The 115,343-nt window shown below is 54.2% G+C and carries 99 protein-coding genes and 1 tRNA gene (2 of these 100 running past the window's edge); 55 read left to right on the plus strand and 45 right to left on the minus strand.

Annotation, left to right across the window (positions count from 1 at the left end; all coding sequences use genetic code 11):
• The 5 genes from G536_RS0120015 to G536_RS0120035 all read right to left on the minus strand — a co-directional run.
• Nucleotides 1–172, minus strand: partial view of a PH domain-containing protein gene (locus tag G536_RS0120015; protein WP_022825386.1) — the beginning only. It extends 458 nt beyond the left edge of the window; only the first 172 of its 630 coding nucleotides appear in the window; the start codon lies at nt 170–172; its stop codon lies off the left edge, out of view.
• Between the two features lie 3 nt (nt 173–175).
• Nucleotides 176–1,231, minus strand: a complete 1,056-nt coding sequence (selD, locus tag G536_RS0120020; protein WP_022825387.1) for a selenide, water dikinase SelD — start codon at nt 1,229–1,231, stop codon at nt 176–178.
• Nucleotides 1,232–1,264: 33 nt separating this feature from the next.
• On the minus strand, nt 1,265–1,663 hold the full coding sequence (locus G536_RS0120025) for a VOC family protein (protein ID WP_211223345.1): 399 nt from the start codon (nt 1,661–1,663) through the stop codon (nt 1,265–1,267).
• The gene (mnmH, locus tag G536_RS29065) at nt 1,644–2,699 is read right to left on the minus strand and encodes a tRNA 2-selenouridine(34) synthase MnmH (protein ID WP_022825389.1); all 1,056 of its coding nucleotides are present in this window, start codon (nt 2,697–2,699) and stop codon (nt 1,644–1,646) included. The genes G536_RS0120025 and mnmH overlap by 20 nt, the downstream gene beginning before the upstream one ends.
• 96 nt (nt 2,700–2,795) lie before the next feature.
• Complete coding sequence (locus G536_RS0120035) at nt 2,796–3,509, minus strand: pyridoxine 5'-phosphate synthase (RefSeq protein ID WP_022825390.1); 714 nt, start codon at nt 3,507–3,509, stop codon at nt 2,796–2,798.
• Nucleotides 3,510–3,595: 86 nt separating this feature from the next.
• Between G536_RS0120035 and G536_RS0120040 the strand changes: the two genes are divergently transcribed.
• From G536_RS0120040 to G536_RS0120110, 15 genes are all read left to right on the plus strand, one after another.
• Nucleotides 3,596–4,642 (plus strand): hypothetical protein, encoded by a 1,047-nt coding sequence (locus tag G536_RS0120040; RefSeq protein WP_157530800.1) that lies wholly within the window; start codon nt 3,596–3,598, stop codon nt 4,640–4,642.
• Nucleotides 4,643–4,670: 28 nt separating this feature from the next.
• Complete coding sequence (locus G536_RS0120045; RefSeq protein ID WP_022825392.1) at nt 4,671–5,135, plus strand: GatB/YqeY domain-containing protein; 465 nt, start codon at nt 4,671–4,673, stop codon at nt 5,133–5,135.
• Nucleotides 5,136–5,222: 87 nt separating this feature from the next.
• Entirely contained in the window at nt 5,223–5,744 is a 522-nt protein-coding gene (locus G536_RS0120050; RefSeq protein WP_022825393.1) for a CvpA family protein, read from the plus strand.
• Between the two features lie 23 nt (nt 5,745–5,767).
• Nucleotides 5,768–6,385, plus strand: coding sequence for an anthranilate synthase component II (locus tag G536_RS29070; RefSeq protein ID WP_022825394.1), 618 nt, complete (start codon nt 5,768–5,770; stop codon nt 6,383–6,385).
• Nucleotides 6,386–6,475: 90 nt separating this feature from the next.
• Nucleotides 6,476–7,258: an alpha/beta fold hydrolase gene (locus G536_RS0120060; RefSeq protein WP_022825395.1), complete on the plus strand. Its 783-nt coding sequence runs from the start codon at nt 6,476–6,478 to the stop codon at nt 7,256–7,258.
• A gap of 276 nt (nt 7,259–7,534) precedes the next feature.
• Entirely contained in the window at nt 7,535–8,212 is a 678-nt protein-coding gene (locus G536_RS0120065; protein ID WP_022825396.1) for a CBS domain-containing protein, read from the plus strand.
• Between the two features lie 108 nt (nt 8,213–8,320).
• The gene (locus G536_RS29075; RefSeq protein ID WP_342664771.1) at nt 8,321–9,667 is read left to right on the plus strand and encodes a POTRA domain-containing protein; all 1,347 of its coding nucleotides are present in this window, start codon (nt 8,321–8,323) and stop codon (nt 9,665–9,667) included.
• A gap of 35 nt (nt 9,668–9,702) precedes the next feature.
• A complete protein-coding gene (locus G536_RS0120075; RefSeq protein ID WP_022825398.1) occupies nt 9,703–10,596 on the plus strand; it encodes an NAD kinase in 894 nt (297 codons plus the stop codon).
• A 123-nt stretch (nt 10,597–10,719) separates the two neighbouring features.
• Complete coding sequence (locus G536_RS0120080) at nt 10,720–11,592, plus strand: DUF6089 family protein (protein ID WP_022825399.1); 873 nt, start codon at nt 10,720–10,722, stop codon at nt 11,590–11,592.
• A gap of 39 nt (nt 11,593–11,631) precedes the next feature.
• On the plus strand, nt 11,632–12,396 hold the full coding sequence (gene porG, locus G536_RS0120085; protein ID WP_022825400.1) for a type IX secretion system protein PorG: 765 nt from the start codon (nt 11,632–11,634) through the stop codon (nt 12,394–12,396).
• A gap of 75 nt (nt 12,397–12,471) precedes the next feature.
• Complete coding sequence (locus tag G536_RS0120090; RefSeq protein WP_026880414.1) at nt 12,472–13,212, plus strand: undecaprenyl pyrophosphate synthase; 741 nt, start codon at nt 12,472–12,474, stop codon at nt 13,210–13,212.
• Nucleotides 13,213–13,227: 15 nt separating this feature from the next.
• Nucleotides 13,228–15,750 carry an outer membrane protein assembly factor BamA gene (gene bamA / locus G536_RS0120095; protein ID WP_022825402.1) on the plus strand — a complete coding sequence of 841 codons (2,523 nt, stop codon included), beginning with the start codon at nt 13,228–13,230 and terminating at the stop codon, nt 15,748–15,750.
• A 42-nt stretch (nt 15,751–15,792) separates the two neighbouring features.
• The gene (locus tag G536_RS0120100) at nt 15,793–16,467 is read left to right on the plus strand and encodes an OmpH/Skp family outer membrane protein (protein WP_022825403.1); all 675 of its coding nucleotides are present in this window, start codon (nt 15,793–15,795) and stop codon (nt 16,465–16,467) included.
• A 36-nt stretch (nt 16,468–16,503) separates the two neighbouring features.
• Nucleotides 16,504–17,175: an OmpH/Skp family outer membrane protein gene (locus G536_RS29080; RefSeq protein WP_022825404.1), complete on the plus strand. Its 672-nt coding sequence runs from the start codon at nt 16,504–16,506 to the stop codon at nt 17,173–17,175.
• Between the two features lie 89 nt (nt 17,176–17,264).
• Nucleotides 17,265–18,344 carry an RluA family pseudouridine synthase gene (locus G536_RS0120110; protein ID WP_022825405.1) on the plus strand — a complete coding sequence of 360 codons (1,080 nt, stop codon included), beginning with the start codon at nt 17,265–17,267 and terminating at the stop codon, nt 18,342–18,344.
• Nucleotides 18,345–18,414: 70 nt separating this feature from the next.
• Here G536_RS0120110 and G536_RS0120115 read toward each other — a convergent pair whose 3' ends face one another.
• The 8 genes from G536_RS0120115 to mazG all read right to left on the minus strand — a co-directional run bounded on the left by G536_RS0120115 (nt 18,415) and on the right by mazG (nt 26,658).
• Nucleotides 18,415–19,866, minus strand: a complete 1,452-nt coding sequence (locus tag G536_RS0120115; protein WP_169515131.1) for a tetratricopeptide repeat protein — start codon at nt 19,864–19,866, stop codon at nt 18,415–18,417.
• A gap of 211 nt (nt 19,867–20,077) precedes the next feature.
• Nucleotides 20,078–21,097 (minus strand): PstS family phosphate ABC transporter substrate-binding protein, encoded by a 1,020-nt coding sequence (locus G536_RS0120120; RefSeq protein ID WP_245575864.1) that lies wholly within the window; start codon nt 21,095–21,097, stop codon nt 20,078–20,080.
• A 426-nt stretch (nt 21,098–21,523) separates the two neighbouring features.
• Complete coding sequence (locus G536_RS31610) at nt 21,524–22,357, minus strand: energy transducer TonB (RefSeq protein ID WP_033370552.1); 834 nt, start codon at nt 22,355–22,357, stop codon at nt 21,524–21,526.
• Nucleotides 22,358–22,632: 275 nt separating this feature from the next.
• Nucleotides 22,633–23,463: an energy transducer TonB gene (locus G536_RS0120135; protein WP_245575865.1), complete on the minus strand. Its 831-nt coding sequence runs from the start codon at nt 23,461–23,463 to the stop codon at nt 22,633–22,635.
• Nucleotides 23,460–23,984 carry an ExbD/TolR family protein gene (locus tag G536_RS0120140; RefSeq protein WP_022825411.1) on the minus strand — a complete coding sequence of 175 codons (525 nt, stop codon included), beginning with the start codon at nt 23,982–23,984 and terminating at the stop codon, nt 23,460–23,462. The genes G536_RS0120135 and G536_RS0120140 overlap by 4 nt, the downstream gene beginning before the upstream one ends.
• Nucleotides 23,985–23,996: 12 nt before the next feature.
• Nucleotides 23,997–24,620, minus strand: a complete 624-nt coding sequence (locus tag G536_RS0120145; protein WP_022825412.1) for an ExbD/TolR family protein — start codon at nt 24,618–24,620, stop codon at nt 23,997–23,999.
• 67 nt (nt 24,621–24,687) lie between these two features.
• Nucleotides 24,688–25,560, minus strand: coding sequence for a MotA/TolQ/ExbB proton channel family protein (locus G536_RS0120150; protein WP_022825413.1), 873 nt, complete (start codon nt 25,558–25,560; stop codon nt 24,688–24,690).
• Between the two features lie 258 nt (nt 25,561–25,818).
• Entirely contained in the window at nt 25,819–26,658 is an 840-nt protein-coding gene (mazG, locus tag G536_RS29085) for a nucleoside triphosphate pyrophosphohydrolase (protein ID WP_022825414.1), read from the minus strand.
• A gap of 168 nt (nt 26,659–26,826) precedes the next feature.
• Between mazG and glmM the strand changes: the two genes are divergently transcribed.
• Together glmM and G536_RS0120165 are read left to right on the plus strand one after the other, a co-directional pair.
• Nucleotides 26,827–28,215, plus strand: a complete 1,389-nt coding sequence (glmM, locus tag G536_RS0120160; protein ID WP_022825415.1) for a phosphoglucosamine mutase — start codon at nt 26,827–26,829, stop codon at nt 28,213–28,215.
• A gap of 169 nt (nt 28,216–28,384) precedes the next feature.
• Entirely contained in the window at nt 28,385–29,527 is a 1,143-nt protein-coding gene (locus tag G536_RS0120165; protein ID WP_022825416.1) for a cysteine desulfurase family protein, read from the plus strand.
• 73 nt (nt 29,528–29,600) lie between these two features.
• Here G536_RS0120165 and G536_RS0120170 read toward each other — a convergent pair whose 3' ends face one another.
• From G536_RS0120170 to G536_RS0120180, 3 genes are all read right to left on the minus strand, one after another.
• Nucleotides 29,601–30,527: a DUF389 domain-containing protein gene (locus tag G536_RS0120170; protein WP_022825417.1), complete on the minus strand. Its 927-nt coding sequence runs from the start codon at nt 30,525–30,527 to the stop codon at nt 29,601–29,603.
• Between the two features lie 205 nt (nt 30,528–30,732).
• Entirely contained in the window at nt 30,733–31,959 is a 1,227-nt protein-coding gene (locus tag G536_RS0120175; RefSeq protein WP_022825418.1) for a hypothetical protein, read from the minus strand.
• Nucleotides 31,949–32,941: a DUF2157 domain-containing protein gene (locus tag G536_RS0120180; RefSeq protein ID WP_022825419.1), complete on the minus strand. Its 993-nt coding sequence runs from the start codon at nt 32,939–32,941 to the stop codon at nt 31,949–31,951. Before G536_RS0120180 ends, G536_RS0120175 begins: the two co-directional genes overlap by 11 nt.
• A 118-nt stretch (nt 32,942–33,059) precedes the next feature.
• On the opposite strand from G536_RS0120180, the gene G536_RS0120185 reads away from it, so the two are divergent.
• The 3 genes from G536_RS0120185 (at nt 33,060) to G536_RS32305 (ending at nt 35,107) form a co-directional block, all read left to right on the plus strand.
• Nucleotides 33,060–33,704 (plus strand): hypothetical protein, encoded by a 645-nt coding sequence (locus G536_RS0120185; RefSeq protein ID WP_022825420.1) that lies wholly within the window; start codon nt 33,060–33,062, stop codon nt 33,702–33,704.
• 34 nt (nt 33,705–33,738) lie between these two features.
• Nucleotides 33,739–34,257: a PRC-barrel domain-containing protein gene (locus G536_RS31000; RefSeq protein WP_157530802.1), complete on the plus strand. Its 519-nt coding sequence runs from the start codon at nt 33,739–33,741 to the stop codon at nt 34,255–34,257.
• Nucleotides 34,258–34,345: 88 nt separating this feature from the next.
• Nucleotides 34,346–35,107: a hypothetical protein gene (locus G536_RS32305; RefSeq protein WP_157530804.1), complete on the plus strand. Its 762-nt coding sequence runs from the start codon at nt 34,346–34,348 to the stop codon at nt 35,105–35,107.
• Nucleotides 35,108–35,110: 3 nt separating this feature from the next.
• Here the strand turns inward: G536_RS32305 and hemH are convergent, their stop codons facing one another.
• Complete coding sequence (hemH, locus tag G536_RS0120195) at nt 35,111–36,148, minus strand: ferrochelatase (protein WP_022825422.1); 1,038 nt, start codon at nt 36,146–36,148, stop codon at nt 35,111–35,113.
• A gap of 215 nt (nt 36,149–36,363) precedes the next feature.
• Here hemH and era point away from each other — a divergent pair, with 215 nt between their 5' ends.
• From era to G536_RS29095, 3 genes are all read left to right on the plus strand, one after another.
• A complete protein-coding gene (gene era, locus G536_RS0120200; RefSeq protein ID WP_022825423.1) occupies nt 36,364–37,260 on the plus strand; it encodes a GTPase Era in 897 nt (298 codons plus the stop codon).
• Between the two features lie 167 nt (nt 37,261–37,427).
• A complete protein-coding gene (der, locus tag G536_RS0120205) occupies nt 37,428–38,750 on the plus strand; it encodes a ribosome biogenesis GTPase Der (protein ID WP_022825424.1) in 1,323 nt (440 codons plus the stop codon).
• 142 nt (nt 38,751–38,892) lie between these two features.
• Entirely contained in the window at nt 38,893–39,147 is a 255-nt protein-coding gene (locus G536_RS29095) for a hypothetical protein (RefSeq protein ID WP_022825425.1), read from the plus strand.
• A 111-nt stretch (nt 39,148–39,258) separates the two neighbouring features.
• Here G536_RS29095 and G536_RS0120215 read toward each other — a convergent pair whose 3' ends face one another.
• From G536_RS0120215 to G536_RS0120230, 4 genes are all read right to left on the minus strand, one after another.
• Entirely contained in the window at nt 39,259–39,825 is a 567-nt protein-coding gene (locus G536_RS0120215; protein ID WP_022825426.1) for a hypothetical protein, read from the minus strand.
• A 131-nt stretch (nt 39,826–39,956) separates the two neighbouring features.
• Complete coding sequence (murQ, locus tag G536_RS0120220; RefSeq protein WP_022825427.1) at nt 39,957–40,763, minus strand: N-acetylmuramic acid 6-phosphate etherase; 807 nt, start codon at nt 40,761–40,763, stop codon at nt 39,957–39,959.
• Between the two features lie 48 nt (nt 40,764–40,811).
• On the minus strand, nt 40,812–41,081 hold the full coding sequence (locus G536_RS0120225; RefSeq protein WP_022825428.1) for a cytochrome b5 domain-containing protein: 270 nt from the start codon (nt 41,079–41,081) through the stop codon (nt 40,812–40,814).
• Nucleotides 41,082–41,165: 84 nt separating this feature from the next.
• On the minus strand, nt 41,166–42,323 hold the full coding sequence (locus G536_RS0120230; RefSeq protein ID WP_022825429.1) for a formimidoylglutamase: 1,158 nt from the start codon (nt 42,321–42,323) through the stop codon (nt 41,166–41,168).
• Nucleotides 42,324–42,522: 199 nt separating this feature from the next.
• Here G536_RS0120230 and G536_RS0120235 point away from each other — a divergent pair, with 199 nt between their 5' ends.
• The 6 genes from G536_RS0120235 to G536_RS0120265 all read left to right on the plus strand — a co-directional run bounded on the left by G536_RS0120235 (nt 42,523) and on the right by G536_RS0120265 (nt 52,372).
• The gene (locus G536_RS0120235) at nt 42,523–44,304 is read left to right on the plus strand and encodes an AMP-dependent synthetase/ligase (protein WP_022825430.1); all 1,782 of its coding nucleotides are present in this window, start codon (nt 42,523–42,525) and stop codon (nt 44,302–44,304) included.
• A gap of 153 nt (nt 44,305–44,457) precedes the next feature.
• Complete coding sequence (locus tag G536_RS29100; protein ID WP_022825431.1) at nt 44,458–44,934, plus strand: MarR family winged helix-turn-helix transcriptional regulator; 477 nt, start codon at nt 44,458–44,460, stop codon at nt 44,932–44,934.
• Between the two features lie 184 nt (nt 44,935–45,118).
• Nucleotides 45,119–47,527, plus strand: a complete 2,409-nt coding sequence (locus G536_RS0120245) for a 3-hydroxyacyl-CoA dehydrogenase/enoyl-CoA hydratase family protein (RefSeq protein ID WP_022825432.1) — start codon at nt 45,119–45,121, stop codon at nt 47,525–47,527.
• A 76-nt stretch (nt 47,528–47,603) separates the two neighbouring features.
• Nucleotides 47,604–48,782, plus strand: coding sequence for a thiolase family protein (locus G536_RS0120250; RefSeq protein WP_022825433.1), 1,179 nt, complete (start codon nt 47,604–47,606; stop codon nt 48,780–48,782).
• A 192-nt stretch (nt 48,783–48,974) separates the two neighbouring features.
• Nucleotides 48,975–50,762, plus strand: coding sequence for an acyl-CoA dehydrogenase family protein (locus G536_RS0120255; RefSeq protein WP_022825434.1), 1,788 nt, complete (start codon nt 48,975–48,977; stop codon nt 50,760–50,762).
• 185 nt (nt 50,763–50,947) lie between these two features.
• Complete coding sequence (locus tag G536_RS0120265; protein WP_022825436.1) at nt 50,948–52,372, plus strand: Glu/Leu/Phe/Val family dehydrogenase; 1,425 nt, start codon at nt 50,948–50,950, stop codon at nt 52,370–52,372.
• 82 nt (nt 52,373–52,454) lie between these two features.
• On the opposite strand, the gene G536_RS0120270 is transcribed toward G536_RS0120265, so the two are convergent.
• On the minus strand, nt 52,455–53,906 hold the full coding sequence (locus G536_RS0120270; protein WP_022825437.1) for a hypothetical protein: 1,452 nt from the start codon (nt 53,904–53,906) through the stop codon (nt 52,455–52,457).
• Nucleotides 53,907–54,335: 429 nt separating this feature from the next.
• Between G536_RS0120270 and G536_RS0120275 the strand changes: the two genes are divergently transcribed.
• Nucleotides 54,336–54,527, plus strand: coding sequence for a hypothetical protein (locus G536_RS0120275; protein ID WP_022825438.1), 192 nt, complete (start codon nt 54,336–54,338; stop codon nt 54,525–54,527).
• Between the two features lie 108 nt (nt 54,528–54,635).
• Here the strand turns inward: G536_RS0120275 and recG are convergent, their stop codons facing one another.
• The 4 genes from recG to mutY form a co-directional block, all read right to left on the minus strand.
• Nucleotides 54,636–56,735 (minus strand): ATP-dependent DNA helicase RecG, encoded by a 2,100-nt coding sequence (gene recG, locus G536_RS0120280; protein WP_022825439.1) that lies wholly within the window; start codon nt 56,733–56,735, stop codon nt 54,636–54,638.
• A gap of 97 nt (nt 56,736–56,832) precedes the next feature.
• On the minus strand, nt 56,833–57,426 hold the full coding sequence (gene gldD / locus G536_RS0120285; RefSeq protein ID WP_022825440.1) for a gliding motility lipoprotein GldD: 594 nt from the start codon (nt 57,424–57,426) through the stop codon (nt 56,833–56,835).
• A gap of 161 nt (nt 57,427–57,587) precedes the next feature.
• On the minus strand, nt 57,588–58,022 hold the full coding sequence (locus tag G536_RS0120290; protein ID WP_022825441.1) for a single-stranded DNA-binding protein: 435 nt from the start codon (nt 58,020–58,022) through the stop codon (nt 57,588–57,590).
• Between the two features lie 86 nt (nt 58,023–58,108).
• Complete coding sequence (mutY, locus tag G536_RS0120295; RefSeq protein ID WP_022825442.1) at nt 58,109–59,149, minus strand: A/G-specific adenine glycosylase; 1,041 nt, start codon at nt 59,147–59,149, stop codon at nt 58,109–58,111.
• Nucleotides 59,150–59,395: 246 nt separating this feature from the next.
• Between mutY and G536_RS0120300 the strand changes: the two genes are divergently transcribed.
• The 3 genes from G536_RS0120300 (at nt 59,396) to G536_RS0120315 (ending at nt 62,705) form a co-directional block, all read left to right on the plus strand.
• Complete coding sequence (locus tag G536_RS0120300) at nt 59,396–59,701, plus strand: HU family DNA-binding protein (protein WP_022825443.1); 306 nt, start codon at nt 59,396–59,398, stop codon at nt 59,699–59,701.
• A gap of 75 nt (nt 59,702–59,776) precedes the next feature.
• Nucleotides 59,777–60,670, plus strand: coding sequence for a tetratricopeptide repeat protein (locus tag G536_RS0120310; RefSeq protein ID WP_022825444.1), 894 nt, complete (start codon nt 59,777–59,779; stop codon nt 60,668–60,670).
• A 427-nt stretch (nt 60,671–61,097) separates the two neighbouring features.
• Nucleotides 61,098–62,705 carry an Rne/Rng family ribonuclease gene (locus G536_RS0120315; RefSeq protein WP_022825445.1) on the plus strand — a complete coding sequence of 536 codons (1,608 nt, stop codon included), beginning with the start codon at nt 61,098–61,100 and terminating at the stop codon, nt 62,703–62,705.
• A 95-nt stretch (nt 62,706–62,800) separates the two neighbouring features.
• On the opposite strand, the gene G536_RS0120320 is transcribed toward G536_RS0120315, so the two are convergent.
• Nucleotides 62,801–63,472 (minus strand): porin family protein, encoded by a 672-nt coding sequence (locus G536_RS0120320; protein WP_022825446.1) that lies wholly within the window; start codon nt 63,470–63,472, stop codon nt 62,801–62,803.
• A 108-nt stretch (nt 63,473–63,580) separates the two neighbouring features.
• Here G536_RS0120320 and gldB point away from each other — a divergent pair, with 108 nt between their 5' ends.
• Nucleotides 63,581–64,597, plus strand: coding sequence for a gliding motility lipoprotein GldB (gldB, locus tag G536_RS0120325; protein ID WP_071837775.1), 1,017 nt, complete (start codon nt 63,581–63,583; stop codon nt 64,595–64,597).
• A gap of 71 nt (nt 64,598–64,668) precedes the next feature.
• Nucleotides 64,669–65,868, plus strand: a complete 1,200-nt coding sequence (locus tag G536_RS0120330; protein ID WP_026880423.1) for a glycosyltransferase family 4 protein — start codon at nt 64,669–64,671, stop codon at nt 65,866–65,868.
• 25 nt (nt 65,869–65,893) lie between these two features.
• On the opposite strand, the gene nth is transcribed toward G536_RS0120330, so the two are convergent.
• The 3 genes from nth to G536_RS0120345 all read right to left on the minus strand — a co-directional run bounded on the left by nth (nt 65,894) and on the right by G536_RS0120345 (nt 67,568).
• Nucleotides 65,894–66,613 (minus strand): endonuclease III, encoded by a 720-nt coding sequence (nth, locus tag G536_RS29105; RefSeq protein ID WP_022825449.1) that lies wholly within the window; start codon nt 66,611–66,613, stop codon nt 65,894–65,896.
• Between the two features lie 150 nt (nt 66,614–66,763).
• Nucleotides 66,764–66,994, minus strand: coding sequence for an anti-sigma factor (locus tag G536_RS0120340; protein ID WP_026880424.1), 231 nt, complete (start codon nt 66,992–66,994; stop codon nt 66,764–66,766).
• A complete protein-coding gene (locus G536_RS0120345) occupies nt 66,933–67,568 on the minus strand; it encodes an RNA polymerase sigma factor (protein ID WP_022825451.1) in 636 nt (211 codons plus the stop codon). Before G536_RS0120345 ends, G536_RS0120340 begins: the two co-directional genes overlap by 62 nt.
• A 524-nt stretch (nt 67,569–68,092) precedes the next feature.
• On the opposite strand from G536_RS0120345, the gene G536_RS0120355 reads away from it, so the two are divergent.
• A complete protein-coding gene (locus tag G536_RS0120355; RefSeq protein ID WP_022825452.1) occupies nt 68,093–69,376 on the plus strand; it encodes an MFS transporter in 1,284 nt (427 codons plus the stop codon).
• 297 nt (nt 69,377–69,673) lie between these two features.
• On the opposite strand, the gene G536_RS0120360 is transcribed toward G536_RS0120355, so the two are convergent.
• Complete coding sequence (locus tag G536_RS0120360) at nt 69,674–71,155, minus strand: alpha/beta hydrolase family protein (protein WP_084708727.1); 1,482 nt, start codon at nt 71,153–71,155, stop codon at nt 69,674–69,676.
• Between the two features lie 297 nt (nt 71,156–71,452).
• Between G536_RS0120360 and G536_RS0120365 the strand changes: the two genes are divergently transcribed.
• Nucleotides 71,453–72,142, plus strand: a complete 690-nt coding sequence (locus tag G536_RS0120365) for an SGNH/GDSL hydrolase family protein (RefSeq protein ID WP_033370650.1) — start codon at nt 71,453–71,455, stop codon at nt 72,140–72,142.
• A gap of 21 nt (nt 72,143–72,163) precedes the next feature.
• Here the strand turns inward: G536_RS0120365 and G536_RS0120370 are convergent, their stop codons facing one another.
• On the minus strand, nt 72,164–73,042 hold the full coding sequence (locus G536_RS0120370) for a glycosyltransferase family 8 protein (RefSeq protein ID WP_026880427.1): 879 nt from the start codon (nt 73,040–73,042) through the stop codon (nt 72,164–72,166).
• A gap of 395 nt (nt 73,043–73,437) precedes the next feature.
• Between G536_RS0120370 and uvrA the strand changes: the two genes are divergently transcribed.
• Nucleotides 73,438–76,275, plus strand: a complete 2,838-nt coding sequence (uvrA, locus tag G536_RS0120375) for an excinuclease ABC subunit UvrA (protein WP_022825456.1) — start codon at nt 73,438–73,440, stop codon at nt 76,273–76,275.
• 77 nt (nt 76,276–76,352) lie between these two features.
• Here the strand turns inward: uvrA and G536_RS0120380 are convergent, their stop codons facing one another.
• The gene (locus tag G536_RS0120380) at nt 76,353–77,501 is read right to left on the minus strand and encodes a PepSY-associated TM helix domain-containing protein (RefSeq protein WP_022825457.1); all 1,149 of its coding nucleotides are present in this window, start codon (nt 77,499–77,501) and stop codon (nt 76,353–76,355) included.
• Between the two features lie 107 nt (nt 77,502–77,608).
• Nucleotides 77,609–80,092, minus strand: a complete 2,484-nt coding sequence (locus tag G536_RS0120385) for a TonB-dependent receptor (RefSeq protein WP_022825458.1) — start codon at nt 80,090–80,092, stop codon at nt 77,609–77,611.
• Nucleotides 80,093–80,298: 206 nt separating this feature from the next.
• On the opposite strand from G536_RS0120385, the gene G536_RS0120390 reads away from it, so the two are divergent.
• From G536_RS0120390 to prmA, 4 genes are all read left to right on the plus strand, one after another.
• The gene (locus tag G536_RS0120390) at nt 80,299–81,105 is read left to right on the plus strand and encodes a tryptophan-rich sensory protein (protein WP_169515132.1); all 807 of its coding nucleotides are present in this window, start codon (nt 80,299–80,301) and stop codon (nt 81,103–81,105) included.
• A gap of 50 nt (nt 81,106–81,155) precedes the next feature.
• On the plus strand, nt 81,156–81,920 hold the full coding sequence (gene tpiA / locus G536_RS0120395) for a triose-phosphate isomerase (protein ID WP_022825460.1): 765 nt from the start codon (nt 81,156–81,158) through the stop codon (nt 81,918–81,920).
• A gap of 125 nt (nt 81,921–82,045) precedes the next feature.
• Nucleotides 82,046–82,429 carry a 7(1) septoil knot domain-containing protein gene (locus tag G536_RS0120400; protein ID WP_022825461.1) on the plus strand — a complete coding sequence of 128 codons (384 nt, stop codon included), beginning with the start codon at nt 82,046–82,048 and terminating at the stop codon, nt 82,427–82,429.
• A gap of 94 nt (nt 82,430–82,523) precedes the next feature.
• Nucleotides 82,524–83,354 carry a 50S ribosomal protein L11 methyltransferase gene (prmA, locus tag G536_RS0120405; RefSeq protein ID WP_022825462.1) on the plus strand — a complete coding sequence of 277 codons (831 nt, stop codon included), beginning with the start codon at nt 82,524–82,526 and terminating at the stop codon, nt 83,352–83,354.
• A 95-nt stretch (nt 83,355–83,449) separates the two neighbouring features.
• Here the strand turns inward: prmA and G536_RS0120410 are convergent, their stop codons facing one another.
• The gene (locus G536_RS0120410; RefSeq protein ID WP_022825463.1) at nt 83,450–83,791 is read right to left on the minus strand and encodes a hypothetical protein; all 342 of its coding nucleotides are present in this window, start codon (nt 83,789–83,791) and stop codon (nt 83,450–83,452) included.
• A gap of 223 nt (nt 83,792–84,014) precedes the next feature.
• Entirely contained in the window at nt 84,015–85,199 is a 1,185-nt protein-coding gene (locus G536_RS0120415; RefSeq protein WP_022825464.1) for a substrate-binding domain-containing protein, read from the minus strand.
• A gap of 396 nt (nt 85,200–85,595) precedes the next feature.
• Here G536_RS0120415 and G536_RS29110 point away from each other — a divergent pair, with 396 nt between their 5' ends.
• The 3 genes from G536_RS29110 to G536_RS0120430 all read left to right on the plus strand — a co-directional run bounded on the left by G536_RS29110 (nt 85,596) and on the right by G536_RS0120430 (nt 90,251).
• Complete coding sequence (locus G536_RS29110; RefSeq protein WP_022825465.1) at nt 85,596–87,122, plus strand: xylulokinase; 1,527 nt, start codon at nt 85,596–85,598, stop codon at nt 87,120–87,122.
• Complete coding sequence (gene xylA / locus G536_RS0120425; RefSeq protein ID WP_022825466.1) at nt 87,100–88,431, plus strand: xylose isomerase; 1,332 nt, start codon at nt 87,100–87,102, stop codon at nt 88,429–88,431. Before G536_RS29110 ends, xylA begins: the two co-directional genes overlap by 23 nt.
• A 215-nt stretch (nt 88,432–88,646) precedes the next feature.
• A complete protein-coding gene (locus tag G536_RS0120430) occupies nt 88,647–90,251 on the plus strand; it encodes an alpha-N-arabinofuranosidase (protein ID WP_084708744.1) in 1,605 nt (534 codons plus the stop codon).
• Nucleotides 90,252–90,472: 221 nt separating this feature from the next.
• Here the strand turns inward: G536_RS0120430 and uxuA are convergent, their stop codons facing one another.
• The gene (uxuA, locus tag G536_RS0120435; protein ID WP_022825468.1) at nt 90,473–91,645 is read right to left on the minus strand and encodes a mannonate dehydratase; all 1,173 of its coding nucleotides are present in this window, start codon (nt 91,643–91,645) and stop codon (nt 90,473–90,475) included.
• 268 nt (nt 91,646–91,913) lie between these two features.
• Complete coding sequence (locus G536_RS0120440; protein ID WP_022825469.1) at nt 91,914–92,735, minus strand: SDR family oxidoreductase; 822 nt, start codon at nt 92,733–92,735, stop codon at nt 91,914–91,916.
• 337 nt (nt 92,736–93,072) lie between these two features.
• On the opposite strand from G536_RS0120440, the gene G536_RS0120445 reads away from it, so the two are divergent.
• The 5 genes from G536_RS0120445 (at nt 93,073) to G536_RS0120465 (ending at nt 102,640) form a co-directional block, all read left to right on the plus strand.
• Nucleotides 93,073–94,092, plus strand: a complete 1,020-nt coding sequence (locus G536_RS0120445; protein WP_022825470.1) for a LacI family DNA-binding transcriptional regulator — start codon at nt 93,073–93,075, stop codon at nt 94,090–94,092.
• A 426-nt stretch (nt 94,093–94,518) separates the two neighbouring features.
• Nucleotides 94,519–99,837, plus strand: coding sequence for a hypothetical protein (locus tag G536_RS0120455; protein ID WP_157530806.1), 5,319 nt, complete (start codon nt 94,519–94,521; stop codon nt 99,835–99,837).
• Nucleotides 99,838–99,999: 162 nt separating this feature from the next.
• A complete protein-coding gene (plsY, locus tag G536_RS0120460) occupies nt 100,000–100,641 on the plus strand; it encodes a glycerol-3-phosphate 1-O-acyltransferase PlsY (protein WP_022825473.1) in 642 nt (213 codons plus the stop codon).
• A 41-nt stretch (nt 100,642–100,682) separates the two neighbouring features.
• Nucleotides 100,683–101,195: a hypothetical protein gene (locus G536_RS32310; RefSeq protein WP_157530808.1), complete on the plus strand. Its 513-nt coding sequence runs from the start codon at nt 100,683–100,685 to the stop codon at nt 101,193–101,195.
• A 77-nt stretch (nt 101,196–101,272) separates the two neighbouring features.
• Nucleotides 101,273–102,640 (plus strand): dipeptidase, encoded by a 1,368-nt coding sequence (locus G536_RS0120465; protein WP_022825474.1) that lies wholly within the window; start codon nt 101,273–101,275, stop codon nt 102,638–102,640.
• Nucleotides 102,641–102,715: 75 nt separating this feature from the next.
• Here the strand turns inward: G536_RS0120465 and G536_RS0120470 are convergent, their stop codons facing one another.
• The 4 genes from G536_RS0120470 to G536_RS31010 form a co-directional block, all read right to left on the minus strand.
• Nucleotides 102,716–103,312 carry a porin family protein gene (locus G536_RS0120470; protein ID WP_169515133.1) on the minus strand — a complete coding sequence of 199 codons (597 nt, stop codon included), beginning with the start codon at nt 103,310–103,312 and terminating at the stop codon, nt 102,716–102,718.
• Nucleotides 103,313–103,555: 243 nt separating this feature from the next.
• Nucleotides 103,556–104,152, minus strand: coding sequence for a porin family protein (locus G536_RS31005; RefSeq protein ID WP_022825476.1), 597 nt, complete (start codon nt 104,150–104,152; stop codon nt 103,556–103,558).
• A gap of 239 nt (nt 104,153–104,391) precedes the next feature.
• Nucleotides 104,392–105,060 (minus strand): porin family protein, encoded by a 669-nt coding sequence (locus G536_RS0120480; RefSeq protein ID WP_071837785.1) that lies wholly within the window; start codon nt 105,058–105,060, stop codon nt 104,392–104,394.
• Nucleotides 105,061–105,213: 153 nt separating this feature from the next.
• On the minus strand, nt 105,214–105,960 hold the full coding sequence (locus G536_RS31010) for a porin family protein (protein WP_022825478.1): 747 nt from the start codon (nt 105,958–105,960) through the stop codon (nt 105,214–105,216).
• A 328-nt stretch (nt 105,961–106,288) separates the two neighbouring features.
• Between G536_RS31010 and G536_RS0120490 the strand changes: the two genes are divergently transcribed.
• Together G536_RS0120490 and G536_RS0120495 are read left to right on the plus strand one after the other, a co-directional pair.
• On the plus strand, nt 106,289–107,266 hold the full coding sequence (locus tag G536_RS0120490) for an acyloxyacyl hydrolase (protein WP_169515134.1): 978 nt from the start codon (nt 106,289–106,291) through the stop codon (nt 107,264–107,266).
• A 143-nt stretch (nt 107,267–107,409) separates the two neighbouring features.
• On the plus strand, nt 107,410–108,117 hold the full coding sequence (locus G536_RS0120495; RefSeq protein ID WP_022825480.1) for a DUF2306 domain-containing protein: 708 nt from the start codon (nt 107,410–107,412) through the stop codon (nt 108,115–108,117).
• Here the strand turns inward: G536_RS0120495 and G536_RS0120500 are convergent.
• Entirely contained in the window at nt 108,098–109,126 is a 1,029-nt protein-coding gene (locus G536_RS0120500; protein WP_022825481.1) for a quinone-dependent dihydroorotate dehydrogenase, read from the minus strand. The genes G536_RS0120495 and G536_RS0120500 overlap by 20 nt on opposite strands.
• A gap of 235 nt (nt 109,127–109,361) precedes the next feature.
• Between G536_RS0120500 and G536_RS0120505 the strand changes: the two genes are divergently transcribed.
• Nucleotides 109,362–109,437 (plus strand) — tRNA-Lys (locus tag G536_RS0120505).
• Nucleotides 109,438–109,524: 87 nt separating this feature from the next.
• Here G536_RS0120505 and G536_RS0120510 read toward each other — a convergent pair.
• Nucleotides 109,525–111,948, minus strand: a complete 2,424-nt coding sequence (locus G536_RS0120510; RefSeq protein ID WP_022825482.1) for an outer membrane beta-barrel protein — start codon at nt 111,946–111,948, stop codon at nt 109,525–109,527.
• A gap of 228 nt (nt 111,949–112,176) precedes the next feature.
• On the opposite strand from G536_RS0120510, the gene G536_RS29125 reads away from it, so the two are divergent.
• Entirely contained in the window at nt 112,177–113,202 is a 1,026-nt protein-coding gene (locus tag G536_RS29125; RefSeq protein WP_022825483.1) for a sensor histidine kinase, read from the plus strand.
• A gap of 43 nt (nt 113,203–113,245) precedes the next feature.
• Nucleotides 113,246–113,992, plus strand: coding sequence for a LytR/AlgR family response regulator transcription factor (locus G536_RS0120520; RefSeq protein ID WP_022825484.1), 747 nt, complete (start codon nt 113,246–113,248; stop codon nt 113,990–113,992).
• A 108-nt stretch (nt 113,993–114,100) separates the two neighbouring features.
• Here G536_RS0120520 and G536_RS0120525 read toward each other — a convergent pair whose 3' ends face one another.
• On the minus strand, nt 114,101–115,343 hold the 3' portion of the coding sequence (locus G536_RS0120525; protein WP_022825485.1) for a YifB family Mg chelatase-like AAA ATPase. The gene runs 296 nt beyond the window's last position; only the last 1,243 of its 1,539 coding nucleotides appear in the window; the start codon falls outside the window, past its right edge; its stop codon occupies nt 114,101–114,103.

The raw sequence follows: 115,343 nt of genomic DNA on the forward strand, positions 1-115,343 counted from the left end.
CGCTCAAACACAGCAACGGCCAAAACAGCAAGGCCACCTGTCGCTGAAACGTAACCCGGTGGGCCCGCTGCCGCTTACCAAACAAGCCGGTAATCAGCCGCAAGCCCACAATCAGGGCCACAATAACGCCTCCAACCTCCAGCAGCGGCCGTAACAGAGAAACCGTTTTCACCGCCTAACGAACCTGAATCCAAGCTTCGCCGGGCTGGTGAGCGCGCAGGGTACCGAATGGCTGCAACGCTAGCCCATACTGCTCGAACACCGCCTGCACCTCGGCCCGGCCCGCAGGTTCTACGCATACCAGCAAGCCACCTGAGGTTTGCGGGTCGCAGAGCCAGGCGCGCTGCTCGTCGGTGACGGTGCCAATTTTGTGACCGTAAGAATCCCAGTTGCGTACGGTGCCGCCCGGAATGGCGCCTTGGGCACGGTATAGCTCGGCTTCTGGGATAAGCGGAACAGCGCTGAACTCCACTTCGGCGGTGAGGTTGCTGCCTTCGCACACTTCGGAAAGGTGACCCAGCAGCCCGAAACCGGTTACGTCGGTCATGGCGCGCACAGCGGTTAGCTGGCCCAGGTCGAAACCGATGCGGTTGAGTTGCATCATGCTTTGCGGCGCAATCTGCTCGTCTTCGGGGCGCAAAATACCGCGCTTTTGGGCGGTAGTCAGCATGCCCACGCCGAGCGGCTTGGTTAGATACAGTTCGCAGCCGGCGGTGGCAGTGTCGTTTTGCTTGAGGTTTTTGATATCGAGCATGCCCGTTACGGCCAGACCGAAAATGGGCTCGGGCGAGTCGATGCTGTGGCCACCAGCCAGCGGAATACCAGCTTCGGCGCAGATACTGCGGCTGCCTTCTATTACGCGGCGGGCCACCTCGGGGGCCAGCTTATCAATAGGCCAGCCCAGCACGGCAATAGCCATAACGGGCCGCCCGCCCATGGCATACACGTCGGAAATGGCGTTGGCTGAGGCAATGCGTCCGAAGTCGTAGGCGTCATCCACGATGGGCATGAAAAAGTCGGTGGTGCTGATGAGGGCCTGCCCGTTGCCTATATCGTACACGGCCGCGTCGTCGCGGGAGGAGTTGCCCACCAGCAACTTGTCATCGTAGGGCTGTGGGATGCTGGTGTGCAGAATCTGGTCGAGCACCTTGGGCGCGATTTTGCAGCCGCAGCCGGCTCCGTGGCTGTATTGCGTGAGGCGAACTTGGTCGGTGGTTTCGAGAGAGGTCATCAGATTAGAATAGAAGTGCGAAAAATAGGCTGTCTACAGCTCCCACGGCGCATGCTGCAACACCACTCGGTAGCCATCGGGGTCTTCAAACGTAACGCCCGCTTGGTCCCAATACGGGTTGTACGACGGGACTGGTGCAAGGCCAGCAGTTTGCATGCGTTGCACTGCCGCCTGCCATTCAGTTGCATCGGGTAAGTAAAACACCAGCAGGTTGTCGGCAGTGGGGGCGCGGCCTACTGTATGGCCAGGTTGGTGCGTGAATTCGAGGTGATACGGCGCATGTGGGTGGCCCAGCATGATGCCGTCGAAGCCGTTGTGGGCCACGAACGAAGCTAACTCCACCAAACCCAACCCATCACGGTAGAAGTGCAACACTGCCGCTAGTTGGTCGGTAGGGCGGGCTACGCGCAGCTTAGGCAGCATGTGGGGCATCTGAAATCAACTCGGAAAACAGCTTGGCTTCGCGAGCGGCACGCAGCACCAACTCGGCATTTACGGCGGCGTCGCAGGTATCGGAAGGCACCCGAATGGCGCGGCGCCCTTCCAGCCCGTGGCTGTAAGTTTTGTCGTAGTAGTCGAGCACGAGGCTGACCATTTTCTCCATGTCGTCTTCGGCAATGGCCGCTAGTGCCTCCTTGGTAGCCAGCCCGCCCAGCCGCTTCCGAATACGCAGGATGGACGTAGCCAAGGCGCCGGCATCTTCGCGGCCATATTCGGCGGCCAGTTTGCGTACGCGCACTTCCCGCGGAATTTCCAGCACCACCAAGGGCGCGCTGCTCATCTGCTCGAAAAACGGCGTAGGAATATGGATACCGCCAATAGTGCGGCTCTCATCTTCCACCCACACGGGGCGGGCTGCTGGCAATTGCCCCAGCGCCGCCGCCAAGTTGTTCTCAAACTGCTCCTGGGTAGGCTGCGGTGGCAACCCGATGCTACCGAACGCCGAGCCCTTATGGTGCGCCAATCCTTCCAAGTCGAGTAGCGGCTCTTGGCGCCGGGCCAACTCATGCAGCACGTCGGTTTTGCCGGAGCCCGTGAGGCCACCGAGCACCAGCAGGGGCCGAGGCTCGGCAAATTGCGCTAGTGCCCAATGCCGGTAGTCTTTGTAGCCCTTGTTGAGGAGGTGTACCTGGAAGCCCGCCAATTCCAACAGCCATTGCACCGTGCCGCTGCGCATGCCGCCGCGCCAGCAGTGCAGGCGTACTTCCTTGCCCGGAGCCAACTTGCTCGCCGCCCGTACCATTTCACTCATCTTCGGCCCGAACAAATCTAGCCCCAGTAGCACTGCTTTGTGCTGGCTAACCTGCTTGTAAGTGGTGCCGATACGGGCCCGCTCCTCATCCGTGAACAGCGGCAAGCTCAGCGCCCCCGGAATGTGGCCTTGCGCGTACTCAATTGGGGCACGCACATCCAAAATAGGAGCGTTTTCGGGGCCTTGCAGAAAGTCGGGGAGGGAGATGCGCGGCATGTAGCGTGTGAAGTTGCGAAGGGTGAAATAGTATTAGTTGGAATCCAAAGAAGTAGAACATTGGCTCGCAAGTTCACCCCCTCACTACTTCACCAGTTATTGCAGCTGCCGACGATAGAGCTGGATCGTATTCTCCAGGCCCAGGTACAGCGCGTCGCAGACCAAGGCGTGCCCAATGCTGACTTCGGCTAGGCCTGGGAGGTTCTGGTGCAGATACGCCAAGTTCTCCAGGTCGAGGTCGTGGCCGGCGTTGATGCCAAGGCCGAGCTGCTGGGCTAGGATAGCCGCGGTGCGGTAGGGGAGGGCGGCTGCCTCCCGGTCGTGGGGATACTGGCGGGCGTAGGCTTCGGTGTAGAACTCAATTCGGTCGGTGCCGGTACCTACGGCGGCCTTCACCATCTCCAAATCGGGGTCGAGGAAGATACTCACCCGACAGCCCAACGACTTCAGTTCCTGCACCACGCCCATCAGATACAACTGGTGCTCCACGGTGTCCCAGCCGGCATTCGAGGTAATGGCGTCGGGGGCATCGGGTACCAGCGTTACTTGCTCGGGCCGCACTTCGCGCACCAGGTTCAGAAAATCGGGGGTGGGGTTGCCTTCGATGTTCAGCTCCGTTGTGACGATGGGTTTCAAGTCGCGCACATCTTGGTAGCGGATGTGGCGCTCATCGGGCCGCGGGTGCACCGTAATGCCCTGGGCGCCAAACCGCTCACAGTCGCGCGCTACTTGCAGCAAGTCGGGGCGATTGTGGCCGCGTGCATTCCGTAGGGTGGCTATTTTATTTATGTTTACGCTAAGCTTGGTCATCTCTAAGTTAGTTCGTCCTGGCGGTTCTCGGTAAGGAGCCAAAGATACAACTACAAGCTAGGCTCCCTGTTTTCTTCGCTGCTCTCATGGCTCTTCCAATAGCTTCCCGTCTTCGCCCTATACTACTGTTTTGCGTTCTGGTTGTGCTGGTGCTCGGAATCGAGTACCTGATTATCCAGCGGCCCGATTTCAGTGCTCGGCCGGCGCTATCGGCAGCGGTTACCTTCGACTTGCTGGTATGGCCGCCCGTGTTATTCTACGCTTTTATCGTGCGCCGCTACCGGTTGCCTCTCACATCGGTAGGAGCAGTTTTTGCGGCTATGTTAGCGTTGGGCTTCTATCTGATTCCGGTGGCGCAGCAGCAATATTTGCGTGGTGCCAAGCACGTGCTACCGCTGTTGGAAGCTGCTACCCTCTTACTGCTGCTATTGAACATCCGTCGGCTGCGGCTAGCTTATCTTGCTGCTCAACCTACTACCCCGGACATCACCGCTAACTTTTCGGCGGCTTTTGTTGCCGTTTTCAATCGGCCGATGGAGGCGCTGGTATTCGAGGCTAGCTTGTGGTATCATGCTTTCTTGAGCTGGAAAAGCATGCCCCGACAACTGGTTGGACAGCAAGCCTTCAGCGGGCATAAGCAATCCGGATTTGTGGCGTTGCTGCTTGCTTTTGCTGCTTTGTCGGTAGTGGAAACGGTAGCTGTCCATTTCCTATTGGTGCGCTGGAGCACCGGGGTAGCATGGGTTGCACTACTCTTGAACTTGTACACGGTGGTCGGCTTGATCGGGCACATGCGGGCCGTGTTGCTTTGTCCACCTGTGGTGCTTACGGTTTCCGGGCAACTGTTGCTGCGCGCTGGGTTGGTGTGGCGGATGGTGGCTCCGGTTGCTAGCCTAACAGCAGTGCAATGTGTTGCCGATGCGCCGCCCGCTACTGCCGGCCTCTTAAACCTAGCTAAGCCGTTGCTGACGCCTCCTAACCTCTTGCTGACATTCGTTGCAGCAATGCCAGTAGCGGGCCCCTACGGATTACAGCGCAAAGCGCAGCAAGTGGCAGTGTATGTTGACAACCCTGCTTCCTGTTACGCTACGCTGATAAAGGCGGCACCCAATGCATCGGGCAAAAACCCGTAATCTTGCAGCTTCATTTCCTCCCTGACTTATGGCTCTGAAAGAAACCATCGACGCCGATATCAAAAAGGCCATGCTGGCCAAAGATAAAACCCGCCTCACCACGCTGCGCAGCATCAAGTCGCAGATTCTACTGGCTGAAACGGCCGAAGGCCAGCACGGTGCGGCTCTCACCGAAGACGCCGAAATGAAGCTGCTGACCAAGCAAGCCAAGCAGCGCCGCGAAGCCGCCGAAACCTACAACAAGCAGTTTCGCTCCGACCTGGAGGAAGTGGAGCTGGCCGAGCTAGCCATCATCGAAGAATACCTGCCCCAGCAGATGGACGAAGCTGACCTGGTAGCGCACTTGGTAGGCATCATCCAGCGTGTAGGCGCCACCGGCCCCTCCGACTTAGGCAAAGTAATGGGCGTAGCTGCTCGTGAGCTTGCCGGCAAAGCCGATGGGCGCCTGATTTCACAAGTGGTTGGCAACCTGCTCAATAACACGAATGTTTGATTGAGAGGCTAAGAGGTGCAAGGCAGAAGCTAGCATATGCTGTGTGTCTTCTGCTGGCTTCTACCTCTTAGCTTCTAGCTCCTTCCTATGTCCGCTTTTGATATCCTATTGCTAATCCCGCTGGGCATTGGGGCCGTGAAAGGCTTCCGGCGGGGCTTGGTGCTGGAAGCGGCGTCGTTGCTAGCGTTTGTGCTGGGCGTAGTAGGTGGGTTGGCTTTGCTCAACGATGCTATTCCGCTGGTACGGCACTATGTGGGCGAGGCCTTCGGGCTACTGCCGCTGGTGGCATTTCTGCTGGTATTTGTGGCTATTGCCTGGGGCGTACACTTACTGGGCAGCTTCGTGAAAAAAGCAGTGCATCTCACCCCGCTCGGCGTACTCGACAACCTGGGTGGGGCGGCGGCTGGCGTACTCAAGTGGGTGCTTGGGCTCAGCTTACTGCTGCACGGCATCGGCTTATCGGGACTACATCTGATTTCGCCTACGTTGGTAGCTAGCTCCCAAGTGCTGCCCTTTGTGCGCGAGGCTACCCCGCTGGCGCTGAGCGTCGTTGGTTTCGTGATGCCCTTTGCCAGTACCTTGCTTGCCAAGCTGCGGACTGTTTTTTAAAGAGTAATTAAGCTACTCTCCCTGTGCGCCTACTGCTGCTCGACAACTTCGACTCTTTTACTTACAACCTGCTGGACTACTTCCGGCAGCTGGGGTGCGAGGTGCAGGTTGTGCGTAACGATGTACCGGTAGCTTCTCTCGAAGCTTTGCAGTTTGATGCGCTGGTGTTGTCGCCGGGGCCCGGCACGCCCGCGGCAGCCGGCAATCTGCTGGCGGTTATTGCGGCCTGGTACCAGCGGGTTCCCATGCTGGGCGTATGCTTGGGACATCAGGCTCTTGGTGAATTTTTTGGGGCTACCGTTGCTCGCGCTACGCGCCCGATGCACGGCAAAGTTTCAAACATGAGCGTGGTGCCAACTGAGCCCCTATTTTGGGAATTGCCGCCGCATTTGGCCGTTACGCGGTATCACTCGTTGGTGGTAAGCAATTTACCGCCCACGCTTCGCGCCGTAGCCCATACCACCGACGAAGCGTGCGAAATCATGGCCCTGCGCCATACTACTTTGCCTTTGTGGGGCGTTCAGTTCCACCCGGAAGCCCTGCTCACCACCCACGGCTTGGCCATACTGCGCAATTGGGTTCGGTATTGTATACTTGTAGAGGGCTCCGCAAAAGAAGTGGAGGCCGTTACTCCGAGGTAAGCCAGCCGAAGCCAGTTTGCAGCCAATCTAGTTTTTACGCAGCAGTAGTAAGGCCAGCTACTCCGTACGTACATCTTACTACGCAAGAAGATGGAATTACATATTCAAGAAAAAGGAGAGTTTCAGTTCGTTGATGAAGGCAATGGCCCGGTGCTGCTGCTGCTGCACGGCTTGTTTGGGGCCCTCAGCAACTGGCAGGACGTAGTAGGCCATTTCCGTACCGACTACCGCGTTATCATTCCGCTGCTACCCATCTACGATATGCCACTCACGCAGGCTGGCGTGCCAGGGCTGGTGAAATACGTGGAAGGGTTTGTGGCCGCCATCAACCTGACCGAAGCCTGCACGGTGCTTGGCAATTCACTGGGTGGGCACGTTGGCCTAGAGTATACCTTGCGCAACCCTACCCGAGTTAGCCGGCTGGTGCTTACAGGCAGCAGCGGCTTGTTTGAGGACGGCATGGGCGGCTCGTTTCCGAAGCGTGGCAACTATTCCTACGTGCAGGAAAAAGTGGCTTACACGTTCTACGACCCTTCCGTGGCCACCAAAGAATTAGTTGACGAGGTGTTCACCGTCACGAATTCCAATGCCAAGTGTCTGCGCATTATTGCCATTGCTCGCTCGGCTCAGCGCCACAACCTTGGCAAGGAGTTAGGGCGCATTGATGTGCCTACGCTGCTGGTATGGGGCCTCAACGACACCATTACGCCGCCAGTAGTAGCCCACGAATTCAACAGCTTGATCAAGAATTCGGAACTGCGTTTTCTCGACCATTGCTGCCACGCTCCCATGATGGAGCGTCCTAACGAGTTCAACATGCTACTCCGGCAGTTTTTGCAGCGTACTGAGCCGTTAACGGCAATGGCTGGTTGAAATCAGGTTAAGTTGCTGCGGTGCCAAGTAAATCGGTACTTTCATTGCAAGCAACCTCGCCTGCCAAACATGGCTCTTTCACTTGCTAGGTGTTGGACTTCGGCTAGTTGAAAACTTTTTCACTACTCTTCGACTTTTTAGGTTTCGAATTTTCTGCTCGCTTCGTATCTCATGGTGGCATACCGTATCGGTGGGTCTGGTTTCCTTGCTATTTTGATCTGAATAGGCGGCTCAGCCGTCATCTTCTCTACTTTCCCTTTCCCGCCGATGCACTCAATGCTTGCTGAAGACTTGCTCAACCAAATGATTCCGCCCCTGAAAGTGTCGGATACCGTGGGGAAAGCGGCCAAATGGCTGGAAGAATTCCATGTAAACCAGTTACCTGTGCTCGACAACCGTGCCTACAAGGGTTTGGTTACGGATGCTGATTTGCTTGACTTCGAAGAAGCCGCGAACAGTAACCAACTGCTGAGCGACTTAGCTCTGGGCTATGAAGAAGCGCATGTGCTGAACAGCCAGCATTTCTACAGCATCATGGAAGTTGCCATCCAAAATAAAATTCAGTTGGTACCCGTGCTCGACGCGCAGCATGAGTATGTAGGCGTAGTGACCGTAAGCGATACATTAGCCGCTTTCGGACAGCCGCCAATTGCTGTTGGTCAGGGAGCGGTTATCGTTATGTCGATGGAAGAGCGAGACTATTCGCTATCAGCCATTAGCCGCTACATCGAGGAAAATAACGCCAAAATCCTGAGTGCCCATGTTGCCCAGGACGAGCACGACCCGTACCGCATCCGGTTGACGCTGAAGGTGAACACGCCCACACTTACCCGGATTGTAGCTACGCTCGAACGATTTGGTTACGTCATTACGGCACAGTTCAACGGCGTAGGCGAGCTGGGCGAAAACGAGCAAGAGCGCTACGACGCCTTGCTGCGTTACTTAAGCCTGTAAGCCGAGCCAAGAGTGCGCCTACGAGCCTTTTTAGCCTGGATAACGTTCTTCTGCGCTGCCAGCGCAGTTCGGGCCAATACAATCCCTACCAGCATCCCACCTGATTCGGTGGCTCAGGCTTTACTGGCTTGTCCAGGCTATAGCAGTGTTCGTGTTGTCTCGCTGTTATTCGTGGGCAATGAAAAAACCAAAGAACAAATACTGCGAGCTGAACTGGACTTTCAGGAGGGCGACACGCTTAACGCTACCAAGTTGGCTCGCCGCATTGAGCTAAACCGCCGCCGCATTTTCAATTTACAGCTCTTCCATCAAGTACTAGTGGAGGTGGTGTGTCGCAACGGCGACTTAACTGTTTTGTTTAGTGTGCAGGAACGTTGGTACACCTTTCCAGTACCCATCCTCTCCATTGCCGACCGCAACTTCCGCGCTTGGGCCGACCGATCCGACAAGTGGCGGCGGGTGGACTACGGCTTGCATTTAACGCGCAAAAACTTTCGGGGCCGTAACGAAGAACTGCGTGGTAATCTACAGTTGGGTTTCAACCGCAAGTATGAGTTGTTTTACGAAGCTCCTGGTTATGGCCGACGTCGGCGGGTGGGGGTAGGCTTTGGTGTTTCCTATTACAAAGCCCGCGCCCTCGATTATGCCACCGTAGATGACCGTCTGGCTACTTTCAGGCCACAAAATGGATTTCCAATTGAGCGGCGCTACGTTACGGCTGGGCTGCGCTGGCGCCGGACAGTCCGCCTGCTTACCGCCTTCGATGTGAGCTATCACCGGGAGCTAATTTCCGACTCTGTGAATTTGCTCAACCCCGACTACTACCTAGGACGCACCACCCGCGAATACCTGGATTTTAGTTTGTTCGGGGTTCTAAACCAGCGCAATACTTTTGCATACCCACTAACGGGCCGCTACGCTCAGGCACAAGTGGTATATCGTCGTTTTCTGACCAATGGTTCACCTCCGCAGGTTTCGCTTAAGGCCCGATATGCGCACTACGCTTCGCTCGGTGGCAACTTTTACTATAGTGCCGCCACACAGGGGCAGTTACGGTTTAGCCGCCGCTTATCTTATGCCGATAACCGAGCCCTGGGCTACGATGCATTGGTGCGCGGCTATGACCCCTACGTTGTTGACGGCCGTCACTACATACTGCTACAGCAAGGTGTTTCGTATCGGCTCTTTGATGCTGGCCGTCTCCAACTTCAAGAAATTGATAATCCTAAGATCAATAGTATTCCACTGATATTGTACTTGAATACCTTTACTGATGCCGGTTACGTAAGCACCCCTTCAGTGGTGGCCGGCAACCAGCTGCCCGAGCGTCTTTTGGCGTCGATTGGGGTAGGCTTACACTTGGTTACGTATTACGACCGGGTATTTACGCTTGAATATACGCGCAACATACGGGGCCAGGGTGGGTTTTTTCTGCGCTCCGAGTTTCCCATCTGACTTACTGCCTACCTCTAGTAGGTTAACGTTCTGTTATGAAAATCGCCATTCTAGGAAAGCCTTTCGATGATGCCAGCCTGCCGTTTATACAGGCTTTGCTGGATGATCTAGTAAAGCGCCAGACCACCATTTTGCTGGCCACAGCCTTCCATGAGTATCTGCTGCACCGCCTCACCTTACCAGCCAACGTTACCACATTCGGCCGCGGCGACTCGCTACGTGGCGTGCAGTTCGTGCTCAGCATCGGCGGCGACGGTACCCTACTTGATACTGTCACGTACGTAGGTGCTCTTGAAATTCCTATTTTGGGTATTCATACTGGGCGTCTCGGCTTCTTAGCTACCGTCACACCTGACCGTATTGCACAAGCCATGGACGCATTGTTCAAGGGGCATTTTGTGCTAGAAGAGCGAAGCCTGATTCGAGTGGAAACTGATCCGGAGGTTTTCGATGGTATTAACTTCGGTCTTAACGAATTCAGTATTCTGAAGCGTGATACTTCTTCCATGATCGTAGTGCACACCTACATCGACGGGGAGTATCTGAATTCTTACTGGGCTGATGGACTTGTAGTGGCCACGCCAACCGGCTCTACTGGCTACTCGTTGAGCTGTGGCGGTCCGGTTATGCTGCCGCAGACAAACAATTTTATCATTGCGCCCGTATGTCCCCACAATCTTAACGTGCGGCCCATCATCGTCTCGGATCAAAGCGTAATTTCTTTCGAGATAGAGGGGCGAAGCAACCAGTTTCTACTGTCGCTGGACTCCCGTTCTGTGGCCGTTGATGCGGGGGTGCAGATTGCCGTTCGTCGAGAGAGTTTCGCCGTTCGCTTAGTAAAATTCAATCACGTTAATTTCTTGAGTACCTTACGCAGTAAGCTTAATTGGGGCTTAGATCGGCGTAATCCGGCTGGAATTCCAGTATAGCAGATATACTTTTTCTGCTATTCCTTTTTTTAGTTCCCGACATCTTCTACTTTTGTTGCTGACTGTTACTGTGTTTGTTCTGTAAGGTCACCTCCTTTCGCTATTTCTCAAATCCTGCTCATTATGAAGCAATTTTTCACCTACGCTCTCACGCCGCTATTGGCCATAGGGTTGTTGGCCCCTGCGGCGAATGCTCAGCAATTCACCAAGCGGAAGCAGTACAATTCTGTTGGTGTGACGCTGACAGCTATGAACTATTTCGGTGACATTACTCCTAAGCCCAGCATTCCTAGCTTACGTTTCGGTGCCACCCGACCTAATTTAGGCGTAACCATTACGCACCGCTTCACGCCTATTATCTCTGGTCGCGCTGGCTTAAGCTACGGCCGTATCACAGGCAGCGACGCAAAATCAGCTGATCAAAACGATTCAGATGCTAAGTATCGTTACAACCGCAACATGAACTTCCGCAACGATATAGCGGAACTGTCGGTGGTAGGTATCGTCGATCTAATTCCGAACAGGAACAACTATATAAAGCGTCCTGACTTTGTACCTTACGTATTTGGCGGTGTAGCAGGGTATGCCGGCAACCCAAAAGGTGAGAATGCCAGCGGTACTTTCGTAGCTCTACAGCCCTTAAAAACTGAAGGTAAGTCATATAATAAAGCAGGTATTGCAATACCATTTGGTGCAGGAGCTCGTTATAAGCTTAATAAGAGCTTCGACCTAGGTTTTGAAGTTGGCTTCCGCAAAACATTTAACGATTATCTTGACGACGTTAGCACCAACTATACGGATGATGCTAACCTAACTTCCGATGCTGCTAAGTACTTCGGACGTGGTATCACAAAAAGTCGGACAGGAGAATTTACTGGTTTTGACGGTGCTGGTATCAAACGCGGTGAAAGCAAGGATGATGACTGGTACGTACAAGCTGGTTTCACGCTTAACTATATCTTAGCGCCTCGCGTTAAGAGCCCCAAATTCCGCTAGCCAGTTTCAGCTGGTTGGTGTTCACTCACAATCAGTCTGATGACCAAAGCAATTCTTTTTAAAACACTCCTTGTTTGCTCCGTGCAGACAGGGAGTATTTTTTTTGCCCAATCGGCTAGTGCCCAATACACTAGCGAAGTCGGTTTAGGCCTAGGTGGATTGGTTTACAAAGGTGAACTGTCGCCAGGGTATCAGTTCAAGAATAACCGGCCCGCCATTACAGCCTTCTACCGTCGGGATATTTCGGCACCAATCACTTTGCGTGGTGCTTTCACGGCAGGACTACTTCGGGCCGACGATGGTAACGTAGAAGGAGCAACTAATGCGGTGGCACCTTTGCCAGCGTACCGGCAGGCCAACATGAAGGGTAGCCTGTATGAAGTTTCGGCTGTAGCGGAATATAATTTCTTCGATTATCATTATCGTAAAGCCAAAATTCACTTCACGCCTTACGTGTTCGTAGGAGTTGCTGGATTTTTGTCTAGCACCACCACGGCCACTAATAATGCTGCTCTACCTGCTTTAAACCAGAAAGGTACAATGGTTGGCTTGGCAGTACCAGCCGGGTTTGGGTTCAAGTATGCATTGTCGAACCGGTGGAACCTGGGTTTAGAAGCCGGAGCGCGCAAAGTCTTCAGCGATCAACTCGACCATATAGACGGAAAAACTCAGGGGCAGACAGACATTGTAGGAAATCCGCACGATAAAGACTGGTATTTCTTCAATGGCATTAGTATTTCCTACACTTTCTATAAAATCAATTGCCCGCCTCAATACAAAAGCAATCCTAGGTTATTGCAATAGCTAGGAGCTTAGACGAATTGGAATGCAACCATTTGCGTAACTTGCAGCCTCTTTACGCAAAAAGCATCCATGACCATTCGGTCCGAAATTGACCCGCAAAATATTCCTTCTCACGTAGCTGTGATAATGGACGGTAATGGCCGCTGGGCCAAGCAGAAGGGCGGCCTCCGTATCTTCGGCCACCAGAGCGCCATTACCGCTGTGCGTGATACCGTAGAAGCTGCCGCCGAAATGGGAGTGCGCTACCTTACGCTTTATGCCTTCTCCACCGAAAACTGGTCGAGGCCGGCACACGAGGTGACGGCGTTAATGCAATTGCTGGTACATACCATCCGCAAGGAAACCCCTACACTATTGAAGAATAGTGTGCGTTTACAGTCCATTGGACAAATTGACAGTTTGCCTGCTTCCTGTCAGCGTGAATTGTCGGAGGCCATAGAGCTTACCAAACATTGTTCGCGCATGACGCTGGTATTGGCGCTCAGCTATAGCGGCCGTTGGGACCTAACTCAGGCTGCCCGCCGTTTGGCAGCCGATGTAGCGGCTGGCAAGTTACGGGCTGAAGATGTACAGGAGTCGACCATCGGCGGGTATTTGGCTACGGCTGGCATCCCCGATCCTGAACTCCTGATTCGGACAAGTGGTGAGCAGCGAATTAGCAACTTTTTGCTCTGGCAACTGGCTTACACTGAATTATATATCACCGAATTGCTGTGGCCCGATTTTCGGCGCGCCCATTTTGAGGAGGCTGTGCGGGCATATCAACGCCGAGAGCGGCGTTTTGGAAAGACGAGTGAGCAGCTAACCGTTTCGTAAGGTTTCGACAACAGAATGAATTTATTTTTGCAGACGCTGGGCCGCATGGCCGTAGTACTTACGTTAAGTTCGGTAGCACCGCTGACTGTGTTGGCACAGACCGCTCCCGCTACTGGCGACGAAACCAAGCGCTACGAACTAGGAGGGATTACGGTTAGCGGTGCTCGCTACCTTGATAGCAATACTCTTATTGGCTTGACAGGGTTGCGCGTCGGCGACCCTATTTCTATCCCTGGCGAAGAGATAGGCAAAGCCATTCGTAAGGTTTGGGACCAAGGAATCCTGGGCGATGTGAGCGTATCCATCACTCGCATTGATGGCAACCGGATTTTCTTGGATTTCAATTTGAAAGAACGTCCACGGCTTTCAAAATTCGAGTTCGAAGGCATCAGCAAGGGTCAAGCTGACGATCTAAAAAACAAAATCAAGCTGATTCGCGGGAAAGTAGTTACCGATGCTCTGTTGAGCAATACCAAGACACAGGTGCGGAAGTTCTACACTAACAAAGGCTTCCTCGACACCAAGGTGAACATTGTGCAGGTGCCGGACTCAAGCCTGTCTAACAGTGTGGTGCTGAAAATCAATGTAGATAAGGGAGGCAAAAGCAAAATCCGCGAAATTGCTTTCGAAGGTAACGAGGCATTTACGGACAGCAAGCTGAAAGGTAAGTTCAAGAAAACCAAGGAAAAGAAGTTTCCTAAACTCTTGAACTCCGGTAAATTTCAGCGCTCCGAGTTTGAAGATGATAAGACAAAGCTTATCGATTTCTACAACTCACAAGGCTACCGCGACGCAATAGTATTATCTGATACATTGGAGCGGGTGGGTGATGCGCTGAAACTAAAAATTCGGCTAGACGAAGGGCCAAAATACTACTTCCGCAATATATCATGGGCCGGCAACTACCTGTACGACGATAAAACGCTGGCCTCGGTACTAGGTATCAAGGAAGGTAGCGTATATAGCAAGGAAACGCTGGATAAACGCCTGAACTACAATCCCACCGGACAGGATATAACTTCGCTCTATATGAACGACGGGTACCTGTTCTTTTCTATCGACCCGGTAGAAACTAAGGTAGAAGGCGACTCAATCGATATTGAGATGCGCATCACCGAAGGGGTGCAGGCGCGCATCAAAGAGATAAACATTGCCGGCAACACCAAAACCACCGACCATGTGATTCGGCGGGAATTGCGGACGCTGCCTGGCGACAAGTTCAACCGAGAGCTTCTCATCCGCTCGCAGCGTGAAATCTCTACGCTAGGTTACTTCGACCCTGAAAAAGTGGGTATGGTACCAGTGCCTAACCAAGCCGACGGCACGGTGGACATCAACTATACGGTAGTTGAGAAGCCCTCCGACCAGATTACGCTTTCGGGTGGCTGGGGTGGCTATGCTGGTTTTATTGGTACAGTAGGTTTGGTATTCAATAACTTTTCGCTGCGTAAGGCCAAAGACTTCCGTAACTGGACGCCCGTACCAGCTGGTGACGGGCAGCGCATTGCCCTCAACGTGCAGGCCAACGGCTTGCAGTACCAGGCATACTCGTTCTCGTTTACAGAGCCATGGCTAGGTGGCCGCAAGCCTAACTCATTCTCGTTTAGTCTGAACCGGAGTATCAACCGTCTGACTTACGGCAATACTTTTGATATTCGCAATGGTGCTTTCATTAAGAGTAATACGGCATCTATCAGCTTAGGCCGCCGGTTACGCTGGCCTGATGACTACTTTACGCTGAGTAACTCTTTGGGTGTCACGCAGTACGAAACCAAAGATTATCAGCTGTTCGAGAATTTCCAGAACGGTAAGGCTACTAACATCACGCTGAACACCACACTGGCGCGGAACAGCATCGACAACCCGACCTACACACGGCGAGGCTCTTCGTTGGCGTTGAGCGTAAGCCTGACGCCACCTTATTCCGCTATTAAGGGTGCACATCCTAATAGCAATGAGTGGGTTGAATTTCACAAGTGGATGTTCGATGCCTCGTGGTTTACCCCTATCGTGGGCAAGCTGGTATTGAACACACGGGCGCACTTTGGCTTTATTGGCACTTACAACAGCAGCCGTCAGATTGGGCCGTTTGAACGGTTTAAGTTGGGTGGTTCAGGTTTGGCCGCCGGAGGGAGCCAGAATTTCGCGGTAGGTACCGAGTTTATCGGCTTGCGCGGATATGCTGACCCCAACGATGCTAATGCTATACCAACGGCTCAGCAGTACCAGAACGGCGGGGTGGTGTACAACAAGTATGTAATGGAAATGCGTTATCCGGTGTCGCTGAACCCGGCGGCTACGGTTTATGTTCTGAGCTTCGCGGAGGCAGGTAATGCCTTCAACAGCTATACCAACTACAACCCCTACAAACTGTATCGTTCGGCAGGGGTAGGTGCCCGAATTTTCATGTCGGCATTTGGTTTGCTAGGCTTTGACTTTGGTAGGGCCTTCGACACCGTTCCGCGTAACAATACCAACGCATCGACGGCGCAGGACCGCAACCAGTTCCACTTCATCATCGGTCAGCAGATCCGCTAACTACGGCAGGTGCGGGCCGGCTTTACTCTTTCACTTGCTGCTATGAAAAAAGTAATTTCCATCCTGGCTACGTTGTCGGTGATGCTTTGTACGGCCCAATCGGTAGTGGCTCAGAAATTCGGTTACGTAGATTCTGAGTATATCATGGGTAAAATGCCCGCGTATGCGCAGGCCCAGACCGAGTTAAACAACCTGTCGCAGACCTGGCAGAAGGAAATCGAAACCCAGAAGAAAGACTTGGACAAGCTATATCGGACGTACCAAGCCGAAGAAGTCCTGCTGACTGAGCCGATGAAAAAGAAGCGGCAGGATGAAATCTTGAAGAAGGAACAAGACACAAAAGCCTATCAGAACAAAATCTTTGGGTACGAAGGGCAGTTGTTCAAAAAGCGCCAGGAGCTGACCAAGCCGGTGCAGGACCAAGTGTTTGAAGCCATTGAAAAAGTGGCTAAGAAGAAGCAGTTGGCTATTGTATTCGACAAATCCGGTGACCTGACTATGCTGTATACCAACCCAGTGCATGATTACACGGAATTTGTATTGGAAGAATTGGGTTTAGCATCTGAAGACCGAAACCAAACTGCTCAGAAAGGCAGCGTGAAAACGGTAGCCACGCCTAAAACTCCGGCCGGTGACGCTATACAGGCCGACGAAGACAAAGCAGGGGCAGCCCCTACTTCTCGGCCATCAACTCGTCCGGCAAGCCGAAAAAACTAACTTTGCAATATAACCCTCTCAGACGTTTCCCTTTTAATGACCATCATGAACATGTTCCGCGTTGCATTGGCTGCGGCCGCCCTTACTTTTTCGTCGGCCTCAGTTGCGCTAGCGCAGGCTCCCACTACCGCTGCAGCCGCCGCACCCGCTGCTAGTGGTCCGCTCAAAATTGGGTATACCAGCGTTGAGTACGTACTGAGCCAGATGCCTGAGAGCCGCCAGATTGAAACTGACCTGAAAGCTTACAGCACCCAGCTGGAAAACCAATTGAAAAGCAAATACGCCGAGTACCAAACCAAAGCTGAGGCGTATCAAAAGGGTGCCGCTACCATGACTGACGTGGTGAAAGCCGACAAAGAGAAGGAACTGACTACCATGCAGCAGTCCATTCAGGAGTTTCAACGCACTGCTGATCAGAACCTCCAGCAGAAGCAGCAGACGTTGTTGAAGCCTGCCTTGGATAAGCTTCAGAAGACCATCGATGCCGTATCAGTAGAGAACGGCTACACCTACGTGCTGAACTCGGACGGTGCCAGCCCAGTGCTGTTGCACGGCCCCAAGGAAGGCGATATTTCAGATTTGATTCTGAAGAAAATGGGCGTAACGCCAGGTGCTGCTCCAGCGGCTGTTGCTCCAAAGGTAAATACCCCAGTTACGCCGGCTGTTAACACTTCTGCTACCAAGACGAAAACCAAGACCAAGAAGTAAGGCTTTTCAGCCTGCTACTTAAGCCAGACAAGCCGGGACTTCGTGTCTCGGCTTTCTTGTTTAGTAGCGACCCAATATTACAAGTGCTTATGATTGACCCTGACTTATTGAATGACGAGTTGCTGCCATCGGTGCCGCTGGTACCAACCGATAATGACGAAGAGTCGGAGGTAGGCGACGAGTTGTATGAGCACCATCGTATTATGGTAAGCCGCAAGCAGGATTTACTGCGGCTTGATAAGTACCTGATGCGTCAGCTGCCGCATAGCTCGCGCACTAAAATTCAGAATGCCATTCTGGCCGAAGCGGTGCAGGTGAACGAGCGGCCGGCTAAGTCCAGCTACCGGATCAAACCCGGCGACTTGATAACCATCACGCTGCCTGAGCCGCCCATTGACTTCCGGGTGCTGCCCGAGCCCATGGACCTCGATATTCGCTACGAAGACGAGGCGCTATTGATGGTGAATAAGCCGGCGGGCATGGTCGTACACCCGGCTTTCGGTAATTGGCACGGAACCTTGGTGAATGGCCTTACGCATCACCTCAATAACTTACCCACTGGTCGCAACGGCGAAATTCGCCCTGGCCTCGTGCACCGCATCGATAAGGACACGTCGGGCTTATTGGTTATCGGCAAGACCGAGTACGCCATGACGCATCTGTCGCAGCAGTTCTTTCACCACACCATTGAGCGGACGTATCTGGCTCTGGTATGGGGCATCCCGAAGGAAACGCAGGGTACTATCCGCAGCAACATTGGGCGAAGCGTGAAGGACCGCAAAGTGCAGGCTGTGTACCCACTCAATGGAGAAGATGGGAAATCGGCCGTTACACACTACAAGGTGCTGCGTACTTTTGGGCATGTAGCCTTGGTGCAGTGTAATCTAGAAACGGGCCGTACACACCAAATTCGGGTGCATATGAAACACATTGGGCACCCTTTGTTCTCCGATGCTACGTACGGCGGCAATAAAGTGCTGTATGGCCAACGTACCGGTGCTTACAAAGCCTTCGTTGATACGGCATTTGAACTTATGCCCCGGCAGGCGCTGCATGCTAAGTCCCTTGGGTTTACGCATCCGGTAACTGGGGAACAGATGCAGTTTGAAGTGGAGCTACCCACCGATTTTGCTTCGGTACTGGCTCATTGGGAACAGTACGCTAGTTGATACAGATGCCAAAGAAAAAGCCCCTGTTGCAAGTGCAACAGGGGCTTTTCTTGTGAAGAAGCAGTTTGTATTACTTCTTTGGAGCTGCTTTCGAAGTCGATTTAGTAGCAGGCGCTTTCATCGATGCCATTACTTTCTTCGCGTTGGCATTCTCTGGGTCCAGTGCTAGTACTTGCTCGTAGTAAGGAGCAGCGGCGGTTTTATCGCCTTTAGCATAATAGTAGTAGCCCAGATACTCGTTGGCTTCTACAAGGCCATCCTTATACTTAGCCGGATCAGCCTTCGCCATTTCGATATATTTCTCGTAGTGCGGCTTAGCTAAACCCTGCTTGGAATCCGGGTCCATGAAGTAGTTGGCTTTAGCGCGCATCAAGTAGCCAGGTACGTACGTTGGGCGAGCAATCAATACAGCGTTATAGAGGCTGTCCGCCTTATCGTACTGCTTGTTGCCACCATATGCTACCGCCAAACGAATCTGGTCAGTTAGCTCAGGCGTACCAGATGATTTCATCTTGGCCTGGTATGCGGCAATAGCTGCTGGATAGTTTTTAGACAGCATATAGCCTTGTGCTAGCTCATTCTGTAATTCAGAAGCTTTCTTCGGGTCTTTGGCAATAGCAGTTTTGAGTGCAGCTTCGCCTTCCTGAGCCCGACCAGCTTTCGAAAGCATCTTACCGTAGTACACATAGTCTTCGGTGATGAGCTTGTCAGCTGGCTGAAGCTTCATGTACTTCTCCATAGCCGTTACGGCCTCTGGGTTCTTGCCGTTTTCAAACAAGGTGTAAGCCAGCAAGCGGTTCATGGTTACGTTGTTGGGGTCACGAGCCAACACTTTCTCCACTTCCACCTGTGCTTCCGGATACTTCTTGGTCAGGAACAAGAACGAAGCGTACTTAGCATCAGTGCCCGGCGACTTCTCTGCCACTCCCTGATACTTCTGGAAGGTAGCCAGTGCGTCGTCGTACTTGCCAGCGTAGAAATACGTTTCTGCCAGTGCATTGTAAGCAGGAGCGTAGTTAGGGTCGAGCTGAATTGCTTTCTCGAACGAAGTTTTGGCATCGTTGTAGTTACGAGCCCGCACGTTCAACTCCCCTTTGCGGTAGTTAGCTAGTGCGCTGTTAGGATCAGCCAGCAAAGCACGCTCGTAGCTGTTCATTGCCTCACCGCCACCCTGATCCGACTGACCATAGATATCGCCACGGGCAATCATTAGTGCTGGGTCATCCTTGCCTTTAGCAAGCTTTTCGGCCGCAGTTACATAAGTCAACGCTTTAGCATTGTCGGCTTTGATGTCCGACTCGCCATACGCTTGAGCAATCATCGTGTACACTTTTGCGTCTTTGCCTTTGCTGGCTTTCACAGCGGCATCGAACTGTGTTTGAGCGCCTGCTTGGTCACCTTTGGCAAGAGCAGCACGGCCAGCGGCCACTAAGCTCATTGGGTTTTTAGGGTCAGCAGGAACACGGCTAAAGTAATAAGCTGCCGAGTCGGGCATGTCCCGCTTCTGATAGAGACGACCCAATTCGAATGAAGATTCGGCAGATTGACCTTGACGCAAGAGCGCAGCCCGGGCTTCGCTGTAACGCTCCAGTTCAATAGCCTTTTGAGGATTCTGAGCGTAAGCGGCAGAGCCGGAAACTGACAAGGCAACGAGGAACGAGATATTCCAGGGCTTGAAGTTCATGGGTAATTGGTTTGGTGAAAAGAGGTGTGTAAAAAGTACTCGGTCGGACTTACTTCTTCGAGGTATTCACGATTCTAGTTTGTCCGGTAGCCGGCATCAGTCCTGATTTAAGGACAATCAGTTGGCCTTTTGTTCCTGCTACAAAGGATGCAAAACCGGTGCCAAGACCGGCGCGTCCTTCGCGGCTGATAATGTACACTTCCCGCCGTAACGGATACTTCTTCAGCGCCAAATACGCCTGGAAAGGTTGGTAATAGTCGTCCGCAGACTTCGGACTAGCTTCGGCACTGATGCCAGCTATTGTTACCCGCTTTAAAAAGCGCTGTACAGCAGCATCGTCCCGGTCACTAATCCAATTGGCTCCAACTATTCCAATGGCGTTCGGATGAGTTGCAACGTAATCTAGTAGCGCTGGGTTCGATTTTGCCGCAAACACTCGCTTCGACAAGGCTGCTCCACGGGTAATGGAGTCTTGTACGTAGCGGGTAGTGCTAGAGCGGTTAGCATCAAAAACCACGTCAATCTGGCCTGATTTGCCTTTTCCGCTTATCTCTTTCCAATCAGCCTTCTTCCCCGAAAAAATATCACTCAACTGTGCCATAGTCAGCAGAGAGTCGGGGTTGGAGGGGTGTAGAATAATAGCTAAACCGTCGGTGGCTATATGCGTGGTGCGAGGAATAAGCATCTGCTTTTCCAGCACGCTTTTCTCGTTGGCATTGAGAGGCCGAGCTAAAACTACAGCGCGCACTTTATCAGTAAGAATATCCTGAGCGACATCGTTTTCGGGCTTATAAGCGGCCGTTACGTGTGCATAGGTGTACAACTGTTGAAACGTATCAATATGCGACTTAAGGATGGGAGCAAACGTTTCATCAACGCTGATATTGATACGGCCTGTAGTGGAGGTATCGTCGTCGGGCCCTGCCGCATTGGGGTCTCGGTTGCAGGCGGCAGTGCTCAGGAGCGCACCAGCAACGGTTAAGCCGAGAGAAAGGAACCGCAGATTGACAGGAAATTTAGTCATGTTGAGAGTCAACGTTTCGGAAATGCTGCTGGTAAGTACGGACAAATCTAATAATTCCGTAAAATACGAATATACCACCTAGTATCCGGCGGTTTGGAACGGAGAGATTAAAGATGATAGGAGGGGCAAACCACAAAAACACTCCTAACCCAATGTATGTGAGCGTCATGATCAGCAAAAAGTAGCGCATGAAGCCCTGGGAAGAGTTGCCTCGTGCCGACAAACGCTCTTCGGTGGTAGGACGGTTAATCATAGAAGTTGGAAGCAACGAAGAAAAAGTACATGTATTGCTTATAACACGAAACATTCAGCCCCAGGTTCGCCTAAACGCTTCCAAAGCCAAGTTATTGCCACAAGAAAAGCTGAAAAGCGCTTGATTCAAGAAGAACCAAGCACTTTTCAGCTTTTATAAGTAATATTCTTTATTTAAAATGTTACAGGTGAGGACTTTAGTGCAAAGCTGAAATCGTGTTACTCGTACCGGAAAGTAATTGGCATAGTGTAGCGGACAGCCACTGAGTGCTTGTTCTGCATGCCAGGCTTCCAGGCAGGCATTTTTTTCACCACCCGTGCCGCTTCTTCATCAGTCCCGAAGCCTAAGCCTTTTAGCACCTGTACATCAGCAATGGAGCCGTCGGCTTGCACAGTGAAGGAGATATATACGCGGCCATCAATGTTGTTGCGAAGGGCTTGAGGCGGATAGCGCAGGTTTTGTTGCATGTAGCGCTGCAAAGCCTCTTGGCCACCCATAAACTCGGGCATTACTTCGGCCGTGAGGAATGGTGCCGGCGGGGCTGTCGTTTTAGCGGTGCCGGAATCTTTGGGGCCAACACCCGGACCTGCTAAGCCGGTTTCTGAGCTGCCTCTGCCTCCAACTGCTCCGCCAGTAAGAGGCTCAGGAAGGGCATCTGTCGGGGCAATAGTAGGGGCTTCAGGCTTCGTTTCAGGTTTTACTTGCTCATCTGGTACTACTCGGGGCACTACCTTAGCTGGTGGGCTGACGATAGGATCTGCTGGTCTAGCTCCGCCAGCAGGTTCCACCTTTTCAAAAATAGGCGGTGGCAATACATCAATTGATGGTGGCGGTAATACAACAGGACCAGCAGCCTCTACCATTGGAGGAAAGAACCAGGCCTTTACAAGTGGTGAAGCAACCAGAAGTAGCGTAAGTGACACGGCAAGAGCCAAAGCTCTTGCCAAGTGGCGTTCATACAGCTGCCGAAGGACATAGGCGCCATATAGCTTGTTGCGGCCTTCAAAGACAATGTCGTTGAAAGAAGCGGTACGTAAATCCAGCATACTCATGTGGGATATAGGTTAGGGGTGAAACAAATTGTGCAGTAGGCAACTACTCAAACCTGGCTCCCTGCTCATAAATCGGACGCTACCGCCTGGCTTTCAGAGGTCTAACGAACACTGCTTTTCATGTAGTATGCAAGCAGTGAAATATTTTTTTATATGTTTTCTAAATAATGCTGTGTAGCACTATAGCTGCTCTGAAATGAAAAATCCCGCTTCCGGCCGAAGCCAAAAGCGGGATTTTTAAGTGCAAAGTCAGATAACTGATTCTGCTTGTAAGCTTACTTGATAGCGAAGGTTACAGGTACGGTGTAAGACACGCTTACGGCCCGGCCATTCTGCTTACCAGGAGAGAACTTGGGAAGCTTTTTCACCGAGGCAACTGCCGATTCGTCGCAGCCGCCGCCGATGCCTTTCTGCACCTTCACGTCGGTTACAGCTCCATCAGGACCTACTACAAAGGAGATGAAGACTTTGCCTTCAATCTGATTACGTAGGGCCAGCGCTGGATAAGAAGCGCCTTTCTGAATGGCTGCCAGCAAAGCTTCGGGGCCACCAGGGAATACGGGCATTTGCTCCACGTACTGGTAAACCTTCTGCTCTACCACCTCTTCTACTACCTTGTTGCCTTCACCAGCATCCAAACCGTTCAGGTCAAGTGGATTGTCAGTGTTGCCTTTTACAGTAGCAGTCGAAACCACTTTGTCTTCCAGTTCCTTCTGATCTGGAATCTCTTCTACCTTTTTCACCTCTTCGTCTTTCTTAACGACGGGAGGGGTGAATTTAATGGTAGAGAGTTTCGGTGGTGGTGGTGGTGGCGCCTCCGGCGGTGGCGGCGGTGGCGGCGGTTTCGTTTGGTCCAATGGAGGGGCATCCATCAGGACGTTCTCCTTTAGCATCTTGTCCTCTTCAACTATTGTTTCGTCTTTGAACAGACGAGCAATCAGCGGGAAGCTGATCAACAATACAAAAAGAGCAACAGCGATGAGGAGGGCGCGCGAGACGTGCTTGGAGTACAAGCGCCGCAATACATAGGCTCCGTAGGCTTTGTTCCGGCCTTCGAAAACAATGTCGTTGAGGCTTGCCCGCGCTATTTGGGTGTTATCCATCATAGCCCGGAAGTTTTAATGAGGTCCTCGTCTTGTTTCGAAACGTCTACCAAAGCGTACTTGCTCTGGTTGGTGATGTTCATCTCATCCAAGATGTCCACCATGTTCTTGTAATTGGACTTGTCGTCTGGCTTAATCAGAACCACCGTTTTAGGGTTCTGGCGCTGCCGGGCCAACAAAATCTTACGAATACCGTCGGCGGAATAGTCGGAAAGCTTCAATTGAGGCTTTACGTTTTCATCCAACAGCCCTTCGTAATAGTAGAGCTTGTCTTTCTCGCCCATGATGATGGTGAAGGCATCAGAAGCTTTCAGAACGGTTTGTTCTTCGGGGTTCTTTTCCTTAACCGGCATCGTGAGCTGCATCACGTTCGGCTTGTTGAAGGACGCCGTCAGGATGAAGAAGGTAAGTAGCAAGAAGGCCAAGTCCACCATGGGGGTCATGTCGATACGAGTCGACATTTTCTTGGCCCGCTTTTTACCACCTTTTCCACCCCCGCCGGAGTTCTGTTGTATTTCTGCCATGGCTTGCGGACGTTAGTTAGAGGCCACCGGCTTGTTCTCCAGGTCGGTGATGAGGTTGAAACGGTTGATATTCTTGTCTTGCAAGATCTGAATGACCTTTTTCACCGTCGCTACGTCCGCGTTGTTGTCGCCTTTGATGGCAATAAACGTTGGCTTGGCAATGGCTTCCATATTGGCTTTCCGTGCTTCCATCACCCAATCAATCAGTTGATTGTTGAGCGAGTCAATCGGAATACCCGTTTGGTTAACTTTTTTGCGCTGCTCAGTACTGAGGCTTAGCAAACCGCCAAGCTGTTGTACAGGCACACCAAAAGAGTTGAGGTTGCCAAAGTTCTTCTTCTGCTTCTCATTAAAGCTAACCCCATACTTGGTAGCTATTTTGTCGAGCAGCAAAGTCTTGGCTTTATCACTCTCAAAACCGAAGAAAACACGCTTGTCTTTATCGATTAAGAGACGGATAATGTTGCTTTCCGGTAGTTTGATGTCCGAAGTAGAAGAAGGAGTATCTACTACTACTACTTCCTCGGCAGCAAACTTGGTGGTGAGCATGAAAAAAGTCACCAGCAGGAAGGCCAAATCCACCATTGGAGTCATGTCCAGCGAAGGATTCGTTCTATGGGGCTTTACTTTAGGCATATGCTGGTCGGTTTAAGAATATTCAGATAAACGAAACTACCGGTTCCTTTATTGCGTGAACCGCAACTTAGGCCGTGTAAGTTTCATTGTCGCCGTGCTGCGAGGCGAAGGTCTGAATAATGCTGAAGCCGGCTTCGTCGATGCTGTAAGTCAGCTCGTCAATTTTGCTGGTGAAGAAGTTGTATGCAATGATGGCCAGGGCCGAACCGGCGATACCGATAGCCGTGTTGATCAATGCTTCCGAAATACCTTCTGCCAGTGCTACGGCGTCGGGGCTACCAGCCTGAGCAAGTGCCGAGAAGGCCTTGATCATACCGAATACCGTACCCAGCAGACCTACCAGCGTCGAAACCGAAGCAATGGTAGAGATGATAACCAAGTTCTTTTCCAGCATGGGTAGTTCCAGAGCAGTCGATTCTTCGATTTCTTTCTGGATGGCCAATACTTTCTGGTCTTTGTCCATGCCACGCTCACGTGCCATTTCTTGGTACTTCAGCAAGCCCGACTTCACTACGTTAGCTACCGAACCTTTCTGCTGGTCGCAGGTGGCAATAGCACCGGTGATGTCGTTTACGTTCAGCTTCTGGCGGATAGTGCGTACGAAGCTCTCAATGCTCTTGCTGCCTTTGGCTTTGCTGATGGTCAGGAAACGCTCGATAGAGAACGTAATTACCAGCAAAAACAACGACATCAGGATAGGCACGATAGGACCACCTTTGTACACAATGCCGAGGTAGTTGCCTGGCAATGCGGCATTCGCATTATTACCACCTACGAAGTTGCCTCCGTTACCCAATACAAACATGTAAATGATGATGCTAACAACGATTGCCAGCGGAATAACGATGGCGGCAAACGCGGAACCGCCTTTTGCCTCACCTGGTGCGGCGGCCGGAGCGGCTGGCCGCACGTTTTTGTTTGTGGCATTCTTTTGTTCCATTGTTCCGGGGAGTTAAGGGAGTTGGTGGTGAAAGGTAAATTGGTGTTGAAAAAGGTGAAAATGAACGGTAGGAACGCCTAAAGACAACAGCGCCCCGCTCACGTCATGCTTTGCGTAAAAGCAAAGAACATGGGTCTATTTAGTGCGCGGGGCAATCTGGGATTCAGTCGATCCTTGGCAAACCTAAGTAAAAACCTTAGTGCCGCCAAATGAAATCGGGGTTTAAACACTCCAATGGGCTGAAAAGCCACAAAAAAGTTAGTCCTTACTCTCCGGTAATTTAGAAATGAAATTATATTTTTTTGCCTGTTCCCAATATACATCCATTTGTGAGAGTGTCAAGTCTCGCAGTTGATGGCCGTCTTGGGCAGCCTGTGTTTCAAGGTATTGAAATCGATTTATGAATTTCCGATTGGTACGTTCGAGGGCTTCTTCAGGGTTGATACCAGCGTGCCGGGCAAAGTTGATGAGCGAAAATAGCAAGTCGCCAAACTCTGCGGCAGCGTGCTCCTGGTTGATGGAAGCTGGGTCGGCGTGAGCGAATTCTGCTTCGAACTCCCCTAATTCTTCCTGAACCTTGTCCCAGACTTGTTCGGGCTTTTCCCAGTCAAATCCGGCACCACGCGCTTTTTCCTGGATGCGCATTGCTTTTACCAGCGCAGGCAGCGAGGTAGGTACGCCACCGAGTACCGACGTGTTGCCTTTTTCCTTCAGTTTTAGCTGTTCCCAGTTACGCTTAACAGTTTCTTCATCTTCGGCCTGCACATCGCCATAGATATGGGGGTGGCGGAAGATCAATTTCTCGCACTGCGCATTCAGCACATCGGCTATATCAAACTGGCCGGTTTCCGAAGCTATTTTGGCGTAGAAAATTAAATGCAGAAACACGTCGCCAAGCTCCTTTTTCAGGTCGGGGAGGTCGTGGCGAATGATGGCGTCGCTGAGCTCGTAGGTTTCCTCAATGGTGAGGTGGCGCAGGCTTTCCAGAGTTTGTTTTCGGTCCCAGGGGCATTCGGCACGCAGACGCTCCAGCACGTCGAGGAGGCGGCCAAAAGCGGCTAGCTGAGCCGGGCGGCGGTCGGGCGAGTTGTATTCCATTATGCCAAATATACAACGCCTGTCAGTAACGTCCCTTTCAGGCGTCCGAAGGAAGAGTGGGTGCCGTATAGGAGTTCCAGGGTTTTGGGTACTGCTTGCTTTGGTAGCTGCGCAGTAGTGAAACCAGGGAGCTTTGCCTACTTTTGCGCACTCAAAAAAAATTAGCCTGTGGCACTCATAAAATCAATTTCGGGGATTCGGGGTACTATTGGTGGAGCGGTTGGTGAAGGCCTGACGCCCCTCGATATAGTGAAATACGCCGCGGCCTTCGGGACGTGGGTTCTTGATAAAACGCAGAACAACACGATTGTAATTGGCCGCGACGCCCGGATTTCGGGCGAAATGGTGAGCAAGCTGGTAGCGGCCACATTGCAGGGGCTGGGCATCAACGTAATTGACCTCGGCCTGAGTACCACACCTACCGTAGAAATGGCTGTACCCGCCAAAAAAGCGGGCGGCGGTATTATTCTGACGGCTTCGCACAACCCCAAGCAGTGGAATGCGCTGAAGCTACTCAATAGTGTCGGCGAGTTTATTTCGGATGCGGACGGACAGCAAGTGCTAGCGCTAGGTGATGCCGAAACGTTCAACTTCGCGCCGGTAATGAAGTTGGGCCAGTATAGCATCGACGAAACGTTTTTGCAGCAGCACATTGATGCTATCCTGCAACTGCCGCTGGTTGATGCCGCAGCCATCAAGGCCAAGAACTTCCGGATTGTGGTTGATGCCGTGAATTCGTCGGGCGGCTTTGCGGTACCGCAACTGCTGGAAGCGCTAGGCGTTGAAATCATCGAAAAGCTGTTTTGTGAGCCTACCGGTGACTTTGCGCATAACCCCGAGCCGCTGCCCGAGAACCTGCGCGACATTGCCAAAACCATGGAGAAAGGCTCTTTCGACCTTGGCATTGTAGTGGACCCCGATGTGGACCGGCTGGCGCTGGTCAACGAAGATGGCTCGATGTTCGGGGAAGAATATACACTGGTAGCCGTAGCCGACTATGTGCTGCAACAGAACGGTGGTGGCAATACGGTAAGCAACCTTAGCAGCACCCGCGCTCTGCGCGACGTAGCGGAAAAGCACGGTGGTAGCTACGCTGCGGCTGCGGTAGGGGAGGTGAACGTGGTAACCAAGATGAAGGAAACCAACGCCGTCATTGGGGGCGAGGGCAACGGTGGTATTATCTATCCGGAGCTGCACTATGGCCGTGACTCATTGGTGGGTATTGCGTTGTTTTTGAGCCATCTGGCCAAAACCGGGCTTACCATGACTCGGCTGCGGGCTACGTACCCGAACTATTTTATCTCGAAAAATAAGATAGAGCTAACGCCGGAAATCAACACCGATAAGGTGCTGGAAATGATGGAAAAGCGCTACGCCAAGCAGCCCGTAAATACCATCGACGGCGTGAAGATTGAGTTTGATAAGGAGTGGGTACACCTGCGCAAGTCGAATACCGAGCCGATTATCCGCATCTACGCCGAGTCGGAGTCCAATGCTACGGCCGATCATCTAGCCAATAAAATCATTGCCGACATAAAAGAGATTATCAATTCGTAAGGCAGAACCAGCTTTTGCTGCAAATTTCAACAGGAATTGTAGCTGAAGTATAGATACATGGTATTATAGGTCGCATACAGCGCGGCCCGAAACGAAGAGGATTCCGGCTACCCGCCGGAATCCTTTATTTTTGCGGCCACTATCACCCACCCTTAAGCTGTTGAACCACATGACCGTGTACTTCGATAACGCCGCCACCACCCCGCTGGACCCCGAAGTGCTGGATGCTATGCTGCCCTTTATGCGGGAGCATTACGGCAACCCTAGCAGCATTCATGGCCACGGCCGACAGGTACGCGCCGCTATTGAAAATGCCCGCAAGACCATTGCGCACCTCATTAACGCTGCGCCGGCCGAAATTAGCTTCACCTCGGGTGGTACCGAGGCCGACAACTACGCGGCATTCGGCAGCGTCCGGACGCTGGGATTAAAGCACGCTGTAACTTCGCCGCTGGAGCACCACGCAGTGCTGCACACGCTTCAAGCACTGGAAAAAGCAGGGGATATTCAACTGAGCTACCTGCGCCACGATGAGCAGGGGCGGCTGGATCTGGCGCATTTGGAAGAACTGCTGGCTACTAATCCGCGCACGTTCGTGAGCTTGATGCATGCCAACAACGAAATAGGCAACCTCAACGATATTGCGGCCATTGGCGAAATCTGCGCGCAGCATGATGCCGTGTTCCATACCGATACGGTGCAGACGATGGGGCATTACCGGCACGATGTACAGCAACTGAAAAACCACTTTTTGGTGGGTTCGGCGCATAAGTTTCACGGCCCGAAAGGAGTGGGGTTTCTGTATCGTCGCTCAGGCCTGATGATTGATGCCTTGCTGCACGGTGGCTCGCAGGAGCGTAACCAGCGCGCCGGCACCGAAAACGTGTATGGAATTGTGGGGCTGGCTAAGGCCCTGGAAATTGCCTACCGCGGCATGAGTGAGCATCAGCAGCACATTCAGGCGCTGAAAGAACGGTTTATTGTCAAACTGCAACAGCAGATTGAAGGGGTGGAATTCAATGGTACTTCGGCCGAAGCTAGCCAGAGCCTGTACACAGTACTGAACGTGAGTCTGCCGCCTTCGGAGCTAAATGAAATGCTGCTTTTCAACCTCGACATCAATCATATATCGGTGTCGGGAGGCTCGGCGTGTACCAGTGGAGCCAACGCTGGCTCGCACGTGCTAACTGCCTTGGGCTGCGACCCTGACCGGGGAGCCATCCGCTTTTCGATGAGCAAATACAACACTGCCGACGAAGTGGACTACGCGGTGGGGCAGCTGGCCAAGATGTACCGCAAAGTAGCAGTCTAAGAGTAGGTTGGATACGATATGCACGGGCGGCGGTGGTAACATGGGCTACCGCCACCGCCCGGCTGCTTTAAAGCTATTCGCTGGGTTTGCGGCGGTGCAAGAACAACTGCTTGGCCTGGAAGATAATCAGCCCCATTACCACAACTAACGCAACATCGAGGCTGAACCGGACGAATCCTTCCAGCGCCAGATGGGAACGGCCAACAGCTAAGCCACAGCCAATTAGGGCGGCAGCGGGCATTAGTACCAGGGCAATAAGTGCTCCTGCAATAACACTACGGCGGTAAGCTGCAATAATAATAATCCCGGCTGCGGCGCCACAACCCGAAACCAGCATCGACTTTAAATCAGGATGCGACATGCTTAGCACCTCCGGGTTGGTAGCTAAATCTTCGGCGGAAGAGGCTCCGGTGGCTATCATGAGCAACATGGTAAGTCCGGCGGCTCCAATAAACAGCGCGTAGCCCAGCAAGGTGGAGCGCAACCCGCGCCACGTAACATGCCACCGTTGTAGCACTACGCCGAGCGGCATAGCAGCCAATGGTTCGAAGCCCGGTGCCAGAATACTGGAAGCTATGAAGGCCGTGGCTTGCGGCACCGGCTCAGAAACCAACCCAACCGCCGCTATAATGCCGCCTAGAAACATAAGGAGGATGTAATTGGCCGTGGGTCGTCCTTGGTGCCGCAGGCCCGATTCTATTTCCTCCCAGATAGCCTCGTCTTTGTCGCCCATAACCAGGGAAGCCTGGGACGGGGCAATCAGGCTGCTCAACTCCGAAGAGGCCACTGAAATCTGCTCGGGCGGCAGGGCGCTCTGCACATGGCGCAGCACCTCATCGGTGCCACGGTTCAGCACCTGCACCATAATGATGTCGCCGGGTGGCTTGCGCGAGGCTCCGGGCTGCACGCTTAAGCTGATAACGGTTTCCAAGGTGGTAAGCTGCTGGCAAAGCAACTCGGTGGTGGCAGGCGGTACGGTGATGGAAAACGTTCTGTGCATTAGGCAAGGAATTACGGACAGCAGCTAGGCTACTCTTGTACGCAAACCTTGCTTTTTGGCTCTGCTAGAATTGTAAGTAACGGAAAGCAGGCGTATAGTGGCCTAATTAATTCTCACTGAGCAGGGTGGCAAGAGTAACCATTCCATGTGCCTGATAGACATGAACCGGTAGCTGATTGGCCGTCAATGAGTGGCAACTGTGCGGCTAGTAGCTGCCATCGGCACCGCCCCCGCCGGAGCTGCCGCCCCCGAACTGGAAGCCGGGCGCTTCGGGCTGCGGTACGGTAGCTGTTTGGGCAACAATCAAGGATTCCAGGTTGAATTTCTGGTTGTCCTCGTCGCCATCGGAAGCGGCGGTAAGGCCATGCTGGGGCGTGCGGAGGTAGCGCGCCACCCACAGCATGGTGGCCACCAGCACGCTGCCGGCCAGCGTGGCGGCTACTTCGGGCGGCAACAGGGAGCGGTAGTAGCGGAGCGTGAACAAGGAAAAACCTACAATCAGCAGCCCCACCCACAGCCATATCCGGTCGAAGCGGCGTAACCCTACCACCACGTACGCCACCGGAATAACAGCCGTGAAAACGTAGAACACCCACGCAAACGGTACCTGGCCGGAAACCGGGGCGTCGCTGAGTAAGCCATTGCCCTCGCGCACCACCCAGTAGTTGCCGCCCAAGTAAAAAGTGAGTAGCGTGAGGGCCTTAAGCAGCGTCAGGCAAGGCTTGTAATACAGGTAGTCGGGGCGGTGGGTGAGGCGCCGGACCAACAGGTACGCGCCGCCGGACGCTAGCATCAGCACAAATGGCAGCAGGAGCCGCCCACCCGGAATCCGAAGGCTGATATTGGCCAGCAACAACAGATACGTGCAGTAAGCTGCCGCCGCCACCAGCCGGTCAGCGTAGCGGCTGGTAGCGGCCAGCAGCAAGGCCAGAATTAGCAGCAGCGCGGCTGTCAGATAGGGGCTGAAGAGCAGGAAGCCGCCGTAATAGCTAACGGGGGTGTTACTGGTGGTTACATACAGCACCACAAACACCAGCCAACCCAGCGTGGCGTACAGTAAGGCATTGTCAACGCCCGAATGGTAGAGGCGGGAGCTACGAATGGCCGCTTCCAGCACAAACAGACAAGCCGCCGCGCTCAGCAGAGCCGTGACAACAAGCAGCACTTCTTCCTGCCGGCTGCTACTCTCGCGAAACAAGCCTTCGTAGAGAAACAGGCCCAGAAAGCCCGAGCCCGCCAGCGTGCCAAGGCCCGTGAACAGGAAAAGCGTGACCCGCAGGAAGATGTTGGGGCGGTAGTAGTCGAGGGGGTAGGCAGCCTGCACGGCTGCCAGCTGCGGTCCGGTGAGCAGGCCCCGCTGCTGCCAGGTGCCAGCTGCCGCCTGCATAGCCTGGTGATGCGCCCAGCGCGGGTTGTAGGCTTTAACGGGCATGGTATAAACCTAAAATCTTCTTGATATTGACAAAGAGCAGCACCACACCCAGGGCCGATAGCGCGAAATACAGCGTCACCAGAAAGGCGGTGGCTTCAAACGTGGTAACATCGATGAGCTGGAAAAACAGGTAGGTAAGCACGATGTAGCTGTACACCACGCCCATCAGCAGAAACAGGTAGGAATGGATGCGGCGGGCGTACCATACCAAGCCAACGCTCAGCACTAAAATCAGGATGCCTGCCTCGAAAGCAGAAGGCCAGGTATTGGGATAAAAGCTTAGCAGCGCGGCCGTGGCCGCCAGCAACGTCAGGTTAGCACCCAACGAAATGTAAGTGAAGCTGAAATGCTGCTTCCAGCCCTGAAATTCCGACACCAGCCCCACCGCTACCAGCGCCAACCCCAGCCCGATAGCCGGGCCACTCAAACTCCGGAAGTGGTTGTCGGTGAAAGCGGAAAGTGGGGCCACTGATACGCCCACCCACGAAGCCAGCGCCGTAACAGCCATCGACAGCACCCCGCGGTGGTCGAAGAGGTAGGCCAGCCCGAAAAACAGCACGGCCGGCAAGAACACCGCTAGGCCGTAACGGGTCCCAAAAACACCGTACTGGTACTGCACGTAGCCCTCCAGGCTCAAAAACAGCAGGCAGCCCAGCAACAGCACATAATCGGGGAGGAAACCAGCGCGGGGCGCTTTTGCCCAGGTGAACGGTGCCCGGTGCCGCGCCGCATAGCCAAAGCAGGTCGCCATCAGGAGCGACATAATGGTGATGAGCACGCCGTGCCCAATTTCATCAACGTGCTGGTAAATCAAGGTGCCCAGCCCGCCGGTCAGGAGCGTGATGCCCAAGTACAGCAGCGTTCGGACTTCGTAATGAATGGAAAACGGCCGGGTGTGCTCGTCGTGGCGGATGGCCTCGGCTTGCGGCGGTGTGAGGAGGCCCTGCGCCTGTAGCTCGTCTAGCAATTGGTCGGAACGCATAAACTGGCGGTAGTTAGCCTCAAAGGAATGAAAGTAAACATACCAACTTCCCCGGAATGCGTATGAGGGCACGGCGCGAGCTGCCAACAGGGGTAGCCGCCTAACCCGTACGACCTATATGGCCGATATTAATATTCAACGCAAAAAGTCCTCGCCGAGCCCCTGGCTTCTGATTTTGCTGGTGGTGCTGGCCCTAGGCGCTCTTGCTTGGTACCTGTTGCGCGAAGATGCCAGCCAACCCGTTTCCAGCGGAGCTGAAACTCCTATAGAACAGGCTCCGATAAATGCCGACTCGGGAGCCGCACCGCGCCCCGACGACCAGAATGCCGTAGGCGACATGGCCACCGCCGAGCCACTGCCCACGCCCGAAGCTCTGGCGGGTGCCACCCAGCGTGACCCGGCTAGCCCCAATTACGCCCGCAACGGACTGCGGATACTCAGCGCCGTGTTGGTAGACCTAGCCGACCGTGCCGACCTGCGCGACCCCGCCGTAAACGAAAAGCGCGACGTACTAACCAGCGCCACCGCCCGCCTTGATGATTCGACGGCTAGCCTGCGCCCCGGCTTTGTGGCCGCTACCGGCCTCATGCAGGCCATGCAACAGAAAGCCTACCCAACCCTTGAACCCACCGTAGCCGATCTAATTACCCGCGCTGGCCAACTCTCGGGCCGTAGCACCACCCCCGACGACCAGCAGCAGCTGCGTGACTTTTTCACGCGCGCCACCGAAGTGGTGCGGGCACTGAACGAGCCTGGTACTTAGTTTTCCGATTCTTCGCTTCTCATCCTCACCCTCTGTGGAACCAACTCCTATTCCTTCGGCCCAGGGCATGCACCTGCGCCGCCTTCGTGACCTGACCGACTTTGAAGTGGCCGACAGCAGCTCCGATGTGCGCGGCTGGTCGGTGCGCGGCGGCGACGGCAAGAAATTCGGCGACGTAGCCGAGCTCATCGTGGAAGAAGATGCCCTGAAAGTGCGTTACCTCGACGTGGAGCTAGACGCCAGCCTCAACATCGACAAGCATGAGCGCCACATCCTGATTCCAGTGGGTGTAGCTGCTCTCGACGAAGAAGGCGACAATGTATTCGTACCCTCGCTCACGCTGGATTCGGTGCTGGACTATCCGCCCTATGCCGAGTTCCAGATTACCCGCGAGTACGAGGAGGCCATGCTGCGCGCGCTCAAGCTACCCCTGCCCGAGCACGGTACCGGCAGCTTCTACGAGCAGTCATCGTTTAGTGAAGACAGCTTCTATCAGAACCGCCGCCCTGCCAAGCAACTCGGTAGCTTCCGCCGCCGTGACCGGGAAGAGTAGTTGGGAAGTATATTTCCTGGCCTTGACAACTTTGCGGTATAGTAGCTGCTCGTAACCGTAACGCAGGTTCACCACACGAGCGGTTACTATGCCTCGACTTTTACTCCCGTTTATTGCCATCTTATTTATTGGTCTGCTGAGTGGTTGCGCTGCCATCATTCCTCAAACCCTCATGACGCCTACTGTACGAGAAAAAGGCGAAGCAGAAATTGATGCTTCTGTAGGCTTACATGGCGAGAGCCTCCAAGCAGCATATGCCACTAGCAACCATACGGTGCTGTTAGCAAGCGGCCACCATTGGGCGCGCGGTAGCCGTTGGTCGTGGTCGGGTGAAGGTGGGGGCGGGCGTCAATGGGTAAGGCCCAACGGTGGTAGTTGGGGGCTTTATGGTGGGGCCGGCTATGGAGCTGGGTACTCCTACGACAGCTTTTGCCTAGACCTCTGCGGCGATACGCCAACCAACGAGCGGGTGCGCTATACTTATAGCTTCGTGCAACCGACTTATACCATTTTGCAAGACCGCACAACATTAGGTTTTGCTGTGCGCTTGCAACCGTTGCGCCTTAGCCGTTGGGAAACGTACGAAGTCAGCTACAGCCCAGACTCGTTAGGTAATATTAACAGAGAGGCCTACCCAATTAACCGGGCAGGCCTCTGGATGGTGCTCCTACAACCAGGAATAAACGTGCGCTATCAGATAGGTAAACATCTTTGCCTCACCTACAATATTAGTGGCGTTTTTCCTCTAAGTAACCGTCGTCGCGAAGAAGCAAGTGCCCTTCGTTTAGCTACGGGAGTTGGAGTGCAGTTGGTACTAGGGCGCAGAGCTATGGCCACTCCGGCTTGGTAGCACTTAGTTCCGGTGAATCATGTCCACTACGGCTTGCACCCAGGTGGGGTGGGTATTCAAGGACGGGACCAACTGCCAATGTTCTCCACCAGCTTCTTCGAACAGTTCCTTGAACTCTTCGCCTACTTCAATCGTGGTTTCCAGGCAGTCGGCCACAAAAGCGGGGCTGAAGGCCAGCACGTTTTTAATGCCTTTGGCGGGGAAAGGCTTCAAGGCCTCATCGGTATAGGGTTGCAGCCACGGGTCGCGGAGGCGGCTTTGCAGGCGGCTCTGAAACGATACTGTGTACTGATTGGACGTGAGGCCTAGGCCGGCCGCTACCTGGCGTGAAGTTTCGTAGCACTGCGCTCGATAGCAGTAGCGGTTGTTCTTGTTGTAGCTGTTGCAGCAGTTGCCCAGTTTACAATAGCCGTTTTGGCTGCCTTTCAGTACGTGTCGCTCCGGAATGCCGTGGTAGCTGAATACGATGTGGTCGTAGTCGCGCTTGGCCATTTCCACTTTGCCAAGCTCCACGATGGTAGCAATAAAGCCGGGGTCGTTGGCGAAAGTGCTGATAAAGGAGATGCTGGGCACCACCCACCACTTGCTCACGATTTCCATTACCTTTTCCTGCACCGAACCCGTGCTGGCCGCTGCGTACTGCGGAAACAGCGGCAGCACAATAATGCGCTCCACGGCCGCGTCACGCAACTCAGCTAGTGCTTTTTCAATGCTGGGATTTTGGTAGCGCATGCCAAAGGCCACGAGGTAATCGTTGCCGAGCTGCTCCTGCACCAGTTTCTGTAAATCCAGGCCGTGGTAGAGTAGGGGAGAGCCCCGTTCGGTCCAGAGTTGCTGGTAGATTTTGGCGGACTTTGGGGCCCGCAGCGGTACTACCAAACCCCGGAACAGCGGGTAGCGAATAGCGGCCGGCATATCAACCACGCGGCCATCAGTGAGGAATTCGTTGAGATAACGGCGGACGTCGCTGGTTTGTGGCGAGTCGGGCGTACCTAGATTGACGAGCAGGACGCCGATGCGGCCTTTAGTGGGAGCGGGCATTTTCTTGGGCTGTTAGCTAGTGGCTGTTGGCTGTTCACTTTCTCAAAAAAGCAATACAGCCAGTACCTAGTTAGCGCAATGAGGAGTAAGTGTGCCTTAAACCAAAAAGAGGGCTGTTTGGTCTGTATTCAGCTGCAAAAAAAGCTAATAGCTGTCAGCCAATAGCTAACAGCCTATAAAATCGTACCTTTGCAGGCCAATTACCAGAATCTGAAGTGAATACCGAACCTACCCCGCACCGCGCTGGCTTTGTGAGCATTATCGGCAAGCCCAACGTGGGCAAGTCCACGCTCATGAACGCCCTGATGGGTGAGCGGCTCAGCATCGTTACCAGCAAAGCCCAAACCACGCGCCACCGCATTTTGGGCATTCTCAACGGCGAAGATTTCCAGCTGGTCTACTCCGATACGCCGGGCATTATCCAGCCGAAATACGAGCTGCACAACGCCATGATGTCGTTTGTGTACTCGTCGTTGGAAGATGCCGATGTGGTTCTGTTCGTGACGGATATCTACGAAAAGCACGACGAGGAGCCGGTAGTGGAGCGCCTGCGCAGGATGGTGAACACGCCCATTCTGCTGCTCGTCAATAAAATCGACCAAGCCGACCAGGCCGAGGTGGAAGCCAAGGTGGAGTACTGGCAGGAGCAACTCCCCAACGCCGCGCGGGTACTGCCCATTTCGGCGCTGGAAAAATTTGGGACCGGGGAATTGCTGGACTTAGTTCTGGGTTATCTGCCAGTTCACCCACCGTATTACCCCAAAGACGAGCTAACCGACAAACCCGAGCGGTTTTTCGCCGCCGAAATGATTCGGGAAAAAATCTTCAAGCTCTACAAGAAAGAGGTGCCTTACAGCTGCGAGGTAGGCATTGAAGAGTTCAAGGAAGACGACGACATCATCCGGATGCGCTCCGTTATCTACGTAGAGCGCGCCAGCCAGAAAGGCATCATCATTGGCCAAAAAGGGGCCGCTTTGAAGAAAGTAGGCACCTGGGCCCGTGAGGAAATGGAGAAGTTTTTCCAGAAAAAAGTGTTCCTGGAAATCTACGTGAAAGTAGATGAGAACTGGCGCACCGATCCTAAAGCACTAAGCCGTTTCGGCTATCAGTAATAGGGCAGCAGGGTAAGGAGATGTAAGGGTAGGAAGTAGTACTTATTAACAACTTTTACCCTAACACCCGCCTACCCTCATACTCTAAAAAGCATTCCGACCATTCTTCACTTAACTACTCCGGGCACTGCCGAACTTGGTCGGGCCGGCGGCTGGAGTCAGACCCAATGAAAAACACAATTGCCATTGTGGGGCGCCCTAATGTGGGCAAATCCACACTCTTCAACCGCCTCGTCGGCCAGCGCAAAGCCATCATGGACGACGAAAGCGGCGTAACCCGCGACCGGCACTACGGCTACGGCGACTGGATCGGGAAGTACTACACCGTGATTGATACGGGTGGATACGTGCACAACTCCGACGATATTTTCGAAGGAGAAATCAATAAGCAGGTAAAGCTGGCCATTGACGAGGCCGACGTGGTGCTGTTCATGGTAGATGCCATGGCCGGCGTACATGGCCTCGACGAGGAATTTGCCAGTGTGCTGCGCCGCTACCAGGGCAAAAAGCCCATCTACATCGTAGCCAATAAGGCCGATACCAACGCCCGGATTCACTCCGCTGGCGAGTTTTACGCCTTGGGTGTTGGCGACGGCGAAATCTTCCCGATTTCCTCAGCCAGCGGCTCCGGCACCGGCGACCTACTCGACGCAGTGGTAAGTCACTTCGAAGAAGAAGGCGTGGAAGATCCTGACCTCGGCATTCCGAAAATAGCGGTGGTTGGCCGCCCGAACGTGGGCAAATCCAGCTTCGTGAACTTGTTGCTTGGTACTGAGCGCAGCATTGTAACCGATGTGGCTGGCACCACCCGCGACTCGATTCAGGCGCGCTACAATGCGTTCGGAAACGAATTCATCTTGGTGGATACGGCCGGTTTGCGCCGCAAAACCAAGGTGCACGAAGATGTTGAGTTCTATTCCGTGCTGCGTTCCATCCGGGCCCTGGAAGAAGCCGATATCTGCGTGGTGATGCTGGATGCTACCCGCGGCATTGAAGCCCAGGACGTGAACATCATCGGTTTGGCCGATAAGAACCGCAAGGGCATCGTGATTCTGGTGAACAAGTGGGACCTGATTGAGAACAAGGAAACCAACACGGCCAAGGAGTTCGAAGACAAGATCTACGAAAAGATTGCGCCTATTGCGTATCCGCCCATCATCTTCACCTCGGTGCTTACCAAGCAGCGTGTGCACAAAGCCATTGAAACGGCCATCGACGTGTACAACAACAAGCGCCGCAAAATTCCGACTTCCCAGCTCAACGAAATCATGTTGAAGGAAATCGAGAAGTATCCGCCGCCGGCTACTAAAGGCAAGATGGTGCGCATCAAGTACGTAACGCAGCTGCCCACGCACAACCCGGTATTTGCCTTCTTCTGCAACCTGCCGCAGTACGTACGGGAGAGTTATGTACGGTACTTGGAAAACCGCTTGCGGGAGCATTTCAACTTCACTGGCGTACCGATTGGCATCATCTTCCGGAAAAAATAACGGACCGGAAATAATTTTTTTCAATTGTCGGGTTACCTATTGAAAGCTCCTGTATAAAGCCATGTAATTCGTTGGAGCGCCTTGGTGCAACTACTGAATAACAACTCAAAAACGACTTTCAATTTCCAAACAAACCCTTACCATGAAAAAAGTACTGTTCCTCGCCCTAGCTGCTGCTTCGTTCACCTTCACTTCTTGCGACAGCAAAACCGAAGACAAGCAGGAAGCTACTGCTGAAGCTGTAGAAGCTAACGGCGAAGCTAAAGCTGACGCAATGGAAGAGCAGGCTGATGCCGTTCGTGACTCTGCTGATGCAACTGCTGACAAAATGGAAGATGCTGCTGACGCTACCGACGCTCCAGCAACTACTGCTCCTGCTACGACTCCAGCTCAGTAATTTCTGCTGGTCTTAACAGACGCAAAAGGGGCTCCCCATACGGGGAGCCCCTTTTTGCTTTTACAGATTGAGTGCCGGCGGTGAAGATGCTGAAGGACTGTCGGGCGTGTATCAGCCCAGCCGACGGCTGAGCAGCCCATCCACGACCTCAAATAGCTTGCGCGGGGTGTAAGTTCGCCACGGCAGCTCATCAAGCTGGCCCCCGAAGTTCACGTAGTTGTCGATGTTATACTGGCGCATTTCGCGGATAACGTGTTCTTGGAAGTTCACGGCCGCAATCCAGCCGTCTTCCACGTCCTCAAACCACTCCTCATAGTAGTCGTCTTCGGAACCGTGGAAATTGAATACGTTTTCGCCCACCAGAATGAATTTGCGGACGCCCTCGTGCGTCATCAAATCAATGATGTTGCGCTTGAGGTGCATGATGTCGTTTTCAATGGCATCATTCCACTCGCCGATAAACTCGATGACGGCAATACCCAACTCGTAGTCAACGAACAGGATTTTCAGAAAGAGGGTATCCGAGTCGAGGCTGTCCCATTGCGGATGGATATAGTAGCCGTAAATGGTATTTACATAGCTGTCGAGGCTGTTTTCAGCTTCGAATAGAGGCGAGCGTGGGTCTTCAGAGGCCGAATATTGCTCGATCCAGGCGTAGTGAGGTTCAATGGTATGCATGGCGGTGAGATATAGCGCGGGCTTTAGCTTCTGCCGTGGCGAAAAGCTTATGCTGCTGTAACTACACTTAAACCATCAGGGTTTCCTCGCTGACACGTTGCGTTAACTCACAACCGCAAGGCCATCATATGCTACTTCGCCTGCTGCGCGGCTAGTGCCGCTCGCACTGAGCCGTGCTGGCGAAGCAATTCGGCGGCGGCGGCTTGCGCAATACCCAGTTCATCCATCAGCATCTTCTCGCCCCGGTCAACCAGCTTGGCGTTGCTGAGCTGCATGTCTACCATCTTGTTGCCCTTCACGCGGCCCAGGCGGATAAATGTAGCGGTAGTGAGCATGTTGAGAGCCAGTTTCTGGGCGGTGCCGGCCTTCAGGCGGGTGCTGCCCGTCACAAACTCTGGCCCCGTTACCACCTCCACCGGGAAATCAGCCACGGCCGCCACCGCCGAGCCGGCGTTGCAGACGATACAGCCCGTAATCAGGCCGTGCTTACGTGCCTGTTCGAGGCCGCCAATAACGTAGGGTGTACGGCCCGAGGCGGCAATACCCACCACTATATCCTTGTCATTGATATTGTAGGCCTCTAAGTCGCGCCAGGCTTGTTCGGCGTTGTCTTCGGCGTTTTCTACGGCTTGGCGAATAGCTGTGTCACCGCCGGCAATCAGGCCAATTACTACGCCATGCGGTACCCCAAATGTAGGAGGACACTCCGAAGCATCAAGCACACCTAAACGCCCACTAGTGCCCGCGCCAATGTAAAACAACCGGCCGCCCTTGCCTAACCGGGCCACCGTAGCCTCCACCAGCGCCTCCAACTGTGGTAGTGCTTTAGCTACCGCCTGTGGTACGGTTTGGTCAACGCTGTTCATGCCGGTTAGCAACTCGTGTGTCGAGAGGGTTTCCAGGTGGTTGAAATAAGAGGGGCTTTCGGTAGTGCTCATATGCGTGGTGGGTGCTAGGCAGGCAGGGAAAAGGAGAGGAAACAAGTCTTACCCCAGCCGCCCGATAACGGTGAATTTATCGAATACATTGGCGTTGTGGGGAGCGTCGTGGTTTAGCTCGCGGGTCAAATCCTGGCCGGCCCAATGCTCGTAATGGTTGCCGCGCTTCCACAGGCGCGACCGGCTGACGTCGTAAATCAATCCCTCATACGCCACCCAGATTTCGTCTCGGTCCTGGCCGTTACGCAGGGCCAGCTGGCCGCGCGAATACACCGGCAAAACGCTTTCCGTTGTGGGTTTTTCGTTGCTCGTTTCCAACTATGAAGGGTTTTTCATGCGGGCAAAACAACTGAAAGAATTGAAAACACGCCTAAAATCGAAAAACAACTAAAGAAAAACCCGCTACCCTAGCAGCGCCTGGGTTAGAAACCACCGATTGGGCATGTCGCCCTGGGCGGCGTGAAAGTAGTCTTCATAGGAGCACGGGATAATGCGCTTCACGCTGCTGTTTGCCAGGCTTTCCACTTCCAGCCACCATTTTTCGGTGTGCTTAGATTTATAGAAAACCAGTTTGCCCGGCGTGTCATGCGAGTCGGGTAAACCCACGGCATAGCGGATGTAGCGCTTGCTCTGGAAATCGGGCTCGGGGCAGCGGTGGTAGTAGCCTTCCACAAAGTACCACAGCATGGTGGCTAGTACCGAGGCGGCTAGTCCGTGCGAGTCGTGGTCGGGGCGGTAGCCGTAGAGCCCGAATGACGTGAGCCGGTCGTTGAGGCCGGCGTACCAGGCCAGCTTGGCCGCTTCCTCATTAGTCAGCCCAAACGGATTGGCAGGGTAGTAGCCTGGCGCGTCGTTCCAGCGGATAGCGGCAATATCAAAGCTCACGAAATCGGCGTGGCGCAGCAGCGGCTCAGCCTGTCGGATATCGTCACGAATCTGGCCTACTCGCAGCCGGTCGAAGTGCATTTGCTGCAAGGCGGCCAGCACATCGGGCGCTACCAGGTATTGCTGGTGGGCTAGCTGCGCAAAGCTGAACAGGAAGTTAGGCTCGTGCATCAGCATGCGGCGCAAGTGGTTGTCCTCGGGCCGGGAGCCATCTTGCTCGGCCATATCCACCCGCGAATCGACGGTAGCGAAGCTCACGGTGCGTTCCAGCGTTTCGTAAGCCAGAAACTGCCCGTAATCAAGGTCGTGGGAGCCGCCCAGCAAAATAGGAACGGTACCGTGTTCAAGCAAGGCGCTGATAATTTCGCGCAGTCGCTGGTAAGTATCTTCCAGCGTGAGGCCCGGCCGCAGGTTGCCCAAATCGGCCAGCCGCACGGTACCAGCGCCTTTCTGGAGCTGATAGAAGCGGCGGCGTACCTCGTCGGCACCGTGGATGGACGGGGCGCCGGCGACACTGCCCCGCCACTCGTCCAGCCCGATAACGGCCAAGTCGGCGGCGCGCCAGTCGGGAAATACGCTGAAAAACGGCGTCACGCGGGCAGCTAGCGTGGTAGCGGAAAAAGCAGAGGAAACTAGCTCTTCGGCAAGCGGATCAAAAAAGATAGCCAGATTCATCGGGCGCGAACAGTGCGAACTGCAACAAAGCTACAGTAAATGCCGCCATACGCCACACTTAGCACGTATGAGGAGGCCAGAAGCTAAACTTTACAAGAAAAAAAAGTGGTTATTTAAGGCAGTAGTTCCGGTTCAGCCGCTTCAGGCGGGCTGATTCCGAAACCTGACCTTCTCTGCCTATTCCACCCTGCCCTCCCTCATGGACATTCGCCGCTCTTTCGATGTACTAACGCAACTGCAACAGAAGTACAACAAGCCTAATTGTTTCGCCGCCAAAATAGATGGTCAGTATGTGCCCATCAGCACCGATACCGTGGTGGAGCAGGCCAACCGGGTCAGCTTGGGGTTGCGCAGCCTTGGGGTTAGCAAAGATGATAAAGTGGCTATCATTTCGATGAACCGGCCCGAGTGGATGTTCGCCGACTTCGGGATTGCGCAACTGGGTGCTACCAGTGTGCCCATGTACCCGAGCATCACGGTGGAAGATTACAAGTACATCTTCGCCGATGCTGGCGTGAAAGCCGTGTTTGTGTCCGACAAAAAGCTATTTGAGAAGGTGCGCGAAGCCACAGAGGGCATGAATATTCCCGCCGAGAATGTCTTCACCTTTGATAAGGTAGATGGCGCTCGGCACTTTTCGGAGCTGCTGGAACTGGGTAAGCAAGGCAACCCCGCCGACCTAGAGCCCCTGAAAGCCGCCGTGCAACCCGACGACCTGCTGACGCTCATTTACACCAGCGGCACCACCGGCAAGCCCAAAGGTGTGATGCTCAGCCACAACAACATCCTCAGCAACTGCCGTAACGCCCAACGTTTCGTGCCCGTTACGAAGGATGATAAAGCGTTGAGCTTCTTGCCGCTTTGCCATATTTTCGAGCGGATGGTAACGTATATATACCTCATCAACGGCGTAAGCATCTACTACGCCGAGAGCATGGAAACCATTGCCGAAAACCTGCGCGAAGTGAAGCCCGAAATCTTCACCACCGTGCCGCGCCTGCTGGAGAAAGTGTACGACAAGATCGTGGCGAAAGGCCACGAGCAGACCGGCGTCAAGAAAAGCCTGTTCTTCTGGGCCCTGGACCTGGGCCTGAAATACGACAACCAGAAAGACAACGGTTTCCTATATAACACCCAACTGGCTCTAGCTAATAAGCTCATTTTCAGTAAATGGCGAGAGGCATTGGGCGGTAATCTGCGCTGCATTGTAAGCGGCGGCGGGGCCCTGCAGCCTCGGTTGGCGCGGGTGTTCTGGGCCGGCGGCATCCGAGTGATGGAAGGCTATGGCCTCACCGAAACCTCGCCGGTAATTGCTGTAGGAGGTTACGAACCTGAAAACAACATGATTGGTACCGTAGGCCCCATCGTCGACAACACCGAAGTGAAAATTGCCCAAGACGGCGAGATTCTTACCAAGTCGGAGTCGGTAATGAAGGGCTACTATAACAATCCCGAGCTGACGGCTAAGGAGTTCGATGAAGAAGGCTGGTTCCACACCGGCGACATCGGCGAGATTGTGAACGGTAAGTTCCTGAAAATCACCGACCGGAAGAAAGAGATGTTCAAGACCTCAGGCGGTAAGTACATTGCCCCGCAGGTAATTGAAAGCAAACTCAAGGAGTCGCCGCTGGTAGAGCAGTGCATGGTGGTCGGCGACGGCCAGAAGTTTGCTTCCGCACTGGTTATTCCTGCTTTTGATGAGTTGAAAGGCTGGTGCAAGCGCAATGGTGTGGAGGCCAGCGGCTCCACCGAAGACCTCGTGAAAAACGAGAAAGTGGTGAAGATGTACCAGGATCTGGTGCACAAGTACAACGATGGTTTCGCGCAGTGGGAGCAGGTAAAGAAAATCGCCCTACTGCCCAAGCTCTGGACCGTGGAAACCGGCGAAATGACCCCGACTATGAAGGTCAAGCGCAAAATCATTACCGAGAACAATAAGGATTTAATAGAGAGTCTGTATCATCAGGCGGAACGCCGCTAGCTTCAGAAAAGCCCCGTTTCCTGGCAGGAAGCGGGGCTTTTTATAAATGCCTAGTATAAGAATAGAAGCAGTTAAGGCAAAACATTTTTCCTGTATTTTAGTATGCAAGCATAACATATTTATGTATGTTTACCGGACTTGCTGCTCCCTGCCATGAAACCTGAAGAAACCGTTGATTATAACATTAAAGTCGCCTGGCATGCCATTTCGCGTATGTACAACACTCAGGCTGGTAAGTATGACATCACCACGAGCATCGGCTTTGTGCTGCTGAATATTGATCAGGAAAACGGTACGCCAGCCACTAAGATAGCGCCATTGCTGGGCCTTGAAACCCGCAGCCTGACGCGCATTTTGCGTTCGATGGAAGAGAAAGGCCTGATCTACAAACAGGCCGACACCCAGGATAAACGCTCGGTGCGCATCTTCCTGACCGAAGAGGGCTTGCGTGGCAAGGAGATTTCCCGTCAGACGGTGCGCCACTTCAACCAGAAAGTGCGTGAAAAAATCCCGCAGAATCAGCTCGATGTTTTCTTCAAAGTTGTCGGCCAGATTACGGGCATGATTGAGGGTAAAACTCTCTTTGATGATTTCGTGCTAAAGCCTTTGCGCTCTGAGTCACCGGCTTAAAAAGCTGCTAGTTAGTGGCTGCCGGCCGATGGCTTTCACAATTTGATGGCACAGACCGTCAAACAAGCATAGTGCGTTCATGCTTTTATAAAGGCTGCATGACGAGTACTTTATGTGATAAACTGCTAACCATCAGCTAGTAGCTGACAATCCAAAAAACCTTCCCACTAATATTCATCCACGAATGAATCGTACCATCAAAAAAGTAGCTGTACTGGGCTCCGGGGTGATGGGCTCGCGCATTGCGTGCCACTTCGCCAACATCGGGGTGCAGGTGCTGCTGCTCGACATTGCGCCCAAGGAACTGCTGCCCGCCGAAGAGGCCAAAGGCCTGAAGCTGGACAACCCGGCCGTGAAGAATCGCATCGTGAATGCCTCTTTGCAGGCAGCCGTGGCGGCCAACCCGTCGCCGCTGTACCGCAAGGCCGATGTGAGCCGCATCAAGACCGGCAACTTCGACGACAACCTCAAGGACATTGCCGGCTGCGACTGGACGATTGAGGTGGTAGTGGAACGCCTCGACATCAAAAAGAGCCTGTTTGAGCAGGTAGAGCAGTTCCGAAAGCCCGGCACGCTCATCACAAGCAACACCTCTGGTATTCCGATTCACATGATGACGGAAGGTCGTTCCGACGACTTCCGCAAGCACTTCTGCGGCACGCACTTCTTTAACCCGCCGCGCTACCTGAAGCTGCTCGAAATCATCCCGACCCCGGACACGAACCAGGCGGTGGTGGATTTCCTGATGCACTACGGCGACCTGTACCTAGGCAAAACCACGGTACTGGCCAAAGACACGCCCGCTTTCATTGCTAACCGCGTGGGCGTTTTCGCCATCATGGACGTGGTGCAAGTAATGAGCGAGCTGGGTTTGACAGTAGAGGAAGTGGACAAGCTGACGGGGCCGGTTATCGGACACGCCAAGTCGGCCACGTTCCGCACATCAGACGTGGTGGGCTTGGATACGATGATCAACGTAGCCAACGGCCTCGCTCAGAACCTACCCAACGACGAAGCCAAGCACGTGTTCCAGCTGCCTGACTTCATCAAGAAGATGGCCGAAAACAAGTGGCTGGGCGACAAAACCGCCCAGGGCTTCTACAAGAAAGTGAAGGGCGCCGGCGGCAAGTCGGAAATCCAGGCTCTCGACCTGAACACGTTGGAATACAAACCCAGCGCTAAGGTGAAGTTTGCCACCCTGGAAGCCACCAAGCCGATTGAAAAGCTGGCGGACCGCTTCAAGGTGCTAGCCGCCGGCAAAGACAAGGCCGGGGACTTCTACCGCAAAACCTTTGCCGGCCTGTTTGCCTACGTAAGCAACCGGATTCCAGAAATCACCGACTCGCTTTACAAGATTGACGACGCCCTGCGCGCCGGATTCGGCTGGGACCTGGGCCCCTTTGAAACCTGGGATGCTCTGGGCGTGCAGAAGGGCTTGGAGCTTGCCAAGGCCGAAGGCAAAACTGTAGCGCCCTGGGTGGAAGAAATGGTAGCCGCCGGCCACACCGCCTTCTACAAAGTGAGCGAAGCGGGCGTGAAGCAATTCTACGACATCGAGTCGAAGATCTACCAGGCCATCCCGGGCATGGAGAACTTCATCATTCTGGATAACCTGCGCGCTACGGGCAAAGTGCTGTGGAAAAACGCTGGGGCCTCGGTGCTTGACATGGGCGACGGTATCCTGAACGTTGAATTCCACTCGAAGATGAACGCGCTGGGCTCCGACGTCATCCAAGGCCTAATGAAAGGCGTGGAACTGGCCGAAAAGGACTTCCGCGGCCTCGTGGTAGGCAATGACGCGCCGAACTTCTCGGCCGGTGCCAACCTAGGCCTCGTGTACATGTTTGCGCTGGACCAGGAATACGACGAGCTGAACCTGATGATTGCTCAGTTCCAGCAGGCCATGATGCGGATGCGCTACAGCAGCATTCCGGTGGTGGGCGCGCCCCACGGCTTGGCCCTAGGTGGCGGCTGCGAGCTGAACCTGCACTGCGACCGGGTGGTAGCGGCGGCCGAAACCTACATGGGCCTCGTGGAATTCGGCGTAGGCCTGATTCCGGGCGGCGGTGGCACCAAGGAAATGACGTTGCGCACCGCCCTCAAGTACGAGGAAGGTGAGCCGGAGTACAACCTGCTGCGCAACGCCTTCATGACGGTGAGCACCGCCAAAGTATCTACCTCAGCCCACGAAGCCTTCGATCTGGGCTTCCTGCGCCGCGGCGACGAAGTGGTGGTGAACTCCAACCGCGTACTGGCCCAGGCCAAAGCCGCCGCCATTGAGCTGGCCGAGGATGGCTATACCCAGCCGGTGCAGAAAACCAACATCAAGGTGCAGGGTAAAGGCGCCCTAGGCATGTTCCTGACTGGCGTGCACGCCATGAAAGAAGGCCGCTACATCTCTGACCACGACGTGAAAATTGCCAACAAGCTGGCCTATATCATGTGTGGCGGTGACCTGAGCAGCCCCACCGAAGTATCGGAGCAGTACCTGCTGGACTTGGAGCGAGAAGCATTCCTCAGCCTCACCGGTGAACGGAAAACGCTGGAGCGAATTCAATCGATTCTGACGACGGGCAAACCGCTGAGAAACTAGAGTTGCAACTAATTTCCTTCCAACGAGGGACGCTAGCCTTAGCTCTAATCCCCCACCTTCTCTAAGACTCAAAAAAATGAATGCATATATCGTAGCCGGTTACCGCACAGCGGTTGGCAAAGCCAACCGCGGCGGTTTCCGCTTTACCCGTCCCGATGACCTCGCCGCCGATGTCATCAAGCATTTGGTAGCCTCGGTGCCTGCCCTTGATCCTACTCGTATCGATGACGTGATTGTAGGTAACGCTGTGCCGGAAGCTGAGCAGGGCTTGCAGATGGGTCGCCTGATTTCGTTGCTGGCTTTGCCGATGAACGTGTCAGGCCTCATCGTGAACCGCTACTGCGGCTCCGGCGTGGAAACCATTGCCATGGCCGCCGGTAAAATTGCCGCCGGCATGGCCGACTGCATCGTGGCTGGTGGTACCGAGAGCATGAGCTTAGTACCTACCGTGGGCTGGAAAACCGTGCCCAACTATAAGTTAGCCCAGCAACACCCCGATTACTACCTCGGCATGGGCCTTACCGCCGAAGCTGTGGCCCAGGATTACGGCATCACCCGCGAAGACCAGGACCAGTTTGCTTACAACTCGCACCAGAAGGCCATTAAGGCCATCCAAGAAGGCAAGTTCAAAGAGCAGATTGTGCCCGTAACAGTGGAGGAGACCTACCTCGACCAGGCCACCGGCAAAAAGAAAAACCGCTCGTTTGTAGTCGATACCGACGAAGGCCCCCGCGCCGATACGTCGATGGAGGCGCTGGCCAAGTTGCGCCCCGTATTTGCCGCCAACGGCTCCGTAACGGCCGGTAACTCCTCACAGACTTCCGATGGTGCTGCTTTCGTTATTGTAATGTCGGAGCGCATGGTAAAGGAGTTGAATCTAGAGCCAATTGCCCGCATGGTGACCTACGCCACCGAAGGTATCGACCCACGCATCATGGGCATGGGCCCCATCAAGGCCGTGCCGAAGGCGCTGAAGCAAGCCGGCATGAAGCTCCAGGACATCGACCTGTTTGAGTTGAACGAGGCCTTTGCCTCCCAAAGCCTAGCCGTAATGCGCGAGCTGGACATGGACCAGGACAAAGTGAACGTGAACGGCGGCGCCATTGCCCTCGGTCACCCGCTGGGTTGCTCCGGCGCCAAGCTCAGCATCCAGCTGTTTCACGAGTTGCGCGCCCGGGGCCAGAAATACGGCATGGTAACCGCCTGCGTTGGTGGTGGCCAAGGAGTAGCCGGCATTTATGAATTGCTGAAGTAATCGTTTGACGAAAAGAAAACCCCGAACCAAACGGGGTTTTCTTTTCGTTAAGTACTCGGCAAGCATAACAAATATTTGTATCTTTCGGTACAACAAACTAGTGGGCTGCTTTGGCCTATAATACTCGGCTTGCCGAGTAGTTTGCCTCCCACTTCGACATTAATCTCCCACATCAATACCTCACCCACGGTCATGGAAGTAACCAACAAGCTTGTGAAAGGCGGCGAGTTTATCATCAAAGAAACCGACGCGCAAGACGTATTCACCCCCGCCGACTTCTCGGAGGAACAGAACATGATGCACCAGACCGCGCTGGACTTCGTGGAAAAAGAGGTGCAGCCCTTGCTGGAGCGCCTCGATAACCACGAAGAAGGCTTGATGCGCGGGCTGATGGAAAAAGCTGGTCAGTTGGGCTTGTTCGGGGTAAGCATTCCGGAGCAGTACGGCGGGCTGGATATGGACTTCACCACCTCTCTGCGCGTGACGGAAGGCGTGGGCGGCGGCCATTCATTCCCGGTGGCCTTTGCAGCACACACTGGCATTGCCATGCTGCCCATATTATACTTCGGCAACGATGAGCAGAAGAACAAGTACCTGCCTGGCCTGACCAACGGTGAGCTGATGGGTGCGTACTGCCTCACTGAGCCTGGCTCTGGCTCCGACGCCCTCGGTGCCAAAACCAAGGCTATTCCAACCGAAGACGGCGAGTTCTACGTGTTGAACGGCCAGAAAATGTGGATTACGAACGGCGGTTTTGCCGACGTGTTCATTGTGTTTGCCCAAGTGGACGGCGACAAGTTTACTGGCTTCATTGTGGAGCGCGACACCCCCGGCCTGAGCCTCGGCAACGAGGAGCACAAGATGGGCATCAAAGGTTCCTCGACCCGTCAGGTGTTCCTCTCTGATGTAAAAGTGCCGAAATCGGCGGTGCTGGGCGAGATTGGCAAAGGCCACCTCATTGCCTTCAACATCCTGAACATCGGCCGCATTAAGCTGGCTGCTGCTTGCTTGGGTGCCACCAAAATGGCATCTACGCTAAGCATCAAATACGCCAACGAGCGAGTGCAATTCAAGCTGCCCATCAGCAAGTTTGGCGCTATCAAGTACAAGCTGGCTCAGCAGGCCGTGCGCATCTACGCCGTGGAGTCGGCCATCTACCGTGCCGGTATGGACATTGCCCGCATGGAGCAGGAACTGCTGGCTAAGGGCCAGAGCCACAACGAAGCTCTGCTAGGTGCCGCTCGCGAGTTTGCCGTGGAGTGCGCTATGCTGAAAGTGGAAGGCTCGGAAGTGCTTGACTATGTGGTGGATGAGGGCGTGCAGGTGTACGGTGGCTACGGATTCTCGGCCGACTACCCCATGGACCGCGCCTACCGGGATTCGCGTATCAACCGCATCTTCGAGGGTACCAACGAAATCAACCGCATGCTGGCCGTCGACATGATCCTGAAAAAGGCCATGAAAGGCGAGCTAGACCTAATGGGCCCAGCCCAAGCTGTGCAACAGGAGCTGATGGCTATTCCGGACTTCAATCTGGAAGAGGAAACCGGCTTGTTTGCGGCCGAGAAAAAGACCATCCAGAAGCTGAAAAAAGCCATTCTGATGGTGGCTGGCACGGCTGTGCAGAAGTATATGAACTCCCTGGCCAAAGAGCAGGAAGTGCTGATGAACATTGCCGATATGGCTATCAAGGTGTACACTGCCGAAAGCACCTTGCTACGCGTGGAGAAAGAAGCCGATATGAAAGGCGAAGAGGCACTGGCCACGCAAATCGACATTGCCCGCGTGTACCTCTACGATACTGTAGATCAAGTAAATAAATTCGGCAAAGATGCCATCGGCACCATGACTGAAGGCGACGAGCAGCGCCTATTGGCTATGGGGTTGAAGCGCTTTACCAAGTCGGACCTCTACAACGCCAAGGAAGCCCGCCGCCGCATTGCCGACGTACTTATTGCCGCCAATGAGTACGCCTATTAAGCCGCCAGTTCAGTGAAGTCAGCAGCATAGATACTGGCAGGTATCTGTAGCTGTTGCAATTCACTGAGTATATGAGAAATAGAAAGCCGCTTCCTGCGTGGGAGCGGCTTTCTGCTTTTCAAACACAACGCCAACGGCTGGGCTGTCGTTTGCAGAAAGATACTCCACCTTCAATCCCACCATCTATGGCCAACGAACAGGTACAGGGTAAAGAATTTTACGAAAGCGTGCTACGGTTTTACGACCATGCGGCCAGCTTCTCCAAGCTCGACCCCGGCATTATTGCCCAGATACGGGCCTGCAACAGCATCTATAAAGTGAACTTCCCAGTGGAAGTAGACGGCCACGTGCAAGTGTTCGAGGGAATCCGGGTGCAGCACAGCCACCACAAACTGCCCAGCAAAGGCGGTATCCGCTACAGCGTGTACGTGGATGAGGAAGAGGTAATGGCCTTGGCTACCCTCATGACCTTCAAATGTGCGCTGGTGGATGTGCCGTTCGGTGGCGCGAAAGGCGGCGTGAAAATCAACCCGCGCACTACGCCCGTAAATATTCTGGAGCGGGTAACGCGGCGCTACGCCACCGAGCTGATCAAGAAGAACCTCATCGGGCCCGGTATGGACGTGCCGGCCCCCGATTATGGCACCAGTGGCCGGGAAATGGCTTGGATTGCCGATACGTACATGACGTTCAAGTATGGTGATACCAGCGCCCTGGGTTGCGTAACGGGCAAACCAGTAGGGCAGGGCGGTATCCGCGGCCGTACTGAAGCCACTGGCTTAGGCGTGTTCTACGGTTTGCGCGAATTGCTATTAGACGAGCCGATTCTTGCTAAGATTGGCCTCACTAGCGGCATTGCCGGTAAACGCATCATTGTGCAGGGACTAGGCAACGTGGGGTACTACGCTGCACATTTCTGCCAAGCCGATGGGGCCCTGATTACGGGCATTGCCGAACGGGAAGGTGGTATCTACAGCGAAGCCGGATTAGACGTGGCTGCCGTATTCAAGCACCGCCAAGACACCGGCTCGATTTTGGGCTTTCCGGGCGCAACCGACGTGGCTGAGTCATTGGACTTGCTGGAATACGAGTGCGACGTGCTGATACCAGCCGCGCTGGAAAATCAGATTCACGAGGGCAACGCGGCCAAAGTCAAAGCGAAAGTAGTAGCAGAAGGAGCTAACGGCCCAACCACCCAAACCGCCGAAAAGATTCTGCTGGAACGCGGGATAGTCATTCTACCCGACCTGTATCTGAATGCTGGCGGCGTTACGGTATCGTATTTTGAGTGGCTGAAAAACCTATCAAACGTGCGTTTCGGACGCATGGGCAAACGGGCCGAAGAAGGAGCCATGCGCCGCTTGGTAGCCACTATTGAGCGCACCACTGGCCGCACCGTTACGCCTGAAGAGCGCCAGTCCATCATACACGGCGCCGATGAAATTGACCTGGTACACTCTGGGCTCGAAGACACAATGATTACCGCCTACCAGTCCATCCGAAAGGTGATGGACGAAGTCGAAGGCATTACCGACCTGCGTACTGCTGCTTTTTATGCTGCTATCGAGAAGATAGGTGTCAGCTACCAGTCGCTTGGTATCTTTCCGTAAGCCATTATGTATACCCACAAAAAAGGCCTTCCCTGTGCGCAGGGAAGGCCTTTTTTGTGGGTATACATAATGGAGTTGGGCTTTACTTGACAACAATCTTGTTCAGCATCAGAGCGGCTGATTTTTTGCTGGGCCGGCTAACGCCGATGAGCGTTTTGGCATCCAACCAAGTTGTAAAGTCCTTCACGTAAGACGGGTTTTGGTCGGCGGCTACGTTCAGGCCCAGGCCTTTGGGCGCTTGCACTACGCCGGTTTGCACGTTCACGCGGCGCAGATACAAGTCTGACTTACCTTTCAGCTTCTCCCACGTTACAAACTGCACGTCCTGCCCAAAAACGGCTGCCCGGTAGCCGATGCTGCTGAAGCCTTCTGTAGCCGGGGCTATTTGGTCTTTGGCAATGATGCTGTGCCAGGTTGGCGACTGAAATTCATTGTAGCCGAATAGATGCAGCTCGCGGGTGTGACCCGGCGAGTTGTCGCCACCTTCCTCGTATTTCTTCTCACCCACTACCACCAACTGTTTGTCGTCGGTGAGCAATAAGTCAGTAAGATACACATCCTCTAGGCGTTTGGCAGCGGTGGTAGTGGCCTTGTTGGTTTCTGCTAGGTACTCGGGGGTGAACAGGAATTCCGGTGCAAATTTCATGTCGCCGTCGCTCGAGAAATCGAACTTTACCACCTTTAGACTGTGGTAGATGCCGCTTTCCCGCTCGTTGCAGATGGCGGCGGCGTACAGCGTATTATCGGGTAGCAGTAGAAAGCGCGAGTCGAACACGTTCACCACTTTGCCCCCAAAGGTGCCGCCTACCGCCACCGACATCACCTTGATATCGGCGCTGGTGTTGAGGTAACGACGCACTGTAAGCTTCTTCATCTCGTCGCTCACTAGCGTTACGTACTGGCTGCCATCGTTGCCTACGTGGACGGTAGTAGAGAAGAACGCGCCTTGGTCGCTGAAATCGTAGGAGCGGTCTTTGAGTTTGCTCAGTTTCTCATCGTACACACTGGCGCTGATTGATCTGATCTGCGTGTTGCGGGTGAGGTAGCGCCAGGCAACCAGTTTGGTACCATCAGGTGAGAAAGCCACGCTAGGGCGTCGGTCGCGGAGGCCGGTTTCTGTCAGTTTCTTGCTCGTAGCCTTCTGCCCATTGCTCAGATCGATGACTTGCGCCGAGATACTTTGAGTAGCACCGCTCTTATCGTAAACCGCCACTAAGGCTTGAGTCCCGTTGCTTACAAAACCATCAATGGCCTGCTCGGCGGTCAGCGGAAGCGGCGTGCTCCACTGGCGTTTGAGGTCAGCATCGTACCGTTCTACGGCGTATTCGTTGGCCGATTTGTGGGCTAAAATTATAAATCCGCCTTTTGCTAGAGGTAGCGTTTTGCTAGGCACCCGCTGGTTGTACCGATCTTCTGACTGTTCCGGCAGGTATGTGAAAGCGGCTGATTTCACCTTTTGAGCCTGAGCATTGCCGCAAGAAAAAAACAAGGCCAAAGCCAGTAGGCCGGTAGGTAGCGAAGTATTGAAACGCACGGCTAAAGGGACTTAATGAGGAAGTTTGAAATAATATTTAAAAATGTACTCTTCAAAGGTATCCAAATACAAGTGTGCCCCGTATATGGGCTGCCTTCAAAAGAAGATTTGCCGTGAACCGATGAAAAGTTCATGCATTCGTAACGAACCATCACTCACTTTCAGCGCCCACACTCGTTAAATTTGCAGAAATTATTCTCTTAACCTTACGCAACAAAGGCCTCAGCGCCAAATTACGTAATCCAACCAAGCTATAGCCTATCGGTAAAAAGATGGGTTGAAATTTCCCGCTTCACTGCCTGAAATTGCGTTTTCCAAGCTTTCCTTTCTCCAAATCTTCAATGTTTTCATTGCGCTTCGGCTCTAGGAAATAATTTGGCCTTAACTTTGTTCCGCCGGGCCACCACAGCCCGCGACCTAATTCCAACTATGAAATTCTATCTTCGTCTCGCTCTGCTCTTCTCACTCATCATTATAAGTAAGCTGAATAAAGAAGCAGAACCCCGTCGTTTAGCTGTGAAGTCAGTGCCCGAAATAAATCCTATTTCAATGCAGTTGGCTGCCTTTTTTCGTCCGGCCAGCGCTAAGATTGAAGACCAGCAAGCTAGCCGTAATCTGTAGGTGAAACGGCTCTTGACAACGTTATTTTAAGGTATAGCATCACGAAAGCAGGCGACTCGTTAGGGTCGCCTTTTTCATGCCTGGACTACAGCTACTTACGCTGCTTTGTCAGCTAATTCGGCTCCAGTTTACGGCCGTAGCTGGCAGACTCTCAATATGACGACGAATATTTTCGTTCTCGGGAAGGTTGAGACCAGGGTCTTCGCTGAGTAACTGTTGGGCCGCAGCCCTCGATTCTGTCAGAATGCGTGCGTCCTTAGACAAATCGGCAATCAGCAAGTCCAGCACGCCGCTTTGTTGGGTACCCATCAGGTCGCCGGGGCCACGCAGCTTTAGGTCGATGTCGGCAATTTCGAAGCCGTTGTTGGTGCGCACCATCGTCTCGATGCGGGTGCGCGAATCCTTGCTCAGCTTGTAACCACTCATCAGGATGCAATAGCTCTGGTCGGCACCTCGCCCCACCCGGCCCCGGAGCTGGTGTAGCTGCGACAACCCGAACCGCTCGGTGCTTTCAATTACCATCACCGACGCATTGGGCACGTTCACGCCCACCTCAATTACGGTAGTAGCCACCATAATATGAGTTTCGCGCTTCACAAAGCGCTGCATCTCGCTGTCCTTTTCGGCTGCACTCATGCGTCCGTGCACAATGCTGATCTGAAACTCTGGAAAGGCCCGCTCTATACTTTCGTAGCCGTCCATGAGGTCTTTGTAGTCGGCCATGGCCTCACTCTCCTCAATCAGCGGATAGACAATATACACCTGCCGGCCCAGCTTGATTTGGTCGCGCAGGAAGCCGAATACCTTGAGTCGGTTGGAATCGAAGCGGTGCACCGTGACGATGGGTTTGCGGCCTGCTGGCAACTCGTCAATCACCGATACGTCTAGGTCGCCGTACAGCGTCATGGCCAAGGTTCGTGGAATGGGCGTGGCCGTCATCACCAACACGTGCGGGATTATGTGCGGGTTTTTCTGCCAGAGCTTGGAGCGCTGCGCCACCCCAAAGCGGTGCTGCTCGTCCATGATGGTGAGGCCCAGGTTGCGGAACTGCACCACGTCTTCGAGCAGGGCGTGGGTGCCCACCAGCATGTGCATTTCGCCAGAACGCAACTGCTCGTGCAGCACGCGCCGGTCGGCGGTGCGAGTGCTTCCCGTGAGCTTGCCAATTTTGATGCCCAGTAAATCAGCAAACTGCTTCAACCCAATGTAATGCTGGTCGGCCAGGATTTCGGTTGGTGCCATCAAACAGCTTTGCGCCCCGTTGTCGGCGGCCATGAGCATGGCAATGAAGGCCACAATAGTTTTGCCCGAGCCCACGTCGCCCTGCAAAAGGCGGTTCATCTGCTTGCCAGTGCAAAAATCCTTGTAGATGTCGTGGATTACCCGTTTCTGGGCGCCGGTCAAATCGAAGGGCAATACATTCTTATAGAAGTGTACCAGCGTAGGCACCTCCTTAAATAACTGCCCAGCCAACTCTACTTTGCGCTGGTCGCGCTGGCGCAGCAGCTTGAGCTGCACATAGAACAACTCCTCAAACTTCAACCGAAACCGAGCCGCTTGTAGCAAATCGGTGCTTTGCGGGAAGTGAATCTGCTGAAGCGCTGTAGCTTTGTCCATCAGCCCATACTGCCGAATCAGGTCTGCCGACAGCGTTTCGTGCACGTGTGGCAGGGCCAGTTTCAGCAAGTCGGCCACCATACGCGCAATGGCCTTGCTATCTACTCGGTGGTAGTTCTTGAGCTTCTCAGAAGTGTTGTAGACGGGTTGCAGGTAGCTCTGGCCAACTTTGGCCTCAGTTACTTCCTCCATTTCCGGGTGTGCCATCTGGGGCCGCCCGTTGAACATCGTAGGTTTGCCGAAGACGATGTACTCCTGGTGGTTTTTAATGACCTTTTCCAGGTAGTTCACGCCCTTGAACCACACCAATTCCAGCTCACCGCTGGCATCGGCCACTTTTGCCACCATGCGCTTCTTGGGGCCTTCGCCTATCACCTCGCGGTTGCGTAGAATGCCCTTGACTTGCACAAACGGTAATTCATCGTGCAAGTCGCAGATGTTATAGAACTGCGTGCGGTCGAGGTAGCGGAAAGGGTAGCGCTGAATTAGGTCGCCGTAAGTGAACAGGTTCAGCTCTTTTTGCAGCAGCTGAGCCCGTTGCAGACCCACGCCGCGCAAGTATTCTATTTTGGTTTGAAAGAAGTTACTCATTTATTAGCTGTTAGCTATGGGCTGATAGCTGTTAGCTTGATAAAGTTTAAATCGAAAAAAGCTATCAGCCAACAGCTATTAGCTGATAACTCAAAGCCTACTGATACTTCAACGTGTTCAGCAACTGCACAATGTCCTTCTTAACGTAGTCAATCACCGGAGCCAGTGAGTCATTGGCTGTAGCCGTGCGGAAGTATAAGGCGCCGCGGAAAAAGTGCTTGGTGCTGTCGGTGGTGTAGAATTGCATTTGGCTGGGCACCTCGCCTTGCAACTCAAACATAGCCACCCGCATACCATTGGGCGTTTGCAGGATGTTCTCGTCGATGCCTGTGGCCTTTACCTCGTGCTTGCTGGTGAGCTTGCGAGCATCTTCCAGCATCTTGTTGTAAAGCTGTCGGTTGCCTTTCAAATCGGAATATGTGATTTGCACGCTGGCCTTCAACTTCGGGTAATACACGTTGATCCAGTGCGGTTGCGCCAGATACGACGAGTCGCGCAATACCTTGGCGTAGCGCGAATACTGGAACGTGTAAGGGTGGCCAGCTGCCAACTGTCGGTAGCGGTGCGGCGGCAAATCAATGCGGTTATAGCCCTTGGGCTTAGGCGTGTAGTCGTCGGAGCCCGGCGAAGAACAGGCCGGCAGCAACACAATCGAAAGCAGAGAGGCAAACAGAAGTCGGGAAGCAGGCATTGCGCAATGCAAAAGAGTTACTCAAAGGTAAAGTTAAACCCCAACCCATTGGCAAAGGGCATTGATTATAGCGTGGGGTAGTTTCGAGGTGGAATAGCTTGTTTGAACGCAAAAAAGCTCCGACAAATGCCGGAGCTTTAAAAGGAAACGAAATTAATAAGTTAGAAAGGCAACTGGTCCAGCTCTGGTTCCTGCCGAAACGTTTGGGGCGCCTCAGCTTCAGTGGAGCCAGTAGCAGCGGCACTTTGCCCGTTGCCGGCATTCGAACGGCCACCAAGCATAGTAATTTCGTCGGCTATGATTTCGGTGATGTACCGGGTCTGGTTGTCCTTGTCCTGGTACTGCCGGGTCCGGATTTTGCCTTCCACGTACACTTGCTGACCTTTCTTCAAATATTTCTCGGTCATTTCGGCCAGGCCTCGCCACGCCGCAATGTTGTGCCATTCGGTCCGCTCTACGCGGTTGCCTTGCTTGTCTTTGTAGTATTCGTTGGTGGCCAGCGTGAAATGCGCGACGCTGGCTCCACCTTCCAGGTGGCGTACTTCTGGGTCTTTGCCTAAGTTGCCTACCAGAATTACTTTGTTGATGCCTGCCATTACTCGTTATAAAAGAGAGAGTTGAAGAATCTGTATCTATGTTTAAAGATATTAAATCCGGCTGTGGATACCAAATTAATTAGTATTTATTTCCAAGATTTGTCAAGATAATTAGCAATTAAAATGGGCTTCGGCAGCGCATTGGTTTCGGGCAGTGTGAAGGCCGCCAAGCCAGAGGTTTTCAGAGCCGCCGCCGACAACGGTTCGTGCAGCCACACCGGGTGAAATTTCGCCTCTACTTTTTGGTGGCTCAGTATATGGCGCATGGCTTGTACCGGCTCTTCCGCCCGGCTTGTACTCAACTGACCACCCAGGGCCTCCACAGCCTGCAACAGCTCCACTGCCGATAAGTCGGCCACATCCTTTTCCGTCAGTGCAAAGTCATACAGGCCTTCCCAAATGTCTTTGGGCCCACGCTTGCGCATATATACTGTATCGGCGTGGCGCAGCACTAAGTAATGAAAGTGGCGTGTGCGAGCCGCTTTGGCTTTGCTCTTAACCGGCAACTCGTTCACCATACCGTGCTGGAAAGCATAGCACTGGGTTTGCAGCGGGCAAAACAAGCAGTCCGGATTAACCGGCGTGCACTGAATAGCCCCAAACTCCATAATAGCCTGGTTGAACTCCGCCGGAGCTTCCGCCGGAATCAGTTGGTCAGCCAGCACCTGAAACACCCGTCGGCTGGCCGGTGCAGCAATATCCTGCGCAAGCCCAAATACCCGAGCCAGCACCCGGAACACGTTGCCATCCAACACAGCTACCTTTTCGTCGAAGGCGAAAGACGCAATGGCAGCGGCAGTGTACTGGCCTACGCCCCGCAATTTTAATAGCTCAGCGTACGTTTCCGGGAAGCGGCCATCATACTCGCTCACGACTTGCTGCGCGGTATGGTGCATGTTGCGGGCGCGGCTGTAGTAGCCCAAGCCCTGCCAATGCCGCAGTACTTCATCCTCAGGGGCCGCGGCTAAATCCTGTACCGTCGGATATGTGCTAATATAAGTTAAGTAATAAGGGAGCCCCTGCTTCACGCGGGTTTGCTGAAGGATAACTTCGGAAAGCCAGATGGCATATGGGTCGCGAGTGTGGCGCCAGGGCAGGTCTCGGCGGTGGCGTGGGTACCATTCCAAGAGCGCCTTAGCAAAGTATGGATGAGCAACGATAGAAGAAGAGGAAGTCAATGTTTTGAGAAAGAATTAGTTGGACGCAAGCAAGGAGTGAAAGTTCATTGAAACTAATACTATTGCAAAACCAAAAAAGGGAACTACCTTTGTGGCCCCAATTCGCGAGCGAACAGCCTACCGGGCAAGGGCTTACGTTTGGGATTGGGCTTTTTAGCCAGGACATTTTTTTCCCACCATAGTACACTTACCAGCGTGACTAAAGCAGAAGTAATCGCCGAAATTGCCGACAAGACTGGCATTGAGAAAGCTGACGTTTCGGCTACCGTAGAAGCCTTCTTTAAAGTTGTAAAAGACTCGATGGCCGAGGGCAACAATATCTACGTACGTGGCTTCGGTAGCTTCGTAAACAAAAAACGCGCGAAGAAAGTCGCTCGCAACATCTCGAAAAACACGTCGATTATCATTGACGAGCATTTCATTCCAAGCTTCAAGCCGTCGAAAACCTTCATCGGCAAGATCAAAAACAGCAAGAAGATTAAAGCACTGGCCAACGCCTAAGCTTCATTTTCGTAATATTGCCGGCCGTGCCGCTGGGTATCCTCAACGGGAAATCCGGCGGCCTGCTTTTTCTCCATGGCTCAACGCACTCATTCGCATCAACTTATCCTTCTAGCAGTAGCTCTCACGCTGGTTATTGGGTTATTCCTGTTGCCGAAGGTGATAGTAAAGCCTAAAGAAGGCAAAGGTGAGCTAGCACAGGATGCTGCCCGTACAGCCAACCGCGACAACGGAGCGGCAGCCCCATCCACGGCTTCTGTGGAAAGTGGTAAGCCAGCAGGCGCCACACCCGAGCAGCCGCACATGGCCATTGCGCCTAAGCAGCGCCAAGAAATAAGCGCCCTCACTGCCAAGTACACCGCCGAGAAAGACCCGATTGCCAAACTACGGGTGGCTTCGGAATTGGCAGATAAATACAAGGCAGTTGAGAAATTCGACAGTGCGGGCTACTTCCTAGAGCAGTTAGCACAAGCCCGTCCAGGCGAGCAAACCTGGAAGCGTGCTGCCGATGCTTATTTCGATGCGTTTACCTTTGCTACTACGCAGGAACGGCAGAAAGCCTTGGGTGCCAAGTGTCAAGAACTCTATGGAAAAGTACTGAAGAATAATCCTGAGAACTTAGATGCTAAAACTAACCTTGGTATGGCCTTTATGGCCAGCGAAAATCCGGTGCAAGGCGTAGTATTGCTGCGCGAAGTATTGGTAGCTGACCCCCGCAACGAGAAAGCCATCTACAACTTGGGGCTTCTCTCAATGCAGAGCAATCAGTATGAAAAGGCAGTGGAGCGTTTTCGGGAACTGACCAAAGTCAATCCTGATAATGTGAACGGCCAGTTTTACCTTGGCGTTGCCTTAGCCCAAACGGGGGCTAAGGCTGATGCCAAGGCTGCCTTGGAAAAGGCAAAAAGTCTGAGCACGGACCCTGGCCTCACAGCCGCGGTGGACGAGCAGCTTCAGAAGCTTCAGTGAAAAGTTGGCGGCTGATTGTTACTAGTTGAATGTTGGGTTGAGAAGGAGTTTTTGCAAAATCATCAACCAACTATCAACCGCTAACAATCCGCAATCAGCGAGAAATAGTTAATAAGTCAACCATCTAACCCATCACAACATGCCCTGCGGTAAAAAAAGAAAGCGTCATAAGATTGCCACTCACAAGCGGAAAAAGCGTCTGCGCAAGAACCGTCACAAGAAGAAGTAAGCCTTTCGGGGTTTGCTGGCGGGGCTTTTCTTGCGAGAAAGGCCATCCGTCTATCTCTCATTTTGTATCCCCGAGAGTGGCTGTTTTTTCGCTTTCCCCGAGGTTTGCAAGGGAAGCCGGTGCTACGTGCACCGGCTTCCCTTTGCCGGTTTCGGAGGCTGCAGGCCATCCATCACGGATACCTAACAACACTATCCATTGAGTAACGAATTAATCATTAATTCTACTCAGGAAGGAGAACGGATTGCCCTGCTCCAGGACAAGCGGCTCATCGAATATCATTTCGACCGCAACGACACCAATTATTCGGTGGGCGACATCTTCCTGGGCACGGTCAAGAAAGTTATGCCCGGTCTGAACGCAGCGTTCATTGACATCGGGTACGAAAAGGATGCGTTTCTGCACTACGGCGACTTGGGCGAGCAATTTCCTTCGCTCATCAAGTGGGTGCGAGGCGTACAGTCGCAGAAAACTCAGGTAGGCGCACTGAAAAACTTCGGTCTGGAAGGGCCGCTGGACAAGGTGGGCAAAGCTGCCGATATATTGAAGAAGGGCCAGCAAATACTGGTTCAGATTGTAAAAGAGCCAATTTCCACCAAAGGGCCACGCCTATCCACCGACATTTCCATGGCGGGGCGCTATTTGGTGTTAGTACCGTTCTCAAACACCATCAGCGTCTCGAAGAAAATCGTGAGCAAGACGGAGCGGGAGCGGTTAAAACGGCTGATTGCTTCCATTAAGCCCGACAATTTTGGGGTCATCATCCGCACGGTAGCGGAAGGCCGCGAAGTAGCAGAGCTAGACCGTGACATGCAAAGCATGACCAGCAAGTGGGAGCAACTCTTCACGGCGTTGCGTTCGGCCAAGCCAAACGATAAGGTGCTCGGTGAGCTAGGACGCACCAGTTCTATGTTGCGCGACATGCTAAACGAGTCGTTTGATGCCATTACGGTGGATACGACGGCCCGTTTTGAGGAGATGCGCGGGTATCTGGAACAGATTGCGCCAGACAAAATCGGGCTGCTGAAGCACTACACTGGCAAGGTGAAAGTGTTTGAGCACCTTGGGATTGAAAAGCAGCTGAAAACGCTGTTTGGCAAAACAGTAACAGTGCCTGGCGGTGGCTATTTAGTGATTGAGCACACGGAAGCGCTACACGTTATAGACGTAAACTCCGGCAACAAAAGCAACCAGGAAAGTGACCAAGAAGCCACGGCTTTGATGGTGAACATGCTGGCTGCCAAGGAGGTAGCGCGTCAGCTTCGGCTGCGTGATATGGGTGGCATTATCGTTGTCGATTTCATTGATATGAAGTCGGCAGAGAGCCGTAAGAAGGTAGAAGATGCTGTACACAGCATCATGAAGCTGGATAAAGCGCGGTATACCATCTTGCCCATCACCAAGTTCGGGCTGCTACAAATCACGCGGCAGCGCGTACGACCTGCTGAAAATATTATCACCGGAGAAGTATGCCCAACCTGTGGCGGTACCGGTAAGATTTCGGCTTCCATTCAGGTTACCGACGAAATCGACAACAGCATTGAAGATTTGCTGGTCACTCAAAACCAATCGGGTATTACGCTCTACGTGCATCCCTTCCTGCATGCGTATTACACGAAAGGCTTGGTATCCAAGCAGATGAAATGGTATTTGAAATACTACAAGTGGATCAAGGTGGTAAAGGATACCAGTCTGGGCCTCACTGATTACCGTATCGAAGATGAGCAAGGTGAGGAAATAGAGCTGCACTCTGCTGCTGCTGCTATGGCCCGTTTGCAAGACCGCGAATTGGAAATAACTGACTAACGGAAACGTTCTGCGACGACTCCTCCTGACAGAAGAAAAGCCCGTGCCACTCGAAGTGACACGGGCTTTTTCCTGAGCAAAACGGATGATTTCGGCTAGAACTTGAGGCCCAAATCCAGCGCGAATTCGCTATTTTTTAGGCTGACATCAGAAAACTTCCGGGCGTCTTCGAAGTATTTATCCACGTTTAGTAGGCCGCGGTGGTAGCTAAGGCCAGCTAGTACTTTGGTGCTCTGCCCAAGTTGGTATTCTACCCCAAAACCGAGCAGGGCAGCTATTTCCGGCGTAATAATGTGGTCTAGGGCTTTGGTTTCGTCGCCGGTTGTGGGGCTGATGTAACGCTTGTTGCCGTCGACCCGGGCCGCAATGGCTCCACCTAGCGTTCCACCTAGCTGGAAATACAGTTTGGTATCGGTGGTGATGTCGTTGGTGAATAGCTTCACCGAAACCGGCACCTCCAGATACTGCATGCCTATTTTCTGCTCGTAGCGCCGGGCGTTGATTGGGTCCAGGTAGCTAATAGTGCCACCTTTGCCTACCAACTGGATGCCAGTGCTGAAAGCATAGTTCTGCCCGAAAAAATAATCCACTATAAGGCCACCGCCAATAGTCAGCTTGCTTTTTTCGTTCTGGAAGCTGAGCGAAGAAGGCGACTCTGCCCGTAGATTAGTTAGAGAGGGAGAGAGCTTTACTCCAATTTCAACCTGCGCGGAAGCGGTTCCTGCCGAAGCAGCAACGGTTAGCAGGACTAGGACTATTTTTTTCATGGCAGAATTTCAATAAACTGAAGTACTTATCAATGCTAGCCCTATCGGCGAGTGGTTTTAGGCTATTTTCGCCTTAAAGATAGAAGCGTGCTCCACATTCCTACTTATATGCGTCATGTCCTCGGTGTTCTGTTAGGTGCTTCCTTGGCCCTGTTTGCTAGCTGCAACCGTAGCCAAGACAAGTGCGAGCTAGATCCGGCAGTAGCTAACGTAAAAGCACCAGTGGAGTTGGAACGTCTGGAAAAGCCTTTCTTTCAAATTAAGAATACCGCTGATGCTAAACGCTTTCTGGCAGAACACCCATTATTCGCCAACCAGTTTTTGCAGCGTCGCCAGTTTCCAACCGATGAGGTGCTGGCCGGTACGCTAACGCGCTTGGCAACCAACGTGGGTTTGCAGCAGCTAGGTCGGCAGACGGATAGCACGTTTCAAGACTCAGAGAAAATGAAAGGCGATTTGCAGCGTATGTTCCAGCATATCCGCTATAATTTTGCCGACTTCCCAGTACCACCCGTTAAAACATTTGTGACGGGCTTGAGCCAGGATATGTTTGTGAATGACAGCTTAATGGTACTGGGGCTAGACTTCTTTGTGGGACCCAACGCCAAGTACCGGCCCAATGTGCCCGACTACATTCTGCGCCGCTACCAGCCCGAGTACGTGCTGCCTACTGCCGCGCTAGCTATCAGCAGCAAGTACAACAAAAAGGAATTGACCAACCAAACCATGCTAGCCGACATGGTACAGTTCGGCAAGTCGCTCTACTTTGCCGAGCGGGTACTGCCCTGCACGCCTGATTCGTTGCTGATTGGGTACACCAACAAAGAACTGGCTGGTATTAACTTCAACGAAGGGAAGATTTGGGCGCACTTTCTGGAAAAGAAGCTCATCTACAATACAGCGCCGTTCACCATCCAGAAATACGTAGGCGAGCGGCCCAACATCCCGGAAATCGATAAGACTTGCCCCGGTAGGGTAGGAGCGTGGGTGGGCTGGCAAATTGTGCGCAAGTATATGAGCACCCACCCCAACGTAACGCTGGCTCAACTTATGGCCGACAAAAACGCCCAGCACATTCTCACCGACTCGCGCTACCGTCCCAAGCCACGCCGCGCCGAGAAGTAGAAAGTTTACCTTGAATTTAGGATGGGCAGCAGCCAACGTTCTGATATTTAGTAATTCATAAACGTTACAGCGTGCACATTGCCGTTTTCAGTCAGTATCACACCAACCCCGACTGTGCGGCTACTAGTAGGCACTATACGCTGTTGGCGCATATTGCCCGTACGCACCGCGTTACGCTCATTACTACGCGTACTTGGGAGAAGCAACGACTCACGGAGGAATTTCCTTGGGTACCAGAGGGGGTGGAATTACGGGCAGCTCAGGTGCCTTACCAGAACCAGATGGGAGTGTTGCGGCGCGGTGTGGCCTTTGGGCAATACGCGGCATATGCTGTGCGAGAAGGGCTACGGATCGATAAACCTGATGTTATCTGGGGTATTAGTACGCCCCTGACGGCGGCCTGGGCCGCTGCCCAGGTAGCACGCTGGCGCCAGGTGCAGTGGGTGTTTGAAGTACAGGATTTGTGGCCATCTTTTCCCATTGCCATGGGCGCGGTGCCAAATCAGTGGGCACAGCGTAGGCTATTTGCATTGGAAAAAAGCCTCTATCAATCGGCGCGCCACATTTTGCCTCTCTCGCCCGATATGACGAGCTACGTGCGTGAACTTGGGGTACCCGCAGATAAGCTCACCACGGTTCTCAATGGTACCGACCTGGAGTTAGCTGCTCGTGCTACCGATGAAGCAGCAGCGGCTTTGCGGCTGGCCTTGCAGCTACAAGGTCAGCGGGTGGTGCTGTACGCTGGTACTTTCGGCCGCGCCAACAATGTGCAATTGCTGGTGGACGCCGCCGTGCAGTTAGCCCCCACCTGCCCGGATGTGACGTGGCTTTTTATGGGGCATGGATTCGACGAGGAACTGTTACGGCAGGCCGCTGCCCGCTACGCATTCATTCGGGTGGTACCACCGCAACCGCGCCATGTTGTATTTACCTGGTTTCGGCTGGCTGATGTATCGGTGGTATCATTCCTGGGGCTGCCAATACTAGACGCCAACTCGCCAGCCAAGCTATACGACAGTCTAGCAGTAGGTACCCCTGTGATAGTTACTAATTCCGGCTGGACACGGGATTTGGTGGAAACTAATGGCTGTGGCTGGTACTCGCCTGCTACTGATGCCAAGGGTTTATCGGCTCTACTTGGCAATCTGTTCGCAAACCCTGCAATGATGAAAATGGCTGGTGAATTCGGACGCAAAGTAGCCAACGCTTCTTTCAATCGACAGCAGTTGGCTGGGGTTGTGCAAGATGTTTTGGAGAAAGCAGCTGGATGATGTACTGCCAAGAACTACTTATGTACTACGTTGTACTAAGTGGATCCGTATTTTGCTTAGATTCAGCAGGAAATGTTGATATTCTACCAGCCTTTGCCACTGCCAATTCATTCTGTTCGTAGTATTTGCACCAGCTACTTAGTGGGCATATGCTGCATTTGGGTTGACGAGCAACGCAAATATAACGGCCGTGCAAAATCAGCCAATGGTGTGCCTTCGGAATCAACTCTTCCGGGATGTACTTCACAAGTGCTTTTTCAACGGCAAGTGGAGTAGTAGCAGTGCGCGGTACTAGCCCCAGCCGGTGCGACACCCGAAAAACGTGTGTGTCGACGGCCATGGCGGGCTGGTTGTAGATAACCGACACCACTACGTTGGCAGTTTTGCGACCCACTCCCGGCAGTTGCTGTAATTCTTCAATGCTGCTGGGCACTTCGCCGCCGAAGTTCTCGGTCAGCATACGGCCTAGCCCAGCCAAATGCTTGGCTTTGTTGTTGGGGTATGAAATGCTGCGGATGAATGGGAAAACATCTTCAGCGGTAGCTGCCGCTAGGTGGGCCGGCGTTGGGAACTGCTCGATTAGAGCTGGCATCACCATATTCACCCGTTTGTCGGTGCACTGCGCGCTTAGCACTACCGCCACAATTAGCTCGTACGGATTGGCGTAGTGCAGCTCCGTTTCGGGCTGTGGAAAGTTGGTAGTGAAATAGTCGAGAAAATGACGGAAACGCTCGGTGATGCGCATAAGAGAAACTAGGTAACACAGTAGCGGAATAGCCGCCGCAAGTAGCGGCCAGCAGCGCAATACGGCAAACAACAGAAAAAGCCAGCCTACGACAAAGTTACCAGATGGTAAGCTTTGCCGTAGGCTGGCAGAATGATATAAGCTGTTTCCCTAAGCCGAGCGCAGGAACGTGCGCGAATATTGCAGAATAGCGTCGGTGCTCCGTTTGCTGGGGCCACATGCTAGTGCGTCTAGACTGCGCTGAGCCAATAGCAAATCGGCGCAAGCGGTGGCCAACTCGGGGTCGTGCACCAAAGCTTGTTCTACTTCCTGCTGCTCTTCAGCTGGCAATTCGTTGTACACGTACCGGAGCAGGTTCTCGTTGGGTAAGGTTTTGATCATAGGGAATTGGTTGTACGGCCATCTTCTTCCGAAGGTTGATTAGCGCATAACGCATCCTCCCCAGCGCAGTATTGATGCTAACCCCCGTCGCGTCGGCAATTTCCTGGAAGCTCATGTCGCCATAATGACGCATAATAAGCACTTCCTTTTGGGCCGCAGGTAGGTCCTGAATCAATTCACGAAGCTGGGTATAGGTTTCTTCCCGGGTCAGAGCCGATTCCACCCCTTCCTCGGCATGCGAGAGAGAGTTGAACGTATGGCTCGTCGTGTCAAGGTTGAGCAGCGGACTGCGCTTCTCGCGACGGAAAAAATCAATGGCCAGATTGTGGGCAATGCGGCAGATCCAAGAAGAGAATTTTCCCTCTTCGTTGTAACGGCCACTCTTCATGGTGTGAATAGCCTTGATGAAAGTATCCTGCAACAAGTCGTCGGCCACGTCTTCGTCACGCACAATCAACATGATAGTGGTGAAGACACGGGCTTTATGACGTTCGAGCAACTGCGCGAAGGCTTCTTCTTTGCCGGCAATATAAAGTGAAATCAGAGCGGAGTCGCTCGGCTGCAGGGTTTCCATAAAAGCTACGAATAAGGGAACGTAGAGCTTTAAACCATATTGTGCAGCTGCCGGTGAATTTTAATTAATGAGCGCAGGATGAAGATTTCTCCTGTTTTCAAATGTAGAGAACTGCCGGGGCAAACACAATGCCTGAAAGGTCTGAAGTGAAAATATTTTTCAGCATTAGGAAACTTTTGTATATAGTATTGTCAATGAGGGATATTGTGTTGCAAAAAGCTCTGCTTTTCTGGTAAGCTGTTGATACTATGGCTTAAAAAATTACGGTTTCAGTGCCCATGGCTAGTACCACAAAATTCAGGTACTTGCTTTGACTTTCGGCTATATAAGCCATACTAGCGCACTGTGCGGCGAGCAGGCCTTTTTTTAGCCGTAATGCTTGTATGATTGAACCCTGCGTAGGGCGCTGGTTAAAGCTTGATATATAGTAGCACGCTAATTATGATTTGCGACTCGGCAGTATGGTGTTCGAATAGGTGGACCTACCTTTGGCGCTTTCTCTTCGTTCGCGCATTCCTGCCGTTATGCCTACTACCCCTGGCGCAGGGCGCCATGACCCTTACGCCGCTTTGCGCCTGCCCGATTTTCGGCGCTATATCTCGGCCCGAGTTTGTTTGACGCTTGCCACTCGGGTGCAAGGCTTGGTGGTGAGCTGGCAAATCTATCGACTCACGAATGACCCGCTGGCACTAGGCTTTATTGGGCTAGCAGAAGCCATACCTAGTATTGGAGTGTCGCTCTACGCGGGCCACGTTGCGGATTCGGTACGCCGCAAGAATATTATCGTGTCGGCCGTAACGGTGCTGCTGCTGTGCGCGGCTGTATTATGGGGGTTTTCCTCACCACTAGGGCTGGCGCTGCTGGCGAAAGACTCGTTGTATACATTGCCGCTGTACGCGGTGATATTCGTTAGTGGTATTGCCCGCGGGTTTCTCGGGCCTGCTCAGTTCTCCTTCATGCCGCAACTGCTGCCCACGCGTGATTATCTCGACAATGCAGTAACCTGGAACAGTACCACCTATCAAGCGGCGTCGGTTGTTGGGCCTGTTATCGGGGCCTACCTCGTGAAGCATGTAGGAGTGGCTAATTCCTATACGGTAGCTACCGTTTTGCTTGGGTTGGGTTTGTTACAGTTTATAGCTATTGAATCGAGGCCTTTGCCGGAGGTACAGGGTGAGAGAGGCAGTATCAGTCAAAATATCTGGGAAGGACTTCGGTTTATATTCAGCAACCAGTTGGTTCTAGCAGCATTATCGCTGGATATGTTTGCGGTGCTTTTTGGTGGGGCCGTGGCTATGCTGCCCGTTTTTGCGGTGGAGGTATTGAAAGTAGGAGTGGAGGGGCTGGGGCCACTGGAGGCCGCACCAGCAGTAGGATCCGTCCTGATGGCCACCTTCCTAACTTATTTTCCGCTCCGGCGATACGCGGGCCGTAAGTTGCTGTGGGCCGTAGCTGGCTTCGGAGTGGCTACTATTCTGTTCGCGCTGTCGAGCAGCTTCGTGCTGTCGTTGTTTCTACTGTTTATGACTGGTGTTTTCGATTCGGTGTCGGTTATCGTCCGTTCCACGCTTATCCACACGTACACCCCAGAGTATATGAAAGGCCGGGTATCAGCAGTTAACAACATCTTTATTGGGTCATCCAACGAAATAGGGGCCTTTGAGTCGGGCGCAATGGCAAAGTGGCTCGGCACTGTCCAGTCGGTGGTATTTGGTGGCACTATGACTATTCTGGTGGTGGCCGTTACCGCGTGGCGCGCTGATAAGCTGCGGAAACTAGACCTAACTCCCGAGCCTGCCGACAAATAATTGCATTTGCAATGAATTAACGGCTTCAGGGGCTCCAAGTAGTTTAGCAACCTGATTGGACTGTCTAGGACTGATTATGAGCACAGTTATCCACATTAATGTGGATAACTGTGCTCATAACTTTTGTTTGCCTAATCACAGTAGCCAACCTTTTCTGTGTTCTTTGATTTAAAATGCTGTCTATGGCAGTTGCTTACTCCTTTAAACCAACTAGCGTGTGGTTGAGAACAGAGGCTCCGACTACGCGCTAGTTGATTTAAAGGAATAGATACTATGAAGTACGCCTGATCGATGTGATTAGCGGCTAGCACGTGGGGCAGCAGAACTGCTACTGCGGCTTACTTTGCTGGCTTTAGCTGGTTCCTTACGTTTTTCTGCTACAGGAACTGGGCTAGGTAGCGTGGTACGGGCGGCAATCCATTCGCGGATGGTTTCTAGGGCTACTGGTGAAAAGGTAGGCTGCTGCTCTCCGTTTACAATGGCCCACTCTTCGCGTTTGGGCTGCAACCAATGGTTAACTCCCAATAATTTCTTGGTTTTAACATCTCGGCTATTGCGCAGGCCTCGGCGTAGCATGCTTAAGTTGCCATTAGCTTCCACTTGCAAATCGTTGGTGCCATTGATAGCCAACACTGGGCACTTCACTGCTCCCAACTGGCGGGCCGGCTCAAAGTCGATAAAATAGCGCGACCAAGGCGACGTAAGCTGGATGGCGCGGGCGCGGGCCATGTGTGGGTCGAGGTCAGTATTACTGTTGCGTAGCGTGCCTGCCACCTTGCCGCGTGCCTGTGCATCGTTAGGCGTCTGCCGAATGATATCAATCATTTCGACGTGCAATGCCAAAGCTGCTTTCACTTGCGCAGGACTAGCCCCAATAAGGCGCATGATTTCCAATTGCTGCTGCACAAGTACGTGCCGGCCCGGTAGTCCGTAGCCCCCCATTGATACTATAAAAGCCGGTTTGGCCGGACTCGCATCGGCGGCCGCCAGCAGGGCTACGTTGGCTCCTTCGCCGTGGCCTATAATGCCAATTTGCTCAGGATTAATCATGTCACGGCTCCGTAGAAAGCTCATAGCTGCTTGTGCATCACTTACCACATCCATGGTAGTGGTATTAAAGTAGCTGCCTTGCGACTTACCCACGCCTCGGTCGTCGAAGCGCAGTACCGCCACGCCCCGGCGAGTAAGATAGTCGGCTAAAATGCTGAACATGCGGTATTCCTGTTCGCCAGAGTCACGGTCCTGCGGGCCAGAATCCGAAACGAGCACTACGGCCGGAAACGGTCCTGTACCAGCGGGTACGGTTAAGGTACCTGCCATCCGTAGCTTAGAGAAGGGGTTGGTGAAATTAATGTCGTCTTCGCGGTAGGGTGGGGTGAGGCGAACTTTTCCGGCCGCCGTAGCCGCTGAAGTGGCACGCTGCATTTGCAACGGCCCCGACAGCCCTGGCTGTTTCCAGTTGCCGCTTAGAATGGCGCCGTTGCTTGTCACTTTACCCACAAAACTGCTCCCCGCCTGCTCGATTTGTAAGGTAAGGTCGCTGCCTTTTAGCGTCACTTCCACCGGCATGCGGTAGATACGCTGCTGTGGCACATCAAGGGCGGCATAATAGCCTCCATTGGTGAGCGGTACGATAGTAATAATAAGCTCTAAAGTGCCGCCGGGTACTTTCAAGGGGCCTCGCCATTGTCCATTAAGAATAGGAGAATCAGCAGCCGTACTAATAGTGGCTATTAAGAGAAGCCAGAATAGAAAGAAAGCGTATAAAGTTTTCTTCATAAAATGAAATATAAAACGCCTATATGGGCTTTTGAAGCGCTAACGGGGGTGAAAATTACTAAAATTACTTCAGTAAAGGACTGAGTATTTTTATAATAGATAGCTAACGTTCAATTCACCGATAACGGATTTCCGCAATACCTGTAGCTAGGTGCCACATTCCGAGCTTCATTTTCCGCGTAACTTTAAAATGCACGTAGGCCCTAGTAAAGCAGTAGTATGTAGCTTGCTAATTGGGCTACCTATTTACAGGCGCTTTTAATGTTCATCTATTTTCCTTTGTTTTCACCTACTAGCATGCGTAAGCGTATCCTTCTGTTCCGCATCCTTGCTTGCCTGATGCTGGTTGTATCTACCGTAGCCAGTTTTGCTCAGACAGCCAATAAACCAACTTCAGGCCAATGGGCAATGGAATTGCGAGACTTTGCTCGGGAGGATAGCCTCAATAAGCCGCCAAAAGCTCCCATTCTATTCTACGGCAGTTCCTCAGTGCGCATGTGGCAAACGCTGGCTACCGACTTTCCGGGACGGCCAGTAGTCAACCGGGGTTTTGGCGGCTCCCGTTTTCCTGATGCAATTCAGCTTTTCGATAAGCTAGTAGTTGCCTATAAGCCCCGCCAGGTGGTACTCTATGAGGGCGACAACGATATCGGAGCCGGAGCCACGCCGCAGGAGGTATATCAATCGTTTCAGGTGTTTGCAGAGCTGATGCGCCGCAAATTGCCTCGTACGCAGTTGGTGTTTCTGGCCATCAAGCCCAGTATAGCCCGGTGGGCTCTCTACCCAAAGATGCAGGAAGCCAACAAACTAATTCAGAAGTATATTCAGGCTCACCCCAAACAGCTACGCTTTGTGGATGTGGCAACGCCTCTACTTGGCCCTGATGGCAAGCCCCACCCTGAGCTATACCGGGAAGACGGCTTGCACATGACCCGCACCGGCTACGAAATCTGGACGCGGGTGCTAACGCCAACTTTACTGAAATAAAGCGATATTACCTTATTGCAACTAATTAAATAGCTTGTGCTTAATATTTTTAAAGATGCTATTTCTTATTCGCCATGTTCTAACTAACTTTTCTGTAGTAATTTTTCCATAATTGTTGTTCCAGAATGAAGTGTTGTATTGTGCCCAAATAGTATAATTATTGTGAATTAATTTGCCAGATATATCCCAAGGCTTAGGCGAGCCTATGAAATGAATAATGCGCTGGTTGTAATTACTTGATGTTTTTTTGTCTGGAGGCCATGAAGTGTTAAATTCCTTAGGTAGTTGGTTGAAATTACCTAAGCATAAAGCGTTTAGTAGAGTTTGATCGTGAGATATAAGATGGGCTGGATAAGCTTCGGCTATTTCTTTGATTTTTGTGCTGGCTTTCGTCTCTCTCCATTGCTCATTGTTGAAAAGTAGTACGCCTGAGTTGAAATAGGGTGTCAGCGGTTCCCAATTGAGCTTTTCTATGAATAGTTGATTGTCGAGTGCCTGCTGAACTGGCCCTTCGTGCACAGCTGATATAATATTTTTCCCTTTAGTCATAGGTAAACTTAAGATGTCTAATTCTATTACTAGATCCGCATCAAGGTATAGGGCAAATTCATCTTTGATAATTTCGGGAATCAATAATCTTCCATAGGCAGTCCAGTCTCCATGTAGAGAAGCTAAATGGCCAAATTGCTTTTCAATATTCAGATCAATAAACTCAGTTTTGCCTCTGAATGATTCTTTAGTTAGGAGTAGTTTGATATTTTTTTTGTCTAATAACGTAATATTTGAACAGAAAAAACACAGCTTAATCATCGACGTATCAGAGCAGTTCCTAATTAAGGAAGTGACTGTTGCACCCAATCCCTCCAATCCTAATCTGTTTATACAAAAAACAATATTCATTGTAATTACTAGGTGTTCTTAGCGAAAATTAACTGCTCGAAATACAGCATTAAAGTTGCTGTTGTATGATTAACGCTCTGCTATCAAAGTGCAAAGTAGAACGTATAAGCAAAGTTTAACTATAATTCGATATTTATAAAAAGCTAAGCTGATATTTTCAGCGTCATTCTGATTACGATTTGATAGATGGGGAGTGTATTATATTCCACTTACAGGCGTAAGTGGATAGCTCTGGGTAAGCCTTGTTAAACTATAGACTTGTACATGAAGGCAGCACCAATTGATAGAAGGTAGTTATGCGTAGACACCAGATGCAACTACCTCCGCGCTACCTTTGCTGGCTCAAACTATAGCTGCCGGAAACCAAACCCCCGGCCGTCGTTGTTTACCGACCTATGGCCGACAATTCCGCTTTGCAAATGACCGCTCCGGCGGCCGACCCAATTGACCAACTCGATCCGCGTGAGTTTATCTTGATCAAAAACGCCCGGGTCCACAACCTTAAGAACCTTAGTGTCGCGCTGCCGCGCAATAAATTCATCGTTGTTACGGGCCTGTCGGGCTCGGGCAAGTCGTCGTTGGCGTTTGACACGCTGTACGCTGAGGGGCAGCGGATGTACGTGGAAAGCCTCAGCAGTTACGCCCGCCAGTTCCTGGGCCGCATGGACAAGCCCGACGTGGACTATATCCGGGGTATCTCGCCAGCCATTGCCATCGAGCAGAAGGTGAGCATCAAGAACAACCGCTCCACCGTTGGCACCAGCACCGAAATCTACGACTACCTAAAGCTGCTGTTTGCGCGGGTGGGCCGCACGTATTCGCCGGTGAGCGGCGAGCAGGTGCGCAAAGACAACGTGGCCGACGTGGTGGACTACCTCATGCAGCTGCCCGGTGATACCCGCGTGATGCTGCTGGCCCCACTGCTGCGCTCCGACGATGGCCGCCCGATGAGCAAGGAATTGGATCTGCTGCTCCAAAAAGGCTACAGCCGGGTAGTAGTAAACGAGGCAACGGCTTTCATTGAAGAGCTGATTGCCGAGGGCCAGCCCGAAGTGCAAGGCGACGTATTCGTGATGATAGACCGCGCCGTGATTCACCCCGGCGACGAGGACCTCATGTTCCGCCTCGCCGACTCGGTGCAGACCGCGTTTTTCGAGGGCCACGGGACTTGCATTGCGCGTATGGACGACGAAACTCGCACCTTTTCCGACCGGTTCGAGCTAGACGGTGTGGTGTTCGAGGAGCCCAGCGTGAACTTCTTCTCCTTCAACAACCCCTACGGCGCCTGCCAGACCTGCGAAGGGTTCGGGTCGGTGCTGGGTATTGATGAGGACCTGGTGATTCCTGACAAGAGCATGACGGTGTACGAGGGCGCCATTGCCCCCTGGCGCACCGACAAGCAGAGCGAGTGGCTGAAACCGCTGCTCAAGAACGGCATCCGCTTCGACTTCCCAATTCACCGGCCCTACAACGAGCTGAGTGAAGCCGAGCGTACCTTGCTCTGGAAAGGCAACAAATACTTCGACGGCCTCGACGACTACTTCAAGTGGGTAGCCACCCAAACGCACAAAATCCAGTACCGCGTGCTGCAAAGCCGCTACCGGGGCCGCACCACCTGCCCCGACTGCCGCGGCACCCGCCTGCGCAAAGACGCCCAATACGTGAAAATCAGCGGCCAGAGTATTACCGACTTGGTATTGCTGCCGGTAAGCCGGGCGCTGGAGTTCTTCCAGAACATGGACCTCGACCAGCACGACGCCAAGGTGGCCGAGCGGTTGGTTACGGAAATCACCAACCGGCTGGAATACCTGAACCGGGTGGGCCTGGGCTACCTCACGCTGAACCGGCTGAGCAGCACGCTTTCGGGCGGGGAAAGCCAGCGGATTTCGTTGGCTACCTCGTTGGGTTCGGCGCTGGTGGGCTCTATGTACATTCTCGATGAGCCTAGCATTGGCCTGCACCCCAAGGACGCCGAGCAGCTGATTGGTGTGTTGCGCTCCTTGCAGCAGCTCGGCAACACCGTAATTGTGGTGGAGCACGAGGAAAAGATGATGGAAGTAGCCGACCAGATTCTGGACATCGGACCGGAAGCCGGTAGCGGCGGCGGCAACTTGATGTTCCAAGGCACCTACGACGAGCTGCTACAAGACACCAACACCTACACCGGCGACTACCTGAGCGGGCGGCGCGAAGTGGCCGTGCCCACCACGCGCCGCCCCTGGCGCAATGCGCTGGAGCTAACTGGCGCCCGCGAAAACAACCTCAAAAACGTATCGGTGAAGTTTCCGCTGAACGTAATGACGGTGGTAACGGGCGTGTCGGGTTCCGGCAAATCCACCCTGATTCGGCGGATACTGGCGCCGGCGCTGCTTAAGCAACTCGGTGGCGGCGCGGGCGAGGCATCGGGCAAGTTCGACCGGCTGACGGGCGTGAACGGGCAGGTGACGCACGTGGAATTCGTGGATCAGAACCCCATCGGCAAGAGCAGCCGCTCCAACCCGGTGACCTACGTGAAAGCCTACGACGCCATCCGGAGCCTATTTGCTGATCAGCCATTGGCCAAAGCCCGCGGCTTCAAACCGTCGCACTTCTCGTTCAACATTGATGGGGGGCGTTGCGAGGTGTGCCAGGGCGAAGGCCAGGTGAAGATTGAAATGCAGTTCATGGCCGATATCTACCTGACCTGCGAAGCCTGTGAGGGCCGTAAGTTCAAGCAGGATATTCTGGACGTGAAGTTCCAGGACAAGGCCATCAACGAGGTGCTGGAAATGACCATCGAGGATAGCATCGTCTTCTTCAAAGACCAGTCTAAAATAGCGGAGCGCCTCAAGCCGCTCGAAGACGTAGGGCTGGGCTACATCCGGTTGGGCCAGTCGGCGAATACGCTCAGCGGCGGGGAAGCCCAGCGCGTGAAGCTGGCCTCATTCCTGACCAAAGGCAATACGCTGCAAAACGACAAGATTCTGTTCATCTTCGATGAGCCCAGCACCGGTCTGCACTTCCACGATATCAATAAGCTGATGACGGCCCTGAACGCGCTGGTGGAGCAAGGCAACTCGGTGCTCATCATCGAGCACAATATGGATATCATCAAGTGCGCCGACTGGGTGATTGACCTTGGTCCGGAAGGCGGCATCAACGGCGGCCACCTGCTGTTCGAAGGTACCCCCGAGGATATGGTGAAGCTCAAAGACACCAACCATACGGCACGTTTCCTGGCGGAGAAGCTGTAGCTTGACCTACGACCAAAAACAAACGGCCTGACTACTCGTGTAGTCAGGCCGTTTGTTTTTGGTGTTTAGTGCACACGTTAAGCGGTGACTGCCTGCGCCGCTACAACTCGTTTCGGACGCTTGGTTTTGTTGCGGCGGCCCCACCAGATGATGGTGCCGGTGACCGGCAAGCTGGCTGAAATTAAGCTACCCAGGAAGGCCACAATCTTGCCGCCGAAGCCCAAAATCTGGCCGGTGTGCAGGTCGTAGTTCATGTCGGAGAACTTGGTGCCGGTGCTTTTGGTGGCGTGAAAACGAGTTTCCAACAACTGGCCCGAAACGGGGTGGAAGGCGTATTCGTCGCGGTGGTAGTAGTGCAGCGCCTTCTGGTAGGTCCAGCAATAGGCGGGGTCTTTGCCCGTGCCGCTGGGGCCGATCAGCACCATTTCGTTGGCAGGCGACAGGCGGCGCACGTTGCGGTACACGATGTCGGGGAGGGGCTGGGTGGCGGCCGTTACGGTTTGCAGCGTGTCGAGCTTGGTTTCCATGAGTTCCTGCGGCGCCGGCTTGCCGCCATCCACCACGTACACAATCGACTTCAGCATCCAAGGGTAAATCATGAACAAGCCCGATAGCGCCAGCACCAGCCCAATACTGGCCGCGTAGAAGCCCAGCACATTGTGCAAATCGTAGTTGACGCGGCGCCAGCGGGCTCCCCACTTGATAGTGAAGCGTTGCTTGCGCTCCTGCTTACGTTTCGGCCACCACAGCACTAGGCCGGTAATCATCATCACCACGAAGATGGAAATGCTGATGCCCACCACCCATTTTGCCACTGACTCGGGCAGCAGCAGATGCATGTGGATTTCCTGGATGATGGTGAAGAAGTGCGTGCGTAGGTTCTGCTCTTTCAATACTTGGCCTGTGTACGGGTTTAGGTACACCTGAATGGGCAGGCCAGCCTTATCAATGAAAAACACGGTAGCCGAACGGTCGGGGGCAAAGTAGGTCACCCAGGAGGTTTCGGCGCCCACGCCTGGGTGGGAAGCCAGCGCGGCGGCTTGCAAGCGGGAGGGTAGCACCGGCGCGGTGGCCTGCGCTTCCACCTTGCGCCACGGTTCGGTCAGGTCCCGGATATCATCCTGAAAGGTGAAAATAGCACCCGTAACACTCACAATAAACACCACCAGCCCGGAAGCCAGCCCGAGCCAGAGGTGCACTTTGCCGACGGCTTGTTTGAAAGTCATAGGGAAAGAAGTTGAGCGAGGACACGCGGTTAATCCAGTAAACCAAAAGTCCGTGGCAAGCCGTTCACCGCTCCGCCACAGACTTCTGGCTCACCTACATAAAGGTGTTAGAACTTGTAGCTCACACTGCCAATGATGCTGCGCAACTTTTGCGGGCTCATGGTGGTGTAGCCTACCCAGTATTTCTGGTCGGTGAGGTTGTCTACTTTGGCCGAGAGGCGGTACTTAGGCTGGTCGTAGAATACGCTGGCGTTGAGCACCGTGTAGCTAGGCAGAGTAAATACGGTGAGGGTTGTGTTCTGCACGCGGTTGTCGCTGGCGTAGTTGCCACCGAAGCCGGCGCCCAGGCCGCTCAAAGTGCCCGTCGGCTGGCGGTAGCTCACCCAAGCGTTGGCCAGGTAAGGCGAAGAAGCCGTGTTCGGCCGACGGCCGTTTTCAAATTCATTGGAATTCTTCCACTCTGAGTGGTTGTAGGCAAAGCCAGCCACTAGGTTTAGGCCCGTTACAGGGTTAGCCGTCAGGTTCAATTCCACGCCGCGGCTTAGCTGCGTGCCGTTCTGGGTTTGCGCGTTCGGAATACCGTCGTTGGCCCCCGTAGTGCTTTCCGGTATCGGCGTAGAGCGCAACAGGTCCTGCACTTGAATGTCGTAGTAGCTTACTGTAGCACTTACCCGGCCATCGGCCGCGTCAAGCTTCACGCCGCCTTCCCACTGGTTGGCTTGCTCGATTTTTGAAGTCCGAGGCTGGCGGTTCACGTCGATGTACGTGCCATCGGTGGGGTTCTTGAAGCTGTTCTGGTAGTTGGCAAACAAAGCCACCCGGTCTTTCACTGGCTGATATACCAGCCCGAATTTGGGCGACAACGACGTCTGCGAGTACGCCATGTTGGGGCTGTAAGAAATACCGCCTTTGTTGTCGAAGTGGTCGAGGCGCAAGGCGGCCAGCACGCTCAGGTTGTCGGTCAGGTTCAGCACATCCGAAATGAAGGCGCTGTAGGTGTTCGACTTGGTGGTTACCAAGTAGTGCGGCGGTGGCGTGGTAGCGTAAAGAGCCGCCAGAGTCGTACCATTGAAAGTACGGTAGTTGTAGCCCGGCACGTTCACCACGGGCACTGCATCGAAGTTGCCGCCCAGGAAGTTCACGTCCGCATCAATCCGCAGGAAGTCCAGGCCCAGCACCACACGGTTGCGCAGATTGCCTATGTTGAAGTCGCCGTTGAACAGTTGTTGCGCCTCCCAGATCTGCCGCTGGCTGTTCTGGGTTGATTGGTCGGCGCGCGACAGGGTTACCGCTCCACCAGCAGTAGCAGCCGGGTTCAGGTAGAAGTAGGGGCCGGCACCGTTGGAGAAGCTGTGGCTGGAGGTCAGTAAGGTGGTGGAGGTGAAGTTGGGCGAAATCCGGTACTGCACCTGCCCGAACAGGTTGGTGCTGCGCGAGTCCTGGACCAAGCCCGGCCCCATGTACGACTGGCGGTAGTCCAACGGCGCCTTATCGGCCCGGTCGAAGCCCAGTGCTGACGACGGGAAGTAGAAGAAGATAAGCTGCTTACCTACGCCTGAGCCTTTGTAGATTTCGGCATCAACGTTGACGGTCAGCCGCTCGTTGGGGCGCCATTGCAGGCTGGGAGCCACGGCCAGGTTCTTATTGAAACCGGTGTAGCCCGCACTTTGGAAGTTGTCTTCGTAAGTGTAAGCCGTGTTCAGGCGGAAGGCTAGGGTTTTGGGCTCACTGGTGGGCGTGTTAATGTCTACCAGGTTTACATCGGCACTCACACGGTGAAAGCCGTAGCTGCCAGCGGCCACTGTGGCTTCGCCCTGAAAGGTGTCGAGAGGCTTCTTGGTTACGCGGTTTAGCAAACCACCATACGACGTTAGAGAACTACCAAATAGGGTAGCGGAGGGGCCTTTAATCACTTCCAGCTTCTCCAGGTTCACCGCATCAATGTCGCTGGTTATGTTGCCGGCCACGCCGTTACGCAACTGGCTCGACAGCACGAAGCCCCGCGAAGCATAGAAAGCCCCACCGTCGCCGCCGCGGCCGGTGGCATCCCACATTTTCTGGAGGCCCGGCACGTTGCGGGTGGCGTCGTCTACCGTGAATACCAACTGCTCGGTCAGGAGCTCCTTGCCCACCGTGGCATATACTTGTGGGTTTTCTAGGTTCTTGAGCGGCATCTTGCCCACATATTCCGATTCTTTGCGCACAAACTTGTTTGTCTGGGCACCTTGCACTACCACTTCATTTAGCTGCTCGGTGCTGGCCACCAGTTGAAAATCCTGGGTGCTGGTTTGGCCGGCTTCCACTTGCACGGGCCGCTCCTGAGTGCTATACCCCAGCAGGCGTACGCCCAGGGCGTATGTGCCTGGGTTCAGCCCCGTAATGCGGTAGTCGCCGGTATTGTTGGTAGTAGCGCCCCGGGTGGTGCCTTGCACGCCTACCGAAACGCCCACGGCCGGCTGCCCATTGGGCGTGGTGATGTGGCCCTGCACAATGCCGCGCTGGGCATACGCTGGCACAGTAGCCGCAACAAGAAGTAAAAAGAGCAGAGCAGTAAACGGCTGCCGCAGCAGGCGAGTAACAAAAGCGTACATAGAGTTTTGCAGTAGGTTGATGCTGCAAAATTCGCTCAGAAAAGTTTATTATTTAGAATCCTTACAAATAATGTTTAGAAGTATTTCAAATAGCGGGCTTGTAAGCAGAACTATTTGCTTGAAAATAAGCACTCTACTTCTTTAACATCCTGCGGTTAGATGCGTACTTGCTCTTTCACTCTGCCTACTGCCTAGCTATGGATACCATGCTTACCCATTCTCCTGATTCCGATACTCCAGCTTTGTCATCTTCACAAAGCCGCGTTTGGCGCTGGCTAGCAGCACTATCGGTTATCGGTAATATTGTGTTGAATTACTACTCCAATGCCTTCCCCTTCAATGGGCAGAGCATGGGTACTGTATCGGCCAAATACCCCACGTTGCTCACGCCGGCCGGCTATGCTTTCTCCATCTGGGGCCTGATTTTTCTGGCCCTGACCGTGTATGCCGTGTGGCAGCTACTGCCCACGCAACGCGCTAACCCACTGCCCGATGCCATAGCCCAGCCCTTAACGCTGGCTAGCATAGCCACCGCGCTGTGGGTGGTGCTGTTTGCCTACGAGCGGCTGTTGCTCAGCTTGCTAACTATGTTTGTGATTTTGGGGGCGCTTGCAATTACCTACGGCCGGGCGCGGCGGCTGGTGCTGGCCGGGGCTGCCCCGCGCTGGACTAGTGCGCCGTTTGCCTTGTACCTGGGCTGGATTTCGGTGGCCACGGTTATCAACTGTATTATCGGGCTGCAACGGCTGGGTTGGGAGCCGGCCCTCAACGTGTCGGTGTTGCTGGCGCTGCTATTACTGGCGGTGGTGGTAGGGCTAGGGCTGCTGGTGAGCCGCGAATTTCACGAGATGGTGTTTCCGTTGGTGGTCTCCTGGGCGCTGGTGGCTATTTGGGTGGCGCAGCGCGGCGCGTATCCAGAGTTGGGCTGGGCAGCCTTAATAGGAGCCGGGGTAGTGGCGTTGGGCGGCGTGGTGCTGGCTTCAGGCTGGGGGCGGCGCATGGCGGACGTCTGATTTGTGACGTACCTTGCGCACCTATCTTCTTCACCTCAACTCCGCACTCCATGCGTAAAAACCTCGTTGCCGGCAACTGGAAAATGAACACCACCTACCAGGACGGCCTCGCCTTGGTGTCTGAAATTACCAACATGGTGCAGGATGAAATTACCGGCTCCGATGTTGAGGTGGTGATTTGTCCGCCATTTCCGTTTCTGGCCGCCATTGGCAAGCAGCTTCCCGAGAACAGCCGTTTCCACTTGGGCGCGCAGAATTGCAGCCAAAAAGAAAGCGGTGCCTACACCGGCGAAGTATCGGCCAAGATGCTGCAATCGGTAGGTTGTGAATACGTGATTCTGGGCCACTCCGAGCGCCGCCAGTATTTCCGCGAAGACAACGAGCTATTGAGCCAGAAGCTGAAAGCCGCCCTGGCCGCCGGCCTGAAACCCATCTTCTGCGTGGGCGAATCACTGGAAACCCGCGAAGCCGACGAAACTTTCAAGTTCATCAGCCAGCAATTGAAAGAAGGTCTGTTTCACCTCTCCAACGAGGAATTCGACCAAGTGGTAGTTGCCTACGAGCCCATCTGGGCCATCGGGACCGGTAAAACGGCCACCAGCGCCCAAGCGCAAGAGGTGCACGCCTACATCCGGGAGCAGATTGCCCAAGCTTACGACGCCGAAGCCGCCTTGAATACGACCATCCTGTACGGTGGCTCGGCCAACGCCCAAAACGCCCGCGAGCTGTTCAGCCAACCCGACGTAGACGGCGGCCTCATCGGTGGCGCGTCCCTGAAGTCGCGCGACTTCACCGATATCATCAAGTCGTTCTAAATTCAGAACGGAGAAGGGGGAGTTTAGAACTTAGATAATGCCCAAGGTGGTTTAGCTACCACTTAGGCAGGTTCTTTGCTCATGGCGGTTTCCAGATTCTAAGCTCTTATATCTCACCTCCAACTATGCTCTCTGCCTTTCTTGTTTCCGGTTTGCTGGCGCTAAATCCGTTTGCTGTACCTGCCCCCCGGGTACCGTTCGTTGCAACCGCGCCAGCTGCTGCCTTGGAGCCGTGCCGGATTTATGGAACGGTGTATTTGGAGCGAGACCCGCGCCGCCGGAGTTACTGTTTTGGGACGGTGTATGTGGAACCCGAAGAGGGCTTTGCCGACGTACTAGTGTATGCGGAAGACAACAAATTGTTTGCCGATAAGCCCGGCCTCTGGTACTTCACCGAAGCCCGCGACTTTGCCGACTACGCCCTGTTCGTAACCGACAACCGTAACCTAGCCGACTTCAGCATCCACTACACCAAAGTGCGCTCCTTTGCGGGCTGCCGAAAGCAATAGGTGTAAGCGGGACTCTAGCGCTTTCCTCCGACCTTTGCCGTTCCACACCCGTTATGTGGAACGGCTTTTTTTGCTCCTTTACTGACACGTACTTATGGATTTTGTTGAACTGCGCGTGCAGGCCCCACGCGAACTGGCTGATATACTAGTAGCTGAACTGGCCGAAGTGGGCTACAACACCTTCGAAGACAACGACGAAGGATTCTGCGCCTACATCGATGAAGACCAGTTTGCGCCCGATGCCGTAGCCGAAATTATGAGCCGCTACGAAGGCATTGGTGAGCTAACCCACGAGCACCGCGTGATTACGCGCCAAAACTGGAATGCCGAGTGGGAAAAGAACTTCGAGCCGCTGGTTATTGCTGATAAAGTATCGGTGCGGGCTCCGTTTCATGAGGCGCGCCCCGACCTGGAATACGAAATTGTAATCATGCCGCGCATGTCGTTCGGCACCGGCCACCATGATACCACGGCCCTCATGATTACCAATCAGCTCGACATCGACCACCAAGGCAAGCGGGTGCTGGATATGGGCTGTGGCACGGGTATTCTAGCCATCATGGCCGTGCACCTGGGCGCAAGCTACGTGCTGGCCGTGGACGTGGAACCCTGGACCGCCGAAAACGCCGCCGACAATGCCCTTGAAAACAATGTGCAGGACAAGGTGGAGGCTCGTCTCGGCGACATTACGGCCTTGGAAGGGGAGGAGTCTTTCGATATCATTCTGGCCAACATCAACCGCAATGTGTTGCTGGAAGACATGGGCGCTTACGGCCAATATCTGAAGCCCAACTGCCCTATTCTATTCTCCGGTTTCTACGAAGAAGATCTGCCCTTGATTCGGGAAGCGGCCGAGCGACACGGCTTGCGTTACGAGAACCACCGCACCCAGAATCATTGGGTGTCGGCAGTGTTTTATAAATAAGAAGGCAGGAGTTAGAAGCAGAAAAGCTAGAAGATCCTGCCGAATACGTTCGGGTGGATGCTTCTAGCTTTTCTGCTTCTAACTCCTGGCTTTTCTTAGAGGCATAGAGCCAGCCATTCTTCGTCGGAAAGGCCGTAGTCGATGGGGTTTTCGTGCACTAAAGCCCGATTGCTGAGCTTGGGCAGAATGTTTTGGGGTGGTACCAGGTAGTCACTGGCTATCCGGTCGAGGGCGGCGCGGCCCCGGCGCACGATGATGGTGCCGCACTCCGGCCGCTCTTGTATCACGGGGTCAACAAGCAACAGCAGGTCGCGCCACTCAGCCACCGTCGCCGACGATTTGCCGAGGCGCTCCGTAATATCGTCGCGTAAGTTCTGTACTACGCGCAGCAGCGCGTTCGGGGCAAGGGCAGAGAGCCGAGAAGCAGCGTTAAGCATAGTAGAAGAAAAAGGGTACCCTAAATAATACGCAGTTGGGGTTTGGAAAGATACCTTTTTACCAGATGATGACCGACAGATTCGTAAGAAATAATATAGTCATAAACCATAGTTTTTTGGTGCGGTTGGCTTCTCTTTGGCTGGCAGCTAGTTATCTACACTAGGCAGCACAACAAGTGAGTCACACACTTTAATAAAGACAGTTCGGCGCGCTACTACCCCCTCAAATGTTGAGCTTGAAGAAGCTAGCGGGGCCTTTGCCTTTCAGAGAAGACTGGCGCACCACCAAGTCGCCGGTAATGACGAAGGTGCGAGGCTGAAACTGTTCCTTCTGCTGAATCTGCTCTAGAAACAGGCGGGCTGCCTGCTGCCCTATCCGGTATGGGTGCAGGTTCACGGTGGTCAGCCCCGGCTCTATCATAGAGGCCATAAACTCATCACCAAAACCCACTACAGCCACCTCTTCGGGCACCCGAATATGCCGGGCTTTCAGCGCAATCAGTAGGTCGAAGGCATTCACGTAATTGATGGCGAAAATGGCGTCGGGCGGGTTGGGCAGCGCCAGCCAAGCATCTAGGGCCGCCACCGCCGACTCGGTTCGGAAGTCGATGTGCGCCCGTAACTCGTCGAGGATCGGCAGTTTGTATTTCTGAATGGCGCTCAGGTAGCCGGCCAGGCGGTTGCGGCTAATCAGCAGCGACTCGGGGCCGGCCAGGATGGCAATGCGCCGGGCGCCCTGCTCAATTAAGTGCTCAGTTACTTGAAAGGCTCCGTTCCAGTCATCCAGAATTACCTTGGCGCTATCCACCTCGTTGCTAACCCTGTCAAAATGGATTACCGGTACGCCCCGGCACGCCTGAGGCTTGACGTGGTCGAAATTCTCGGTTTCGCGGGAGTGGCAGATGAGTAGGCCATCCACTCGGCTAGCAATCAGGGCCTGCACATTGCTGACCTCCGTAGCGTACGACTCTTTTGATTGGCAAATCATCACCCGGTACCCTGCTTCGGCTGCTACCTGCTGAATGCCACTGATGGCTGTAGCGAAAAACGGCCGCTCGATATCCGGGATAACCACTCCTATAGTATAGGTTTCGCTGCTTTTCAAGCTTTGCGCCAACAGGTTTGGGTGATAGTCAAGTTGGCGAGCTACCTCTATAATGGCTTGCCGAGTGGTGGCACTAATATCAGAATGCCCATTCAGCGCCCTCGACACAGTAGAGGGTGCTACGCCCAGCGCCTTGGCCACGTCGCTGATGGTGGTCTGGCGGCGCTTACGCTCTGGAACGGCCAGTGGCTTTTCGTCGGTGAAATGGAAGTTGCAGGCTTTGCACTGGTAGCGTTGGCGGCCCCGTACAAATCCGGCCCGCATAACCGAGTCGGCCAACTGGCACTTAGTGCATTTAATCATTTTGTAAATGTGATTATTTGAAAGCGGAGCAAACTCTCGTCTGAATTATCCTTCTAAGTAAATACATGAATTGGAAGTATAATGTACCATTTTTCTTTTCAGAAATAATAAAGGTTGTTTGCCTATCGGTAGCGTTTCCGGTAACGTTGCCGATAGTTTTTGTTTGATTATGGGCTGATTTGCCTGTTTTTTTATGAATGCAGTATGTAGTTCTGCACTATATTCGATAGTTGAACAGCCAATAACACGGCAATAGATAGTTTTCTGCTGATATCAATCAGATAGTTGAGAGATAGCCGAGTAATTGAATTTTACTTGGTCAGCGAATGTAGCCATTCTTTTGTTCACATCTCCCAGCATTCCATCTACCTCCCATCCTTCGACTCCTTCCGACGTATGAAATACCTGCTTGGCTACGACATCGGTAGCTCCTCGATAAAGGCGGCCCTGCTTAGCGTGGATACCGGCCAGTGCGTGGCCAGCGTCACGTCGCCAAGTACCGAGATGGAAATTACGGCGCAGGTAGCCGGGTGGGCCGAGCAACGCCCCGAGCGGTGGTGGCAGGAAGTAGTGAATGCTACTAAGTTACTCAAGCAGAAATACGCCTTCGATCCAGCTTTAGTGGCGGGTATCGGTATTACCTACCAAATGCACGGGCTGGTGCTGCTCGATAAGGCCGGCCAAGTGTTGCGCCCCGCCATTATCTGGTGCGACAGCCGCGCCGTGGAGTTTGGCAACCAGGCATTTGCTGCGCTAGGCGAAACCTATTGCCTTGATAACTACCTAAACTCGCCGGGTAACTTCACCGCTTCCAAACTGAAGTGGGTGAAGGAAAACGAGCCTGACCTATACGCCCGCATCCATAAGATACAGCTGCCCGGCGACTACATTGCCTACCAGCTGACTGGGCGCATGCAAACCACAGTTTCGGGTTTGTCGGAAGGCGTGTTCTGGAACTTCCGGGAGCAGGGTATTGCGTATGATTTGCTGGCCTATTACGGCATCAGCCGCGAGTTGCTGCCTGAGGTAGTAGACACCTTCTCCGAGCAGGGCCAGCTCACGCCAGAAGCGGCGCAGGAACTAGGCTTGCATGCCGGGACGCCCATCAGCTACCGGGCCGGCGACCAGCCCAACAATGCCTTCTCGCTGAATGTACTGCAACCCGGCGAAGTAGCCGCTACGGCTGGCACCTCGGGCGTGGTGTACGGCATCACCGATGCCCCAGCCTCCGACCCTCAGTCGCGGGTGAATGCCTTTGTACACGTAAACAGCACCATTGAGCAGCCCCGCAACGGGGTGTTGATGTGCGTAAACGGTACCGGCATCCTGAACAGCTGGTTGCGCAAAATAGTGGGCGAGCTGCCCTACGAAACCATGAACCAGCTGGCGGCGCAGGCCCCGGTTGGTGCCGACGGACTGCTGTTCCTGCCCTTTGGAAATGGCGCTGAGCGGATTCTGGAAAACCGCCCCACCGAAGCCGAACTGCACGGGCTGAGCTTCAATATCCACTCGCGCAACCACGTGCTGCGCGCCGCCCAGGAAGGGATTGTGTTTGCGCTGCACTATGGTATGGATATCATGCGCAGCATGGGCGTACCGATGCAAACGGTGCGGGCCGGCAACGCCAACATGTTTCTGAGCCCGGTTTTCCGCGAGGCTTTCGTGAATTCCGGTAACGTAACGCTGGAACTTTACAACACCGACGCCGCCCAGGGTGCCGCCCGCGGGGCTGGCATTGGAGCCGGCGTGTATGCTAGCCCCGCCGAAGCTTTCGGCAGCCTGGAGCGCATCCTGACGCTGGAACCTACTCCGGCGCTGCAAGAGCAATATCAGGGCACGTATGCCCGCTGGCAACAAGCTCTTACTAACCAGATTCTTCCAACCCAAACCACCCCATCGAATGTCGCTCAACACGCTTTCTAAGACGGAGTTTTTCACGGGCATCGAGCCTATTAAATACGAAGGCCGCGAGTCGGACAACCCGCTGGCATTCAAATGGTACGACCCAACCCGCGTGGTAGCCGGCAAAACCATGCAGGACCACATGCGCTTCGCCGTGTCGTATTGGCACACGTTCACTGGCACCGGCGGCGACCCATTCGGCCCCGGCACCAAGCAGTTTGCCTGGGATTCGCACCACGAAATTGTGGGTCGTGCCAAGGACAAGGCCGATGCTGCATTCGAGTTCTTCACCAAGCTCGGCACGCCGTACTATTGCTTCCACGACATTGACCTGGTGGATGAAGGTGGTTCGCTGAAAGAGTATGAAAGCAACCTGAGCACGGTGGTTGAATACCTCAAGCAGCACCAGCAGGACAGCGGCGTGAAGCTGCTGTGGGGCACGGCCAACGTGTTTTCCAACCCGCGCTACATGAACGGCGCCAGCACCAACCCCGATTTCTCGGTGGTAGCCTATGCGGGTACGCAAGTGAAAAACTCCATCGACGCGACTATTGCGCTGGGTGGTGAGGGTTACACCTTCTGGGGTGGCCGTGAGGGCTACATGACCTTGCTCAATACGAACATGAAGCGTGAGTTGGCGCACCTGGGTCAGTTCCTGACCGTGGCCCGCGACTACGCCCGCAAGCAAGGCTTCACCGGCAAATTCTTCATTGAGCCGAAGCCAGCCGAGCCGACCAAGCACCAGTACGACTTCGACGCCGCTACGGTAATTGGCTTCCTGAAAGAACACGGCCTGGAAAACGACTTCATGCTGAACTTGGAAGTGAACCACGCCACGCTGGCTGGCCACACTTTCCAGCACGAGTTGCAAGTAGCCGCCGATGCCAACCTGCTGGGTAGCATCGACGCCAACCGCGGCGACTACCAGAACGGCTGGGATACCGACCAGTTCCCGAACAACCTGAACGAGCTGACTGAGTCGATGCTCATCATTCTGGAGCACGGTGGCATCAGCCCCGGCGGTATCAACTTCGACGCCAAAACGCGCCGTAACTCCACCGACCTGGAAGATATCTTCATTGCCCACATTGCCGGCATGGACACCTTCGCGCGCGCATTGGTAGTAGCCAACGATATTCTGGAGAAGTCGCCTTACAAGAAGTTCCGGACGGAGCGCTATGCCTCGTTTGATTCCGGCGACGGCGCTGCTTTCGAGAAAGGCCAGTTGACCCTGGAAGACCTGCGCACCATTGCCCATAAATCGGGCGAGCCGGTAATGCGCAGCGGCAAGCAGGAGTGGCTGGAAGCCATTATCAACCAATACATCTAACCTAAAAACTGATAGCAGGTATCGGGTCGGCAAGTAACTGCCTGCTGACCCTTTGGCTCACCGGGTGACTTGCTACCATAAAGAAATTACAAACGGAACCGGCCGGTCTTCGAAAGGGCGTGGGAACCCAGGGGAGGAGCCGGCCGGCGCTGTTTGTTGTTTGTAAATGGGTATCTTGAGCACCACTGAGTTTTAACTTGTTGGTGCTCTTTTTTATGCTCTCTTTTTCCGTATCCCACCCGTTCACCAATTCCCGCCGCAAGTGGAAATTGGGTTTCTCCACCTTCCTTAGCACTGGCTTAGCGCTGGCGCTGGCTGGCCCGGCCACGGCCCAAACCGTCGCTATGACCGTGCAGCCCGGCGACCCGAAGCTCATCGTCAGCAAACACATTCAGGGCCAATTTGCCGAGCACCTAGGCCGCTGCATATACGACGGTTTCTGGGTGGAGCCTGGCTTGAACGTTCCCAAGAAAGGCCGCATCCGCATGGATGTGGTGGATGCGCTCAAGAAAATCAAAGTGCCTAACCTGCGCTGGCCCGGCGGCTGCTTCGCTGATACCTACCACTGGCACGACGGCGTAGGCCCGAGTGCCCAACGGCCCAAAATGCTGAACCTATGGTGGGGCAACACCTTGGAAGACAACAGCTTCGGAACGCATGAGTTTCTAGAATTGTGCGACTTGCTGGGCACCGAGCCCTACCTGGCTGCCAACGTGGGCAGCGGCACCGTGCAGGAAATGAGCAACTGGATGGAGTACCTCAACTCCGATGAGGATACGCCCATGGTGCAGGAGCGTCGCAAAAACGGCCACCCCGCGCCCTACAAAGTATCGTGGTGGGGCATCGGCAACGAAAGCTGGGGCTGCGGCGGCAACATGACGGCCCAGTACTACACCGACGTGTACAAGCGTTACGCCACCTTCGCCCACGATTACCCCGGCACTCGGTTGAAGAAGATTGTGAGCGGCGCCAACGGCGACGACGCCAACTGGACCGAGACGTGCATGAAGAACATCCCGCTCAACCAAATGTGGGGCCTGACCTTGCACCAGTACACCTTGCCTACCGGCAGCTGGAGCGGCAGCAAAGGCAAAGCCACCGGGTTCGGCGAGCAGGAGTACTTCAACACCCTGCGCAACGGGCTGCGGATGGACGCCATTGTGGCCAAGCACGCGGCCATCATGGACAAGTACGACAAAGACAAAAAGGTGGCCTTGCTGGTGGATGAGTGGGGCATCTGGACCGATGTGGAGCCCGGCACCAACCCCGGCCACTTATACCAGCAAAACACCCTGCGCGACGCCCTGCTGGCCGGAACCACGCTCAACATCTTCAACAACCACTGCGACCGGGTAAAGGGCGCCAACTTGGCCCAGGTGGTGAACGTGTTGCAGGCTGTCATCCTCACCGACAAGGAAAAGATGCTGCTCACGCCCACCTACCACGTGTTCGACCTGTACCAAGTGCACCAGGATGCCCAGTACCTGCCGCTACAATTCAGCAGCCCCGACTACGTGCTGAATGGTGAGAAAATCCCGGCCCTAAATGCCTCGGCCTCGAAAGACAAGAACGGCGCAGTGCATATTTCCCTGGTCAACCTCGACCCAAAAAAGGCACTGACGCTGGAAACGGCACTACCCGGCGTGCAGTGGAAAGCAGTAACGGGCCGCGTGCTGACGTCGGCCAACGTGAGTGACCACAACACGTTCGACAAGCCTAACACGGTGCAGTTAGCCGACTTCAAAGGCGCCAAGAAAAAAGGCCAAACCTTAGCCGTAACGCTACCCGCCAAATCCATAGTGGTGCTGGAGTTGAAGTAGATAGTAGTTCACACCAAAGCAGAAGAGCCCGCTCAACTTATTGAGCGGGCTCTTCTGCTTTAAAGCCTTTCTAAAACAGAATGGATTCTCAGTTGAACGGTGTAGAGACGCGACACTTCGCGTCTCGGCGTCGCTAAGGTTGTTTAGCCGAATGAACCTAACGGCGCGGCCGCCGAGACGCGAAGTGTCGCGTCTCTACACCGTTCAGCTGTGGCAAACGGCTATGTATTAGATAAGCTACGGGTAATGCCCAATTCCAAACCGCGCAGTTCGGCTAGGCCGCGCAGGCGGCCGATGGCGGAATAGCCGGGGTTGGTTTTCTTGTGGAGGTCGTCGAGCATCTGGTGGCCGTGGTCGGGGCGCATGGGCAGGCTGGTTTGGCGCTGCTGCATGATGTGGACTAGCTCGCGCATTACGGCGTACATGTCCACGTCGCCTTCCAGGTGGTTGGCTTCGTAGAAGTTGCCGGCCTCGTCGCGCTGGGTGCTGCGCAGATGGATGAAGTGAATCCGCTCCGCGAATTGCTGCACCATGGCGGGCAGGTCGTTGTCGGGGCGCACGCCGAACGAGCCGGTGCAGAAGCACAGGCCATTGCGCACTGAGGGCACGGCGTCGGCTAGGGCCTGCACATCGGCGGCGGTGCTTACCACGCGCGGCAAGCCCAGGATGGGGTAGGGCGGGTCGTCGGGGTGAATGGCGAGGTTGATGCCGACTTCCTCGGCCACCGGCACAATGGCTTGCAAAAACAAAATCAGGTGCTCTCGTAGCTTGGCGGCATCAATACCATCGTACGCATCCAAGGCCTGCTGAAACTGCTGGAGCGTGAAGCTTTCCTCGGAGCCCGGCAGGCCGGCAATAATATTGCGCTGAAGCAACTGCTTTTCATCGTCGCTCATGCCAGCCAAGCGGGCTTCGGCGGCGGCAAGTTCCTCGGCGGAGTACTCACTGGCCGCGCCGTACCGCTTGAGCAGCAGTGCGTCAAACGCTACAAATGCAGCCTTCTCGAAGCGCAGCGCTTTCGAGCCATCTTCCACTTCGTAGGCTAGGTCGGTGCGGGTCCAGTCCAGCACCGGCATAAAGTTGTAGGTGACCGTAAATATGCCGCAGGTGGCTAAGTTGCGCAGGCTCTGCTGGTAGTTGCTGATGTGCTGTTGGAAGTCGCCGGTGCGAGTTTTGATTTGTTCGTGTACCGGCACGCTTTCCACCACGCTCCACGTCAGGCCGGCGGCGGCTACTTCCTGCTGGCGCTTCCTGATTTCCTCCACGGTCCATACTTGGCCGTTCGGAATGTGGTGCAGCGCCGTTACCACGTCGGTGGCGCCGGCCTGGCGAATATCGGGGAGGCTAACTGGGTCCTTGGGGCCGTACCAGCGCCAGCTTTGGATAATGGGCATATTATGGGAGTTGATTATCAAGTCGAACGGCTTTCTAAATCGAACGTCATTCCGAGCCTGCGAGGAATTTCGCGTGCTGACGATAATGTGATTCTATTAGAAGTGGTAAAGATGCCTCGGGAAACTTATCATGACAATACTGCGGCAGCGTCAGCCAGCCAGCAGACGCCAGATCAAGGATGACATACTTAACTATAGCAACATCAGCACGCGAGATTCCTTGCTAGCTCGGAATGACCCGTTCTCAGTTGCGCACAAGGTTTGCTAGCTACACCCCGCTGTATGCGTTGAAGCCGCCATCTACCAGCACGGTTTCGCCGGTTACGAAACGGGAGGCGTCGCTGAGCAGGTAGATGAGGGTGCCGGTCAGCTCGTCGGGCTCCCCGAAACGCTGGAACGGCGTGTGGTTGATGAACTTACGGGCCCGGTCGGTGGGGCTGCCGTCGGGCTGAAGCAGGAGGTTGCGGTTTTGCTCGGTCAGGAACACCCCAGGCGCAATGGCGTTCATGCGGATTCCGCCGCCGTAACGCAACCCCAGCTCCACGGCCATCCATTGGGTGTAAGCCTCCACCGCCTTTTTGGCCATGGTATAGCCCAGCACCCGCGTCAGGGGCCGCTGGGCCGTTAGGCTCGATATGTTCACGATGGAGCCTTTGCCTTTCTCAGCCATCACTCGTCCGAATATAGTGGTCGGAATTACCGTGCCGAACAAATTTAGGTCTACGGCGCGGCGGGTGTCTTCGAGGCTGAAGTCGAACAGATCCTGGTCGGGGCCGACGGTGGCGCCGGGTAGGTTGCCGCCAGCGGCGTTTACCAGGCCGTCCACGGTACCCCAGGTGGTTAGAATTTCGTCGCAAGCAACCTGCATCTTGTCTTTATCAAGTACATCGGCCAGCACGGCAATGGCTTCACCCCCGGCGGCTTTGATGGCGGCCACTCTTGCTGCAGCCCGGTCGGCGTCGCGGCCCAGGATGGCCACTTTGGCCCCGGCTTCCGCCACAGCCAACGACAGTGCTTCGCCTAATATGCCTGTTGCGCCGGTGACAACGACAACTTTGCCGCTGAGTGAAAATTGGTCGAGTGAAGACATAAAGCGAAAGGCTGCTACAGGAAAGTGAAACAAGTAAATTAAGAGGAGAAGCGCCGTAAGCAGATACTCTATACAATATCAGCCGGGCGCTCCACCGCACGAATAACCGCACATTCAGCCTGACTTTGCGGCTTTAAAGCGGGTTTATCTACGTAAACGTTTCCAGCACACAGCCGAGCTTTTGACCGCTATCCAGACTCTCAACCTAGCGTGTTGCCCACTACTCATGTGGCTTGCACGCAGGCGGTGGCGTTGGTTGAAATGCAGTAGATTTACTTGCTACACGAAGCTGCACCACCCATTCTCACCCACATTTTAGCGCCGGTAAAGCGTCTCAATGAATCCAGTTAACTTAAAGCTACTCGCCCAGAAACTGAACCTGTCGATTGCCACGGTTTCCAGGGCCTTGCAGGACAGCCACGAGGTATCTATGCAAACTAAAGAGCGGGTGAAAGCTCTGGCTGCCGAGTTGAACTATCAGCCGAATGCTTACGCCAGCAGCTTGCGCCGCAACGTCAGCAAAACGATTGGGGTAGTTATTCCGGAAGTGAACAATCATTTCTTCTCGCTGGCTATCAACGGTATAGAAGAAGTGGCCCGCCAGCAAGGCTACCACGTGCTCATCTACCTCACCCACGACGACCACGACCGGGAAGCCGACATCACCCAGTACCTGACCGGGGGGCGCGTGGATGGGCTGCTGCTGTCGGTGGCGGCTAGTGCCAGCCAGGATTTCAGCCACTTGCAGAAGCTCTACGACAGCAAGCCGGCCATTGTGTTCTTCGACCGAGTGTACGAGGAACTGCCCACGGCCAGCGTGACCACCAACGACTACGAGAGCGGCTACCTGGCCACCCGGCACCTGATTGAGGCTGGCTGCCGCCACATTGCGCACTTGCTGGTTTCGGGCAACCTGTCCATTGGCCGCATGCGCATGCAGGGCTACCGCGCCGCCCTGGAAAGCCATGGCCTTACCTTCGATGAAACCTTGGTAGTGAACGGCAACGACAACGACGAAGCCAACACCCAGCTGATAACCGACCTGCTACGCCAGCGCCCCGAACTAGACGGTATATTCGCATCGGTTGAACGCCTGGCTATCAGTAGCTACCAGGCCTGCCACGCCCTAGGGCGCGCCATTCCTACCGATATCAAGGTTGTGGGTTTCTCTAATCTTGGGGTGGCCGCGTTGCTGAATCCGGCCCTGACCACCATCACCCAGCCGGCCTACGAAATTGGCCGGGAGGCCGCCACCATTCTGCTGCGTGCTATTGAAAAGAAGCTCCCGATTCTGCCTTCGCAAAGCGTGGTATTGAACTCCACACTATTCCCCCGCCGGTCAACTGCCCGCGGCTAGTTCCAAGTAAGTTTCGTCTGGTTTTCAGTTCATTGAACGAGTAGGAGGGAGGGCGCGGTTTGGTAGCTGTAATGCGTGCTGAAGAGCATTGTTATCCGGCGAAGGACGGCTGTTTCCGCTTGCCGAAGAGTATTAGATGTTGGTTGGCCTGCCAAAGGCTGCGCAGAAGTTGGACGGTACCTACCTGAAAATGGCTAAAATTGTGATTCTGAGCGCCCAATGCAACAAGCTGCGGGAATGCCAGCTCTATTACCGAAATTGTAGGCGACTTATCACGTTCTGAGGGAATTCTCTATGAAGCAAGCTGCTTTCAGATGGCTTTGCATGGTGATGCTGGGGATGAGTACCCCTGGGCTAGCCCAGCAAACAAAGCCGCAACCATCTAAGCCCCAACAACCTGCCACGCCCGCCGGTGCTGCCACGGCGATGCCTAAGTTTACCGGCACGCTGTCGTCGGAGCCCTTCCAGTTCATACAGGATGTGCAGCTGATGATGGCTACCACCAAAAGCGCCTCGGCTATTAGCTCCGGTATCCGGCTCCAGCAGCTGTGGGCCAGCAACAAGCTGACTGCTACGCAGCAGCGGAGCGTAATTGCCCTGTCGCAGGAGATGCTGAAGCTGGGTTACCGGCCGCGCCCGCACTTCGAGTCGGTGTTTACGAGTTTGGTGGCTGGTGCTACGGTTCAAAACATGAACGACCAGCAGATGGATGGACTGCTGGATGTGCTAACCAAAACGGTGCACAATATTCCGGGGCCGGAAGCCGCCAAGTTCATTGCTTCTACCACCCAGTTCCTCGAAAAGAAGATACTGTATAGCTCGCGCTACAATAAGCTGCGGGTAACGGGCGGCACATTCTCGTTTGCCTACAATGTGGAAGACATGCCCAGCATGGCTCCGGCCCCCACGCCGGTGGTAGAGCCGACTCCCGCGCCGGCTCCTACCACACCCGCCAAGGCTGGTGCCAAACCTGCCACCAAAAAAGTTGCGCCCAAAAAGCGCAGCAGCGACGGCTGGGATACCGCCGACATGTGGAGCGGTGGCAGCAGCAGTGGCTGGGGCGACGACGGTTGGGGCGCACCCGCCAAAAAGACGCCGGCCAAAACACCCGCTAAAGCCGGCACGGCCGCCAAGCCCGCCGCCCCCGAGCCCGAGCCGGTATTTACGCCCGCACCTTACTACGACAACTACGTGGCACCCCCCACCAAAGGCCCAGTACTGGTGCTCAAGGATGCCGACCTAGTAATTTCAGCCAACGCTGACTCCGTTACCATCAGCAAAACTAGTGGCGCCGTGGTGCCTCTGACTGGCCACTTTGTGGGCTACGGCGGGCAGTATAACTGGCAGATAAACGGTAACCCCGTTACCGCCGATTTGACTTCGTATGACTTCGAGTTGAGCCGGGCCGAGTTTACGGCCGAGCCGGTAATGCTGACGTACCCGGCGGTGCTGGAAGCGCCAGTGAAAGGAGCGTTATCATATAAGAGCGTAAAGAAAAAGCCGGGTGCTACTGATTCGGGCTATCCGCGCTTTATCTCGCTCACCAACAACGCCCGCGTCAAGAACATCGGTGACAACATGCGCTATTACGGTGGTTTCTCGCTGGCAGGGGCGCGCACATTGTCGGCCTCGCTGGATGGGTCGTTGTCGCGTATTTTCGTGGATTTGGATGGCAAGCCCAAGTTTCGGGCTGCTAGCCGCGCCTATATACTCGGCGACTCGATCATTACCGCCGACCGAGCGTCGGTGACCATTTTCGAGGATAAGATTGACTCGCTCACCCACCCCGGTGTGAAGCTGAAGTTCTCAAAGAAGGGCCAGGTATTGCAGTTGGCCCGCGAAAACGGCCTTTACAAAACCACGCCCTACTTCGACTCCTACCACCAGATGGAAATTACGTCGGAGCTGCTGACGTGGCCCATCACCACGCCCTACATCGACTTCTCCATCCTGACCGCCAAAAACCAGGTAACGGCCGGTTTCGAGAGCAAGGAATTCTATACGAACACTCGCTACCAGCAAATCAAGTCCATCAATAAGCTGCACCCTTTGCAGTTGGTGGTAGGCTATAGCGCCGAAAACGGCAACGTGCGGCGCTTCACGGTGCAGGATGTGGCTACGTTCCGCAACATTCCGGCGGCCAACGTACGCTCCACGGTGGCCGGCCTCGCGCGTGACGGCTACATCGACTGGAATCCGCAGACGCAGCAAATTACGCTACGGCCGAAGGCGCTGCACTACGTTAACTCGTCGCGCGGCAAGAAGGACTATGACCACATTGCCATCAAGAGCTTGTCGCCCTCGGGCAAAAACGCCACGCTCGACCTGAACACCAACGACCTGATTGTGCGGGGCGTAGACCGGTTCAACTTCTCCGACGACTCGGCCACCGTATTCGTCCGGCCTGATTCCAGTATCATCCGCATCCAGAAAAACCGCGGCGTGCTGTTCAACGGTACCGTGGTAGCCTCGGCTTTCGTGTTCAAGGGCAAGGAGTTCAAGTTCGACTACGACGGGTTCTTCATCGATCTGGCCAAGATTGACTCGATTATCGTGAAGGGCAAAAACTCGAAAGGCTCGGTGATGAAAGCCAAAGCCACCGACTTCACGCTCACCAACAAGAAAAAGGAGTCGTCGGGTAAGCTCTACATCAACCATCCCAACAACAAGTCGGGCCGCAAGAAGCTAGGCGCGTATCCTTCATTCGATGCCAGCACGGGTGCCTACGTGTACTTCGACAAGCCTGAAGTGCTGGGCGGCGCCTACGATACTACGGTGTATTTTGATATTCCACCGTTCAAACTCGACTCGCTCAACAACAAAAACCGCGCAGCCGTGGGCTTTAAAGGCACGTTTGTGTCGGGCGGGATTTTGCCTCCCATCAAAACCAAGCTGGGGCTGATGGATGATGGCTCGCTGGGATTCAACTACGACCTGCCCAAGGAAGGCGTGCCGGTGTACGGCGGCAAGGCGCGGCTCTTCAACAAAGTGAAGATGAGCAACCAGGGCATCCAGGGCGACGGCGACCTGAAATACCTGACCGCCTCGCTGAAATCCGACCAGTTTGTGTTCTACAAAGACTCGGTGGTGACTGTGGGTAAAGCCGGTGTGGTACAGCCGGGTCCGCTCAATGGGGTGGAGTTTGCGAAGGTAAACCTGCCGGTAGGCTATCAGATGAAGTGGGCCGTGAAATCGGACTCGATGTACCTGAGCAGCCAGCCCAACGGCTTGCCGCTGAAGATGTACGGCGACCAGTACGGTTTCAAGGGCACGGCCACTCTCACGCCCGGCGGCCTCTACGGCAACGGGGGCATGGAAGGCCCACAGTCCTTTATCCGCTCGCCCAAAATGGCGTTCAAGCCCACTAGCTACTCGGGTAAAAACTCCACGCTGAGCGTCAAGTCGGCGGAGGTGAACAAGCCCGCCCTAACGGCCAACAACGTGGAATTTGCCTTCGACGTGAAGAATGCCAACACGTCGTTTGCTCGCATGGAAGGCGACAACAAATCCAGCATCGACCTGCCGTACTCTGACTACAAAACCACGCTGTCGGGCGGTAAGTGGGACTTCAAGAAGAAGATTGTGCAACTGAAAGTAGCGCCCGGCGCCGACTCCACTCGCTCGTACTTCTACTCCACCAAGAAAGAGCAAAACGGTCTGAAGTTCCGGGCTGCTACCGGGCAGTACGACTTAGCGCGCTACCGCCTAGTGGCGGGCGGCGTACCCCGCATTGCCGCCGCCGACGCTTGGATTGAGCCTGATTCCAACAAGGTGTACATCCTAGCCAACGCCGTGATGCGTCCGTTCCAGAACGCCAACATTGTGATGGACACGCTGGCCAAGTTCCACAGCCTCTACAAGGGTGCCGTACAGGTAACTTCGCGCAATGCCTTCACCGGCAATGCCCTCTACAGCTATAAAAACGCTGCTGCTGATTCGTTTGCCATCAAGTTCGCCAACTTCCAGGTGGACTCGACCGGTACCGGGCTGATTGTGGCGAAGGACAAGGACGGTAAGCCGGCCAAGGTCAGCACCAAGAAGCGCAAGCAAACCGACGAGCCGGTAGCACCAGCCACGTTGGCTGTGGCCAATATTCAGGCTACCGAGAAGTTCCATCTGGCGCCGCGCATTGCCTACCGGGGCGGCGTAAACATGAGTTCCAAGCAGAAGGGCTTCACCTTCGATGGCCAAGCCCGCCTGGAATTCAGTGACAAGCCGAATTCCGCCGAGTGGTTTGCCGTGCAGGACAGCATCGACCCCAAGGCAGTACGCATCAAGATAGTGGAGCCAAAAACCGATGACGGGCTCCCGATGCTAACGGGCCTGTTTGTGTCGGAGGACGCGGGGGGGATCTATCCGCTGTTTGTGGGCAGCAAGCCTACCGCCACCGACATGAACCTGTTCACGGTGAATGGGCACCTAACATTTGACGCCCGTAAGCGCATTTTCACCATTGCCAACCACGATCTGACCGACCCCAATATCTACGAAGGCTCCATGCTAACCTTCAACGACTCGACGGAGGCCATGAAGTTCCGGGGCAAGCTGAACCTGATTACCTCCAACAAGGACTATAGCATCACGGCGGCGGGCGTTGGTACTGGCAACGTGGATAGCAGCCGGTACGCGCTGGACACCTTCCTGGCCTTCGATATCAACCTGCCCGAGAAGGCTATTGAAGCTATGGGCGCCGATATGGCTTCTAATACCAAAGGCTCGCCGGAAGCCCTTAATGGTTCGCAGGATGAGTTTTACAAGCTGGGCGAGTTCATGGGCAGCAAGGCCGTGCAGAGCTACGCCGAGCGGCGTGGTAAGTACGAGCCCCTCCAGAAACTCTCGCCGAAACTGCTGCACACAGTGGTGCTCAACAAAGTGGACTTGCGCTGGAGCCCAAAGTTCAAGGCGTGGTACTCGGTGGGCAAAATTGGCCTAGTGAGCATTGGCAAGAAGGACCTGAACGTGCTAATTGACGGCCACATCGAAATACGCAAGGAAGCCGGTGCCGACATAGTGGACTTGTACCTGGAAGCCGAACCGCAGACCTGGTACTACCTCAAGTATTCGGGCGCCGCATTGCTGGCCAAAGCCCAACATGGCTCGTTCGACGAAATTATCGGCTACAAGGCCAAGGGCGACTACAACACGGCCACTCAGTACGGCTTCTATCTCGGCGACGACCAAGAGGTGCAGCAGTTCTTGACCCACTTCCGCAAGGACTACCTGAACGAGGACCCGAAGAAGAAACGCGCCATTGTATCGTCGGCCCCAGCAGGCGGCAACATGGATGCGGAAGAAGAAACCGGCAAAAAGAAAAAGAAGAAAGGCAACGAGCCCGCCTTCGATGCCGATGGGATGCCGATAGATGAAGCCCCAGTTGACGCCAAGAAAAAGAAGAGCAAGAAAGAACTGGCTGCCGAGGCTAACGACCCGTTTGGCGGGGGCGATGCTAACGCCGCGCCGACCGAGCCCGTGAAGAAAAAGAAGACAGAAGAGCCTGCCGCTGACCCAACCGCCGACGCTCCAACCGAGGATATCAGCAAGAAGCAGAAAGCCAAAGCGGAACCCGCCGCCCCCGTCCCCGCCCCCGCCGACGCTGAACCAGCCGTAGATGCCAAAGCGGCCAAGAAGGAGGAAGAGCGCAAGGCGAAGGAGGCCGAAAAGCAGAAAAAGGAAGACGAGAAAAAGGCGAAGGAGGAAGAGAAAAAGAAGAAAGCCAAAGAAAACGACCCCTTCGGCGACACCTGATTACCAACGCCCCGGCCATAAGCCGGGGCGTTGTTTTTTGCCCCAGAGTTGAAAGCTAAAAAGGAGGGGAAGTAGCTTTCTAGCATATAGCCTGCAGGCTTTTTATCCGTACTTCTATCTTTGGCGTACTGCCCTACATTCTCCTGCCCTTTCCCACACTGTATGAACCTACCATTAATCATTGGCTTGTTGGTGGCCGCTTACCTGCTGGGCTCCATTCCTACCGCGTTGTGGGTTGGCCAGCGCTTTTTCGGCCTCGATATTCGGGAGCATGGCTCCGGCAATGCCGGCGCTACCAACACGTTTCGGGTATTGGGCAAGAAGCCGGGTTCCTTCGTGATGGCCATTGATGTGCTGAAAGGCTGGGCCGCTACCTCGCTGGCTCAGGTGATGCTGAATCAGGGTGCCATCCGTTCCGAGCAGTTGCTGTACTTCCAACTGGCGTGCGGCATCCTGGCCATTGTGGGGCACATTTACCCGATATTCGCGGGGTTCCGGGGCGGCAAAGGCGTAGCCACGGTGCTGGGTATGATGTTGGCCATTGCGCCGGCCACGGTGGGCGTCTGCATTCTGGTGTTTTTGGCAGTGCTGGCAGTTTCGCAGTACGTCTCCTTGTCCTCCATGACGGCCGGCGTCACATTTGCGCTGTTGCAACTGCTGCCCGCGTTTCGGCCGCAGAACCCGTTGCTGCTGTGGTTCGGTTTTATTCTGGCGGGGCTCCTAATTTACACGCATCGCGCCAACATCGGCCGTCTCCGCGCCGGCACCGAAAGCCGCGTGCCGCTGCCGTGGAAACGGAAGTAGGAGAAAACAATTTTTGAATAAATGTAAAGCGTGTCAGAAATATGATATCAAGAATATTTTTTATCGTAGCTGTATCGTTTTCATGTTTTTCATGTAATGATATTAATAGTAATGACTTAGATAAGTATCCGGAATTTAAAGGAAAATATATAAAAGAAGAAGTTGAGTTATATATTAAAAGAAATAATCCTCGAAAGGATGCTGTATATTATATTGAAGTCAATCGCCGAAACGATACTGCAATTATAGAAATGTCCTCGGCTATGCATAGAGAGCTTATAGACAGGCTGGCTCCATGTGAGCTGATAAAATTAAATGGAAGCCCTGTGCTGATAAAGCATTATAGTTGTAAAGAAGCTGATGCGCCATCATATATTAAGGAGTTTGTGCGTAGTAATTTAAAAGATTACAAGCCCATTATAAAAATAAGAGCTAATGGTGATACAGTAGAGTATCATGAAAATATATTTTACGACCCCGAAGTAATGACAATATATCTACGTGGCGGTTTGATGATTACTACAAAAGCTAACGATGCTTATTTAAGTAATTAAGTTTAGCGGCTCGCCAAAGCATATACTATAACCCTACTACCTTTACCCCCGCATTTCCCACTAACCCTACTGCCCGCATGGCTTCTTACCTCGCTAGCAACCAAGAGCGTTTTCTCAATGAGCTGATCGACTGGCTCCGCATCCCGTCCGTTTCCGCCGACCCCAAGTTTCAGGCCGACGTGCGCAAAGCCGCCGACTTCCTGGCCGACCGTCTGCGCGAAGCCGGCCTAGAAAACGTGGAGCTGTGCGAAACCGCCGGCAACCCTATCGTCTACGCCGATAAAATCATCGACCCCAGCCTGCCGACCGTGCTGGTGTACGGCCACTACGATGTGCAGCCTGCCGATCCGTATGAGCTGTGGACGTCGCCGCCATTCGAGCCCGTTATCAAGGACGAGAAGATCTACGCCCGTGGTGCCTGCGACGACAAAGGCCAGGTGTACATGCACGTGAAGGCCTTCGAGGTGATGATGCAGGAAGACGGCGGCGTGCCTTGCAACGTGAAGGTGATGTTTGAGGGCGAAGAAGAAATCGGGTCCAATAACTTGGGCATCTTCGTGAAGGCCAACAAAGAAAAGTTGGCCGCCGATGTTATTCTGATTTCTGACACCGGCATGCTCGCCAACGACGTGCCCAGCATTGAGGTAGGCTTGCGCGGCTTGAGCTACCACGAGGTGGAAGTAACCGGCCCGAACCGTGACTTGCACTCCGGCCTTTACGGCGGCGCGGTGCCTAACCCCATCAACGTGCTCTGCAAGATGATTGCCAGCCTGCACGACGAAAACAACCACATCACCATTCCCGCGTTCTACGACAACGTAGCCGTACTAAGCGCTGAGGAGCGCGCCGATTTGAACCGCGTGCCGCACTCCGACGACGAGTTCAAGCAAAGCATCGGCCTCAAAGACATCTACGGCGAGAAAGACTACACCACCGTGGAGCGCATCGGCATCCGGCCCACGCTGGACGTGAATGGCATTTGGGGTGGCTATACCGGCGAAGGCGCCAAAACGGTTATTGCATCGAAAGCCTTTGCCAAGATTTCGATGCGCCTGGTGCCCAACCAGACCTCCGACGAAATTACGGCCCTGTTCCAGCAGCACTTCGAGAGCATTGCGCCCGCCGGCGTAACCGTAGTAGTCCGGCCCCACCACGGCGGTGAGCCAGTGGTAACCCCCACCGACTCGGTAGCCTACAAAGCCGCCGCCGATGCCATGGAAACCACCTTCGGCAAGCGCCCTATCCCTACCCGTGGCGGCGGCTCCATCCCGATTGTGGCCATGTTCAAGAGCGAGCTAGGTCTGGATACTGTCCTGCTCGGCTTCGGGCTAGATTCCGACGCTATTCACTCACCAAACGAACACTACGGCGTCTTCAACTTCCTGAAAGGCATCGAAACCATTCCGCATTTCTACCGCAACTATGCGGCGGCTATGAAGGCGTAGAACGATCGTCGTATAAACTAAAAAAGGGATTCTGCATCAGCAGAATCCCTTTTTTAGTTTATACGACAGATGGCGCTATCTGCCAAAACCCAGCATGTAGCCCAGGTAAAACTGCATGGTGCTGTTGCGGATATTGGTGCGAACCGTGGTGTCCAAAAAGTCAATGTCGCGGTAGAGGGGGGTGAGGTCGGCGTTGTAGCGCCAGCCAATCTGAATGCCTGTTTCGTTTTGGTAGCCGAAGCCCAGCGAGAAGCCATAGGTTTGGGTGTTGAAGACACCTTTTCCTGCCGACACCACTTCGTCGTCGTTGGACCGTACCGAAAGAAGGCGGCTAACCCGCGGTCCTGCTTCCAGATATACATCGTCTAAGGTGTATTGCGCCAGCACCGGAATATCCAGATAGGCCAGTTGGTGCATAATGCTGGGACCATACTCCAAGGAGTTGTCGCCTTTAAGCGAATATTGCGCTTCAGCTTGTAAGCCAATATGTTGGGTTACGTTGAATTGAAACGCCGCGCCAGCGTGAGCACCCAGCCGTAGTAAACTTTCTTCGGCATCGGCCCCAACCCCGTCCGATACGTTGCCGCCCAGCTTCAACCCAACTCGCATTTTTTGCGCCAGTCCTGCGTAGCTACCAACGAGCAGCAGCACAAGTACTATACACTTCTTCATAGAAATAGGGTAGGTAAATAGCTTCATTATGAGCGGAATAGCGCTTAATGCGAGGCGTTGCGTTGATATATGCTGGACCAATCCAGTAAGGCTACGCAACGAGCACCAAGGCATCGAAACATCCGTACAGCTGCGTAGCTAGGAGGCGGCAATGAAAGCGTAGTTTGCTTATCTAGTTTCACACACAAAAGTTTGGTTGCCAATGAAGTAACCAGGCTTTTGCCTGAATTTTTTGCCTGAAAGCTAGTTGCCTTGAAACGAGTAAGTGAGGTATAGCTGGAAGGCGCTGTTGCGGATGTTGTTCTGTATTTTGGTGGTGCCCACTAACACCGATTTTTCAATGTTGGTAATGCCGCCGTTGTAACGCAGGCCAACCCCGAGCCCGGCTTTGCGCTGGTAGCCCAGCCCGAATATATAGCCGGCATCCACGGTGTTGTAGCGGGCCTTGGTATCAAGAAGCTGGGTATCCACTTTGTCTTTTGCGGCTACCAGAAAACCCACCTGCGGCCCGGCCTCAAAGAACAGACCATCCACGTTGATATGAAATACCAACGGCACGTCTACGTAATCGAGGCGGGTATGTATTGTGGGGGAGGTAGGGGACTTGGCTCCTTTGCGAGAATAGATAACTTCGGGCTGAAACGCGAATAAGCGGCTAAATCCGAGGTTAATAAAACCGCCCGCCTGAAAGCCAAATGCGTTTTCACGCTCAAATGACTGCTTGCCCACAAAGTTAGACAGGGTGCCACCGGCTTTCAGTCCCAAGGATACATTGCGCTGGGCGTGGGCAGTTCCAGCAAGAATAGTAAGAAGCGCTAACGACAGAATTTCTTTCTTCATAAGTGTACGTGTGGCCAGCAAGGCCGTGAAAAACGGCCCGAAGCTATAACGAAAAAGGGTGGTGCTTTACTATATAGTATCGCACCAAATCTTCAAGGCAGCGTAATAAAAGAAGGCTTGGCGCGCATTCAACACTATAACCTCACTATGTGGATGCCATATCCAAAAACAAGAAGCACGAAAAAGCCCCGCAGCAGTAAGATGCGGGGCTTTTTTATGTGGTGCTGAAGGGCAGATTACTATTTACCGGGTAGCAGGAAACCTACCGACGCTTGAAACACCGAGTTGCGGGCGTTACGCACGTCATTATCGGAGTAGCCGTCCTTGCCGAAATCGGTGAACGAGCCGTTGTAGCGGATACCAAGTAGCAGGCCTGAATCCGACTGGAAGCCCAGCCCAGCCGCGTACCCGATTTCATTGCGGTTCACGTTGTCGAGGTTTTGGGTATTGGAGCCCTGGCTGGCGGTGTTGCCATTCACCGAAAACTTGGAATCGTCTTTCACCTTAAGCAGGTAGCTATACTGCGGACCTGCTTCCACAAAGAAGCCACCGGTATTTATTTTCAGAAGCACCGGTACGTCGATGTAGTTATACGTCCGGTCGCCCTCGTATTTGTAGCGGTTGCCTAGAATCGTGAATTCATTGTTGGCATACTTGAAGCCTTTCTGTGAAAACAGCACTTCAGGTTGCAGCGACAAAAAACCGTCGCCAGCTAGCCCTACATTAAGCATCACACCACCGTGAAAGCCCAACTTGTTCTCGAAACGGTCTTCCTCGGTCAGGTCGCCGGACAAGTTGGATAAGTTGGCGCCGGCCTTAACACCCAGCCGGATGCCCTGTGCGTGAGCGGCTGATGCCAGTGCGAATGCCGCGGCAACTGTAGCCAGGATAAAGAATTGCTTTTTCATTACAATGAAGAAATGGAGGTAAAAGAGCAAGTGCTATAAACAGCCCTACTTACGTAACAGTGCAGTTGGTGTTGGTGTACAGCCGTTAAAAACAAAAAACCGACTGCTCTCACGTGAGAAACAGCCGGTTTTTTGTTTGACCTATACTACCAACTATTTGGTTGGAATCAGGTAGCCGAGTTGCAGCGTGAAGGCATTGTTGAATGCTTTCGGCTCGTTGTCGGTGTCTTTGGTGTCAATGAGGGAGTTGAAACCACGAGCGTAACGCAGGCCCAGGCTAATGCCGCCTTCGGTCATGTATCCTACACCGGCTACACCGCTGATATCAAACTGCGCCAAGTCAGACTTAGACGATTCGCCGCGCTTGATGCCGCTGTAGTCCAAGAAGCCGCCGTCGTTGTCTACTTTGTCCTTGGTACCGTCCACGTATTTCGTGGTAGTCTGCGACTTGTTTTTCGAGCCGAATAGGTAGCTCACTTGCGGGCCGAGTTCGAAGAATAAGCCACCAGCGTTGATTTTAGCCAACAGTGGTACGTCGATGTAATGCAGAACGCGCTTCTGCTCTTCCTCTACCGATTTGATGTTAGCGCCTAGATTCGAAGTCTGTTTCGTTTCGATTTCGTAGCCTTTGCGGTTGTAAAGCAACTCCGGCGCAAACGAGAAGAAACCGTCGCTGCTCAACGGGATAGAGAAGCTTAGACCAGCGTTGTACCCTAGTTTGTAGTCGCCGAGGTCAGAGCTGTAGTTAGGACCTGTAATCTGGTTTACGTTGTCGCCAGAGATATTGGAGAACGTGCCGCCTACCTTAACGCCGAGACGGAATCCGCCAGCGTCCTGAGCTTGGGCAAAAGAAACGGAGGCAACAGCCGCTGCAGCGGTAAGGGTGAGAAACTTTTTCATGAAAAAATAAAAATGGAGGTGGCAAACACAAATCAGCAGCACTAGCCTGAACCCGAGGTCCCCGGTGAACCGCTTACAGGGCCTCATACCGTTAAACCGCCCCCTTTTGTTGCATTCGCATCAAAAAATAATCTTATATCACCCTTCCTGCTTGGCTATTAGGACAATGCATATTTTTGCGTTCCTTCAACCTCTGATTATGCGGTTTTATACGCACACGGCATCCATAATGGCAGGTTTGGCTGTCTTGCTAACAACATCAGTCCAAGCTCAAAAGCCCGCCCCTGGCCCCCTAATTTTGGGAGCGTATGCGCAAGGCAGCTTTATTGTGGCTCACACGCCGGCTGTGCAGCATTTGGCCGTGTCGCACCCCACGGGGTTCGAGTTGAACTTGCAGCGCCAAACCAATGGCTCGGAGGCTTGGCATGCCTGGTACCGCTACCCGCGTATTGGGGTGGCCTTGGTTTACTACGATTATCATAATCCCGTGCTAGCGCAATCATATGCTAGCACCATCTACATTGGGAAGAGCTTGTTTCGCACGCCTCGGCAGGAACTGAATTTTCGATTGGGAACGGGCTTGGCTTACTTCCCAAACCCCTTCAACCTCGAAACCAACCATAAAAACGCCATTGTCAGCTCCCGCCTGAACGCCACCTTGCAGATGCGCCTGGAATATGACGTAGCCGTGGCCGAACACGTGGGCCTGCTGGTTGGGCTGGGGCTGAACCACTACTCCAACGGGTCTACGGCCAAGCCCAACATGGGTATCAACCTACCCACTCTTTTTTTGGGGTTCAACTACCACCAGCAGCGCCCGTTTGTGCCATTGATAACGCCACCCAATGAGCTGCCGGCAGATATTGGACAAAATTTTCTTAACCTGAGCAGTAGTGTTGGCTTCAAGCAACTCAACCCCACCGATAAGCACAAATACGTAGTGCAATCGATATCGGTACTGGGGGGACGGCGTATTAGCCGCAAAAGCAACCTGCTAGTGGGTCTCGAAGGTTTCTACGACCGTAGCCTAGTGCGCCAGCAGCGCGATACGGCCCGTAGCACCAGCAATCTACCCGACGTGAAGAAAGCAGGCTTCGTGCTTGGCCATGAACTGCTGTTTGGACGGCTTGCCATGGTTACGCACCTAGGCATTTATATCTATAACCCCTACAAATCCAATGATTTCTATTACGAGCGGATTGGGTTGAAATACCACTTTACCAACTGCGTCTTCGGAGCTGTCGACCTGAAAGTACACCGTGGTTCGGCCGATGTACTGGAACTGAAGGCCGGCGTCAAGCTCTAATGCCATAAGGTGTAGCCTAACGCTTGAACAACCGGATTGGCGGCTTTGTACTGCAAAACGGCTGCTTAGGTGAGTATTAGTTGAGATTGGTAAGCGGGCGTTGGATATTCGACTCACTGTTTCACCCATTCGCTGTTTCACTCATGGAAACCTTCTTGCTATATAACCGCTGGCTGCACATTGCAGCAGGCTTTCTGGGTTTCTTTGTGGCGCCTGTAGCGCTCTATGTGCGCAAAGGAGGCGCAGCGCATCGGCGTTGGGGGCAGGTATTTTTCTGGGCTATGTTGGTAGCGGGGAGCACAGCGCTGGTAGCCGCCACGTTCAAAGGCCTTACGTTTCTGCTGCTCACGGGTGTTTTCAGTTTGTACCTCGCCTTCTTCGGCTACCGTTCTCTTTACCTCAAGCACCTCAGCGAAGGCCAGCGCCCTAGCCTGCTCGATTGGCTGCTGGTAAGCGTGGGGCTGCTCGTCTTCCTCGGCACACTGGTATACGGCATGAAGTCGGGGGCGGTGCCGTCGTTGGTGTTTGGGGCCATTGGCGTAATGACCACCGGGCGCCAACTTTGGTCGTATGTGCGGGCTATGCCGCAGGCACCAGGCCAATGGCTGCTCAACCACATTTCCGGGTTTGTGGGCTCCTACATTGCGGCCATATCGGCGTTTTCGGCCACCAGCCTGCACTTCATTCCTTGGCCCTGGAACTTCCTGTGGCCCACGCTGCTCATCGTGCCGCCCATGATATGGGTGCAGCGCCGTTACAAAGCCCGCTTTGCCAAAGGCCAGCGCCTCGCCGATGTAGTGGAGGTCCGCATTCAGCCCGAGTCGTCTTATGCTAAACCAACGCTTGGTTGATGCGCTTCACTAGGCTGGGACCTTCGTAGATGAAGCCGCTGTAGAGCTGTACCAACGATGCTCCCGCGGCCAGCTTTTCCTGCGCATCCTTAGCCGAATGAATGCCGCCCACGCCAATGATAGGCAGTGCGCCTCCGGAGTGCTGATGCAAATAGCGAATTACTTCTGTGGCCCGTTGGCGCAATGGCCGGCCGCTAAGGCCGCCCGCACCCAGCGCCGTTACGCGCTCTGCGTCGGTGGTCAGCCCGTCCCGGCTGATGGTTGTATTGGTAGCTACCAGGCCGCTAAGCTGGGTTTCGCGCGCAATCAGCAGGATGTCATCGAGCTGGGTATCCGTAAGGTCGGGGGCTATTTTGAGCAGCAATGGGCGGGGCGTGGGCAGCGCCTTGTTGCGCTCCTGCACTTGCTGGAGCAACTGAATCAGTGGCTCCCGCTCCTGTAGCTGCCGCAGGTTGGGCGTATTCGGCGACGATACATTTACCACAAAGTAGTCCACTACCTCGTGCAGGGCTTCCACGCAGGCCACGTAGTCGGCGGCGGCCTGCTCATTGGGTGTATCCTTGTTCTTCCCAATATTGCCCCCGATGAGCAGATTCTGGTTGCGGCGGTGGCGTAGCCGGTTGGCGGCGGCAGTGGCTCCTCCATTGTTGAAGCCCATGCGGTTCACCAGCGCTTCGTCTTGCGGCAACCGGAATAGCCGCGGCTGGGGGTTGCCAGATTGAGGCCGAGGCGTCACAGTCCCAATCTCCACAAAGCCGAAGCCCAATGCGCCTAGCTCGTCCGTAAACTCCGCGTTTTTGTCGAGGCCCGCTGCCAGCCCTACCGGGTTGCGGAACCGTAGCCCAAATATTTCCCGCTCCAGATTGGGGTGCTGAAAGTCGTAGAGCTGGCGCAGCAGGGCCGGAGTGCCGGGTATACGGTGCGCCCGTCTCAGGTTGTCGAACACCAGATGGTGGGCGCGTTCCGCATCCAGCTGAAAGAACAAGGGTTTCAGTAAGGCTTTGTACATAGCAGGGCGCAAAGGTTCTGAAACGCAAAGCTCCCACTTATTCTGGTAGCAAAAAGGGCCAGCTACGCTTTATTGTTCGGATTTATTTTGTGCGCCTATATAGCTGATTAAGAGCAGGCTCGACGGGAAGATGCCGCCCGGTGCTAGATAAATTCATGCATGGATTTGGATATTGGGAACTCGCCCCGTACTTTTGCCATCCCTTCCAGAAAATAGCTGTCTGGCAGTGAAAAAAGATTCTGTAGCTCAGCTGGTAGAGCAGTACACTTTTAATGTACGGGTCCTGGGTTCGAATCCCAGCGGGATCACCAAAACCCGGTTTGCACGCTGCAAACCGGGTTTTTTGTTTTATCAAATTCAGGTAAAGCTCTCGGTAATTTCGCCAGCTAACCAAAAAGTTAGTTGCCTACTCGGCCTTCTTCGTCGCTGCTGCCGGTGCTGCGCCGGGCCTGGGTTTTGCCGCTTCCGATTTTGCAGGTAAGCGTTAGCAGCACGCGCCGGCTTTCCCATTGGTTGTTCCAGGTCATGTTAACGTTGTTGTAGCGCAGGGTGCTCCGGAAGCGGCTAGTTGCGAAGATGTCGCTCACCCGTAAGCTCAGCGTGGCTTTATCGGCCCAGAGTTGCTTTTTCAAGCCTAGATTAACTGCCCCACTAGCCTTGGTGTAAAACAAGCCCTGCACGGCTGGTGAACTGTAGAAACCGCCCACCAATAACTTGTAGCTGTGGGGCAGCGTGAACGTGTGGTCTGAGTTGGCCGACCAACTGTAGCTGGCTAGGTCCACGGCTCGGCCTTCCACTTGGGTGCGCACCTTGATGTAGGAGCCATTAAGCTGGTTGTCCATGCCCCACCACTTGGTTAGATCGGTGTGGCCACCAGAGCTGAGCGTGAGCATAAACGACTGGTCGAGATTTTGGGGGCGGCTGGTGGATACCTTGGTTTCGTCGTTCTGGAATACTACTTGGTTCACGGCGTTGGTTTCGTGCAAGTAGCTCACGCTCAATACCTGAAAGTCTTTGTGCAGGTAGTTGAATACAAAGGACTGTGACAAGGAAGGGGCCAGAAATGGGTTGCCTTGCTGAGCTGTGTAGGCGTCGGTGTAGATGAGGAACGGGTTTAGGCTTTGGTAGGAAGGCCGGGTGATGCGGCGGCTAATGGAGGTGCTAACCTGGTTCTGCTCATCGAGCTTGTAGCTAGCAAAAGCGCTGGGGAACAGCTGGAAGTAGCTGCGTTGCACCCGCTGGCCCGTGGTAGCCGATACACCCGTCGATTGGGTTAGCTCGCCCCGAAGGCCGGCTTTCAGTTCCAACCGGTTCAGGCTGGTGCTGGCGCTGAGGTAACCGGCGCTGATGTGCTCGTCGTACCGGAACTGGTTGGTGCGCAACGAGTCGAACTGCCAGCTGGTTTCGGCGAGCTTATCAAACTGAACGGCGCTTTGCGACGTCACCCAGCTGGTTTTTGCGCCGGTTTCCAGCCGTAGCTTGGTGCCAGCAACTCGGTGCACGTAATCGACCTTGGCGGCCCGAATGGTGGTTTCCGACGACTCAGCGCTGCGCAGTTGCCCGGCGTCCTGGGCTTGCTCGTTGCCGAAAACGTACTTCCGGTTGAAAAACTGCTGGTTGCTGGCGCTGGTGTAGCGCACGTAGTCGGCGTCGGCGCTTAGCTCGCGGCCGGTGCTGTCGAGCATCCAGCGGTAGTAAAGGTTCAGGCCTTGGTTGGTAGTGGAGCTGCTGCGAGGGTTGTCCATTTGGCGGCGGCCGGCGGGGTTGCCCGCTGCATCGGTGGTGATGGAGTTGCTGGTTACGGCGGCATCGGTTTGGGTGAGGCTACCGCGTAGCTGGCCCCCAATGCTTTGCTTGGCGGTGAGGGCCACATCGGCACCGGCTGCGTAGGTGCCAGCATAGGTGAGGGGGCGCCAGTAGTTTTCCTGGCTGAACACACTGTCGCGGATGATGCGCGTCATGGTCAGGCGGTTGAACGAGTTGTAGCGGCCCCCATCAAGCCGGGTGAACAGCCGCACCTTGCCCACATTGTACGACAGGTTGGCCCCGCCCCAGCTTTTCTCGAAACGGCCCCGCCCCAGGCCGGCTGTGGCCGTGCCGCTCAAGCCCGGCAGTTGGCTCCGGCGTAGCTTGATGTTGAGTACGCCCGCCGTGCCAGCGGCATCCATAGAGGCTGGTGGGTTAGGCAGCAATTCAATCTGGCTGATGGCGGAGGCCGGCAACGACTTCAGGTAGTTGGTCAGCGTCTCGCCCGACATGTAGGTGAGCTTGCCATCAATCAGCACGTTTACGCCGGCGCTGCCTCGGTACACCAAGTGGTCGTCTTTGTCGAGCGTGACGCCGGGGGCTTTCCGCAGCACATCCAAGGCATTGTCGCCGGTGGTGTTCAAGCGCGATACGTTCAGCACGGTACGGTCGGCGTGTTGCTCCAGCACAGGCGTAGTGCCCTGCACCGTCACTTCCCGCAGCGCCGTGGTGGTGGCTTTTAGGCGCAGGGTAGGCACCGTTAGTTGTTGTTGCTCTACCACAAAGGCGCTGCTACGAGCCGGAGTATAGCTCATCAGCAAGGCCTTTACGCAATAGCGGCCGGGCTGTACTCCCTTGAACGTATAGCCGCCCTGCCCGTTGGTGGCCTGCGAGTTGGCAACTAGTGAGTCAGGGAGGTGCAGTAGCACGGCCGTAGCAAAGCCCAGCGGCTGGTTGGCTGCGTCTTGTACCATGCCCGCCACTGTGGTTTGGGCGAAGCTATGCTGCGCTAAGCCCGGCAGAGCCAGCAGGGTAGAGAGTAGGAGGCTGCGGCGGAACAAGTAGAGAGTAGGCATCGGGAAAGGCGTTAGCTGATTGACGATTCAAAGGTTCGTTGCCTGAAGCCGAGCTGAAAAAACATTATCCTACTTACCTGAAACCCGATGTGAGTTCCCGCTGCCCGGCCGTTTTTCATTCACATCACAAACTGGGCATTTCAAATAAAAAACTACCGGAGACTTACCGCTGGCAGTAGTTTCACCTTTGGTTTTCACCGGCTGCTCCTACTGCTTTACTTCACTCCCATGCCTGCAAGCACCCCCAAGCCCACTCTTCACTGGCACGTACTAGGCTGGCTGCTGTATAGCGGCTACCAGATTTGGGGCGTGTTCCTGCATCCTCAAGCCTCACTCCGGATTGGCCTGTGGCTGACTTGCTCGATGTTGCTTATCCGCTTTGTGGAGTTCTACCTATGCTACCTGGTAGTGTATCCGCGGCTGTTGCGCTCGGGCCGGGCGCTCCAATTGATTGCCGCGTTGCTCGGCGTCATTGCGTCCTACATTGGTTTGCGGGCTCTTATTGAAGAGGTTATCTACCCGGCGGTGCTGGGCTTTCACAACTACTCGCCCGATACCTCTGTCTCCTATTACATTCTCGACAACATCTATTTTGCCAGCCCAATGATTGTAATAAGCGTGGCGGTATGGGGCGCGCAGGCGGCCCTGCATCGGGAGCGGGAAAACCAACTGCTACGCGGCGAAAAGAGGACGGCCGAACTGGCGTTTCTCAAAACCCAAATTAACCCGCACTTCCTCTACAACACCCTCAACATGCTGTATGGCATGGCCTACCCAGTGGCTAAGCCGCTAGCCAATGCCATCCTCAAGCTGGCCGACCTGATGCGCTACATGCTCCACGAAAGCCCTGATGGGCAGGTGAACCTCACCCAGGAAATCGAATACCTGCACAACTACCTCGACCTGTATCGTCTGCGTTTTCCCGGCCAGTTTTTCGTCGATTTCACGGTAACTGGCGAGCCCGACGGCCACCGCGTAGCGCCGCTGCTGTTCATCCCGTTCGTTGAAAACGCCATCAAGCATGGCGTCCTCGACGAACCGGAAACGCCCGTGCGCATCAACCTGGCCTTGCAGCCGCAGGGCCTAGCGTTTGAAGTGCACAATCAAAGCAGCAACTATCAGAAAGATGCCACCACGGGTATTGGGCTGCCCAATCTGCGCCGCCGCCTAGAGTTGCTTTATCCGCAGCAGCATACCTTGCAGATCAACGCCGCCGGTAAGCAGTTTGTCACGTCTCTGCACTTGGCGCGCTAGCCTGAATTAACCCGGTTTCATTCTCATTCTGTTTCTGCTACTCATGATTCGTTGCCTTGCCGTCGATGATGAAGCGCCTGCCCTGGCTATTCTCGCCGATTATATCAGCCAAGTGCCCTTCCTGACGCTTGTAGGCACCACCACCAACCCTATTGAGGCACTAACTTGGGTGCAGCAAGGCCGCGTTGATTTGGTGTTTCTGGACATCCAGATGCCCAAGCTCACCGGACTGCAATTCCTCAAGCTCAGCGGCAACAAGTGCAAAGTGGTGCTCACCACTGCCTACCCGGAATACGCGCTGGAAGGCTACGAAAACGACGTGGTGGATTACCTGCTCAAACCCATTTCGTTTGAGCGGTTCCTGAAAGCGGCCCAGAAAGTACTGGCCCTGCAACCTGTGGCGCCACCTGAGCTAGCCCCGCCACCAGCCGCTCCAATTGCAGCCGTGCCACCACCGGCAGTGGGTCCGGCAGTAGGTCATATGTTTGTGAAAGGCGAAACCAAGAACAAGTTTCTGCGCGTCAATTACACCGATATTCTCTACATCGAGGGGCTCAACAACTACGTATCCATCCACTTGCCCACCCAGCGGCTGGTTACGTACCAAACCCTGCGGGAGCTAGCCGAAACCCTGCCCCAACCGCCTTTTCTGCGGGTGCACAAGTCGTTCATCGTGTCCCTCGACAAAATCCGAATGGTTGACGGTAATACCATTTACATCCAGGACAAGGAAATACCCGTCAGTGAAACCTATCGGGACCAACTCTACCGTCTGATTCGGGAGGCGTAATGTATTGGCTTCTACCGGTATTGTGGTTGTAAAAAAGGCCTGTTATCCTATGCAAGTGTAGGATGACAGGCCTTTTTTAGTTTCTAAATTGGCTATCAACAATGACCATTAGCCAGCCCAGCCTTCCCGGTCGAGGCTGCGGTATTGGATGGCTTCGGCTAGGTGCTCGATGCGGATATCATCAGTGCCGGCCAGGTCGGCAATGGTGCGGGCCACTTTCAGAATTCGGTCGTAGGCGCGGGCCGAGAGGCCGAGGCGCTCCATGGCGGTTTTCAGCAAGTTGCGGCCTTCCGGGCTAATCTGGCAGATGTCCTTCACCATTTGAGGCGGCATCATGGCGTTGGAGAAGATATCGGGGAAGTCAGTGAACCGGGCGGCTTGTACCATACGGGCCTTCGACACCCGCTGCTGAATGTCGTGGCTGGTTTCCGATTTGCGCGTTTCCGTCATCTGGTCGAACGTCACGGGCGTTACTTCCACGTGTAAATCAATTCGGTCGAGAAGCGGGCCACTCACTTTGTTGAGGTAGCGCTGCACCACGCCGGGGCCACACACGCATTCTTTTTCGGGATGGTTGTAATAGCCGCACGGACACGGGTTCATGCTGGCAATCAGCATGAAGTTGGCCGGGAAATCGATGCTGACTTTGGCCCTGGAAATAGTAACGCGCCGCTCCTCTAAGGGCTGCCGCATTACCTCCAGCACCGTGCGTTTGAACTCTGGCAACTCATCCAGAAACAGCACGCCATTGTGCGCTAGCGAGATTTCGCCCGGCTGCGGATTGCTACCGCCCCCCACTAAGGCTACATCAGATATAGTGTGGTGCGGCGCCCGGAATGGCCGGGTACCCAGCAAGGAGGCATTGGCCCCCAGTTTGCCCGCTACTGAATGGATTTTGGTGGTTTCCAGCGCCTCCAGCATGTTCAGAGGCGGCAGAATAGTAGGGAGGCGCTTAGCCAGCATGGTTTTTCCGGCGCCGGGCGGGCCTATCATGATGACATTGTGGCCGCCGGCTGCGGCAATTTCCAAGGCCCGCTTGATGTTTTCCTGGCCCTGCACATCGGCAAAATCGGCGGCGTATTGGTTGGCTTCGTGCTGGAAAATGTCGCGCGTATCCAGCACCAGCGGCTCAATGCTTAAGCGCCCCTCAAAGAAGTCGATGGCCTCCTGCATAGTATCCACCGGAATAACGTCGAGGTTGTTGACGATGGCCGCTTCTCTGGCGTTTTCGCGAGGCAGTATAAACCCCTTGAAGCCTTCCTTTCGCGCCTGAATGGCAATTGGTAATACGCCCTTAATCGGCCGCAACGCCCCATCTAGCGCCAGTTCACCCATAATGATGTACTCAGGC

This window comes from Hymenobacter norwichensis DSM 15439, from assembly GCF_000420705.1.
In the GTDB taxonomy this organism is placed as follows: domain Bacteria; phylum Bacteroidota; class Bacteroidia; order Cytophagales; family Hymenobacteraceae; genus Hymenobacter; species Hymenobacter norwichensis.

Excerpts from the sequence above, each read along its gene's own strand:
- G536_RS0120455 (WP_157530806.1), top strand. The coding sequence starts at position 94,519 with ATGCCTAAGTTTACCGGCACGCTGTCGTCGGAGCCCTTCCAGTTCATA.
- G536_RS0120065 (WP_022825396.1), top strand. The coding sequence starts at position 7,535 with ATGCTTGCTGAAGACTTGCTCAACCAAATGATTCCGCCCCTGAAAGTG.
- G536_RS0120025 (WP_211223345.1), bottom strand. The coding sequence starts at position 1,663 with ATGCCCCACATGCTGCCTAAGCTGCGCGTAGCCCGCCCTACCGACCAA.
- G536_RS0120265 (WP_022825436.1), top strand. The coding sequence starts at position 50,948 with ATGGCCAACGAACAGGTACAGGGTAAAGAATTTTACGAAAGCGTGCTA.
- G536_RS29100 (WP_022825431.1), top strand. The coding sequence starts at position 44,458 with ATGAAACCTGAAGAAACCGTTGATTATAACATTAAAGTCGCCTGGCAT.
- gldB (WP_071837775.1), top strand. The coding sequence starts at position 63,581 with ATGCGTCATGTCCTCGGTGTTCTGTTAGGTGCTTCCTTGGCCCTGTTT.
- G536_RS0120340 (WP_026880424.1), bottom strand. The coding sequence starts at position 66,994 with ATGATCAAAACCTTACCCAACGAGAACCTGCTCCGGTACGTGTACAAC.
- G536_RS0120140 (WP_022825411.1), bottom strand. The coding sequence starts at position 23,984 with ATGGCAGAAATACAACAGAACTCCGGCGGGGGTGGAAAAGGTGGTAAA.
- G536_RS0120480 (WP_071837785.1), bottom strand. The coding sequence starts at position 105,060 with ATGAAAAAGCAATTCTTTATCCTGGCTACAGTTGCCGCGGCATTCGCA.
- G536_RS29080 (WP_022825404.1), top strand. The coding sequence starts at position 16,504 with ATGACCATCATGAACATGTTCCGCGTTGCATTGGCTGCGGCCGCCCTT.
- G536_RS0120510 (WP_022825482.1), bottom strand. The coding sequence starts at position 111,948 with ATGCCTACTCTCTACTTGTTCCGCCGCAGCCTCCTACTCTCTACCCTG.
- G536_RS31005 (WP_022825476.1), bottom strand. The coding sequence starts at position 104,152 with ATGAAGAAAGAAATTCTGTCGTTAGCGCTTCTTACTATTCTTGCTGGA.
- G536_RS29125 (WP_022825483.1), top strand. The coding sequence starts at position 112,177 with ATGCCTGCAAGCACCCCCAAGCCCACTCTTCACTGGCACGTACTAGGC.
- G536_RS32310 (WP_157530808.1), top strand. The coding sequence starts at position 100,683 with ATGATATCAAGAATATTTTTTATCGTAGCTGTATCGTTTTCATGTTTT.
- G536_RS0120380 (WP_022825457.1), bottom strand. The coding sequence starts at position 77,501 with ATGACTTTCAAACAAGCCGTCGGCAAAGTGCACCTCTGGCTCGGGCTG.
- G536_RS0120370 (WP_026880427.1), bottom strand. The coding sequence starts at position 73,042 with ATGAATATTGTTTTTTGTATAAACAGATTAGGATTGGAGGGATTGGGT.
- G536_RS0120215 (WP_022825426.1), bottom strand. The coding sequence starts at position 39,825 with ATGCATACCATTGAACCTCACTACGCCTGGATCGAGCAATATTCGGCC.
- G536_RS29095 (WP_022825425.1), top strand. The coding sequence starts at position 38,893 with ATGAAAAAAGTACTGTTCCTCGCCCTAGCTGCTGCTTCGTTCACCTTC.
- G536_RS0120400 (WP_022825461.1), top strand. The coding sequence starts at position 82,046 with ATGCTCTCTGCCTTTCTTGTTTCCGGTTTGCTGGCGCTAAATCCGTTT.
- G536_RS0120320 (WP_022825446.1), bottom strand. The coding sequence starts at position 63,472 with ATGAAAAAAATAGTCCTAGTCCTGCTAACCGTTGCTGCTTCGGCAGGA.
- G536_RS0120385 (WP_022825458.1), bottom strand. The coding sequence starts at position 80,092 with ATGTACGCTTTTGTTACTCGCCTGCTGCGGCAGCCGTTTACTGCTCTG.
- G536_RS0120390 (WP_169515132.1), top strand. The coding sequence starts at position 80,299 with ATGCTTACCCATTCTCCTGATTCCGATACTCCAGCTTTGTCATCTTCA.
- G536_RS0120275 (WP_022825438.1), top strand. The coding sequence starts at position 54,336 with ATGAAATTCTATCTTCGTCTCGCTCTGCTCTTCTCACTCATCATTATA.
- G536_RS0120230 (WP_022825429.1), bottom strand. The coding sequence starts at position 42,323 with ATGAATCTGGCTATCTTTTTTGATCCGCTTGCCGAAGAGCTAGTTTCC.
- G536_RS0120445 (WP_022825470.1), top strand. The coding sequence starts at position 93,073 with ATGAATCCAGTTAACTTAAAGCTACTCGCCCAGAAACTGAACCTGTCG.
- G536_RS0120255 (WP_022825434.1), top strand. The coding sequence starts at position 48,975 with ATGGAAGTAACCAACAAGCTTGTGAAAGGCGGCGAGTTTATCATCAAA.
- G536_RS0120150 (WP_022825413.1), bottom strand. The coding sequence starts at position 25,560 with ATGGAACAAAAGAATGCCACAAACAAAAACGTGCGGCCAGCCGCTCCG.
- bamA (WP_022825402.1), top strand. The coding sequence starts at position 13,228 with ATGAATTTATTTTTGCAGACGCTGGGCCGCATGGCCGTAGTACTTACG.
- G536_RS0120075 (WP_022825398.1), top strand. The coding sequence starts at position 9,703 with ATGAAAATCGCCATTCTAGGAAAGCCTTTCGATGATGCCAGCCTGCCG.
- G536_RS0120495 (WP_022825480.1), top strand. The coding sequence starts at position 107,410 with ATGGAAACCTTCTTGCTATATAACCGCTGGCTGCACATTGCAGCAGGC.
- G536_RS0120165 (WP_022825416.1), top strand. The coding sequence starts at position 28,385 with ATGACCGTGTACTTCGATAACGCCGCCACCACCCCGCTGGACCCCGAA.
- selD (WP_022825387.1), bottom strand. The coding sequence starts at position 1,231 with ATGACCTCTCTCGAAACCACCGACCAAGTTCGCCTCACGCAATACAGC.
- G536_RS0120185 (WP_022825420.1), top strand. The coding sequence starts at position 33,060 with ATGGCCGATATTAATATTCAACGCAAAAAGTCCTCGCCGAGCCCCTGG.
- G536_RS31010 (WP_022825478.1), bottom strand. The coding sequence starts at position 105,960 with ATGAAAAAGTTTCTCACCCTTACCGCTGCAGCGGCTGTTGCCTCCGTT.
- G536_RS0120465 (WP_022825474.1), top strand. The coding sequence starts at position 101,273 with ATGGCTTCTTACCTCGCTAGCAACCAAGAGCGTTTTCTCAATGAGCTG.
- nth (WP_022825449.1), bottom strand. The coding sequence starts at position 66,613 with ATGCGCATCACCGAGCGTTTCCGTCATTTTCTCGACTATTTCACTACC.
- G536_RS0120100 (WP_022825403.1), top strand. The coding sequence starts at position 15,793 with ATGAAAAAAGTAATTTCCATCCTGGCTACGTTGTCGGTGATGCTTTGT.
- G536_RS0120040 (WP_157530800.1), top strand. The coding sequence starts at position 3,596 with ATGGCTCTTCCAATAGCTTCCCGTCTTCGCCCTATACTACTGTTTTGC.
- der (WP_022825424.1), top strand. The coding sequence starts at position 37,428 with ATGAAAAACACAATTGCCATTGTGGGGCGCCCTAATGTGGGCAAATCC.
- mazG (WP_022825414.1), bottom strand. The coding sequence starts at position 26,658 with ATGGAATACAACTCGCCCGACCGCCGCCCGGCTCAGCTAGCCGCTTTT.
- G536_RS0120180 (WP_022825419.1), bottom strand. The coding sequence starts at position 32,941 with ATGCGTTCCGACCAATTGCTAGACGAGCTACAGGCGCAGGGCCTCCTC.
- G536_RS0120035 (WP_022825390.1), bottom strand. The coding sequence starts at position 3,509 with ATGACCAAGCTTAGCGTAAACATAAATAAAATAGCCACCCTACGGAAT.
- G536_RS0120290 (WP_022825441.1), bottom strand. The coding sequence starts at position 58,022 with ATGGCAGGCATCAACAAAGTAATTCTGGTAGGCAACTTAGGCAAAGAC.
- G536_RS0120175 (WP_022825418.1), bottom strand. The coding sequence starts at position 31,959 with ATGCCCGTTAAAGCCTACAACCCGCGCTGGGCGCATCACCAGGCTATG.
- G536_RS0120500 (WP_022825481.1), bottom strand. The coding sequence starts at position 109,126 with ATGTACAAAGCCTTACTGAAACCCTTGTTCTTTCAGCTGGATGCGGAA.
- G536_RS0120060 (WP_022825395.1), top strand. The coding sequence starts at position 6,476 with ATGGAATTACATATTCAAGAAAAAGGAGAGTTTCAGTTCGTTGATGAA.
- uvrA (WP_022825456.1), top strand. The coding sequence starts at position 73,438 with ATGGCCGACAATTCCGCTTTGCAAATGACCGCTCCGGCGGCCGACCCA.
- G536_RS0120430 (WP_084708744.1), top strand. The coding sequence starts at position 88,647 with ATGCTCTCTTTTTCCGTATCCCACCCGTTCACCAATTCCCGCCGCAAG.
- G536_RS0120415 (WP_022825464.1), bottom strand. The coding sequence starts at position 85,199 with ATGATTAAATGCACTAAGTGCCAGTTGGCCGACTCGGTTATGCGGGCC.
- G536_RS0120470 (WP_169515133.1), bottom strand. The coding sequence starts at position 103,312 with ATGAAGAAGTGTATAGTACTTGTGCTGCTGCTCGTTGGTAGCTACGCA.
- G536_RS31610 (WP_033370552.1), bottom strand. The coding sequence starts at position 22,357 with ATGAGTATGCTGGATTTACGTACCGCTTCTTTCAACGACATTGTCTTT.
- G536_RS32305 (WP_157530804.1), top strand. The coding sequence starts at position 34,346 with ATGCCTCGACTTTTACTCCCGTTTATTGCCATCTTATTTATTGGTCTG.
- uxuA (WP_022825468.1), bottom strand. The coding sequence starts at position 91,645 with ATGCCCATTATCCAAAGCTGGCGCTGGTACGGCCCCAAGGACCCAGTT.
- G536_RS0120440 (WP_022825469.1), bottom strand. The coding sequence starts at position 92,735 with ATGTCTTCACTCGACCAATTTTCACTCAGCGGCAAAGTTGTCGTTGTC.
- G536_RS0120310 (WP_022825444.1), top strand. The coding sequence starts at position 59,777 with ATGGCTCAACGCACTCATTCGCATCAACTTATCCTTCTAGCAGTAGCT.
- gldD (WP_022825440.1), bottom strand. The coding sequence starts at position 57,426 with ATGCCTGCTTCCCGACTTCTGTTTGCCTCTCTGCTTTCGATTGTGTTG.
- murQ (WP_022825427.1), bottom strand. The coding sequence starts at position 40,763 with ATGAGCACTACCGAAAGCCCCTCTTATTTCAACCACCTGGAAACCCTC.
- tpiA (WP_022825460.1), top strand. The coding sequence starts at position 81,156 with ATGCGTAAAAACCTCGTTGCCGGCAACTGGAAAATGAACACCACCTAC.
- G536_RS0120250 (WP_022825433.1), top strand. The coding sequence starts at position 47,604 with ATGAATGCATATATCGTAGCCGGTTACCGCACAGCGGTTGGCAAAGCC.
- plsY (WP_022825473.1), top strand. The coding sequence starts at position 100,000 with ATGAACCTACCATTAATCATTGGCTTGTTGGTGGCCGCTTACCTGCTG.
- G536_RS0120520 (WP_022825484.1), top strand. The coding sequence starts at position 113,246 with ATGATTCGTTGCCTTGCCGTCGATGATGAAGCGCCTGCCCTGGCTATT.
- G536_RS0120360 (WP_084708727.1), bottom strand. The coding sequence starts at position 71,155 with ATGAAGAAAACTTTATACGCTTTCTTTCTATTCTGGCTTCTCTTAATA.
- G536_RS0120235 (WP_022825430.1), top strand. The coding sequence starts at position 42,523 with ATGGACATTCGCCGCTCTTTCGATGTACTAACGCAACTGCAACAGAAG.
- G536_RS0120145 (WP_022825412.1), bottom strand. The coding sequence starts at position 24,620 with ATGCCTAAAGTAAAGCCCCATAGAACGAATCCTTCGCTGGACATGACT.
- G536_RS0120170 (WP_022825417.1), bottom strand. The coding sequence starts at position 30,527 with ATGCACAGAACGTTTTCCATCACCGTACCGCCTGCCACCACCGAGTTG.
- recG (WP_022825439.1), bottom strand. The coding sequence starts at position 56,735 with ATGAGTAACTTCTTTCAAACCAAAATAGAATACTTGCGCGGCGTGGGT.
- G536_RS0120045 (WP_022825392.1), top strand. The coding sequence starts at position 4,671 with ATGGCTCTGAAAGAAACCATCGACGCCGATATCAAAAAGGCCATGCTG.
- hemH (WP_022825422.1), bottom strand. The coding sequence starts at position 36,148 with ATGCCCGCTCCCACTAAAGGCCGCATCGGCGTCCTGCTCGTCAATCTA.
- G536_RS29110 (WP_022825465.1), top strand. The coding sequence starts at position 85,596 with ATGAAATACCTGCTTGGCTACGACATCGGTAGCTCCTCGATAAAGGCG.
- G536_RS0120135 (WP_245575865.1), bottom strand. The coding sequence starts at position 23,463 with ATGATGGATAACACCCAAATAGCGCGGGCAAGCCTCAACGACATTGTT.
- prmA (WP_022825462.1), top strand. The coding sequence starts at position 82,524 with ATGGATTTTGTTGAACTGCGCGTGCAGGCCCCACGCGAACTGGCTGAT.
- mnmH (WP_022825389.1), bottom strand. The coding sequence starts at position 2,699 with ATGCCGCGCATCTCCCTCCCCGACTTTCTGCAAGGCCCCGAAAACGCT.
- G536_RS0120245 (WP_022825432.1), top strand. The coding sequence starts at position 45,119 with ATGAATCGTACCATCAAAAAAGTAGCTGTACTGGGCTCCGGGGTGATG.
- G536_RS0120410 (WP_022825463.1), bottom strand. The coding sequence starts at position 83,791 with ATGCTTAACGCTGCTTCTCGGCTCTCTGCCCTTGCCCCGAACGCGCTG.
- G536_RS0120080 (WP_022825399.1), top strand. The coding sequence starts at position 10,720 with ATGAAGCAATTTTTCACCTACGCTCTCACGCCGCTATTGGCCATAGGG.
- G536_RS0120345 (WP_022825451.1), bottom strand. The coding sequence starts at position 67,568 with ATGGAAACCCTGCAGCCGAGCGACTCCGCTCTGATTTCACTTTATATT.
- G536_RS0120365 (WP_033370650.1), top strand. The coding sequence starts at position 71,453 with ATGCGTAAGCGTATCCTTCTGTTCCGCATCCTTGCTTGCCTGATGCTG.
- G536_RS0120110 (WP_022825405.1), top strand. The coding sequence starts at position 17,265 with ATGATTGACCCTGACTTATTGAATGACGAGTTGCTGCCATCGGTGCCG.
- porG (WP_022825400.1), top strand. The coding sequence starts at position 11,632 with ATGACCAAAGCAATTCTTTTTAAAACACTCCTTGTTTGCTCCGTGCAG.
- G536_RS0120050 (WP_022825393.1), top strand. The coding sequence starts at position 5,223 with ATGTCCGCTTTTGATATCCTATTGCTAATCCCGCTGGGCATTGGGGCC.
- xylA (WP_022825466.1), top strand. The coding sequence starts at position 87,100 with ATGTCGCTCAACACGCTTTCTAAGACGGAGTTTTTCACGGGCATCGAG.
- G536_RS0120355 (WP_022825452.1), top strand. The coding sequence starts at position 68,093 with ATGCCTACTACCCCTGGCGCAGGGCGCCATGACCCTTACGCCGCTTTG.